Origin of the sequence: Kitasatospora setae KM-6054 (assembly GCF_000269985.1) — a bacterium.
In the GTDB taxonomy this organism is placed as follows: domain Bacteria; phylum Actinomycetota; class Actinomycetes; order Streptomycetales; family Streptomycetaceae; genus Kitasatospora; species Kitasatospora setae.
This window is the reverse complement of record NC_016109.1, coordinates 3,095,089-3,207,648: the sequence shown is the minus strand read 5'-3', so window position 1 is coordinate 3,207,648 and position 112,560 is coordinate 3,095,089. Positions and strand designations below refer to the sequence as shown.

The 112,560-nt window shown below is 74.0% G+C and carries 105 protein-coding genes and 3 tRNA genes (2 of these 108 cut by a window edge); 62 read left to right on the top strand and 46 right to left on the bottom strand.

Annotated elements, in window-relative coordinates:
- On the bottom strand, window positions 1–1,173 hold the 5' portion of the coding sequence (locus KSE_RS14110) for a polysaccharide deacetylase family protein (protein WP_014135989.1). The gene continues 123 nt to the left of window position 1, outside the view; only the first 1,173 of its 1,296 coding nucleotides appear in the window; it begins with the start codon at window positions 1,171–1,173; the stop codon falls past the left edge of the window.
- Between the two features lie 410 nt (window positions 1,174–1,583).
- Between KSE_RS14110 and KSE_RS14105 the strand changes: the two genes are divergently transcribed.
- Window positions 1,584–4,118 carry a phosphatidylglycerol lysyltransferase domain-containing protein gene (locus KSE_RS14105; RefSeq protein WP_014135988.1) on the top strand — a complete coding sequence of 845 codons (2,535 nt, stop codon included), beginning with the start codon at window positions 1,584–1,586 and terminating at the stop codon, window positions 4,116–4,118.
- A 101-nt stretch (window positions 4,119–4,219) separates the two neighbouring features.
- A complete protein-coding gene (locus tag KSE_RS14100; protein WP_014135987.1) occupies window positions 4,220–4,840 on the top strand; it encodes a class F sortase in 621 nt (206 codons plus the stop codon).
- Window positions 4,841–4,934: 94 nt separating this feature from the next.
- Here the strand turns inward: KSE_RS14100 and KSE_RS45800 are convergent, their stop codons facing one another.
- Window positions 4,935–5,432, bottom strand: coding sequence for an SsgA family sporulation/cell division regulator (locus tag KSE_RS45800; RefSeq protein WP_014135986.1), 498 nt, complete (start codon window positions 5,430–5,432; stop codon window positions 4,935–4,937).
- A gap of 280 nt (window positions 5,433–5,712) precedes the next feature.
- On the opposite strand from KSE_RS45800, the gene KSE_RS38390 reads away from it, so the two are divergent.
- The 6 genes from KSE_RS38390 (at window position 5,713) to KSE_RS14065 (ending at window position 11,759) form a co-directional block, all read left to right on the top strand.
- Window positions 5,713–6,795, top strand: a complete 1,083-nt coding sequence (locus KSE_RS38390; RefSeq protein ID WP_014135985.1) for a cellulose binding domain-containing protein — start codon at window positions 5,713–5,715, stop codon at window positions 6,793–6,795.
- A 184-nt stretch (window positions 6,796–6,979) separates the two neighbouring features.
- Window positions 6,980–8,806 carry a DEAD/DEAH box helicase gene (locus tag KSE_RS14085; RefSeq protein WP_014135984.1) on the top strand — a complete coding sequence of 609 codons (1,827 nt, stop codon included), beginning with the start codon at window positions 6,980–6,982 and terminating at the stop codon, window positions 8,804–8,806.
- A 253-nt stretch (window positions 8,807–9,059) separates the two neighbouring features.
- Window positions 9,060–9,305: a TM2 domain-containing protein gene (locus KSE_RS14080; RefSeq protein WP_014135983.1), complete on the top strand. Its 246-nt coding sequence runs from the start codon at window positions 9,060–9,062 to the stop codon at window positions 9,303–9,305.
- A gap of 1 nt (window position 9,306) precedes the next feature.
- On the top strand, window positions 9,307–9,765 hold the full coding sequence (locus KSE_RS14075) for a DUF2752 domain-containing protein (RefSeq protein ID WP_014135982.1): 459 nt from the start codon (window positions 9,307–9,309) through the stop codon (window positions 9,763–9,765).
- Window positions 9,766–10,158: 393 nt separating this feature from the next.
- Entirely contained in the window at window positions 10,159–10,809 is a 651-nt protein-coding gene (locus KSE_RS14070) for an IclR family transcriptional regulator (protein ID WP_014135981.1), read from the top strand.
- A gap of 143 nt (window positions 10,810–10,952) precedes the next feature.
- Window positions 10,953–11,759, top strand: a complete 807-nt coding sequence (locus KSE_RS14065; RefSeq protein WP_014135980.1) for a hypothetical protein — start codon at window positions 10,953–10,955, stop codon at window positions 11,757–11,759.
- 96 nt (window positions 11,760–11,855) lie between these two features.
- On the opposite strand, the gene KSE_RS14060 is transcribed toward KSE_RS14065, so the two are convergent.
- From KSE_RS14060 to KSE_RS42805, 3 genes are all read right to left on the bottom strand, one after another.
- Entirely contained in the window at window positions 11,856–12,617 is a 762-nt protein-coding gene (locus tag KSE_RS14060) for a helix-turn-helix domain-containing protein (protein ID WP_014135979.1), read from the bottom strand.
- A gap of 208 nt (window positions 12,618–12,825) precedes the next feature.
- Window positions 12,826–13,317, bottom strand: a complete 492-nt coding sequence (locus KSE_RS14055; protein ID WP_014135978.1) for an Lrp/AsnC family transcriptional regulator — start codon at window positions 13,315–13,317, stop codon at window positions 12,826–12,828.
- A gap of 132 nt (window positions 13,318–13,449) precedes the next feature.
- Complete coding sequence (locus KSE_RS42805; RefSeq protein ID WP_014135977.1) at window positions 13,450–14,034, bottom strand: hypothetical protein; 585 nt, start codon at window positions 14,032–14,034, stop codon at window positions 13,450–13,452.
- Between the two features lie 179 nt (window positions 14,035–14,213).
- On the opposite strand from KSE_RS42805, the gene KSE_RS14045 reads away from it, so the two are divergent.
- From KSE_RS14045 to KSE_RS14035, 3 genes are all read left to right on the top strand, one after another.
- Complete coding sequence (locus KSE_RS14045) at window positions 14,214–14,909, top strand: response regulator transcription factor (RefSeq protein WP_014135976.1); 696 nt, start codon at window positions 14,214–14,216, stop codon at window positions 14,907–14,909.
- A 25-nt stretch (window positions 14,910–14,934) separates the two neighbouring features.
- Window positions 14,935–16,326 carry a sensor histidine kinase gene (locus tag KSE_RS14040; RefSeq protein WP_033258772.1) on the top strand — a complete coding sequence of 464 codons (1,392 nt, stop codon included), beginning with the start codon at window positions 14,935–14,937 and terminating at the stop codon, window positions 16,324–16,326.
- A 596-nt stretch (window positions 16,327–16,922) separates the two neighbouring features.
- Window positions 16,923–18,335, top strand: coding sequence for a glycosyltransferase 87 family protein (locus KSE_RS14035; protein WP_014135974.1), 1,413 nt, complete (start codon window positions 16,923–16,925; stop codon window positions 18,333–18,335).
- Window positions 18,336–18,501: 166 nt separating this feature from the next.
- Here the strand turns inward: KSE_RS14035 and KSE_RS14030 are convergent, their stop codons facing one another.
- Complete coding sequence (locus KSE_RS14030; protein ID WP_014135973.1) at window positions 18,502–18,921, bottom strand: SsgA family sporulation/cell division regulator; 420 nt, start codon at window positions 18,919–18,921, stop codon at window positions 18,502–18,504.
- Between the two features lie 437 nt (window positions 18,922–19,358).
- On the opposite strand from KSE_RS14030, the gene KSE_RS14025 reads away from it, so the two are divergent.
- Both KSE_RS14025 and KSE_RS14020 read left to right on the top strand, forming a co-directional pair.
- A complete protein-coding gene (locus KSE_RS14025; protein ID WP_014135972.1) occupies window positions 19,359–21,134 on the top strand; it encodes an RDD family protein in 1,776 nt (591 codons plus the stop codon).
- An 82-nt stretch (window positions 21,135–21,216) separates the two neighbouring features.
- A complete protein-coding gene (locus tag KSE_RS14020; protein WP_033258747.1) occupies window positions 21,217–21,924 on the top strand; it encodes an RDD family protein in 708 nt (235 codons plus the stop codon).
- A 95-nt stretch (window positions 21,925–22,019) separates the two neighbouring features.
- On the opposite strand, the gene KSE_RS41150 is transcribed toward KSE_RS14020, so the two are convergent.
- Complete coding sequence (locus KSE_RS41150) at window positions 22,020–22,256, bottom strand: hypothetical protein (RefSeq protein ID WP_148283096.1); 237 nt, start codon at window positions 22,254–22,256, stop codon at window positions 22,020–22,022.
- A 335-nt stretch (window positions 22,257–22,591) separates the two neighbouring features.
- Here KSE_RS41150 and KSE_RS14010 point away from each other — a divergent pair, with 335 nt between their 5' ends.
- The 7 genes from KSE_RS14010 to KSE_RS13980 all read left to right on the top strand — a co-directional run bounded on the left by KSE_RS14010 (window position 22,592) and on the right by KSE_RS13980 (window position 28,429).
- Window positions 22,592–23,281, top strand: a complete 690-nt coding sequence (locus KSE_RS14010) for an endonuclease V (protein ID WP_014135969.1) — start codon at window positions 22,592–22,594, stop codon at window positions 23,279–23,281.
- Window positions 23,282–23,421: 140 nt separating this feature from the next.
- Window positions 23,422–23,835: a hypothetical protein gene (locus KSE_RS14005; RefSeq protein WP_014135968.1), complete on the top strand. Its 414-nt coding sequence runs from the start codon at window positions 23,422–23,424 to the stop codon at window positions 23,833–23,835.
- 46 nt (window positions 23,836–23,881) lie between these two features.
- Complete coding sequence (locus KSE_RS41145; RefSeq protein WP_051055215.1) at window positions 23,882–25,357, top strand: WXG100 family type VII secretion target; 1,476 nt, start codon at window positions 23,882–23,884, stop codon at window positions 25,355–25,357.
- 90 nt (window positions 25,358–25,447) lie between these two features.
- Window positions 25,448–26,929 carry a type VII secretion-associated serine protease mycosin gene (mycP, locus tag KSE_RS13995; protein WP_014135966.1) on the top strand — a complete coding sequence of 494 codons (1,482 nt, stop codon included), beginning with the start codon at window positions 25,448–25,450 and terminating at the stop codon, window positions 26,927–26,929.
- A gap of 200 nt (window positions 26,930–27,129) precedes the next feature.
- The gene (locus KSE_RS13990; protein WP_014135965.1) at window positions 27,130–27,369 is read left to right on the top strand and encodes a hypothetical protein; all 240 of its coding nucleotides are present in this window, start codon (window positions 27,130–27,132) and stop codon (window positions 27,367–27,369) included.
- Between the two features lie 18 nt (window positions 27,370–27,387).
- Window positions 27,388–27,831 carry an HIT family protein gene (locus KSE_RS13985; RefSeq protein WP_014135964.1) on the top strand — a complete coding sequence of 148 codons (444 nt, stop codon included), beginning with the start codon at window positions 27,388–27,390 and terminating at the stop codon, window positions 27,829–27,831.
- A 76-nt stretch (window positions 27,832–27,907) separates the two neighbouring features.
- Window positions 27,908–28,429, top strand: coding sequence for a DinB family protein (locus tag KSE_RS13980; RefSeq protein WP_014135963.1), 522 nt, complete (start codon window positions 27,908–27,910; stop codon window positions 28,427–28,429).
- A gap of 21 nt (window positions 28,430–28,450) precedes the next feature.
- Here KSE_RS13980 and KSE_RS13975 read toward each other — a convergent pair whose 3' ends face one another.
- Window positions 28,451–29,542: a DUF2332 domain-containing protein gene (locus tag KSE_RS13975; RefSeq protein WP_014135962.1), complete on the bottom strand. Its 1,092-nt coding sequence runs from the start codon at window positions 29,540–29,542 to the stop codon at window positions 28,451–28,453.
- A 237-nt stretch (window positions 29,543–29,779) separates the two neighbouring features.
- The gene (locus tag KSE_RS38380) at window positions 29,780–30,169 is read right to left on the bottom strand and encodes a hypothetical protein (RefSeq protein WP_014135961.1); all 390 of its coding nucleotides are present in this window, start codon (window positions 30,167–30,169) and stop codon (window positions 29,780–29,782) included.
- Window positions 30,170–30,475: 306 nt separating this feature from the next.
- Here KSE_RS38380 and KSE_RS13965 point away from each other — a divergent pair, with 306 nt between their 5' ends.
- The gene (locus KSE_RS13965) at window positions 30,476–31,729 is read left to right on the top strand and encodes a cation diffusion facilitator family transporter (protein WP_014135960.1); all 1,254 of its coding nucleotides are present in this window, start codon (window positions 30,476–30,478) and stop codon (window positions 31,727–31,729) included.
- A gap of 159 nt (window positions 31,730–31,888) precedes the next feature.
- Here KSE_RS13965 and KSE_RS42800 read toward each other — a convergent pair whose 3' ends face one another.
- Window positions 31,889–32,473, bottom strand: coding sequence for a hypothetical protein (locus tag KSE_RS42800; RefSeq protein ID WP_157850064.1), 585 nt, complete (start codon window positions 32,471–32,473; stop codon window positions 31,889–31,891).
- 316 nt (window positions 32,474–32,789) lie between these two features.
- Here KSE_RS42800 and KSE_RS13955 point away from each other — a divergent pair, with 316 nt between their 5' ends.
- The gene (locus KSE_RS13955) at window positions 32,790–33,821 is read left to right on the top strand and encodes a type IV toxin-antitoxin system AbiEi family antitoxin domain-containing protein (RefSeq protein ID WP_014135958.1); all 1,032 of its coding nucleotides are present in this window, start codon (window positions 32,790–32,792) and stop codon (window positions 33,819–33,821) included.
- A 22-nt stretch (window positions 33,822–33,843) separates the two neighbouring features.
- Here KSE_RS13955 and KSE_RS13950 read toward each other — a convergent pair whose 3' ends face one another.
- Window positions 33,844–34,434 (bottom strand): isochorismatase family protein, encoded by a 591-nt coding sequence (locus KSE_RS13950; RefSeq protein WP_014135957.1) that lies wholly within the window; start codon window positions 34,432–34,434, stop codon window positions 33,844–33,846.
- A 260-nt stretch (window positions 34,435–34,694) separates the two neighbouring features.
- The gene (locus tag KSE_RS13945; RefSeq protein ID WP_014135956.1) at window positions 34,695–36,008 is read right to left on the bottom strand and encodes a nicotinate phosphoribosyltransferase; all 1,314 of its coding nucleotides are present in this window, start codon (window positions 36,006–36,008) and stop codon (window positions 34,695–34,697) included.
- A gap of 174 nt (window positions 36,009–36,182) precedes the next feature.
- Between KSE_RS13945 and clpS the strand changes: the two genes are divergently transcribed.
- From clpS to KSE_RS13905, 9 genes are all read left to right on the top strand, one after another.
- Complete coding sequence (gene clpS, locus KSE_RS44640) at window positions 36,183–36,476, top strand: ATP-dependent Clp protease adapter ClpS (RefSeq protein ID WP_033258748.1); 294 nt, start codon at window positions 36,183–36,185, stop codon at window positions 36,474–36,476.
- 42 nt (window positions 36,477–36,518) lie between these two features.
- The gene (locus KSE_RS13935; protein WP_014135954.1) at window positions 36,519–37,091 is read left to right on the top strand and encodes a DUF2017 domain-containing protein; all 573 of its coding nucleotides are present in this window, start codon (window positions 36,519–36,521) and stop codon (window positions 37,089–37,091) included.
- A gap of 158 nt (window positions 37,092–37,249) precedes the next feature.
- Window positions 37,250–38,773, top strand: a complete 1,524-nt coding sequence (locus KSE_RS13930; RefSeq protein WP_014135953.1) for an amino acid permease — start codon at window positions 37,250–37,252, stop codon at window positions 38,771–38,773.
- A gap of 20 nt (window positions 38,774–38,793) precedes the next feature.
- Window positions 38,794–39,225 carry a Mov34/MPN/PAD-1 family protein gene (locus KSE_RS13925; protein WP_014135952.1) on the top strand — a complete coding sequence of 144 codons (432 nt, stop codon included), beginning with the start codon at window positions 38,794–38,796 and terminating at the stop codon, window positions 39,223–39,225.
- 139 nt (window positions 39,226–39,364) lie between these two features.
- Complete coding sequence (locus KSE_RS46230) at window positions 39,365–39,475, top strand: putative leader peptide (RefSeq protein WP_331457823.1); 111 nt, start codon at window positions 39,365–39,367, stop codon at window positions 39,473–39,475.
- Between the two features lie 134 nt (window positions 39,476–39,609).
- Window positions 39,610–39,888 (top strand): MoaD/ThiS family protein, encoded by a 279-nt coding sequence (locus tag KSE_RS13920; RefSeq protein ID WP_014135950.1) that lies wholly within the window; start codon window positions 39,610–39,612, stop codon window positions 39,886–39,888.
- Window positions 39,888–40,856, top strand: a complete 969-nt coding sequence (locus KSE_RS13915; RefSeq protein WP_014135949.1) for a PLP-dependent cysteine synthase family protein — start codon at window positions 39,888–39,890, stop codon at window positions 40,854–40,856. The genes KSE_RS13920 and KSE_RS13915 overlap by 1 nt, the downstream gene beginning before the upstream one ends.
- Before the next feature lie 245 nt (window positions 40,857–41,101).
- A complete protein-coding gene (locus KSE_RS13910) occupies window positions 41,102–41,290 on the top strand; it encodes a MerR family transcriptional regulator (RefSeq protein ID WP_014135948.1) in 189 nt (62 codons plus the stop codon).
- Window positions 41,291–41,481: 191 nt separating this feature from the next.
- Window positions 41,482–42,234, top strand: coding sequence for an MBL fold metallo-hydrolase (locus KSE_RS13905; RefSeq protein WP_014135947.1), 753 nt, complete (start codon window positions 41,482–41,484; stop codon window positions 42,232–42,234).
- Between the two features lie 13 nt (window positions 42,235–42,247).
- Here KSE_RS13905 and KSE_RS13900 read toward each other — a convergent pair whose 3' ends face one another.
- The gene (locus KSE_RS13900) at window positions 42,248–43,165 is read right to left on the bottom strand and encodes a branched-chain amino acid transaminase (protein WP_014135946.1); all 918 of its coding nucleotides are present in this window, start codon (window positions 43,163–43,165) and stop codon (window positions 42,248–42,250) included.
- A gap of 196 nt (window positions 43,166–43,361) precedes the next feature.
- Between KSE_RS13900 and KSE_RS13895 the strand changes: the two genes are divergently transcribed.
- The gene (locus tag KSE_RS13895; RefSeq protein WP_014135945.1) at window positions 43,362–44,318 is read left to right on the top strand and encodes a helix-turn-helix domain-containing protein; all 957 of its coding nucleotides are present in this window, start codon (window positions 43,362–43,364) and stop codon (window positions 44,316–44,318) included.
- Between the two features lie 7 nt (window positions 44,319–44,325).
- Here KSE_RS13895 and KSE_RS13890 read toward each other — a convergent pair whose 3' ends face one another.
- Both KSE_RS13890 and KSE_RS13885 read right to left on the bottom strand, forming a co-directional pair.
- On the bottom strand, window positions 44,326–45,582 hold the full coding sequence (locus KSE_RS13890) for a PTS transporter subunit EIIC (protein ID WP_014135944.1): 1,257 nt from the start codon (window positions 45,580–45,582) through the stop codon (window positions 44,326–44,328).
- A 267-nt stretch (window positions 45,583–45,849) separates the two neighbouring features.
- Window positions 45,850–47,139, bottom strand: coding sequence for a PTS transporter subunit EIIC (locus KSE_RS13885; protein ID WP_014135943.1), 1,290 nt, complete (start codon window positions 47,137–47,139; stop codon window positions 45,850–45,852).
- A 153-nt stretch (window positions 47,140–47,292) separates the two neighbouring features.
- Here KSE_RS13885 and KSE_RS46495 point away from each other — a divergent pair, with 153 nt between their 5' ends.
- The 4 genes from KSE_RS46495 to rdgB all read left to right on the top strand — a co-directional run bounded on the left by KSE_RS46495 (window position 47,293) and on the right by rdgB (window position 49,747).
- Complete coding sequence (locus tag KSE_RS46495; protein ID WP_255518950.1) at window positions 47,293–47,745, top strand: glucose PTS transporter subunit EIIB; 453 nt, start codon at window positions 47,293–47,295, stop codon at window positions 47,743–47,745.
- A gap of 123 nt (window positions 47,746–47,868) precedes the next feature.
- Window positions 47,869–48,594 (top strand): ribonuclease PH, encoded by a 726-nt coding sequence (gene rph / locus KSE_RS13875; protein ID WP_014135941.1) that lies wholly within the window; start codon window positions 47,869–47,871, stop codon window positions 48,592–48,594.
- Between the two features lie 123 nt (window positions 48,595–48,717).
- On the top strand, window positions 48,718–49,113 hold the full coding sequence (locus KSE_RS13870) for a hypothetical protein (protein WP_033258749.1): 396 nt from the start codon (window positions 48,718–48,720) through the stop codon (window positions 49,111–49,113).
- Window positions 49,114–49,141: 28 nt separating this feature from the next.
- Window positions 49,142–49,747: an RdgB/HAM1 family non-canonical purine NTP pyrophosphatase gene (gene rdgB, locus KSE_RS13865; RefSeq protein ID WP_014135939.1), complete on the top strand. Its 606-nt coding sequence runs from the start codon at window positions 49,142–49,144 to the stop codon at window positions 49,745–49,747.
- 70 nt (window positions 49,748–49,817) lie between these two features.
- Here the strand turns inward: rdgB and KSE_RS13860 are convergent.
- Window positions 49,818–49,901: transfer RNA gene (locus KSE_RS13860), tRNA-Leu, on the bottom strand.
- A 252-nt stretch (window positions 49,902–50,153) separates the two neighbouring features.
- Between KSE_RS13860 and KSE_RS13855 the strand changes: the two genes are divergently transcribed.
- Complete coding sequence (locus tag KSE_RS13855; protein WP_014135938.1) at window positions 50,154–52,490, top strand: glycosyl hydrolase family 18 protein; 2,337 nt, start codon at window positions 50,154–50,156, stop codon at window positions 52,488–52,490.
- A gap of 290 nt (window positions 52,491–52,780) precedes the next feature.
- Window positions 52,781–55,174, top strand: a complete 2,394-nt coding sequence (locus tag KSE_RS13850) for a chitinase C-terminal domain-containing protein (RefSeq protein ID WP_106437929.1) — start codon at window positions 52,781–52,783, stop codon at window positions 55,172–55,174.
- 83 nt (window positions 55,175–55,257) lie between these two features.
- Here the strand turns inward: KSE_RS13850 and bcp are convergent, their stop codons facing one another.
- Window positions 55,258–55,731, bottom strand: coding sequence for a thioredoxin-dependent thiol peroxidase (gene bcp / locus KSE_RS13845; RefSeq protein WP_014135936.1), 474 nt, complete (start codon window positions 55,729–55,731; stop codon window positions 55,258–55,260).
- Between the two features lie 153 nt (window positions 55,732–55,884).
- Here bcp and KSE_RS13840 point away from each other — a divergent pair, with 153 nt between their 5' ends.
- The 10 genes from KSE_RS13840 to KSE_RS13795 all read left to right on the top strand — a co-directional run bounded on the left by KSE_RS13840 (window position 55,885) and on the right by KSE_RS13795 (window position 65,872).
- The gene (locus KSE_RS13840) at window positions 55,885–56,226 is read left to right on the top strand and encodes a DUF3618 domain-containing protein (protein ID WP_014135935.1); all 342 of its coding nucleotides are present in this window, start codon (window positions 55,885–55,887) and stop codon (window positions 56,224–56,226) included.
- A gap of 181 nt (window positions 56,227–56,407) precedes the next feature.
- The gene (locus tag KSE_RS13835) at window positions 56,408–56,710 is read left to right on the top strand and encodes a GroES family chaperonin (protein ID WP_081539853.1); all 303 of its coding nucleotides are present in this window, start codon (window positions 56,408–56,410) and stop codon (window positions 56,708–56,710) included.
- Between the two features lie 186 nt (window positions 56,711–56,896).
- Complete coding sequence (locus KSE_RS13830; RefSeq protein WP_014135933.1) at window positions 56,897–57,703, top strand: ABC transporter permease; 807 nt, start codon at window positions 56,897–56,899, stop codon at window positions 57,701–57,703.
- Window positions 57,696–58,562, top strand: coding sequence for an ABC transporter permease (locus KSE_RS13825; RefSeq protein ID WP_014135932.1), 867 nt, complete (start codon window positions 57,696–57,698; stop codon window positions 58,560–58,562). The genes KSE_RS13830 and KSE_RS13825 overlap by 8 nt, the downstream gene beginning before the upstream one ends.
- 15 nt (window positions 58,563–58,577) lie before the next feature.
- Window positions 58,578–59,546, top strand: coding sequence for an ABC transporter ATP-binding protein (locus KSE_RS13820; RefSeq protein ID WP_014135931.1), 969 nt, complete (start codon window positions 58,578–58,580; stop codon window positions 59,544–59,546).
- Window positions 59,547–59,622: 76 nt separating this feature from the next.
- On the top strand, window positions 59,623–60,840 hold the full coding sequence (locus KSE_RS13815) for a glycosyltransferase family 2 protein (protein ID WP_014135930.1): 1,218 nt from the start codon (window positions 59,623–59,625) through the stop codon (window positions 60,838–60,840).
- Window positions 60,841–60,932: 92 nt separating this feature from the next.
- Window positions 60,933–62,207: a nucleotide sugar dehydrogenase gene (locus KSE_RS13810; RefSeq protein ID WP_014135929.1), complete on the top strand. Its 1,275-nt coding sequence runs from the start codon at window positions 60,933–60,935 to the stop codon at window positions 62,205–62,207.
- A 125-nt stretch (window positions 62,208–62,332) separates the two neighbouring features.
- Window positions 62,333–63,613 (top strand): DUF445 domain-containing protein, encoded by a 1,281-nt coding sequence (locus KSE_RS13805; RefSeq protein ID WP_014135928.1) that lies wholly within the window; start codon window positions 62,333–62,335, stop codon window positions 63,611–63,613.
- Between the two features lie 168 nt (window positions 63,614–63,781).
- Window positions 63,782–64,594: a hypothetical protein gene (locus KSE_RS13800; protein ID WP_014135927.1), complete on the top strand. Its 813-nt coding sequence runs from the start codon at window positions 63,782–63,784 to the stop codon at window positions 64,592–64,594.
- Between the two features lie 279 nt (window positions 64,595–64,873).
- The gene (locus KSE_RS13795; RefSeq protein WP_014135926.1) at window positions 64,874–65,872 is read left to right on the top strand and encodes an adenosine deaminase; all 999 of its coding nucleotides are present in this window, start codon (window positions 64,874–64,876) and stop codon (window positions 65,870–65,872) included.
- Here KSE_RS13795 and KSE_RS13790 read toward each other — a convergent pair.
- The 6 genes from KSE_RS13790 to KSE_RS13765 all read right to left on the bottom strand — a co-directional run bounded on the left by KSE_RS13790 (window position 65,845) and on the right by KSE_RS13765 (window position 71,212).
- Entirely contained in the window at window positions 65,845–66,621 is a 777-nt protein-coding gene (locus KSE_RS13790; RefSeq protein WP_014135925.1) for a YidC/Oxa1 family membrane protein insertase, read from the bottom strand. The two genes, KSE_RS13795 and KSE_RS13790, sit on opposite strands and share 28 nt — an antisense overlap.
- Before the next feature lie 237 nt (window positions 66,622–66,858).
- Complete coding sequence (locus KSE_RS13785) at window positions 66,859–67,158, bottom strand: DUF6412 domain-containing protein (RefSeq protein ID WP_014135924.1); 300 nt, start codon at window positions 67,156–67,158, stop codon at window positions 66,859–66,861.
- A 423-nt stretch (window positions 67,159–67,581) separates the two neighbouring features.
- Window positions 67,582–68,655 (bottom strand): Gfo/Idh/MocA family protein, encoded by a 1,074-nt coding sequence (locus tag KSE_RS13780; protein WP_014135923.1) that lies wholly within the window; start codon window positions 68,653–68,655, stop codon window positions 67,582–67,584.
- 113 nt (window positions 68,656–68,768) lie between these two features.
- A complete protein-coding gene (locus KSE_RS13775) occupies window positions 68,769–69,689 on the bottom strand; it encodes a lytic polysaccharide monooxygenase auxiliary activity family 9 protein (protein ID WP_014135922.1) in 921 nt (306 codons plus the stop codon).
- A gap of 149 nt (window positions 69,690–69,838) precedes the next feature.
- Complete coding sequence (locus KSE_RS13770) at window positions 69,839–70,252, bottom strand: nuclear transport factor 2 family protein (protein ID WP_014135921.1); 414 nt, start codon at window positions 70,250–70,252, stop codon at window positions 69,839–69,841.
- Window positions 70,253–70,294: 42 nt separating this feature from the next.
- Window positions 70,295–71,212: a zinc-binding dehydrogenase gene (locus tag KSE_RS13765; protein WP_014135920.1), complete on the bottom strand. Its 918-nt coding sequence runs from the start codon at window positions 71,210–71,212 to the stop codon at window positions 70,295–70,297.
- 160 nt (window positions 71,213–71,372) lie between these two features.
- On the opposite strand from KSE_RS13765, the gene KSE_RS13760 reads away from it, so the two are divergent.
- Window positions 71,373–72,314: a LysR family transcriptional regulator gene (locus tag KSE_RS13760; RefSeq protein ID WP_014135919.1), complete on the top strand. Its 942-nt coding sequence runs from the start codon at window positions 71,373–71,375 to the stop codon at window positions 72,312–72,314.
- A gap of 65 nt (window positions 72,315–72,379) precedes the next feature.
- On the opposite strand, the gene KSE_RS13755 is transcribed toward KSE_RS13760, so the two are convergent.
- From KSE_RS13755 to KSE_RS38370, 4 genes are all read right to left on the bottom strand, one after another.
- Window positions 72,380–73,159 (bottom strand): HAD-IIA family hydrolase, encoded by a 780-nt coding sequence (locus KSE_RS13755; protein WP_014135918.1) that lies wholly within the window; start codon window positions 73,157–73,159, stop codon window positions 72,380–72,382.
- Between the two features lie 270 nt (window positions 73,160–73,429).
- Complete coding sequence (locus KSE_RS13750) at window positions 73,430–74,974, bottom strand: S8 family serine peptidase (RefSeq protein ID WP_081539399.1); 1,545 nt, start codon at window positions 74,972–74,974, stop codon at window positions 73,430–73,432.
- Between the two features lie 107 nt (window positions 74,975–75,081).
- On the bottom strand, window positions 75,082–76,752 hold the full coding sequence (locus KSE_RS38375) for a WXG100 family type VII secretion target (protein ID WP_014135916.1): 1,671 nt from the start codon (window positions 76,750–76,752) through the stop codon (window positions 75,082–75,084).
- Between the two features lie 37 nt (window positions 76,753–76,789).
- Window positions 76,790–77,410, bottom strand: a complete 621-nt coding sequence (locus tag KSE_RS38370; RefSeq protein WP_014135915.1) for a hypothetical protein — start codon at window positions 77,408–77,410, stop codon at window positions 76,790–76,792.
- 650 nt (window positions 77,411–78,060) lie between these two features.
- Between KSE_RS38370 and KSE_RS13735 the strand changes: the two genes are divergently transcribed.
- Window positions 78,061–78,771, top strand: coding sequence for a uracil-DNA glycosylase (locus KSE_RS13735; RefSeq protein WP_014135914.1), 711 nt, complete (start codon window positions 78,061–78,063; stop codon window positions 78,769–78,771).
- Between the two features lie 21 nt (window positions 78,772–78,792).
- Here KSE_RS13735 and KSE_RS13730 read toward each other — a convergent pair whose 3' ends face one another.
- A complete protein-coding gene (locus KSE_RS13730; RefSeq protein WP_014135913.1) occupies window positions 78,793–80,049 on the bottom strand; it encodes a polysaccharide deacetylase family protein in 1,257 nt (418 codons plus the stop codon).
- A 305-nt stretch (window positions 80,050–80,354) separates the two neighbouring features.
- Window positions 80,355–80,969 carry a hypothetical protein gene (locus KSE_RS13725; RefSeq protein ID WP_014135912.1) on the bottom strand — a complete coding sequence of 205 codons (615 nt, stop codon included), beginning with the start codon at window positions 80,967–80,969 and terminating at the stop codon, window positions 80,355–80,357.
- Window positions 80,970–81,417: 448 nt separating this feature from the next.
- Here KSE_RS13725 and KSE_RS13720 point away from each other — a divergent pair, with 448 nt between their 5' ends.
- Window positions 81,418–82,551 (top strand): LLM class flavin-dependent oxidoreductase, encoded by a 1,134-nt coding sequence (locus KSE_RS13720; RefSeq protein WP_014135911.1) that lies wholly within the window; start codon window positions 81,418–81,420, stop codon window positions 82,549–82,551.
- A gap of 49 nt (window positions 82,552–82,600) precedes the next feature.
- On the opposite strand, the gene KSE_RS13715 is transcribed toward KSE_RS13720, so the two are convergent.
- From KSE_RS13715 to KSE_RS13705, 3 genes are all read right to left on the bottom strand, one after another.
- Window positions 82,601–83,581 carry a phosphotransferase family protein gene (locus KSE_RS13715; protein ID WP_014135910.1) on the bottom strand — a complete coding sequence of 327 codons (981 nt, stop codon included), beginning with the start codon at window positions 83,579–83,581 and terminating at the stop codon, window positions 82,601–82,603.
- A gap of 30 nt (window positions 83,582–83,611) precedes the next feature.
- Entirely contained in the window at window positions 83,612–85,462 is a 1,851-nt protein-coding gene (locus KSE_RS13710) for a putative bifunctional diguanylate cyclase/phosphodiesterase (RefSeq protein ID WP_014135909.1), read from the bottom strand.
- Window positions 85,463–85,839: 377 nt separating this feature from the next.
- The gene (locus KSE_RS13705) at window positions 85,840–86,265 is read right to left on the bottom strand and encodes an OsmC family protein (protein ID WP_014135908.1); all 426 of its coding nucleotides are present in this window, start codon (window positions 86,263–86,265) and stop codon (window positions 85,840–85,842) included.
- A 327-nt stretch (window positions 86,266–86,592) separates the two neighbouring features.
- Here KSE_RS13705 and KSE_RS13700 point away from each other — a divergent pair, with 327 nt between their 5' ends.
- Together KSE_RS13700 and lepB are read left to right on the top strand one after the other, a co-directional pair.
- Window positions 86,593–86,919 (top strand): chorismate mutase, encoded by a 327-nt coding sequence (locus tag KSE_RS13700; protein ID WP_014135907.1) that lies wholly within the window; start codon window positions 86,593–86,595, stop codon window positions 86,917–86,919.
- A 100-nt stretch (window positions 86,920–87,019) separates the two neighbouring features.
- Entirely contained in the window at window positions 87,020–87,706 is a 687-nt protein-coding gene (gene lepB / locus KSE_RS13695) for a signal peptidase I (RefSeq protein ID WP_231873166.1), read from the top strand.
- A 7-nt stretch (window positions 87,707–87,713) separates the two neighbouring features.
- On the opposite strand, the gene KSE_RS45790 is transcribed toward lepB, so the two are convergent.
- Both KSE_RS45790 and KSE_RS13685 read right to left on the bottom strand, forming a co-directional pair.
- On the bottom strand, window positions 87,714–88,775 hold the full coding sequence (locus KSE_RS45790; RefSeq protein ID WP_014135905.1) for a hypothetical protein: 1,062 nt from the start codon (window positions 88,773–88,775) through the stop codon (window positions 87,714–87,716).
- Window positions 88,772–89,509, bottom strand: a complete 738-nt coding sequence (locus tag KSE_RS13685; protein ID WP_014135904.1) for an ATP-binding cassette domain-containing protein — start codon at window positions 89,507–89,509, stop codon at window positions 88,772–88,774. The genes KSE_RS45790 and KSE_RS13685 overlap by 4 nt, the downstream gene beginning before the upstream one ends.
- Window positions 89,510–89,724: 215 nt before the next feature.
- Here KSE_RS13685 and KSE_RS38365 point away from each other — a divergent pair, with 215 nt between their 5' ends.
- The 3 genes from KSE_RS38365 to KSE_RS13670 are packed head-to-tail and all read left to right on the top strand — an operon-like array spanning window position 89,725 to window position 91,913.
- Entirely contained in the window at window positions 89,725–90,915 is a 1,191-nt protein-coding gene (locus KSE_RS38365) for a sensor histidine kinase (protein ID WP_014135903.1), read from the top strand.
- A complete protein-coding gene (locus KSE_RS13675) occupies window positions 90,912–91,580 on the top strand; it encodes a response regulator transcription factor (protein WP_014135902.1) in 669 nt (222 codons plus the stop codon). The genes KSE_RS38365 and KSE_RS13675 overlap by 4 nt, the downstream gene beginning before the upstream one ends.
- 33 nt (window positions 91,581–91,613) lie before the next feature.
- On the top strand, window positions 91,614–91,913 hold the full coding sequence (locus tag KSE_RS13670) for a YciI family protein (protein WP_014135901.1): 300 nt from the start codon (window positions 91,614–91,616) through the stop codon (window positions 91,911–91,913).
- 37 nt (window positions 91,914–91,950) lie between these two features.
- On the opposite strand, the gene KSE_RS13665 is transcribed toward KSE_RS13670, so the two are convergent.
- The 6 genes from KSE_RS13665 to nirD form a co-directional block, all read right to left on the bottom strand.
- On the bottom strand, window positions 91,951–92,961 hold the full coding sequence (locus KSE_RS13665; protein WP_014135900.1) for an EamA family transporter: 1,011 nt from the start codon (window positions 92,959–92,961) through the stop codon (window positions 91,951–91,953).
- A gap of 40 nt (window positions 92,962–93,001) precedes the next feature.
- Window positions 93,002–95,233 (bottom strand): transglycosylase domain-containing protein, encoded by a 2,232-nt coding sequence (locus tag KSE_RS13660; RefSeq protein WP_014135899.1) that lies wholly within the window; start codon window positions 95,231–95,233, stop codon window positions 93,002–93,004.
- Window positions 95,234–95,545: 312 nt separating this feature from the next.
- Window positions 95,546–95,619: transfer RNA gene (locus KSE_RS13655), tRNA-Lys, on the bottom strand.
- Between the two features lie 129 nt (window positions 95,620–95,748).
- Window positions 95,749–95,822: transfer RNA gene (locus KSE_RS13650), tRNA-Lys, on the bottom strand.
- Between the two features lie 84 nt (window positions 95,823–95,906).
- On the bottom strand, window positions 95,907–96,665 hold the full coding sequence (locus KSE_RS13645) for a bestrophin-like domain (RefSeq protein ID WP_197540712.1): 759 nt from the start codon (window positions 96,663–96,665) through the stop codon (window positions 95,907–95,909).
- A gap of 167 nt (window positions 96,666–96,832) precedes the next feature.
- On the bottom strand, window positions 96,833–97,189 hold the full coding sequence (gene nirD / locus KSE_RS13640) for a nitrite reductase small subunit NirD (protein ID WP_014135897.1): 357 nt from the start codon (window positions 97,187–97,189) through the stop codon (window positions 96,833–96,835).
- A gap of 569 nt (window positions 97,190–97,758) precedes the next feature.
- On the opposite strand from nirD, the gene KSE_RS13635 reads away from it, so the two are divergent.
- Both KSE_RS13635 and KSE_RS13630 read left to right on the top strand, forming a co-directional pair.
- Window positions 97,759–98,394: a pentapeptide repeat-containing protein gene (locus tag KSE_RS13635; protein WP_231873165.1), complete on the top strand. Its 636-nt coding sequence runs from the start codon at window positions 97,759–97,761 to the stop codon at window positions 98,392–98,394.
- 168 nt (window positions 98,395–98,562) lie between these two features.
- Window positions 98,563–100,614: a phosphocholine-specific phospholipase C gene (locus KSE_RS13630; protein ID WP_014135895.1), complete on the top strand. Its 2,052-nt coding sequence runs from the start codon at window positions 98,563–98,565 to the stop codon at window positions 100,612–100,614.
- A 70-nt stretch (window positions 100,615–100,684) separates the two neighbouring features.
- Here KSE_RS13630 and pflA read toward each other — a convergent pair whose 3' ends face one another.
- The 3 genes from pflA to adhE form a co-directional block, all read right to left on the bottom strand.
- Window positions 100,685–101,455, bottom strand: coding sequence for a pyruvate formate-lyase-activating protein (gene pflA, locus KSE_RS13625; RefSeq protein ID WP_014135894.1), 771 nt, complete (start codon window positions 101,453–101,455; stop codon window positions 100,685–100,687).
- A 51-nt stretch (window positions 101,456–101,506) separates the two neighbouring features.
- On the bottom strand, window positions 101,507–103,774 hold the full coding sequence (gene pflB / locus KSE_RS13620; RefSeq protein ID WP_014135893.1) for a formate C-acetyltransferase: 2,268 nt from the start codon (window positions 103,772–103,774) through the stop codon (window positions 101,507–101,509).
- 105 nt (window positions 103,775–103,879) lie between these two features.
- On the bottom strand, window positions 103,880–106,579 hold the full coding sequence (gene adhE, locus KSE_RS13615) for a bifunctional acetaldehyde-CoA/alcohol dehydrogenase (RefSeq protein ID WP_014135892.1): 2,700 nt from the start codon (window positions 106,577–106,579) through the stop codon (window positions 103,880–103,882).
- Between the two features lie 288 nt (window positions 106,580–106,867).
- On the opposite strand from adhE, the gene KSE_RS13610 reads away from it, so the two are divergent.
- The 3 genes from KSE_RS13610 to KSE_RS38360 all read left to right on the top strand — a co-directional run bounded on the left by KSE_RS13610 (window position 106,868) and on the right by KSE_RS38360 (window position 108,476).
- Entirely contained in the window at window positions 106,868–107,053 is a 186-nt protein-coding gene (locus KSE_RS13610; RefSeq protein ID WP_014135891.1) for a hypothetical protein, read from the top strand.
- An 80-nt stretch (window positions 107,054–107,133) separates the two neighbouring features.
- Window positions 107,134–107,355 (top strand): hypothetical protein, encoded by a 222-nt coding sequence (locus KSE_RS13605; protein WP_014135890.1) that lies wholly within the window; start codon window positions 107,134–107,136, stop codon window positions 107,353–107,355.
- Window positions 107,356–107,576: 221 nt separating this feature from the next.
- Window positions 107,577–108,476 (top strand): LPXTG cell wall anchor domain-containing protein, encoded by a 900-nt coding sequence (locus tag KSE_RS38360; protein WP_014135889.1) that lies wholly within the window; start codon window positions 107,577–107,579, stop codon window positions 108,474–108,476.
- A gap of 54 nt (window positions 108,477–108,530) precedes the next feature.
- On the opposite strand, the gene KSE_RS13595 is transcribed toward KSE_RS38360, so the two are convergent.
- Together KSE_RS13595 and KSE_RS13590 are read right to left on the bottom strand one after the other, a co-directional pair.
- On the bottom strand, window positions 108,531–108,971 hold the full coding sequence (locus KSE_RS13595) for a nucleoside deaminase (RefSeq protein WP_014135888.1): 441 nt from the start codon (window positions 108,969–108,971) through the stop codon (window positions 108,531–108,533).
- On the bottom strand, window positions 108,968–109,822 hold the full coding sequence (locus KSE_RS13590) for an LLM class flavin-dependent oxidoreductase (protein WP_014135887.1): 855 nt from the start codon (window positions 109,820–109,822) through the stop codon (window positions 108,968–108,970). Before KSE_RS13590 ends, KSE_RS13595 begins: the two co-directional genes overlap by 4 nt.
- A gap of 93 nt (window positions 109,823–109,915) precedes the next feature.
- On the opposite strand from KSE_RS13590, the gene KSE_RS13585 reads away from it, so the two are divergent.
- Window positions 109,916–110,362, top strand: a complete 447-nt coding sequence (locus tag KSE_RS13585) for an Lrp/AsnC family transcriptional regulator (RefSeq protein ID WP_014135886.1) — start codon at window positions 109,916–109,918, stop codon at window positions 110,360–110,362.
- Window positions 110,363–110,397: 35 nt separating this feature from the next.
- Here KSE_RS13585 and KSE_RS13580 read toward each other — a convergent pair whose 3' ends face one another.
- Window positions 110,398–112,560, bottom strand: the 3' portion of a protein-coding gene (locus KSE_RS13580) for a S41 family peptidase (protein WP_041293890.1). Its footprint extends 1,056 nt past the window's final position; the window shows 2,163 of its 3,219 coding nt (coding positions 1,057–3,219); its start codon lies beyond the right edge, outside the window — the gene reads right to left on this strand; its stop codon occupies window positions 110,398–110,400.

Genomic DNA, 112,560 nt, shown 5'->3' with positions numbered 1-112,560 from the left:
CAGGACGGCGGGGTCCTGCGCGTCCAGCCACTCGACCAGCTGCCGGAAGGAGACCATCCGGACCTCGGGCTTGTCGGCGATCTGCTTGAGGGTCTCCTCGACGGCGTTCATGTAGATGCCGCCGTTCCACTGCTCGAAGTGGTTGCCGATGATGAACGGCGCCCGGTTGCCGTTGTAGGCGCGGTCGAAGCCGGCCAGGTACGAGTCGCGGGCCTGGGTCTGCCAGAAGGACTGCCGGCCGGGGTCGCCCTTGGTGTTGTCGCCGGACTGGTTGTACATGATGTTGTAGTCCATCGAGAGCACCTGGAAGCTGTGCCCGGGGAACGGGATGGACTGCAGCGGCAGGTCCCAGAGCGCGCCGCCGGCGAACTTCTGCGGCCACATCTGCAGACCGCCGGGACCCGAACTGTCGTACTTCCAGCCGCGCTTGACGGCGGTCGGGAGCAGGCCGCGCTGGCCCTCCAGGCAGGGGGTGCGGCCGCCGATCAGCTCCTTGCGGTAGTCGAAGGGCAGCGCGGGCAGGTCGGTGTTGCCGGTGTTGGTGCGCCAGTTCATCACGAAGTCCATGGCCTGCTGGATCTCGCTGTCCCAGTCCTCCGGGGACCACCGGCCGCCGCCGTTGGAGCCGCAGAAGTGGCCGTTGAAGTGGGTGCCGATCTCGTGCCCCTCCAGCCAGGCGGCGCTGACCTGCTCGATGGTGGCGCGGATGTGCTGGTCGCTCAGGTAGCCGATGTCGGAGGCGCCGACCGGGTGCTGCGGCGGGTGGTACAGCGACTTCTTCGACTCGGGCAGCGTGTAGATGCCGCTGAGGAAGAACGTCATGGTGGCGTCGTGCTCCCGGGCGAGCGTCCGGAACCGGCTGAACAGCTGGTTGTCGAGCTCGCCGGCGCCGTCCCAGGAGAAGACCACGAACTGCGGGGGCCGCTGCCCGGCCTCCAGCGGGACGGCCTGCGGCTGGTTCGGCTGCGGGCCGGTGTCGGAGGTGGAGCCGTCGCCGATCAGGGTGGCGGGCGGCTTGGGGACGGCGCTGGGGCTGCCGTTCGCGGCGAGGCCGTCGGCCTGTGCGGGCGGGGCGGCGCTCCCGTTCCCGGAGGAGCTCGCGCAGCCGGCGGCGAGGGTGGCGGCGGTCGCCGCACCGGCCGCCAGCAGCGTCCTGCGGGAGAGGGCGTCCATGTCTCACATCCGTTCACCAGGGAGTAAGGGGAAGGCACCGGCCGGACGAACGGATCATCAGATGGAATGGAGAGATGCGTCATCCGGGGGAGTCGGCTCAGCATGGCACGCGCCCGCGCGCCGCGCCGGTAAGCACGGCCCGGGTACGGATGACCGGGGGACGCCACGCCGAAACGCTCACCTGTTCGGCGCACCGGGCCCGAGCTGCGACGTCAGCGGAGAGTTGACTTGGCGTCAGGCCTGGACGACCCGCCCGGCCCGCACGATCGATGACAGGGCACCGATGACGCAACACGGATGACGGGACACGGATGACGCAACACCGATGACGCAGCACGGATGACGGAACACCGATGACGGAACACCGATGATGCAACACGGAACCAGGAACACGGAGGTCGCACCCGCCGATGTGGCAGCCGCTGATCGACGCCTACCGGGGCCGGATCGTCGACACCGGACGGGAGCCGCTGTTCCTGCTGCTGCTCGGCCTGGTGCTGTCGTTCCTGTTCATCCGGCTCAGCACCCGGATGATCCGGGCCCGGGTCCGCTGGTGGCCGGGCAACGTCACGCCGGGCGGGCTGCACATCCACCACGTGGTGTTCGGCCAGGCCCTGCTGCTGGTGTGCGGGGTGGCGGCGTTCGCGCTGCGCGGGGACGGCGGGGCCTGGTGGAACCTGCTCGGCTTCGGGTTCGGCGTCGGTGCGGGCCTGGTGCTGGACGAGTTCGCGCTGGTGCTGCACCTCAAGGACGTCTACTGGTCGACCCAGGGCCGCACCTCGGTGGACGCCGTGATGCTCGCCGTCGCGATGATCGGCCTGCTGCTGGTCGGTGAGCTCCCGCTCGGCGGCTTCGTCCGGCACCCGGACGGACCCACCCTGGCCGGGGCCGCCGTGCTGCTCTCGCTGGTGGTGGTCAGCCTGCTCAAGGGCAAGACCTGGACCGGGCTGCTGGGCATCATGCTCTGGCCGCTCGCCCTGGTCGGCGCCGTCCGGCTGGCCCGCCCGGCCAGCCCGTGGGCCCGCTGGCGCTACCGGGCCCGCCCCCGCCGGCTGGCCCGCGCCGAGCGCCGCGAGGAGCGGATCCACCGCCGCCTGGTCGCGGTGAAGACCGCCGCGTACGACCTGGTGGCCGGCACCCCGGACGCCGACCCGGAGGCCGAGACCGTCCCCGTCCCCGCCCCCGCCCCCGTGGCCGCGACCGTCCCCCCGACCGAGGCGGTCGAGACCGCGGAGGCCGCGGCGGAGCGGCCGCCCGCCGCCTGGCGGCTGCGCTGCGCCGGGTTCGCCCGCTGGTACCTGCGGGCGGCGACGGTGCTGAACCTGCTCGGCGCGCTGGTCGCCCCGTTCCGGGCGCAGGTCGAACGGGCCAACCGGGGCGAGTACTTCACGCCGGTGCTGGTCACCTCCGGGTTCACCACCGCGCTGCTGGCCGGGCTGCTCGCCGTGATGCTGCGCCGCCGCAAGCGCGCCGCCTGGATCACCGCGCTGGCGCTCACCGCCGCGCACGCCGCCGTCTTCGCGCTGGCGCTGGCCTTCCCCGAGTACCGCGCCCACCCGTTCAACTGGGTCTCCGCCGGGCTGACCCTCGCCCTGCTGCTGGCGCTGCTGGCCGCCCGCCCGGTGTTCCGGGTCCGCGGCGGCCGGGGCAACCTGCCGCTGGCCGCGGCCGTGCTGCTGTTCGGCGGGGCGCTGCTGACGGCGGCGGGGGCCGCCGCCGTCCGGCTCGCGCACACCGACGGGGTGCCCGGCTGGGGCGAGGCGGCCCGGTACGCGGTGCTCCGGCTGGTCACCGTCTCCGGGGTGGTCGAGGTCACCGACGTGGACGTGCCGCGCTGGATCGACCTCGGCCTGAACCTGCTCGCCACCGCCCTGCTGCTGCTCACCCTGCGGATCCTGCTGCGCTCCCCGCACGGCACCGACTGGCAGAGCCCCGAGGACGAGCGCGCGCTGCGCCGCCTGCTGGAGCGGCCCGGCGGCGACTCGCTCGGCTACTTCGCGCTGCGCCGCGACAAGTCGGTGTGCTTCTCGCCCAGCGGCAAGGCCGCCGTCGCCTACCGGGTGGTGGGCGGCGTGGCGCTGGCCTCCGGCGACCCGGTCGGCGACCCGGAGGCGTGGCCGCAGGCGATCGAGGCGTGGCACCGGCTGGCCCGCGCGCACGCCTGGGTGCCCGCCGTGACCGGTGCCGGCGAGCGGGCCGCCGCCGCGTACGCCCGGACGGCCGGGCTGCGCGCGCTGCACCTCGGGGACGAAGCGGTGGTCGAGGCGGCCGGCTTCACGCTGGCGGGCCGGGAGATGCGCGGCCCCCGGCAGACCGGCCACCGGCTGGCCCGGGCCGGGTACACCGTGCTGCTCCGCCGCCACCGGGACATCCCGCCGGAGGAGTTCGCCGACCTGGTCCGGCTCGCCGACGCCTGGCGGCACGGCCGCACCGAGCGCGGCTTCTCGATGGCGCTGGGCCGGCTCGGCGACCCGGCGGACGGCGACTGCCTGATCGCCGAGTGCCGCGACCGGGCCGGGCGGACGGCCGCGCTGCTGTCCTTCGTCCCGTGGGGCGCGGACGGCCTCTCGCTCGACCTGATGCGCCGCGACCGGGAGTCCGACGGCGGCCTCGCCGAGTACGCCGTCGCCGAGCTGCTCGGCCGGGCCGGGGAGTGGGGGGTGGCCCGGGTGTCGCTGAACTTCGCGATGTTCCGGGAGGCGTTCGAGCCCCGGCTGGGCGCCGGGCCGGCCCTCCGGCTGTGGCGCGGGGTGCTGCGCTCGCTCTCCCGCTGGTGGCGGCTGGAGGCGCGCTACCGGGCGAACGCCCGCTACCGGCCGCGCTGGGTGCCGCGCCACGTGCTGTACGAGAAGCCCTCCGAACTGCCCGCGATCGGCCTGGCCACCGCCCGGGCCGAGGGCTTCCTGACCAGGCCCCGGCTGCGCCGCGGCGGCCGCACCCCCTGACGGCGCGTCACCCGCCGCGTCACCCGGACAGAACCCACCGCGTGCCGCGGCCCCGGCCGCCGGGTGAACTGGGCGGGTCGGGACGAGGGCCGGAGGGCGCGGTGGGCGAGCGGAGCTGGACGGGGGCGGCGGCGGCCGCGACCGCCGTCCTCGCGGGGGCGTGGCTGCTGCACGGCGGCCTGGCGGGCACGCTGCCGCCGGCGCCGCTCGCCGCCCAGGCGTACGACGGCACCCCGGTCGGCCCGGCCGTCCCCGCGCTGCCGCCCTCGCCGCCGGTGCGGGTGCGGATCCCGGTGCTCGGGGTGGACGCCCCGGTGGCCCGGCTCGGGCTGGACGGCGACGGCCGGCTGCAGCCGCCGCCCGCGGCGGACCGCAACCTGGCCGGCTGGTACCGGGACGGCGCCGCCCCCGGCTCCAGCGGGACGGCGGTGCTGGCCGGGCACGTCGACAACGCGCACGGCCCGGCCGTGTTCTACCGGCTGGGCACGCTGCGCAAGGGCGACCAGCTGGAGGTCGACCGGGCCGACCGGGCCAGCGCCTGGTTCCAGGTCGACGGGGTCGAGGTCTACCCGAAGAGCGGCTTCCCGGACGGCAAGGTGTACGCGGCCACCCCGGACGCCCAGCTGCGGCTGATCACCTGCGGCGGCGGCTTCAGCCGGGACGGCGGCTACGACGCCAACGTGGTGGTCTACGCGCACCTGGTGCGGACCGCGCGGGCCTGAGCGGCGGGACGGACGGCGGCCGGGGAGGGAAGGCGGGCGTGAGCGGCCGCCGTCCTGACGGTGCGTGAGGGCGCGCCGCCAGGACGGCGGCCGGTCAGGCCAGCAGCTCGGCGAGCGCCCGGTCGCAGTCCAGGTGGCGCAGCTCCTGGCCCTCCGGCACCACCAGGTAGCTGTGCCACAGGAAGCGGCGCAGCTCGGTGCGGTCGAACTGGAGCAGCGCGACGCCCTCGGGGGAACGCAGCTCGACCATGGTGCGCTGGCCGAGCGCGGGGCGGATGTGCACGTCGCCCTCGCCGCTGGGCAGGTCGAGGCCGGCCGCGAACAGCTGGCGGGCGAACACCCACTCGACCCCGTCGGCGACCGGCTCGACCGGCTCGGCCGGGGCGTCGAACGCCTCGTCCAGCGGCCCGTCCAGCGGGTCGGTGTCCGGGTCGACGGCTTCCAGGGCGTACTCGGCGGGGAAGACCATCCGCACCGCCAGCGGGTCCTCGGCGTTGTACCGGAGGGTGACCCGAAGCAGCGCGGAGCGGTGGGTGCTGACGATCAGGCGGGCGTGCGTGGTCTGTTCGACCGGTGCGGGGGCTGCGAACACGGCGGTGTCCTCCCGGGAGTGCGTACGGGTGAGGAGGCGACCGGCGTCGCCCCCTGGTGAAGAAGAGTCACAAGTGACGGGTGTGATTACACCGGTTTTCATGGTTTGTTAGTGATCTGCGTCACATCCGTACGGACCAATCCGGGCATTCCGGGCTGGTGGCATGGGCATTCCATGGGCAGCGGAGGGGCGCCCCGGGCAGGATCTCGAAAGCCGTACGGGCCCCCACAAATCACCCGTTCGGCGACCTCAGGGGAGGGCCGAGACCATCGACGAGAGAGTGCGGACGGCCGGGCGGAGCCCGCTCGCCGCGTACACCGAGCTGTACCGGGTGCACCACCACGGCCTGCTGCGCTACGCCAGCGGACTGACCGGCGGCGACCGCTGGCGGGCCGAGGACCTGGTCGCCGAGGCGCACCTGCGGGTCTGGCGGCGGCTCGCCGACGGGCACCGGATCGAGGACCCGCGGGCCTACCTGGCCACCACCGTCCGGCACCTGGCCGCGCTGCCGGTGCGCGAGCGGGTCGTCGGGGAGCTGCCCGACGAGGGCGGCGCGGAGGCCGCCGACCCGGCGCCCCGGGTGGCCGAGACCGACCGGATGCGCGGGCTGCTCGCCCAACTGCCCGAGCGCTGGGCGCAGGCGCTCTGGCTGTCCGAGGTCGAGGGCCTGCCGCCCGGCGAGGTCGGCGACCGGCTCGGGATGGGGCGCGGCGCCGCCGCTGTGCTGCTGCACCGGGCCCGCGAGGGTCTGCGGCTGGCCTACCTGCGGGCCTATCCGGGCGCCCCGCGCGACCCCGGCTGCTCCGGGCACTGGGCCGCGCTGGCCGGCCAGGCCCGCGGCCGGGCCGGGCGGCGGGTCCAGCGGCACCTGGCGGACTGCGCCGACTGCCGGGGCCGGCTCGCCCTGCTGCGCCGGGTCAACCTGCGGCTGGCCGGCCTGGTGGGCAGCGCGGCGGCGCTGGCGGCCGCGCTGGTCTGCGCCCCGTTCGACCCGGCGGAGCGCCGGGAGGCGGTCGCGGTCGCCGCGGCGGGCTGCGAGGTGCGCTACCGGGTCACCAGCGAGACCGACGACCGGTTCACCGCCCGGATCGCGCTGCGCAACACCTCCGACCGCCCGGTGGCCGGCTGGACCCTGCGCTGGCCGCTGCCGGTCGGCGAGCACCTGCTGGCGGCCTGGCCGGGCACCGGCGAGGGCTACGAGGAGGGGACGGCCGGCGCGGCGATCCGCGACGGCGGCTGGAACGCGGTGCTGCCGCCCGGGGCGTCCACCGTGACCGGCTACACCGGCAGCTGGGCGCACCCGCACCCGGTGCCGGAGTCGATCACGCTGAACGGCCGCCCGTGCCGCGTGAAGGTGTGGTGACGGCCCCGCGAACGGAGTGGGATACCCGCCACAGAGGCGTGCCGCGGCGGCCGTCCGGCCGTCGGGAGGGGCTAGGCTGGGCGGGTTCCACGCCTGCCCGCCGCCCGCGGGGGAAGGGCCGCACATAGGCTCTGACCTGCGACGACCCTGTTCGGAGACCGTGACTACCGCCGCCTCCTCCTCGATGGCCCCGCTGTTCTCGCACCTCGACAGCACCCACCCCCGCCCGAGCGGCACCTCCGCCGCCGCGCACCTCTCCCCGGCCTTCCCGGGCCGCGCCCCCTGGGGCACCGCCGCCAGCCTGCGGGCCTGGCAGCAGGGCGCGCTGGACCTCTACGTCGAGAAGCAGCCCCGGGACTTCCTGGCGGTCGCCACCCCGGGCGCCGGAAAGACCACCTTCGCCCTGACCCTGGCGTCCTACCTGCTGCACAACCACCTGGTGCAGCAGGTCACCGTGGTCGCGCCCACCGAGCACCTGAAGAAGCAGTGGGCCGAGGCCGCCGCCCGGATAGGGATCCGGCTCGACCCGGCGTACTCCTCGGGCCCGCTGTCCAAGGACTACCACGGCATCGTGGTCACCTACGCGGGCGTCGGGGTCAACCCGATGCTGCACCGGAACCGGACCGAGGCCCGCAAGACGCTGGTGATCATGGACGAGATCCACCACGCCGGCGACTCCAAGTCCTGGGGCGAGGCCTGCTTCGAGGCGTTCGAACCGGCCACCCGCCGACTCGCCCTGACCGGAACCCCGTTCCGCTCCGACACCAACCCGATCCCGTTCGTCCAGTACGAGGCGGGCAGCGACGGCCTGCGCAAGTCGGTCGCCGACTACACCTACGGCTACGGGCACGCGCTGGCCGACCACGTGGTCCGCCCGGTGATCTTCCTCAGCTACTCCGGCAACATGCGCTGGCGCACCAAGGCGGGCGACGAGCTGGAGGCCCGGCTCGGCGAGCCGATGACCAAGGACCTGATCGCCCAGGCGTGGCGCACCGCGCTCTCCCCGCAGGGCGAGTGGATCCCGGCCGTGCTGCAGGCCGCCGACCGGCGGCTGACCGAGGTCCGCAAGGCCATCCCGGACGCCGGCGGCCTGGTGATCGCCACCGACCAGACGGTGGCCCGGGCGTACGCCAAGATGCTGCGCGAGATCACCGGCGAGAAGGTCGCCCTGGTGCTCTCCGACGAGACCGAGGCGTCCCAGCGGATCTCCGACTACGCCGAGGGCACCTCGCGCTGGATGGTCGCGGTCCGGATGGTGTCCGAGGGCGTCGACGTGCCCCGGCTGTGCGTCGGCGTGTACGCCACCTCGATCTCCACCCCGCTGTTCTTCGCCCAGGCCGTCGGCCGCTTCGTGCGCGCCCGCAAGCGCGGCGAGACCGCCTCGGTGTTCCTGCCGACCATCCCGATGCTGCTCGGCTTCGCCAACGAGATGGAACTGCAGCGCGACCACGTCCTGGACCGGCCCAAGAAGGAGGGCGAGGGCCTGTTCGACGAGGAGGACCGGCTGCTCGCCGAGGCCGAGAAGGCCAACGACGGGGCGGACACCGGCAGCGAGGAGTTCTCCTACGAGGCGCTGGGCAGCGACGCGGTCTTCGACCGGGTGCTGTACAACGCCATGGAGTTCGGCATGCAGGCGCACCCGGGCAGCGAGGAGGAGGAGGACTACCTCGGCATCCCGGGCCTGCTCGAACCCGACCAGGTGCAGATGCTGCTGCAGAAACGTCAGCACCGGCAGATCCAGCGCTCCAAGGCCAAGCCCGCCGAGGAGGCCGACCTGCTCGAACTCCCGGCCGAGGAGCGCCCGGTGGTCACCCACCAGGAACTGCGCGAACTGCGCAAGGAGCTGAACGCGCTGGTCGCCGCCTGGCACCACCGCACCGACCAGCCGCACGGCAGCATCCACAACGAGCTGCGCCGGCAGTGCGGCGGACCGCTCACCGCGCAGGCCACCGCCAACCAGCTGAAGGCCAGGATCGGCCGGATCCGGGAGTGGGCCGTCCAGGGCGGCTGACCGGTTACGGGGGGTGATCGGGTCTTCCGTCAACTCTCCTGCGGGAAAGCCCTGGTGGGAGCCCTGCGGGGTACCGGGCCGGGCCTCGCGGAGGAAGTGTGGAGACATTCGGTCATACGATCCGCTAATCTTCCGCGTGCCGGTGCTGGGGGGCCACCACGCGTGGATGCACCTCGGCGCGCGGCCTACCTGCCTGTCGGCACGCCGCCCCGAGCGGCGTGCCGGTCCCCGTATTTTCCTGAGGAGCCCCACCGTGGCGTACCCGCCCCAGCAGCAGCCCCAGCCCCAGTGGTCCGACAAGTCGAAGGTCACCGCGGGTCTGCTGCAGATCTTCCTCGGCGGCTTCGGCGTCGGCCGCTTCTACACCGGCCACATCGGCATGGCCATCGGCCAGCTGGTCACCTGCGGCGGCTTCGGCATCTGGTCGCTGATCGACGGCATCCTCTTCCTGACCAGCGACAACCGCACCGACGCCCAGGGCCGCGTGCTGCGCCCCTGACGTGTCCAGCGCACCGGTCGGCCGGCACCCCCGTCCCGCGGAAGACCGCGACGGGGGTGCCGGCCGTCGGCGTTTCCCGCGCCTGCCCCGGCACCCGCTGGCCGGCCCGCTCGGCCTGCTCGGCGCGGGCCTGGCCGGCTCCGCGTACCTCTACACCCGCAACCCGCACCTGCCCGGCCAGTGGCTGCCGTTCTGCCCGTGGCGCAGGCTGACCGGCCTGCAGTGCCCCGGCTGCGGCGGGACCCGGATGGCGTACGACCTGCTGCACGGCGACCTGCTCGCCGCCTGGCACGACAACGCGGCGGTGCTGCTGGCGATCCCGTTCATCGCGCTCTGGTACGCGGTGCGGCTGCGGCACGGGCTGGCCGGGCGGTACTGGAAGCTGCGGATGGACCGGCGCGCGGTGACCGCGCTGCTGGGCGCCGCCGTGCTCTGGACGATCGGCCGGAACCTGCTCTGAGCGGGCCCCGCGGGCGGAGGGCCCGGACGGGGCTTCCGGCGGGAGATTCGGGCCCGGGTCGGCCGGGGGCGGCGGTCAGATAGCGGACACCCGGGCCCCCGGGGTGCGAATTATGAGCGCCTTATCCGTTTTTTCATCACGAGTTTTCATCGATGATGACCGAATTCGGGACAACCACTTCCACCCGGGCGCCCCCGTTCATTAACGTCTTCCCACATTCGTCCGAGCCCCACCCACCGGCTCGGACGGATGCCGCGGAGCCCCGCGCCCTGTCGACGTCGCCGAGGCCGGACTCCCGCGCTGGACACCCTTCCCGCGCGCGATCAATTCCGGTGCGGCCCACGGCAGTTGTGCCGTAGGGTCGGACTCGCCGCGGAAAGGACCTGGCGCCTCGTGACTGCTGAGACCTCCCAGACCCTGGACAGAGGTGTCCGGGTACTGAAACTGCTCGCCGATTCCGAACGCGGGCTGACCGTGACCGAACTGGCGGCCCGACTGGCCGTCAACCGCACGGTCGTCTACCGACTGCTCGCCACCCTGGAACAGCACGGCCTGGTCCGCCGGGACATCGGCGGCCGCGCCCGGGTCGGCCTCGGCGTGCTCCGGCTCGCCCACCGCGTCCACCCGCTGCTGCGCGAGGCCGCGCTGCCCGCGCTGCGCTCGCTCGCCGAGGACCTCGGCGCCACCGCCCACCTCACCCTGGTCGACGGCAACGAGGCGCTGGCCGTCGCCGTGGTCGAACCGACCTGGACCGACTTCCACGTCGCCTACCGCACCGGCCTGCGCCACCCGCTCTCCGAGAGCGCGGCCGGCCGGGCCATCCTGGAGGCCCGCAGCTTCCCCGGCCAGCGCCGCCCCGAGCAGGGCTGCGTGATCACCCGGGCCGAGGAGCAGTCCGGCGCCAGCGGCGCCGCCGCCGCGCTGATCGGCCTCAGCGGCATCGAGGGCAGCGTCGGCGTGGTGATGCTCAACGGCCTGGTGCCCGAGCGGGTCGGCCCGCGGGTGATCGAGGCCGCCACCGAGGTCGCCGACGCGCTGCGCTGAGCCCCGCCGCCGCCCCGGCCCCCCGGCCGCCCGCCGCGCGAGCCCGGCGTCGTACCGCGCCGGGCCGGGCGTCGTACCGCGCCGGGCCGGGCGCCGTACCGCGCCGGGCCCGCGCGGGTGCCGGGGTGTGTTTGGATGCGGGGGTGCCTTCTCGGAACCTGCCCCCGGCCCTGACCTCCCCGCGCGGCCGCGCGCTCGCGCTGTGCGCGCTGCCGGTGCTCGCGCTGTTCGCGGTGGCCGCGTTCGTGCCGCTGCCCTACACCCTGGAGTCGCCCGGCGACACCGCCGACACCCTGGGCAGCTACCAGGGCGCCCGGGTGATCACCATCAGCGGGGCCCCGCAGCGGGAGACCAGCGGGCAGCTGCGGGTGGTCACCGTCAGCGCCACCAACCCGGACAAGCGCAACAGCCTCTGGGACGCGCTGTCGGCCTGGGTCGACCCGAAGCGGGCCGTGGTGCCCACCGACGAGGTCTACCCGCAGGGCGACCCGCAGGACGCCAACGAGGCGACCCAGCAGCAGATGACGGAGTCCCAGGACAGCGCCACCCTGGCGGCGCTGGGCTACCTGCACCTGTCGCCGGACCAGGTGAAGGTCACCGTGAACCTGGGCGAGATCGGCGGCCCGAGCGGCGGCCAGATGCTCGCGCTGGGCATCATCGACAAGATCGCGGGCGACGGCCGGGGCGGCGAGCTGACCGGCGGGCGCGACGTGGCCGGTACCGGCACGATCGACGCGGACGGGCGGGTCGGCCAGGTCGGCGGCATCCCGCTGAAGACCCAGGCGGCGCGGGCGGCCGGCGCCACGGTCTTCCTGCTGCCGCGCAGCGAGTGCGCGCAGGGCAAGGTCAACACCCCCGACGGGCTGCGGCTGATCCCGGTGGACACCCTCTCCGACTCGGTCGCCGCGCTCCAGGCGCTGAACAGCGGAGCGGCCGTACCGCACTGCTGACGCGCCGTCACGACCCCGCGCGGGGCAGGTGGGACCGGGCGTGGCACCCCCGTGCGCCCGGCCCTCGTGCAGGTCGTCCCCCGGAAGGCGTGCGGCCTACAGGCCGAACGCGGCGGTCACCAGGTCATCCCCGACCCGGACCCGCAGTTGCGCGGCGACCTGCGGTAAACGGTGCGCCTGGGACATCGGCAGCGACACCGCGACCGCCGCCAGCCCGCTGCCCAGCACGATCGGGACCGCCGCCCCGGCCGCGCCCAGCGCGTACTCCTGGTACTGGGTGATCGGCACGGCCCGCTGCGGCCCGTGTCTGGGCAGCAGCGGCAGGTGGGCGGGTTCGCGCAGGGTGTACGGGGTGAACGGGACCATCGGGTAGCGGTGCAGGTGGGTCCGCCGCTCCTCGGCGGACATCAGGGCCAGCAGGGTCTTGCCGGCCGCGTGGGCGTGCGCCGCCGCGTGGAAGTTCCGGGCGTCGACGGTGGGGGCGCCGGGGGCGGCCGCCGCGGCGACCAGCTGCACCTCGCCGTCCTTGTAGCGGGCGAAGTGCACGGCCGCCGCCAGCTCGTGGGCGATCCGGCCGAGCAGCCGGTCGAGCCGGGACCGGCCGGCCGCCGGACTCTCCTCCCGGCTCAGCCCGGACACCGCGGGCCCGGTGCAGTAGAGCCCCTCGTGGCGCTCCAGGTAGCGGTCGTGCACCAGGGTCCGCAGCAGGTGGTAGGTGGTGCCGAGGGCCAGCCCGGTGTCTCGGGCGAGCTGCTTGGCGGTGGCGCCCGACGGGTACCGGGCGGCGGCCTCCAGCAGCCGCAGGGCGCGCTGCGCGGAGGCGATCAGGGTGGTCGGGGCCTCGGTGGCCCGGTTCATGGCCGGCCCCCGCTGGTTCCAACATCCGCTTGGTGGAGCGGTGTTGACGGCGGGGAAGCCGGCGGGCACTCGGTGAGTGCGATCCGTATGCTCATGGCAGCGATCTTTGCGTGCACAGGCAAAAGGCATATGCCAAAAATCGGGCGATGTCGGGAGGCGCGCCCGATCGACCCGCGCCGAACCCGCGCCGGACCCGCGCCGGACCCGCTCAGGGGCCGCTGCCGGCCGCGGCCTGCTCCACCAGCGGCAGGATCCGGAACGGCACCGGGTTCTCCAGCGCGATCGCGGTGGACGCCCGGACGATTCCGTCGAAGCCCACCACCCGGTCGATCACCCGCTGCAGGTCCGCGTTCGACCGGGCCACGATCCGCACCAGCATGTCCCCGTGGCCGGTGATGGTGTGCAGCTCCAGCACCTCCGGCACCGCCGCCAGGTGCGCCCGGACGTCCGCGCCCTGCCCCTGCGAGATCTCCAGCGTCGCGAACGCCGTCACCGGGTAGCCGAGCGCCGCCGGGTCCACCTGCGGGCCGAACCCGCCGATCACCCCGCGCGCCTGCAGCCGGTCCAGCCGGGCCTGCACCGTGCCGCGCGCCACCTGCAGGCGGCGCGAGCACTCCAGCACGCCGATCCGCGGCTCCTCGGCGAGCAGCCGGATCAGCTTTCCGTCCAGCGCGTCGATGGCGTCGGGCTGCGGGGGCACGGGGCGGCTCCGGGGGTGCGGCGGGCGGTCGGGCGTCGAGCGACATTGTGCGGCCGGGCCGGCCCGCGCGTCAGCCCGGCGCGGCCGCGGCGGGGTCCGCTGGGCGGGGGCGGGGTGGGGCGGTCGGGCCGGTCAGTTGCCGATGATCGCGGTCTGCACGTCCGGCTCGTGCCCGTTCCAGGACACGATCACCGAGGAGACCCGGTCGCCCTTGGAGAAGTCCACCCGCAGCCACTGGTCGCCGTGCCAGACCTGCATCGACCAGCCGGCCTCCGGCACCGCCGACACCAGCCGGGCCTCGGTGGGCCGCTGGTCGAGCGCGACCCGGCCGCCGAGCACCGGGTAGCTGTGCACCGTGCTGGGCGGGGTGCTGACGACGTTCTTCCGGGTCGGCGTGCCGGTGGCGGGCGTGCCCGCCCCCGAGCCGGTGCCGCCGTTCGTCCCCGAGCCGGTCCCCGAGCCGGTCACCGTGCCGGTCCCGGCCGGCGGGGTCGGGTCCGGGCTGGGGGCCGCCGCCGAGGGCGGCGGATCGGTCGTGGGCGGCGCCGGGGTGCCCGTCCCCGCCTGCTTGGTGGCAGTCACCGAGGGCAGCTGTATCGCCACCGGCTGCTCGAACACCGTGTCGACGAGCACCGCGTGCACGCCGAGCCAGGACAGCGCCACCGCCGCTCCGGTAGCCGCCGTCCAGGCGCCCAGTTGAACCAGTCCGCTCCGCATCGCGGGCCCATCCTGCCGTACGAAGGTCACAACCAGGTCAGCGGGCCGGGGAATCCGCAGAAACCTTGTGGAAAAAGAGCGCCTAGCTTCAGGGAAGCTCAAGCTTCTGCCCGTTCCGCCCGCATGCGAACCCCCCGAGGTACAGACCAGTCCGCCCCGATGCCGTACCGTGCAGCCCCATGGCAACAGTGCTTGTGGTCGAGGACGACCCCTTTGTGCGTTCCGCCCTGATCCGCCATCTGGCCGACACCGGCCACGCCGTGCGCTCCGTCGGCACCGCCCTGGAGGCCCTGCGCGAAGTCGCCCAGGTCGGCTGCGACCTGGTGGTCCTCGATCTGGGCCTGCCCGATCTGGACGGCAGCGAGGCGCTCAAGATGATCCGCGGCCTGACCAACGTCCCGGTGATCATCTCCACCGCGCGGGACGACGAGGCGGAGATCGTCCGGCTGCTGAACGACGGCGCCGACGACTACCTGGTGAAACCTTTCTCCGGTGAGCACCTCACGGCCCGGATGGCGGCCGTCCTGCGCCGACTGGGCGGCGGCGCGCTGATGGCCCCGCAGATCCTCCGGGTCGGCGGCCTCGCCATCGACCCGCAGCGCCGCGAGGCCCTGCTGGACGGGCAGCGGCTCGACCTCACCCGACGCGAGTTCGACCTGCTGGCCTTCCTCGCCGCCCGCCCCGGCGTGGTCGTCCCGCGCAAGGAGATCCTCGCCGAGGTGTGGCGGCAGACCTACGGAGGGGACCAGACCATCGACGTCCACCTGTCCTGGCTGCGCCGCAAACTCGGCGAGACCGCCTCCAACCCGCGCTACCTGCACACCGTGCGCGGCGTCGGCGTCCGCCTGGAAGCCCCCAGCGGACCGGTCGGGTGACGACGTGAAACGCATCCTCCGCTCGCTGCGCTGGGCGATGGTCAAGGCCGCCATCGCCGGCACCGTCATGGTCGCGCTGGCGTTCCTCATCCCGCTCGGCCTGATGGTCCAGCAGACCGCCCGCGACCGGGCGTTCACCGCCGCCGAACGGCAGGCCGCCGCGCTCGGCCCGGCCCTGGCCATCACCACCGACCAGCAGGCCGTCGCCAAGGCGATGGCCTCCACCGACGCCGGCACCCGGGAGCGGCTCGCCGTCCACCTCCCCGGCGGCATCACGGTCGGCCCGGCCCGGACCGACAACGACCAGCCGCCGCCCAGCACCGACCCGCAGGGCGTCACCCCCACCGTCCACTCCGGCACCGCCCGGGTGGCCGGCGGCTACGTGCTGCTCCAGCCGGTCGCCGTCGACCGCGGCGGGATCGCCATGGTCGAGGTGTTCATCCCGAACGCCGACCTGTCGCGCGGCGTCGGCACCGCCTGGCTGGTGCTCTCCGGCGTCGCGCTCGCCCTGGTCGCGGTGTCCGTCGCGGTCGCCGACCGGATGGGCACCCGGATCATCCGCTCCGCCCGCCGCCTCGCCACCGCCGCCCGCTCGCTCGGCTCCGGCAACCTCTCGGTCCGGGTCCCGGTCGAGGGGCGGGAGGCGGCGGGCGCGCCCGAGGAGCTCCGGGAAGCCGCCTACGCGTTCAACGCGATGGCCGACCGGGTCGTCCACCTGCTCGCCGCCGAACGGGAGCTCGCCGCCGACCTGTCGCACCGGCTGCGCACCCCGCTCACCGTGCTCCGGCTCAACGCCGCCGCACTCGGCCACGGCGACGCCGCCGACGCCACCCGGCACGCGGTCTCCCAGCTGGAGCGCGAGGTCGACCAGATCATCCGCACCGCCCGCCGCCAGCCCGAGGACGCCCCACCGGTCGCCCTCGGCTGCGACGCCGTCGAGGTGCTCCGCGACCGGGTCGCCTTCTGGTCCGCGCTCGCCGAGGACGAGGGACGGCCCTGGCGGCTGGCCGGCGACGAGGCGCCCGCGCCCGTCCCGGTGCAGCGCGGCGACCTGGCCGCCGCCGTCGACGCGCTGCTCGGCAACGTCTTCCGGCACACCGCCGTCGGCACCGCCTTCGCCGTCGACCTGGTCGCCACCGAGGGCGCCGTCGTGCTCCTGGTCGGCGACGCCGGACCAGGCTTCACCGACCCGGCCCAGGCCATCCGCCGCGGCGCCGGACACGGCGGCGAGGGCTCCACCGGCCTCGGCCTGGACATCGTCCGCAAGCTCGCCGAGGGCACCGGCGGCGAGGTGCTGCTCGGCCGCTCCGCCGTCCTCGGCGGCGCCGAGATCACGGTGCGGATCAACATCCGCACCGAGGTCGAGCTGCCCAAGCAGCAACGCCGCCGGACGAGCCGGCCGGCCCGCAGGGACTGAGCAGGAGCGAGGGGCGACCGATGCCGACACAGGAGCTGTTACCGCGGGGGCGACAGCTCGGTGTCGCACCTCTCCCTTAAATACGTCCTAGGCCGTGCTCAACGCCGTCTCATGCCGCCCCGGGGCCGCCGCTCGGGCCCGCCGCCCCGGATAACGTCGGCCACCACCGGGGGAACGCGGCCCCGGCGACCGCCGCGCCACACCGCGGACCGGACCCGGAACCGCGAACCGCGGCAGCACCGCCCGACCAGCGGCAGGCATCCGTCCGACCGCCGCCGCGACCGGCCCGGTTCCGACCGGCCGGCCCCGACCGCGGTCGCCCCGGGCCGGGACCGGGCGGCCGGCCGCTCTCCCCAGCGGCCGGCCGCCCGCCCCAGGAGGGGAGCCCGGGACGACCGCGAACGGGGGGACGGGACGGGGAGCGGGACGGGGAACGGGGGCCGGGGCGGGGAAGCCCGCCGGCACCGCCCGGGCCCGACCGCGGGCAGGGCCCCGGGCAGGGCCCCGGGCCCGACCGCGAGCGGTGGCGTCCGCCGACCGTTCGGGTAGTGTCGGCTGCTGGCCCAGCGCAGGTCGACGGCGGACGGAGCAACACAGTGAGCACGGTGCAAGCGGAACGCGGCACGCCCCCCGGCAGCCCCGGCCGGCCGCCCGTCCCGGCCTGGCGGCGCGCCCTGACCGCCCCCGGCCGGCAGGTCGCCGCCGCCGCCGACGCCCTGCGCGCCGCCCCCCGGCGCCCGCTGCTGCTGGCCGGCGCGCTCGCCCTGCTCTCGCTGCTCGTCTACGCGGTCGTCCGGCACTTCGTCCACACCTCGATGGTCGACATGATCGTCTACCGGGCCGAGGGCTCCGCCGTCGCGAAGGGCGAGGACCTGTACGCGCTGCGGGTCACCCAGTGGAACCTGCCCGCGACCTACCCGCCGTTCGCCGCGATGCTGTTCGTGCCGACCACCTGGTTCGGCGTGCCCTTCCTGCGGGTCGCCGTCACCGCCGGGAACCTGCTGCTGCTCGGCACCCTCGCCCACCTCTCCTTCAAGCTGGTCGGCTGGCCGCGCCGCGACCTGCGGCCGATCGGCATCGTGCTGATCACCGGCCTCGGCGTCTGGCTGGAGCCGGTCTTCACCACCCTGCGCTACGGCCAGATCAACCTCGCGCTGGCCTGCCTGATCCTCTGGGACCTCACCCGCCCCGACTCCGCCCGCAGCAAGGGCCTCGCGATCGGCATCGCCGCCGGCATCAAGCTCACCCCCGGCCTGTTCGCCGTCTACCTGCTGATCACCGGCCGGGTCCGGGCCGCGTTCGTGGCGGCCGGCACCTTCGTCGGCACCTTCCTGATCGGCGCGCTGGTGCTCCCGGACGCCACCCGCGGCTTCTGGACCAAGTACATGTTCGACTCCAGCCGGGTCGGCAGCACCGTCATCGTCGACAACCAGTCGCTGCGCGGCCTGATCGCCCGGCAGATGCACGTCGCCAACCCCGGCACCGTCGCCTCCGTGCTCGGCGTCCTGGTCGCCGGCGCCGGACTCTCCGTCGCCGTCTGGGCGCACCGCAGCGCCCGCTGGTCGCCGCGCGCCGACGCCTGGAGCGTCTGCACCGCGCTGGTCACCGCCGTCCTGGTCTCCCCGATCAGCTGGACCCACCACTGGGTGTGGTGCGTCCCCGTGCTGGTGCTGCTCGCCGCCGAGGCCGCGCACGAGCAGTCCCGCCCGGCCGCCGTCCGCCGCCTGCGCTGGCGGCCGATCTTCGGCCTGACCCTGGTCGGCTTCCTGTCCTTCTCGATGTGGGTCGTCCCGCACAAGGGCGACCTGGACCTGCACCTCTCCGTGCTCAAGCAGTTCCCGGCGGGCGTCTACCCGCTGATCGGACTCTGCTTCCTCGCCGCCGCCGCACTCCGGATCCGCTCCCGGCGGCTCGCGGCCGGCGCCCCGCTGGTGCGCGTCCCCGCCCCGCGCGCCGAGGCGGACGGCATCGCCAGCGCCGGCGCGCAGAAGGCCCCCGCGGCCCGCTGAGCGCCCGGGCCCGCCGCGGCCTCGGGACGTCCGCCCGGGCGTCCCGACGGCGGGCGTCCGGGCGGCCGGGTCGACCCCGCCGGGGCCCGTACCGCGCTCCGGGCGCCGCCCGCGCACCGCGCCCTCCGTGAGCGGGCCCGCGCCCGGGCCCGCGCCGCGCGCCCCCTCACGCCAGCAGCTCCGCCAGTGACCCGTCGAGGTCCATCGCCTCCAGCTCCGCCCCCGGCGGCACCAGCCGGTGCGCCCGCTCCAGCCAGGCCGCCACCGTCGGCAGCGGCGCCTCCAACAGCGCGTCGCCGGCCGGCGAGCTCAGCGCCATGCACAGCACGCTGCGCCGCCCCGAGCGGGTCGGCCAGATCCGCACGTCGCCCTGCCCGCACGGCCGGAACGTCCCCTCCACCAGCAGCTCGCGGGCGAACACCCAGGTCACCGGCGTCCCGCTGTCCAGGTGGAAGGTCACGTACACCGCGAACGGGTCGTGGCTCCCGTACGACAACCGGGCCGCCACCGGGACGCTGCGCTCCGGCGACAGCACCAGGTTCAGCTCCAGCTCCTGCTCCACCACTCCGGTCGACTGTCCGGCCATCGCCCTCACCCTCTCCGCCACGCCGGGGCCGCTCTTCGGCCCCGCACCAGCCAAGAGCGCGGTCGTCGCGGACTCTTACACGGGTTGCCCGAGATTCCGCGGAACTTTTTTCGGCAGAACCTTTTCCGCCCCGACCCGGTTGTTCCGGGCAGGGTTCACCGGAACGCGGATCCCCCGATCCGCCGCCTGACCGTCCGACCGCCTGACCATCTGACCATCTGACCGCTTCTCCGTGCCCGGAACCGCTCCACCACCCCGGGCGCACCTGCAGTACCACGTGTCTCCGCCCGTTTCACGAGTTCCGGTGAACCCGGGGGACGAGGTCGTTCGAGGTACTACCCTTTGTGACTGCCCGGCGACTCTCCGCCCGCGGCTCCCCCACGCACGTCCAGCAGACCCGCACGCCGCGGTGCCGGTACGAAGGAAGACGCGACGCCATGACGGACCGGCCCTCCACCGCAGGCTCGACCCTCGGCGCGACCCTGGCCGGGGAAGCCGGATCGCCCGGCTACTACCCCGACCCCTCGGTGCCCGGCTTCATCCGCTACTGGGCCGGCCACGCCTGGGTCCCCGGCACCAGCCGGCCCGCCCCCGGCCCCGGCGAACCGCTCGACCCGCCGCGCTTCGTCGCCCGCTACCTCACCGCCCCGCCCTACACCCTGCCGCCCGGCCTCGTCCCCGCGCCCGGCGCGCCCGTGGCCGCCCTGGTCGAGACCGGCCCCATCTACCTGGACGAGACCGGCGCCCAGGCCGTCTTCAGCATGGCCGCCCACCCCGCCAGTCCGGAGCCGTCGGCCGAGGTCGGTCCCGGGGCCGGGGGCGGGGGCGGCGAATCGGAGCCGGGGCCCGAGTCGGAGCCGGGGCCCGAGCCCGGGGCCGCCGGGGAGCTGGCCGTCCGCCCGCGCACCGAGATGGCGGCGCTGCGCCCCGTCGAGGCGGCGCCCTGGGCGGTCGCCGGGAACGGGCTGCAGCCGGTCGCGGTCGAGTCCTGGGCCACCGCCGCCGCGCTGCACCTCGGCGCCGGCGGCGTGCCGGCCGGAGCGGTCGTCGCGCCGCGCAAGGGGCGGGAGGGACGGGAGCGGCGGGAGGCCGGGGACGCCCGGGTGGCCCGGGAGGTGGCGGCGGCGGCCCGGCCGCTGGAACTGCCCGCGCCCGCGTCGGAGCCGGACCCCCTGACAGCCTTCGAGCCGGAGCCGGAGCCGGAGTCCGGACCGGCGGTGTCCGAGGCCGGGCGGGTCTCCGTGCCCCGGCCCGCGCAGCCGCTCGGCGGGACGCCCTGGCACGGGGCGGCCGAGGGCTCGGTGGGCCTGTCCGCCGGCGCGCCGGAGGCGCTGTTCGAACCGCTGGGCCCGGAGCCGGTGCCCGAGCCGGCGGCCGACCCCGGTTCGGGCTGGCGGGCCGACCCGCAGGCCCAGCGCGGGCTGATGGAGACCGGCGGCGCCCCGCGCTGGGTGTCCTGGGGCGTCGAGCCCGAACCGGAGCCGGTGGCCGCGTCCGAGTCCGTGTCCGAGTCCGCGTCCGTGTCCGGATCGGCGGAGCCGGCTGTCGCGGCCCCGGAGCGCAGCGCACCCGAGGCCGAGCGCCCCGGACGGGAGCCGCGGGCGGCGCACGTCACCAGCGAGCGGGTCCGCCCGCCGCGCGCCGCCGAGACGTCCGCCCCCGCCGCCGCCACCCGGAAGCGGCGCGCGGCGGCCCCGGCACCCGTACCGGCCGGGGTGGGCGCCCGGGCGCTCGCGTGGCTGGTGGACGGGGCGGTCGCGACGGTGGTCGCCGCGGCCGTCGCGGTGCCGTTGGTCGGCGCGGTGCGGGCGCACGTCCAGCAGAAGATCGACCAGGCCGCGCAGGCCGCCAGCATGACCGGCCGTCAGCACCGGGTGTGGCTGCTGGACGGGATGGTGCTGGGTCGGATCGGCGTGCTGCTCGGGGTGCTGCTGGTCTTCGGACTGCTCTACCAGGTGCTGCCGGTCAGCCGGACCGGCCAGACCTTCGGCAAGCGGCTGGCCCGGGTCCGGGTGGTCGCCGCCGGCGGCACGGGTGACGGGTCCGCCGCCGGTGCGCCCGGCTTCGGCCGTTCGCTGGTGCGCTGGCTGGCGCGCGGCCTGGGCACCGCCGTCCTGCTCGGCCCGCTCGCCGCCCTGCTGGACCGTCCGGCCCGGCGCGGCTGGCACGACCGGCTGGCGCGGACCAGGGTGGTACGGGCCGAACGAGGCTGACGCCCGCCGCTGCCGCCGCAAAACGGACAGAAACCAGGCAAATGTCCCCAAATCGTAGTACTGGCGGTGGTCTACTCGTGCCATGAGCACCAGTGACCCCTCCGGAACCGAGCCGGAGGAGGGCGGACGTCCTTCCTTCGGCAAGCAGCCACCACCGTCGGGCGCCCCGCACGACACCCCGCCCGGCTACGGCGGTCAGTACGGTTCGCCGGCCGGCTCGGGCTCCCCGTACGACAGCCGGCCCCCCGGCGACCAGCCGCCCGGCAACCAGCCGCCCGGCTACGGCCCGCCCCCCGGGGGGCCAGGAGGCCCCGGCGATCCGTACGGCTCGCCCTACGGCGCCCCCGGGCCCGGCCCCGTCCCCGGGATGCCCGCGCTCGGCGGCTGGGGCGCGCGGATCGTCGCCCGGGTGGTCGACTACCTGATGGTGCAGGTGATCGCGCTCCTGGTGCTGCTCCCGTTCCTGCACTTCGACCAGCAGAGCGGCTGGATCGGCTCGTTCTGGTTCAGCTGCGCGCTCTACCTGGTCTACGAGGGCCTGATGCTCAGCCGGGACGGACAGACCCTCGGCAAGAAGCTGATGAAGATCCGGGTCGCGATGCTCGCCGACGGCGCCCGCCCCAGCCCCGCCGCGGCCTGGAGCCGCACCGCCACCTTCATCGTCCCCGCGCTGATCTGCTGCGGCGGCCTGTGGTGGATCGTCGACGGCCTCTTCGGCGTCTTCGACAAGCCCTACCGCCAGTGCGTGCACGACAAGGCGGCCAAGACCGTGGTGGTCTCGACCGCCTGACCGGTACTCGTTCCCGTCTCCTGGGCCCGGGCCCGCGGCAGCCGTTGACCTGCCGCGGGCCCGGGAGTCGTTGTACCCCGGCCCGGCACCCCCGCTCAGCGCGACTGGTGCGCGTACGCCCGCTCCCGCACGGCCGGCGCGGGCCGGGCCGCCACCGGTGGCCCGGCGGGCCCCGCCGACCCCGCCCGTCCCACCGGCCGCGCCGGACGGCGCCGGGCGGCCAGCAGCACGGCGGACAGCGTCCCGAGCAGGACGGCGAAGCCGACCAGCACCGCGACCCGCCACACCCCCGACTCCCCGGACACGGCCAGCAGCGCGACCGCGGCGACCACCGCGGTCAGCGTGCCGACACCCCACTGCGCGGCACTGAAACGGCCACCGGACACGAGCGCGGCAGCCCGCGACGCGGTCACGGCACGGGACGGAACGGCGGGGCGCGGCATGGCGGTCGACCCTTCGGGAGGGCGGGGGAACGACGGGCACAGCGGGGAGCCGCGGGCGGGGACCCGGCTCGACAGGTACGGCGGCGAACGGTAAGTACAGCCTAACCAGCGGGAGTCGACCTACTCCGGGGCACAGGGGGCGCACGGACTCACGTCCCGGCAGCGCCCCGCCCCGGTAGCGTGCCGACCCCGACGTCCCCGCCCCCCAACCACCGGGAGCCGCCATGACCGTCCCCGCCGACTGGCCCACCACCGCCGAGGCCGCCCGCGCCGAACAGGAGCGCCTGCGCCACCTGGTCATCCCCGAGGGGCCCGAACCCCCGTACCGCCCCGGCACGTTGATCGCCGGCGTCGACGTCGCCTACGACGACGAACGCGACGTCGTCGCCGCCGCGGCCGTCCTCCTCGACTACACCACCCTCGAAGTCGTCGAACAGGCCACCGCCGTCGGCCGGGTCGCCTTCCCTTACCTCCCCGGCCTGCTCGCCTTCCGCGAACTCCCCGCCGTCCTCGACGCCCTCGCCCGCCTCACCCGCACCCCCGACCTCGTCGTCTGCGACGGCTACGGCCTCGCCCACCCCCGCCGCCTCGGCCTCGCCAGCCACCTCGGCGTCCACACCGGCCTCCCCACCCTCGGCATCGCCAAGAACCCCTTCACCTTCACCCACCAGCCCCCCGGCCCCCACCGCGGCGACTGGACCCCCCTCCTCGACGGCCCCGACCCCGTCGGCCGCGCCCTCCGCACCCGCCAACACGTCAAACCCGTCTTCCTCTCCACCGGCCACCGCATCGGCCTCCCCGAAGCCACCACCGTCACCCTCGCCCTCACCCCCACCTACCGCCTCCCCGAAACCACCCGCCGAGCCGACGCCCTCTGCCGCCAAGCCCTCGCCGCCACCGCCCCCACCCCCTGAACCCACACCCACCCACCAGGGGGCGTGTTGACTGCCCGTTGCATGTGTTAGACATAGAGATTGGAGCCAACTTTTCCAGGCCCCAGGCGGTCGAGCGGGCAGTCGAGCGGGGCAGCAGGTACGGGGGAGGTACGAGACACATGAGTACGGGTAACGGCTTCCAGATCGAGGTCGACAACCTGCGGGCGTTCGCGGCCCAAGTGCGGAGACTGCTCAGCGAGTTCGAGGGCAGTGCGGGCAGCTCGGAGGTGTACGGCCGGAGTGGGATCAGTCCGGCCGCGTTCGGGGACTTTCCCGAGGCGCAGGCGCTGCACGCGAAGTACAGCTTGATGCGTTCCGAACTGAGCAGTCGGCTGCAGATGATCCAGGACGCCATCGACTCGGTGCAGCAGAAGGCGGACTACACCGCGAACAACTACGACGAGCAAGAGCAGGACACCCGCAAGCACGTGACGCTCGCGAGCGACGGCTGGACGCCGGCCTCAAGCCCAGGCAGCACCAACCCCAACGAGAGTCGTGCGATCACCCCGGATACGACGGGGCAGCACTGGTGATGACGCAGATGACCAGGAAATCGGGCGACGAGCGAGGGGCTGAGCGGTGAGGCAATCGATTGACGGCGAGAGCGGGACCACCGACTTCTCCGTCCACAGCCATGGTGAGCTGATCTCCATGGTCAAGTCCATGAAATCGGCCGAGGTCATGGCTGCGGCAGACCCTTGGCGCCGCGCGGCCGAAACCCTGGACAAGGTCAGCGAGGCGCTGAGGACGGCTACCACGGATGCCACCAGCACCTGGCAGGGAAGCAGCAGCGAGGCGTTCAGCGCGCACGTCACGGAACTGGCCAGTCAGGTCGAGGCCGCTTCTTCCTACGCGCACGATGCCGCTGGGACGCTGGAGCTGATGTCCATCGAGATTGACACGGCCAGGAACAGCATGCCCGACAAGCCGGGCTTCTTCGACACGGTGACCGACGCGGTCGGTGACGCCGCCCAGCAGGCGGTCGGGATCGACAACTACGAGACCCAGCACACCATCGCCGAATCGCGCAAGGAAGAAGCGGTGGGGGTGATGAGGATCCTGGCAGCCAACTACAAGGCTGCCACCGGTTACCTGAGGGTCCCCAACGGCTCTCGATGGGAAGACTCCAAGGAAAATGTCTCGTCGGACAGCAGCGGGCAGGCCGGCCTCATCGCGGCGATCGCCGCTGCGGGTCTCGGCACCTACCAGCCCGGCGCACGGGTAAGCGGTTCTGCCGGGTCCCAGACCTCCTCCAAGGGCTTGTCCACCAGCCGTGCACCGCAGGCGCCGAAGGTCCAGCCTGCTGTGGTTCGTCCGACCGACGCGGGGATCTCCGGGGGAACGGCCAACGCCGTTTCCCAGCCGAAGGGCCCGGGCACGGGCATCGACGGCATCCAAGGTGGTGTGCGGGGCGGGACCGTGTCGGCCGGTGGTTCCGGTGGGGTACACGCCCCGGCCGGCGGTAACGGCTTGAGTGGTGGCGTCGGCGGCTCTGCGGGGCAGGGCGGGGGCACCCTGGGCAGCGGTACCGGCCTTGGTGTCAGCCGTGCCGGTTTCAGTGGCAGCAGTGCCGCGAAAGCCGGCACGTTCGGCTCCGGAGGCTTGAACAGCGGTAGCACCGCTACCGGCGGCGCGGGCGCTGCCGGACGTGCTGGGGGCGCGGGAAGCGGTGGCGCCGGCGCCGGGGGCCTCGGCGGTGGTGCCGGCAGTGGCAGTGGTGGCGGAGCCCCCAAGGGGCGATCCAGCAGCGGACTGGCCGGCAAGGCCGGTGGTGTCGTCGGTGAGACCTCGCAGGGCGGGGCCGGCGGGCGTGCGTTCTCCCAGGGCGGCTCCGGTATCGGTCGGAACCGCTTCGGTCAGGGCGCCACTGGTGGTGCGGGCCAGGCTGGGGCGGTCGGCCAGGGCGGTGCCGCCGGAAACGGTGCCGGAATGGCCGGTCAGGGCCAGGGCAGCAAGCGCGCCAAGAAGGGCACCACGGACCGCCCGGATTACCTGGTGGAGGACGAGGAGACCTGGGCCTCCGGCGGGAACGCCAACCCGAACGTAGTGGAATGACGCTCGGCCAGTAGGACAGTCGCACATTACCTGGCCGCCCTGTGGATCCAAGGGTCTGCGGGGCGGCCGCTCAACGAGGGGTGACGAGGCTTGACGACCAGCCGATCCGTACGCGGCCTGGCCGCGCTTGCTGCGGGAACTCTGCTGTGGGGCATCAGTACCGGGCCTGCTGCGGCGGACAACATCCGCCAGAACCAGTGGGTACTGGAAAAGTACGACATGGCGGCGAAGGTGTGGCCTCTCACCCAGGGTGAGGGAGTGACCGTGGCCGTCATCGACTCCGGTGTCGACGCGAGTCACCCCGACCTTGCGGGACAGGTGCTTCCTGGCCTTGATCTCACTCCCTCCGGTGGAGACGGGCGATCTGACACCGAAGGCCATGGCACTGCAATGGCTTCCGACATCGCCGGGCATGGGCACGGTGACAACGCCGGTGTCATGGGGCTCGCGCCCAAGGCCAAAATCCTCCCCATCAAGGTCACCCTGGGAGGGGCGGATTTCAAGGGACTTGACCATGAGACGGATCTCGGTGATGCCATCCGCTTCGCGGTTGATCACGGGGCCAAGGTCATCAACATGTCCCTCGGATCGAACTCGATAAGCGACAAGGGGTATCGGGAGGGGATCGAGTACGCCATCCAAAAGGACGTCGTACTCGTGGCCGCTACCGGCAACATCGCCGGAGTGGCACCCAGTTACCCTGCGAGCTTCCCGGGAGTGGTGGCCGTAACGGGCATCAAGCGGAACGGCGACCCGTGGGAGAAGTCGAGCACCGGACCCCAGGTGACCTTGGCGGCTCCGGCCGAGGAAATCTACAACGCCTCACCCGGTAACCAGTACAGCAAGGCCAACGGTACGTCGGATTCTGCGGCTTTCGTGTCTGCTATCGCCGCCCTGGTGCGCTCCAAGTATCCGAACCTGTCGGCCGGGCAGGTCATCAATCGGATGATCAAGAGTGCCTATCAGCCGGATGGAAAGGGGCCGTTTCCGAACGACAAGTACGGTTACGGCATCGCCTCTCCGTCCGGTGCGCTGGCTGCCAATCCGGCAGTGGACAACGGGTCGAAGCAGAACCCGCTGCTGAACCGGGCGGAGCCGGACCCGAATGTCATGGGTGGTACTTCGGCCGCGCCGTCCGCGCCCGCTTCGAAGCCGGCCTCCGGTGCTGTGAAGTCGCCTGCGGCCGGGGGGAATTCGGCTGCGCCGCAGGCGAGTGGGGAGGCGGAGGGCAAGAGTGGCAGTGGGGTGCTGATCGCGGTCGGTGGTGGGGTTGTCGGTCTGATCGTGGTCGTGTTGGTTGTCGTTCTGGTGCGTCGTTCCAAGAAGGGCAATGGGGGCGGGGGGCCTGGTGGTCCCGGTGGCCCGGGGGGGCCTGGTGGTGCTGGGGGGCCGGGTGGGGCTGGGTACGGGTACCAGCAGCCGCCGGTCGGGTATGGGTATCCGCAGCAGGGGCAGCAGTCGTCGGGGTATCCGCAGCAGCAGGGTGGGCAGCCTTCGTATCCGGTGCAGCCGCCGGCTGGGGGAATCCCTATCAGGGGTGAGGGGGCCGGTGGTCGGTCGGTGGAGGGGTGAATCCTCGGGGCCGGCCGGGGAGAGTTGCGTGGGGGTGTGCTGGGTGTCAGGGGTGGCCGTTCCGCGGGTCTTTCGAGTCGCGGAACGGCCGTTTTTTCGGGTGGGTGCAGGTCCTGCGGCGGATGGTGGCCGTGGTGGGGTGGGACACGCCCTCGGATGGGGGAGGGTGTTCGGGCGGGGTGGGGGTGGTGGGGTAGGAGATGGCGGAAGTGTGGTTGTCGGATGCCTGGAAGGTGGTTGCCGTGGTGCGGTGGAAGTTCGTGGTGGCGGGGGTGGCCGTGGTGGTGGCGGGGACGGTGGGGGCTTCGGGGGTCGCGGGGGCCGAGGGGGTGCGGGACGAGCAGCAGCGGGAGGTGTGTTCGCGGTTGTTGGACGGGTTGTTGCCGGGGTTGGTGCCGACGTCCTCGGTGTGTGCGGTGAATGTGGAGGGGCAGGGCTGATCCGTTAGGGTCGGTGGTGTGGAGGATTGTTACGCGTGTGCCCGGGAGGGCGAGTTCGAGCGGTTGCCGGCGTACCAGCGGATCGCGGTGGACGAGCACTGGCGGGTGGTGCACGCGGTGGATTGCGCGTTGCCGGGGTGGCTGGTGCTGCTGCCCCGGCGGCACCTGGAGTCGATGGCGGAGCTGACGGACGCGGAGGCGGCCTCGCTGGGCGTGTGGCAGGTCCGGCTGGCGCGGGCGCTGGAGGCGGTGACGGGGTGCCGGAAGGCGTACGTGGCGCAGTTCGGGGAGGCGGCGGGGTTCGCGCACCTGCATTTCCACGTGGTGCCGCGCGCGGCGGAGCTGCCGGAGGGGTCGCGGGGGCCGCGGGTGTTCGGGATGCTGCGGGCGGGGGAGCGGGCGGTGCCGGTGGAGCGGATGGACGCGTTGGCGGGGGAGTTGGCGGCGGCGCTGCGGGGGTGAGCGGTGGCGGGATCTCGACGGGTGCTGGCGGTTGTGGCGCTGGTCGGGGCAGGGGGGTGGAGGCCATGCTGAGGGCATGATCACTCCTGACACCAAGGACTGGACCTGGGTCCTCGAACGTCCCTGCGCGGACTGCGGGTTGGACACTCCGGCGGTCGGCTTCGCGGAGGTGCCCGGCATGATCCGGACCAACGCGGAGTTCTGGGTCGGGCTGCTGGGCGGGGCGCGGGAGGCGCTGGGCGAGCGTCCGGCGGACGGGGTGTGGTCGCCGCTCGAGTACGCCTGCCACGTCCGGGACGTGTTCCGGCTGTTCGACGTGCGGCTGCGGCTGATGCTGGCCGAGGACGGCCCGTTGTTCGCCAACTGGGACCAGGACGCCACCGCCGTCGAGGAGCGCTACCGGGAGCAGGACCCGGCCGTCGTCGCGGTCGAACTGGCGGCGGCAGCCGAGAAGTTGGCGCGTTCCTTCGAGTCGGTCGGGGATGCCGACCGGCAGCGCACCGGTGACCGCAGCGACGGTGCCCGGTTCACCGTGGAGTCCTTCGCCCGGTACCTGATCCACGACCCGGTGCACCACCGCCACGATGTGGCGGGCTGACGGGGGAGCGCGGGAGGGGGCTCAGCGGGCGGGGTCGTCGGGGGCGAGGGTCCAGGCGGGCAGGCCGTGCGGCATGGCCTCGGCGAGCGTCGTGCGGGGGCCGGCGCCGAGTCGGGCGGTGAGCAGGAAGCGGTGTCCGGTGCCGACCCGGCGGGGCTCGAAGGCGACGTGCAGGAACGGCGCGGACGGGCTGGAGGCGGTCGCGAGGCGCGTCAACTCGGCTTCCACCGAACGCCATTCGTCGGCGGGGACGTACTGCCGCATGATCGAGTGCCAGACCACCGTCAGGGTGCCCCCGGCGGTCTCGACGCCGCGCAGGAACGCGGCGGCGCCGGTGGCCTCGACCGGGGCGGGCGTCTCGGCGGCGAGCGCCAGGGCGCCGTTCAGCCGCTGGACGCGCGGGAGTTGGTCCGCCCACAGGTAGGCGCGCAGGGCCAGCGAGCCGTCGGCGGAGCGCGGGTCGATCGGGGTCGGGTCGCAGCCGCGCCGGTCGGTCACCCGCTGGAGCGGGGCGCCGCGCAGCCAGGCGGGCGGCTCGCCGCGCCAGGCGTCGGCGAGGACGACGGGGGAGTCCGCCGGGCCGTAGGAGAAGCCGTCCGAGGTGCAGCGGAACCGGTCGGCGAGCAGGTTGAGGCCCGCGCTGGAGCCGAGTTCGCGCAGCCGGACCGGCAGCGGGGTCCCGGCGGAGAGCTCCCGTTGGGCCCAGGCGAGGGCGGTGAACAGCAGGTTGGCGCGGCCGACCTCGTTGGTCTGCGGCGGGCGGGTCAGCCAGCCGCGGACGAACGGCAGGTGGGCGGCGACGGCGGCGCGGAAGGCCGGCCAGGGGGCGTCCGGCTCCGCCGGGTCGAAGCGGCCGCCGACGCTGGGGTAGTGCGCGGCCAGTTCGGGGGCCAAGCCGGACAGCACCAGGGCGTGGACGGCGCCGAGCAGCCGCAGGGCGATGGCGTCCGGGCCCGGGGCGTCCTCGTGGCCGGCCACCGCCTCCGCGCACGGGCCGCCCGCGAGCAGGTCCTCGGCGGCCCGGCGCAGCAGCGCGGCGGACAGCGGCGAGCCCAACGCGGCGCAGCCGTCCGCCTGGTGGTGGAACATGGCCGCTGCGTGGTCGAACGGCATGGCGGGGGTCTCCGTCCTCGAACTCGAAGGCCGTGGTCGGCCGCATCCATCCTTCGCCGCCGGCCCGGGCCCGGATAGTGCGTCTCGCGTGATGTCGATCACCGGGCCGGGCGGCGGGGGCCGCGGGGCGGCAGGGACGGCGGGGAGCGCCGCGGAGAACGGAGTGACGGACGACGGCGAGCGGTCGAGGCACGGAGGGGGCGTGCGGGTGGGGCCGCGCGCCCGTCCGGGCGGGGTTCACCAGTCGGTGGCGCGCCTGCGGTGGGTCTGGCGGAGCTGGCTGGTGATGTTGGCGGTGTCGCCGCCCATCACGTCCGCGATCTCGGGCGTGGCCAGGCCCACCACGTAGTGCAGGATCGCCAGGTCCTCGTCGCGGTCCACGTCGGGGCGCAGGCCGGTCTCCCCGGCCTCGGCGGCGTGCTCGGCGGTGACGGTGTCGCGGAGGATCTGCCAGGCTTCGGCGGCCGGGTTGGAGCTCTCCAGGACGGTGGGCCAGACCTCGGCGATCGCGTGCAGGGCGAGCCGGACCACCCGGTGGGCGGCGCCGTGCTCCGGGAACCAGACCCGGGCGTAGCTCTGGTACCGGGGTTCGTGCAGCTCGCAGAAGGCGGCGAACTCGACGGACACGTACGGAAGTTCGGTGGACCGATCAGCGGATGCCGAGTCTGCGGCCGGGACATGACGGTCAGTCACATCAGCTGCCTCTCGATCTGGGTCCGGACGGGGAGCGTCAGCGCTCACTCTAGGCCCTCGGGTGGGTGCTGTGGGTGACAAGTCTGCTGAGATGCCCGGCCGGGGAGCCGAAACGGCCCGTTGTGTGACGACCCGTCAGCAATGGCCGCCCGCCCGGCGCAGTTGCGAGGGCATCGCACCTGGTCAGAGGTGGTACAACGGCAGTGGCTGCAAGGGAGTTGGTGTGCCACTGTAAGCCCTATGGGTGAACGCGAAATCGGCGACGGGCCTCACCTCCACGGGCGAATCCCGGGCCACCGGCATGACCACCATCACACACCGGACCGGCCGGACCACCCCGGCCACGAGCCCCACGACCACCACCACCCGCACGGCGGCACCGCCCCCGGAGCGGAAACTCCCACCGCCCACGGGCCCGTTCGCCGGAGCGCGGACCACCCCCGCGCGCCCCACCCCGCGCACGATCACGGCGACGGAAGCGGCCGGAGTGACGACAGCGGCCACGGCCACGCGGACGGCCACGGCCACGCGGGCGGCCATCCGCACGGGAGCCCGCGCCACCGCCTGGCGCACCTGCTGCGCCCGCACTCGCACGACGCCGCCGACCGGGTCGACGCGGCGATGGAGTCCTCCGCCGAGGGCCTGCGCACGCTCTGGGTCTCGCTGCTGGTGCTGGGCGCGACGGCCGCCGCGCAGGCGGTGATCGCGGCGCTGTCGGGTTCGGTGGCGCTGCTCGGCGACACCGTGCACAACGTCGCGGACGCGCTGACCGCCGTCCCGCTCGGGGTGGCGTTCCTGCTGGGGCGGCGGGCGGCGACCCGCGGCTACACGTACGGGTACGGGCGGGCCGAGGACCTGGCGGGCGTCGCGGTGGTGCTGGCGGTGGCGGCGTCCTCGCTGGTGGCGGGGTGGACGGCGGTGGAGCGGCTGCTGCGCCCGGAGCCGGTCGGGCACCTGTGGGCGGTGGCGGGGGCGGCGCTCGCGGGGTGCGTCGGCAACGAGTGGGTGGCCCGCCACCGGATCGCCACCGGCCGCCGGATCGGCTCGGCGGCGCTGGTCGCGGACGGCCTGCACGCCCGTACCGACGGGCTGACCTCGCTGGCGGTGCTGCTCGGCGCCGGGGGCAGCGCGCTGGGCTGGCGGTACGCGGACCCGGTGGTCGGGCTGCTGATCACGGTGGCGATCCTGGGCGTGCTGCGCGGCACGGTGCGCGAGGTGGGCCGGCGGCTGATGGACGCCGTCGACCCGGCGCTGCTGGACGCCGCCGAGCGCGAACTCGCCGCCGTGGACGGGGTGCGCGGGGTCGGCACGGTGCGGATGCGCTGGATCGGGCACGCGCTGCGCGCCGAGGCGGACGTGACGGTCGACGGCGCGCTGACGGTGGTGGCCGGCCACCAGGTGGCGGAGGCCGCCGAACGGGCCCTGATCCGGGCCGTCCCCCGGCTGCTCGCGGTGACCGTGCACATCGACCACGCCCCGGCCGGGGCGGCCTGACCGCGGCCCGGAGCCGGAGGCGGCACCTGACGCATCGTCAGAAAGCCCGCCAGGGCGGCCTGTTGGGCCCTCTGGCGGGCTCCGGTGGCTCCTGTGGCCCGTGGGGCCGCCGGGGTGTCCGGGAGGCGGCTCGGGGCCCGTGGGGGCCGGGGCGGTTCCTCAGCGCTCGCGCGCGCTCCGGCCGGTCCGCCCGGCCCGGGCGCCCGGCCCGTCGAAGCGGACGGAGCCGTCGGTCCCGCCGCCCGCGCCCGCTGCCCGGGCCGCCGCCTCGGCGCCCGCCGTCCGCGCCACCGCCTCCGCCGCCCGGGCCGCGGCCTCGGCGGCCGCCAGCGCGGCCGCGTTCTCCGCGGCCCGGACCGCGGCCGCGACGCTGTCGGGCTCGCGGCGGGTCTGCTCGGGGATGCCGGCGGTGCGGCGGTCGGTCCGGGCGGTGGCCTCGGTGGCCTCGGCGGTCTCCCGGGCGGCCAGGTAGGCCTGTACGGCGGCGATCCCGTAGACCGGCTGGATCAGCTGGTGGCCCTTGAAGAAGGGCCGGGCGGGGGCGAACCCGGCGGCGGTCACGAGGTCGCGGATCTCGGTTATCTCTTCTTCGCTGCGCGCCGTGAAACGGACTTCCCAGCCCTTCTTGTACGTGCGTCCGTCCTCCCCGCCACGTCGGGCGGGATCCGGTTGGCGGACGTAGCCGGGCAGGCGGCCGAGCCGTAGTCGGGCGGCGCGCTGGGCTGAGGTCTCGTCGCGGGGCATGAGCCCGATGGTAGGCAATTCGGGGCGGGCGCCGACGCCGGGGGGCGTCACGGTGGGTGTGGGGTCGCTCACGTCTGGTCAGATCGCGCAGGTCGGCGGCCCGGACTCGGTCGGGTCGCAATGCTGTGTCGATCCGATGAAAATCGGATACTAGAAAACAAGTCCGATCTATTACGGCAAGAGAGTGAACATCCCATACGCCGATTGGGTGAGGGTATGGGGACTTTAGTGCTGAGCGGTCCCGGTTTGACGACGGTTGCGTAACAGGTCGCCAGGTCGGGCGTCGGCTGTCGGAGGCGAGGGGGAACGTGGAGGCATGAGCCACCGGATCCCGCAGCAGCCCGTGTCCCTCGAAGAACTCGCCCGCCGCCAGCAGAACGTGGTGACGGCCAGTCAGCTCCGCGCCCGCGGCGTCCCCGCCCGGATGGTGAGCGAGCACTGCCGCAGCGGCGGACCGTGGCAGCGCCTGCTGCCGCGGGTCTACCTGCTGCAGGACGGCGCGCCGACGCCCGAGCAGCGGATGTGGGCGGCGCTACTGTACGCGGCGCAGGACGGCCGCGCCGAGGACGGGGCCCGCGAGGGCGCGGTGATCACCGGCGCGGCGGCGCTCGCGCTGTACGGGTTCGTGTCGGTGCCGCGGCTGCCGGCCGTGCTCGGGGTGGAGGTGCTGGTGCCCCGGCAGCGCCGGCTGCGGGACGCCGGGCAGGTCCGGATCCGGCGCACCGGGCGGGAGTTGGAGGCCAGCTCGGTGCACGGCCTGGCGGTCGCCCCGGTGGCCCGGGCGGTGGCGGACGCGATCCGCGAGTGGGCCGAGCAGGGCGCGTTCGAGTCCGGCCGGATCGGCCCCGGCCTGCTGCGGGCGCTGCTGCGCGAGGCGCTGGCGGAGCGCGGCGGCCGCTGCACGGCGGAGCGGCTGCTGGCCGAGCTGGCCGAGGCCGAGCTGCTGGAGTCGCCCCGGGTGCGGGCCGCGGTGGACGAGCTGCTGGCCCTGCGCCGGGAGGAAGCGTTCGCCGAACTGTCGGCGCTGGCGATCGAGTTGGGCCTGCCGATGCCGCTGCCCGGCCCGGAGCTGCGGATGCGCGGCGGCACCTACGTCGCGGTGCCGGACCTGTACTGGCCGGAGGCGGCGGTCGCGGTCGAGGTCGACTCCGAACTGCGCTGCGTCAGCGAGGGCGAGGCCGCCTGGGTGCGCGGCGGCCAGCACCGGATGGAGTACCTGGGCGTCCGGGTGGTGTACGTCGGCTCGTCCCGGCTCGCCGCCGAACGGGGCGCGGTCGGCGGCGAGTTGGCCGAGGCGTACGGGCTCGGCGGGGAGGACGTGGTGGAGCTGGTGGTCACCGAGCGCTGAGGCGGGCCAAATTGACGGCGCGTCAGCTTCGGACGACCGGAGTTCCGGTCAACTCGACGCCCGCCGAGCGCAGTTCGTCCAGCGCGGTGGCGGTGGTGGCGGCGGCGACGCCGGCCGTGAGGTCGAGCAGGACCCGGGTGGCGAAGCCCTCGCGGGCGGCGTCCAGGGCGGTGGCGCGGACGCAGTGGTCGGTGGCGATGCCGACCACGTCGACGTCGGTGACGCCGCGCTCGTTCAGCCAGTCGGCGAGGGTGCCGCCGTGCTCGTCGAAGCCCTCGAAGCCACTGTACGCGGCGGCGTGCGCGCCCTTGGAGAACACCGCCTCGACCGCGCCGGAGGTCACCGAGGGGGCGAAGTTGGGGTGGAAGCCCACGCCCTCGGTGCCGGCCACGCAGTGCGCGGGCCAGGAGCGCGCGTAGTCCGGCTCGGCGGCGAAGTGCGGTCCGGGGTCGATGTGGTGGTCGCGGGTGGCGACGATGTGGGCGTAGCCGGGGGCGGACTCGGCGATCAGGTCGGTGATCGCGGCCGCGACCTCGGCCCCGCCGGCGACGGGGAGGCTGCCGCCCTCGCAGAAGTCGTTCTGCACGTCGACGACGATCAGGGCCCGGTGCATGGCTGGCTTCTCTCCTCGGAGTCGGGTGCGGTCCAAAGCCCGGGGGGTCTCGGCCGCGGTGGTGCGGGTGGTGCCGGTGGTGTGGCGTCGGAAGGCGTCCGGGCCGGGCCCGGACGGTACAGCGGTTGGCACTCTAGGCAGTGCCGGGGCGGTGCGGAAGTGCCGCAGGGGGAGTGCCGGGAGCCGGACTTCCGCACCGGCGGGCCCGCGCGGCTCCCGCGCCGCCCCGGCGCCGCCCCCGGGCCGGCGGGGGTCCGGGCTCAGCCGGCCAGCCGCTCGGTGGTGATCACCGGCTCGCCGCGGGAGAGCTGGGTGGCCGACAGCGGCAGCCCGGCGCGGGCCCGGCGGTGGCGCTCGCGGGCGGCCGCCAGCGGCTCGCGGCCGACCACCTCGCCGCCGGTGATCAGCGGGACCTGCAGCAGGTGCGGCGCCAGCTCGGCGGGCACCGGGCCGGTGCCGACCACCTCGGCCTCGGCGACGCCGTCCCGGTCGGGGCGGCGGGCGGCCCACTTGCGGCCGCCGACGCTGGTCTTGCCGCCGGCCGAGCGCTTGGCGACCGGGACGAGCTCGCCGCCGGGCACCGACTCGCGGGCGACCAGCTTGTAGACCATCGCGCAGGTCGGGTGGCCGCTGCCGGTGACCAGGCTGGTGCCGACGCCGTAGCCGTCGACCGGGGCGGCGGCCAGCGCGGCGATGGCGTACTCGTCGAGGTCCGAGGTGACGATGATCTTCGTGCCGGTGGCGCCGAGGTCGTCGAGCTGGCGGCGGACCCGGTGGGCCAGCAGGGTCAGGTCGCCGGAGTCGATCCGGACGGCGCCGAGGTCGGGCCCGGCCACCTCGACGGCGGTGCGGACCGCCTCGTTGAGGTCGTAGGTGTCCACCAGCAGGGTGGTGTCGCGCCCCATCGAGTCGATCTGCGCGGTGAAGGCGTCCCGCTCGCTGTCGTGCAGCAGGGTGAAGGCGTGCGCGGCGGTGCCGGTGGTCGGGATGCCGTAGGTGAAGCCGGCCTCCAGGTCGGAGGTGGCGGCGAAGCCCGCCAGGTAGGCGGCCCGGGCGGCGGCGACGGCGGCCTGCTCGTGGGCCCGCCGGGCGCCCATCTCGATCACCGGGCGGTCGCCCGCGGCGGCGGTCATCCGGGAGGCGGCGGCGGCGATCGCCGAGTCGTGGTTGAGGATCGACAGGATCACCGTCTCCAGGATCACCGCCTCGGCGAAGGTGCCCTCGACGGTCAGCAGCGGCGAGCCGGGGAAGTACGCCTCGCCCTCGGGGTAGCCGTGGACGCTGCCGGTGAAGCGGTAGTCGGCGAGGAAGCGCAGGGTCTCCTCGTCCACCACGTCCTGGTCGGCCAGCCAGTCGAGCTGCGGCGCGGTGAACCGGAAGCCCTCGATGGCGTCCAGCACCCGGCCGGTGCCGGCCAGCACGCCGTAGCGGCGGCCGCTCGGCAGGCGGCGGGTGAACACCTCGAAGACCGAGCGGCGGTGGGCGGCGCCACTGCGCAGCGCGGCCTGCAGCATGGTCAGTTCGTAGCGGTCGGTGAGCAGCGCGGAGCTGCGGTGCGCGGTGATGGCGTCCATGGGAATGATGCTACTACCACTTAGCGTCAGATTGACGATTTCTCTTCGGGGCTTCGTGTCGGACCCCGCGCCGGCCCGCCCGCGGCCGGGTCCGGGCACCCTGATTCGCTCCCGGCTCCCCCGGATGGAAGCATGGGACCGGGGGAAGCCGAGGTCGACGAGGAGAGACGGACTGTGAGTGTCGCGCCGGTGGAGATCGAGCGCCCGGAGGTCGAGGGGGTTCCGGTCACGGAGCCGGACACGCCCTGGGTGACCATCGTCCACAACGACCCGGTCAACCTGATGAGCTACGTCCAGCACGTCTTCCAGAGCTACTTCGGCTACCCGAAGGAGAAGGCCCGCCGGCTGATGATGGACGTGCACCAGAAGGGGCGGGCGGTGGTCTCCAGCGGCACCCGCGAGGAGATGGAGCGCGACGTGCAGGCGATGCACGGCTACGGCCTGTGGGCCACCCTGCAGCACGACTGACGGCCCGCCACCCACCATCGACGAGGGACTGATTCCACACCCATGGCCGGATTGTTCGAGAACGCGGGCGAGGGCGCGGCGATCGCGCTGGACGAGTTCGAGGCCTCCATCCTGCGCTCGCTCGAAGTGCAGATGCTGGAGCTGATCGGCCCGCCGCCCGGCGTCGAGAGCGACGACCCGCTGGCCGCGCTGTTCGCCGAGGGCCCCAGCACGGCCCCCGAGGACCCGGCGCTGCTGCGGCTGTTCCCCGACGCGTACGGCGGCCCGGAGGCGCCCGAGGACCCGCGGACCGCCGAGCGGGCCGCCGAGTTCCGCCGCTACACCGAGCTGGACCTGCGGGCCCGCAAGCGGGAGGACGCGCTGGCGGTCGTCCGGGCGCTGGACGGGCTGGGCGGCGAGGGCGGCGTGCTCCGGGTCCCGCCGGACGACTACCAGCGCTGGCTGGGCGCGCTGAACGACCTGCGGCTGACCCTGGGCACCCGGCTGGAGGTCAGCGACGAGGAGGACGACGGCCTGTACCGGCTGCCCGACTCCGACCCGCGCAAGCCGCTGGTGATCGCCTACCTGTGGCTGGGCGCGATGCAGGAGAGCCTGCTGGGCGTGATGGCGGACTGACCGCCCGCACCCCCGCTGTCACCCCTATGGTCCGATTGCTCCGGTAGCGCCCGGATTCGGGGCCTTCCGGGGCCCTCGCGTGGTTCACTGCTGCCTCCCCGGGAAGACGGGGCCCGTCGGCCGGCCGGCCGGCGCGGACCGGGAGGCGAGGCGGGCGGATGACGCAGCAGGCGACGGACGAGGCGACCGGGCCGGTCCCCGACGAGGAGGGCTACCAGCGCGGCCTGGGCAACCGGCAGATCCAGATGATCGCGATCGGCGGCGCGATCGGCACCGGCCTGTTCCTCGGCGCCGGCACCGCCATCTCCAAGGCCGGACCCAGCCTGATCCTCAGCTACGCGGTGGCCGGCGTGGTGATCTACGTGATCATGCGGGCGCTCGGCGAACTGCTCACCTACCGCCCGGTGTCCGGCAGCTTCGCCGAGTACGCCCGGGAGTTCCTCGGCCCGTTCGCCGGCTTCGTCACCGGCTGGACGTACTGGCTGTTCTGGGTGGTCACCGGCATGGCCGAGACCACCGCCGCCGCCGTCTACGTCCGCTTCTGGGCGCCCGGCATCCCGCAGTGGACCACCGCGCTGGCCTTCCTGCTGCTGCTGTACGCCGCCAACCTGATCTCGGTGAAGCTGTTCGGCGAGATCGAGTTCTGGTTCTCCATGGTCAAGGTCACCGCGATCCTCGGGATGATCCTGATCGGCGTCGGCGTGCTCACCCTCGGCTTCTCGGACGCCGGCGACACCGCCTCGGTCACCAACCTCTGGCAGGACGGCGGCTTCTTCCCGAAGGGGATCGGCGCCACCGTGATGACCCTGCAGATCGTCATGTTCGCCTACCTCGGCGTCGAGCTGGTCGGCGTCACCGCGGGCGAGAGCGAGGACCCGGAGAAGACCCTGCCGCGGGCCATCAACACGCTGCCGCTGCGGATCGCGCTGTTCTACGTCGGCGCGCTGGTGGTCATCCTGTCGCTGGTGCCGTGGAGCGAGTTCCAGCCCGGCGTCAGCCCGTTCGTCGCCGCGTTCGGCAAGATCGGCATCCCGGCGGCGGCCGGCATCATCAACTTCGTGGTGCTCACCGCCGCGCTCTCCTCCTGCAACTCCGGCATGTACTCCACCGGCCGGATGCTGCGCGACCTGGCCCTGCGCCGGCAGGCCCCCGGCCGGCTCACCCGGCTCAACGCCCGCCGCACCCCCGCCGCCGCGATCACCGTCTCCTGCCTGCTGATGGGCGCCGGCGTGGTGCTCAACTACTGCGTCCCCGAGCGGGCGTTCCAGTACATCACCTCGATCGCCACCGTCTGCGGCCTGTGGACCTGGGGCGTCATCCTGGCCAGCCAGATCCGCTACCGCGCCGCCTGGCGGGCCGGCCGGCTGCCCGCCCCGACCTTCCGCGCCCCCGGCGGCAACTGGAGCCGATGGCTCGCGCTGGCCTTCCTCGGCCTGGTCGCCGTCCTGATCGCGATCGACCCCGACGCCCGGATCTCGCTGTACGTCTTCCCCGGCTGGGCGCTCTGCCTGGCGGCCGGCTACACGGTGCTGCGCCGCCGCGACCCGGCCGCCCTGCACGCCGACGGCGGGGCCGGCGCGGACGCCGCCGGACAGGCCACCCGACAGGCCACCAGACAGTCCGGCGGACAGGCCGGCGGGCCCGCCGGGGACGGCGACGGGCGGGCGGGAACGGGCGGCTGACGCCTCGCTATCCTGGCCGCATGCTGACCATCACCCGAGAACTGCGCGACCGGATCGTCGCCCACTCCCGCGCCGACCACCCGGACGAGGCGTGCGGCGTGATCGCCGGACCGGCCGGCACCGGGCGCCCCGAGCGGTTCATCCCGATGCTCAACGCGGCCCGCTCGCCCACCTTCTACGAGTTCGACTCCGGCGACCTGCTGAAGCTCTACCGCGAGATGGACGACCTCGACGAGGAGCCGGTGGTGATCTACCACTCGCACACCGCGACCGAGGCGTACCCCTCCCGCACCGACGTGAGCTACGCCTCCGAGCCGTTCGCCCACTACGTCCTGGTCTCCACCGCCGAGGGCACCGGCGAGGAGGACCCCTACCAGTTCCGCTCGTTCCGCATCGTGGACGGTGTGATCACAGAGGAAGACGTCGAGGTGGTCGAGGGCTACCGGGTCTGACCCCCGTTGCCCGGCGACGGGCCGGTCCGCAGCGCGTCCACGCGGCGGAACGGCCCGTTTTCTCATGCCTCGGAACGCTTCCGACCGGATGCCGAGACGCGCATGTCAAAGGGGGGTCGGGAATCTATACGATGAGTCCATGCGTTCCGTCGATGTGAGCAATCAGGCCCCAGGCACCCGCCTCGTGGCGCGCCTGCACGTCGACCTGTGCCGGCTCGCCAGCGCGATCTGTCCCGGCAGCGCCGCGTAACCGACCGGCGGCACCGACCGGCGGTCCGGACAGCACCGCCAGACCGCCAGCACGGCCCCGACGCCCCGGGGTCCTCCCCCCTGCCGCGCCCCGCCCGGCCCGGCACCCGAAACCACTCCCACAGGAGCGCAGCCATGGCCATCGAGGTCCGCATCCCGACCATCCTCCGTACCTACACCGACGGCGCCAAGGCCGTCGACGGCAACGGCGCCGACCTCGGGGAGCTCTTCACCGACCTCGACTCCCGGCACCCCGGCATCGCCGCCCGGCTGCTGGACGGCGGCGAGCTGCGCCGCTTCGTCAACGTCTACCTGAACGACGAGGACGTCCGCTTCCTGGACGGCATCTCCACCGCGCTCTCCGACGGCGACAGCGTCACCATCCTCCCGGCCGTGGCCGGCGGTATGAAGTAATGCGCTACGACAGCCCGATCGAGGCCATCGGCAACACGCCCCTGGTGCGGTTGCCGAGGCTCTCGGCCGGCGTCCCCGGGAACGAGGACGGCCGGGTCACGCTCTGGGCGAAGCTGGAGGACCGCAACCCGACCGGCTCGATCAAGGACCGCCCGGCGCTGCGCATGATCGAGCGCGCCGAGGCGGAGGGCCGGCTCACCCCGGGCTGCACCGTCCTGGAGCCCACCAGCGGCAACACCGGCATCTCGCTCGCCATGGCGGCCAAGCTCAAGGGCTACCGGATGGTCTGCGTGATGCCGGAGAACACCAGCGAGGAGCGCCGCGAGCTGCTCCGGATGTGGGGCGCGGAGATCATCCCCTCGCCCGCCGCCGGCGGCTCCAACACCGCGGTGCGGATCGCCAAGGAGATCGCCGCCGAGAACCCCGACTGGGTGATGCTCTACCAGTACGGCAACCCGGACAACGCGGGCGCGCACTACGCCACCACCGGCCCGGAGATCCTCGCCGACCTGCCCACCGTCACCCACTTCGTGGCCGGCCTGGGCACCACCGGCACCCTGATGGGCATCGGCCGCTACCTGCGCGAGAAGGTCCCCGGCGTGCAGATCGTCGCCGCCGAGCCCCGCTACGACGACCTGGTCTACGGCCTGCGCAACCTGGACGAGGGCTTCGTCCCCGAGCTGTACGACGCCGAGGTGCTCACCACCCGCTTCTCGGTCGGCTCCGCCGACGCCGTCACCCGCACCCGCGAGCTGCTCCAGCAGGAGGGCATCTTCGCGGGCGTCTCCACCGGCGCGGTCGCGCACGCCGCGATCGGGGTGGCCCGAAAGGCCGCCAAGGCCGGCGAGCGGGCGGACGTGGTGTTCGTGGTCGCCGACGGCGGCTGGAAGTACCTGTCCACCGGCATCTACACCGCCGAGACCACCGAGGCGGCGGTCGAGGCACTGCAGGGCCAGCTCTGGGCCTGACCCCGAGCGAGCGGCACCCACGGCGCGGCACCCCGGACGGGGGCCGCGCCGTCCGTGTGTCCGCGCCGCCCGTAGGTCCGATCAGCAGCTCGTCGGACCGCTGTGACCTCGCGGTATTTGTCCGTTCCACGTGACCGGTTCGTCACGGAACGGCCACCGCGCGGGGCGCGCCCCGGCCGCCGGCCGGGCGGGCCGCCAGGCTGGCGGCGCACCACTGGTACGCCGTCATCCCGGAGGAGGGCGCGATGCCCGGCCGAGAGCTCTGGTCCTACGTCGAGATCGCCCGGCACATCAACGTGCGGGCCGAGACCGTCCGCAACTACAAACGGCACGGACTGCTGCCCGAACCCGACGAGACCGACCGGGCCGGGCACCCCCGCTGGTACCCGGAGACCATCCACGACTGGGCCCGGGCCCGCCCCGGACGGCGGTAGCGGGCCGTTCGAACGCCCCCGCCCCGTCCTGGTGATTCCGCCCACAGCCCGGCACGGGAGAGGGGGCAAAGTGCCGCCCGGCCCTTACCCTCGACAGTCAAAGCACCGACGGAGTCGCAAGAACCCCGCCCCGCCCGCAGGCGGTGCGGACTGCCGCGGACGATGGCCCGACGGGGCGGGAAGGGCTCGGCATGAAACTGACCGTGGTGGGGTGCTCGGGGAGCTTCCCGTCCGTGGACTCCCCGTGCTCCAGCTACCTGGTGGAGCACGACGGCTACCGGCTCGTCGTCGACCTCGGCAACGGCGCGCTCGGCGCGCTGCAGAAGTACACCGGCCTGTACGAGGTGGACGCGATCCTGCTCAGCCACCTGCACGCCGACCACTGCGTCGACCTGTGCGCCTACTGGGTGGCCCGCAACTACCGGGTCGAGGGCTGTCCCGCGCCGCTGCCGGTGCACGGCCCGGCCGGCACCGCCGAGCGGCTCGCCCGGGCCTACGACATGCCGGAGAAGCCCGGCATGACCGAGGTCTTCGACTTCCGCGACCTGAGCGACGGCGCCCGCCTGGCGCTCGGCCCGTTCACCGTCACCGCCGCCCGGGTCAACCACCTGGACTGCGAGGCGTACGGCTTCCGGATCGAGGCCGGCGGCCGCAGCCTGGTCTACTCCGGCGACACCGGGGTCTGCCCCGACCTGGTCGAACTCGCGCGCGGCACCGACCTGTTCCTGTGCGAGGCGGCCTACACGGACGGCAAGGAGACCTTCGACTCGATCCACCTCAACGGCACCCAGGCCGGCCGGCACGCCGCCGCCGCCGGGGCCGGCCGCCTGGTGCTCACCCACATCCCGCCGTGGACCGACCCGGAGCGCAACCGCCGCGACGCCGCCGCCGCCTACCCGGGACCGGTCGAACTGGCCCGCCCCGGGGCCGTCTACGAGCTCTGACCGCGAGCGCCGGCTACGCGCTCCGGACCGGCGTCAGCCAGTGCCGGTACCGGGCGTCGGCCCCGCTGGTCGCGGCCCGGTACGCCTGCGCCAGCCGCTTGGTCAACTCGCCCTCGGCGGACGGTAGTTCGCGGTTGTCCAGGGAGGCCACCGGGACGACGCCGGCCGCCGTTCCGGAGACGAACACCTCGTCCGCCGCGTACAGGTCCGAACGCAGCAGGTTCTCCACCCGCACCTCGACGCCCAGGTCCCGGGCCAGGGTCAGCAGGGTGTCCTGGGTGATCCCCTCCAGGGCGCCCGCGCTGCCCGGGGGCGTGCGCAGCACCCCGTCGCGGACCGCGAACACGTTCTCCGAACTGCACTCGCTGACCGAGCCGTCCGGCGCCAGCAGCAGCGCCTCGTCGAAGCCCGCGTCGCTCGCCTCCCGCCGGGCCAGCGCCGAGTTGAGGTACGGGCCGGTGGCCTTCGCCGCCGGGGGAACGGAGTTGGGGTCGGTCCGCCGCCAACTGCTGGTCATCAGCCGCAGCCCGCGCTCCGCCGCCAGGTAGGCCGGCCAGTCCCAGGAGGCGATCGACACGCTGGTGGGGGAGTGCCGCATGTCCAGCCCCATCGAGCCGTAGCCCAGGAACGCCAAGTGCCGCAGGTAGCACGAGCGGTGGCCGTTCGCCGCCACCAGCTCGACCGTGGCGGCCGCCAAATCCTGCTGCTTGTAGGGGAGTTCGATGCGCAGCATGCGGGCGCTGCGCTCCAGCCGGGCCAGGTGCTCGTCCAGCCGGAACACCGCCGGGCCGTCGGCCGTCTCGAACACCCGGGTGCCCTCCAGCACGCCGGTGCCGTAGTGCAGCGCGTGCGTCAGCACGTGGACCCGGGCCTCCCGCCAGGGCACCAGCGCGCCGTCGAACCAGATCACGGAAGACTCGTCGATCGCCATGCCGCCCATCCTTCGCGGCGCGGCCCGCCCCGCGAAGGCCCCGGGCCGCGCCGGATCAGGCCATGGCCGCCACCGGAGCCGCCGTCTCACATGCCGGGCCGGCGCCGGACGCCCCCTCGCGGCCCGGGGCCGGACGCCGTCTCGGATGCTGAAAAGCCGCCGTCCGGCCCGCGCCGCGGGCCTAGGCTCCGGAAGGATGGAGACCAGCACCGCCCTGTACGCCCGACTGCTCGCCGAACCCGGCCGGTCGCTTGGCTCCCTGCGGGACGAACTCGACTGCGGGGAGCAGGAGTTCGAGCAGGCACTGGACGAGCTGCGCGGCCTCGGGCTGCTGCGGTCCGCCACGGCGGCGGGCGGGCCGGCCGGCGGGGTCGCCGCCGTCTCGATCGACACCGCCGTCCGCCGGCTGCTCGCCGACTCCGACCGGCGCTTCGCCGAGCTGCTCGGCGAGGCCCGCCGCACCCACGAGCGGGTCGAGCGGCTGCACGCCCGCTACCTGCCGCTGCGGACCGGCAGCGCGCACGAGCTGGTCCGCGGCGCCGACCGGGTCACCGCGCTGCTGGAGGACGCCGCCCGGGGCGCCCGGACCGAGGCGCTGTCGCTGCGGCCCGGCCAGGACCAGTCCGAGAGCGGCCTGGCCGAGAAGCTCGCCCGGGAGCGGATCGCGCTGGCCCACCGGGTCGCGCTGCGCACCATCTACCCGGCCGCGGCCCTGCACCAGGGCCCGGTGCTGGCCCACGTCCAGGCGCTGACCGCGGCCGGCGCGCTGATCCGGGTCGCGCACACCCTGCCGCTGTGGCTGATCGTCGTCGACGCGGGCCTGGCGGTGCTGCCCGCGCCCGGGGAGCCGCCGGGCAGCGCGGCGGTGGTGGTCCGCGACCCGGCGGTGGTCGGCGTGGTCCGCGAGCTGTTCGAGCACTTCTGGGCGTCCAGCTGGGTCCCGCCGGAGCTGCTCGGCCGCACCACCCCCGACGACCGGCACCGCGAGGTGCTGCGGCTGCTCGCGGCCGGCCTCACCGACCAGGCGATCGGCCGCAAGCTGGAGATCTCCGACCGCACGGTGCGCCGCCTGGTCGCCGACCTGACCGCGGCGCTGGGCGCGCAGTCGCGCTTCCAGGCGGGCGTCCACGCGACCCGGCTGGGCTGGATCTGAGCGGCGGCTACCCGTCCTCGAAGCCGTCGTCGTCGCCGCGCCCCGGCGTCCTCAGGTCGAACCGGACGATGACGAAGCGGAACAGCAGGTAGTAGACCGCGGCGAAGCACAGCCCGACCGGGACGATCAGCCAGGGTTTGGTGGCCAGGTTCCAGTTCAGCGCGTAGTCGATGGCGCCGGCGGAGAAGGTGAAGCCGTCGTGGACGCCGAGCGCCCAGGTGAGGGCCATCGAGATGCCGGTGAGCACGGCGTGGATGCCGTACAGCACGGGCGCGATGAACAGGAAGGAGAACTCGATCGGCTCGGTGATGCCGGTGACGAAGGAGGTCAGGGCGAGCGAGAACATCATGCCGAGCACGGCCCGGCGGCGTTCGGGGCGGGCGCAGTGCGCGATGGCGAGGGCGGCGGCGGGCAGGCCGAACATCATGATCGGGAAGAAGCCGGTCATGAACTGGCCGGCGTCCGGGTCGTGCTGGAAGAAGCGGGTCTGGTCGCCGAGGACGGTGTGGCCGTCGGGGGTGGTGAAGCGGCCGGCCTGCTGCCAGAAGAAGGTGTTGGCGAACTGGTGCAGGCCGAACGGCAGCAGGCCCCGGTTGATCAGGCCGAACAGTCCGGCGCCGAGCGGGCCGAGGCCGATCGCCCAGCTGCTGAAGGCGTCGACCACGCTGCCGATCGGGCCCCAGCACAGGCCGAAGAACACGCCCAGCGCGGTGCCGACGAACGCCATCACGATCGGGACCAGCCGCCGCCCGTTGAAGAAGCCCAGCCAGTCGACCAGCCGGGTGCGGTGCAGCCGCTGCCAGAGGATCGCGGAGAGCAGGCCGACCACCACGCCGCCGAGCACCCCGGGGTCCTGGTAGGTGGCGGGGACGTCCCGGCCGGGCAGCGGCAGGTAGTCGGTCTTCGGGAAGGCGGTGAGCACCTGGTGGTAGGTGAGGAAGCCGACCATGGCGGCGAGCGCGGTGGAGCCGTCGGACTTCTTGGCGTAGCCGATCGCGATGCCGACGCAGAACAGCAGCGGCATCCAGTCGAAGACGGCGTGGCCGGAGGCGGAGAAGACCTGGGCGAGCCTGGTCCAGCCCAGGCCCTCGTCGCCGAAGACGTCCTCCTTGCCGAGCCGCAGCAGGATGCCGGCGGCCGGCAGCACGGCGATCGGGAGCTGGAGGCTGCGGCCGATCTTCTGGAGGGACGCGAAGATCCGGGAGCGCAGCTCCCGTCCGCCCGGTGCCGCCGCGGGTCGAGGGTCCTGCGCGGTCGTACTCATAGCGGTGGTTCCTCACGGCAGCGCGATCCTGGTCTAGACCACTCAGGGTCTCGTCCAGCTTTCTAGCACGCGCCGAACGGGCACCGGAACCCTTCCAGGGCGGCGGGGGGCAAGCGCCGCTGAATCGAAACCTTCGGAGGATTGACGCCCGGTCAACCTGCCTGGTGAAGACCCCTTTTGATCCGCCGGACAACAAAAACGCGCCCCCGGCCGGGAGGGTCCTCCCGCCGGGGGCGCGGTGCGCGGCGCCGGGCCGCCCGCCTGGGGTCAGGCCTTGGTCACGTCCTCGATCTCGTCGTCGTCCTCGCGACCCGGGGTCTTCAGGTCGAACTTGACGATGATGAAGCGGAACAGGACGTAGTAGACCACCGCGAAGCACAGGCCGATCGGGATGATCAGCCACGGTTTCGTGGCCAGGCTCCAGTTGATGGCGTAGTCGAGCAGGCCGGCCGAGAAGCTGAAGCCGTCGTGGACGCCCAGCCCCCACGTCACCGCCATCGACACACCGGTCAGCACGGCGTGCACGGCGTACAGCAGCGGGGCCACGTAGGCGAAGGAGTACTCGATCGGCTCGGTGACGCCGGTGACGAAGGAGGTCAGCGCGACCGAGGTCATCAGGCCGTAGATCTCCTTGCGCCGGTGCGGCTTGGCGGCGGCCGCGATGGCCATCGCCGCGGCGGGCAGCGCGAACATCATGATCGGGAAGAAGCCCGAGGTGAACTGGCCGGCCGTCGGGTCGCCCGCCAGGAAGCGGTTGATGTCACCGTTGACCACCGTGCCGTCCGGCTTGGTGTAGTCGCCGAACTGGAACCAGACGAAGGTGTTCAGCAGCTGGTGCATGCCGATCAGCAGCAGGGCGCGGTTGGCGAGGCCGAAGATGCCGGAGCCGATCGCGTCCAGGTCGGAGAGCCACTTGGAGAAGTCGGTCAGGCCGTTGCCGATCGGCGCCCAGATCCACACCATCAGCGAGCCGAAGGCGAGGCCGACCAGCGCGGTGATCATCGGGACCAGGCGGCGGCCGTTGAAGAAGCCCAGCCAGTCGACCAGCCTGACCCGGTGGAAGCGCACCCACAGCCAGGCCGAGAAGAGGCCCATCGAGATGCCGCCGAGCACGCCCGGGTTCTGGAAGTCGGCGGCCACCGCCTTGTCGGCGGTGAAGTCGATGCAGACGTTGCCCTTGAGCGAGGAACCGGTCGGGCAGTCCTCCGGGAACGCCTGCAGGACGGAGTAGTAGACCAGGAAGCCGGCCACCGCGGCGAGCGCGGTGGAGCCGTCCGCCTTCTTCGCCATGCCGATCGCCACGCCGATGCAGAACAGCAGCGGCAGGCCGAGCGCCGAGTTGAGCAGCGCGCCACCGGCGGCGCCGATCGCGGCGGCGACCTTGTCCCAGCCGAGGCCGTCGGCGCCGAAGATGTCCGGCTGGCCGAGGCGGTTCAGGATGCCCGCGGCGGGCAGGACGGCCACCGGCAGCTGGAGGCTGCGGCCCATCTTCTGCAAGCCGCCGTAGAAGGTGTGCCACCACGTGGACTGGTGCGCCGTGGCGCCTGGTGAACTCATCGTCGGCCCTCCGCTGCCGTTCCCTTGCCCGTTCGGGGTTCATCCGTGCGCGAGGCCAGGAACACCGGCGGACCGTCCTGCGTTGTCCCGAGTACACCTAGAATTGGTGTAGACCATTTTTGGGACAGTGGCGGTGCCGGGTTCGAGAACCCGATGATCGTCATCCTCCGGCGGCCCTCGCGACGGCCGCGCGCGGAGATAGCCCGAAAGTGGACTAACGTGGCATATCGGTCGGAACCGGGTGATGCTGGTCGCGTCGTCGGAAGGCGCGGCAGACTGATCCCGGGTCACCTCCGGCCGGCACCACCGCACACCGCAGGACGGCACCCGGCGACCGACCGCCGAAGCGCCGAGACAGAGGGAGTAAAGACCATGGCCAGCAAGGCTGAGAAGATCGTCGCCGGTCTCGGCGGAATCGAGAACATCGACGAGGTCGAGGGCTGCATCACCCGGCTGCGCACCGAGGTCCACGACGCCTCCAAGGTCGACGAGGCGGCGCTCAAGGCGGCCGGCGCGCACGGCGTGGTGAAGATGGGCACGGCCATCCAGGTCGTCATCGGCACCGACGCCGACCCGATCGCCGCCGAGATCGAGGACATGATGTGAGCTGAGCCTCCCCGCAGGCGCGCTCCACCCCGCACGGCCCGCCCGCCGGAGACCACCGGCCCGGCGGGCCGCCGCACGTGCGCCCCCGCCGGGCCCCGGCCGCCGACCCGATACGCTCGGACCATGTCTCGCATCGACGGCCGCACCCCCGACCAGCTCCGCCCCGTCACCATCGAACGGAACTGGAGCAAGCACGCCGAAGGCTCCGTCCTGGTCTCCTACGGCGACACCAAGGTGCTGTGCACCGCCAGCGTCACCGAAGGCGTCCCGCGCTGGCGCAAGGGCAGCGGCGAGGGCTGGGTCACCGCCGAGTACGCCATGCTGCCCCGGGCCACCAACACCCGCGGCGACCGCGAGTCCGTCCGCGGCAAGATCGGCGGACGTACCCACGAGATCAGCCGCCTGATCGGCCGCTCGCTGCGCGCCGTCATCGACCACCGGGCGCTCGCCGAGAACACCATCGTGCTCGACTGCGACGTCCTCCAGGCCGACGGCGGCACCCGCACCGCCGCCATCACCGGCGCGTACGTCGCCCTGGTCGACGCGGTCTCCTGGGCGCGCGAGAAGAAGCTGCTGCGCGCCAAGGGCCAGCCGATCACCGGCGGTGTCAGCGCCGTCAGCGTCGGCATCATCGACGGCGTCCCGATGCTCGACCTCCGCTACGAGGAGGACGTCCGGGCCGAGACCGACATGAACATCGTCTGCACCTCCGACGGCCGCTTCGTCGAGGTCCAGGGCACCGCCGAGGGCGCGCCCTTCGACCGCGACCTGCTCAACCAGCTGCTCGACCTCGGCAGCCTGGGCTGCGCCGAGCTGGACGAGATCCAGCGCAAGGCGCTGGAGGTCTAGGAACCGGCAGGGGCTGAACGGCCGTCAGAGGGGGAGGAAGCGGGTCCGCGCGTGCTGTACAGGCGCGCGGGCCGGGCCTTAACGTTCGGGGTGAGCCCGCACACCCTCCCGGAGGACTCGCCGATGCAGCAGGTTTCGAGCTTCAACCGCACCACCGTGCTCGCCGTCGCGGCGCTCGCGCTGGTGCTCCCGCTGAGCGCGGTCAGCTGCTCGGCCGCGGAGAAGGCGCTCAGCTGCGCGAACACCGCCGTGCAGGTCGGTACGCACGTGACCCAGCTCGGCCAGGCGTACAACAACGCGGACCAGGACCCGGCCGCCGCCGGGCAGGCGCTGCAGAACCTCAAGGGCGACCTGGACAAGATCGGGCGCAACTCCAGCGACGCCGACCTCGCCAAGGCCGTCACCGACATGCAGACCCAGATCGACAACGTGCAGAAGGCCGTCGACGGCAACCAGGTGCCCGACCTCGGGCCGCTGGGCAGCGCGGCCGGGCGGCTCAGCAAGGTGTGCACCGGCTGACCGGGGGCGCGGCACTAGGCTGGGGGCCATGACCAAGCGACTCGTTCTCGCCACCCGCAACCAGCACAAGGTCGCCGAGCTGCGCGACATCCTCGGCGCGGCCGGACTGGACGTCGAACTGGTCGGCGCGGACGCCTTCCCCGAGGTGCCCGACGTGCCGGAGACCGGGGTCACCTTCGCCGAGAACGCGCTGCTCAAGGCGCACGCGCTGGCGAAGGCGACCGGGCTGCCGGCCGTCGCCGACGACTCCGGGCTGTGCGTGGACGTGCTGGGCGGGGCGCCCGGGATCTTCTCCGCGCGGTGGGCCGGGCGGCACGGCGACGACCGGGCCAACCTGGACCTGCTGCTCGCCCAGCTCGGCGACATCGCCGCCGAGCACCGGGCCGCGTCCTTCGCCTGCGCCGCCGCGCTCGCGCTGCCGGACGGCACCGAGCGGGTGGTCGAGGGCCGGTTGCACGGCACCCTGCGCACCGAGCCGGCCGGCGCCAACGGCTTCGGCTACGACCCGGTCCTGCAGCCGCTCGGCGAGAGCCGGACCTGCGCCGAGCTGACCGCCGACGAGAAGAACGCGATCAGCCACCGCGGCCAGGCGTTCCGCTCGCTCGCGCCGGTGGTCGCCGAACTGCTCGGCTGAGCGGGGGACGTACGCGCGAAGGCCCGCCCCGGGTGAACCGGGGCGGGCCTTCGCACGCGTGCAACGCCGGTGCGGCCTGAGGGACTCGAACCCTCACGAGATCTCTCTCACGGGCACCTAAAACCCGGGCGTCTGCCAATTCCGCCAAGACCGCCGATACGTGACGTCCGCCATGCTACTGGCCCGTCGCGCGGGCGTGCACCACCCTTTCGGGCGGCGGTTCGGGGTGTCCTGGCTTGTTCAAGAGTTGGTACAGACCTATTGACCGGTGTGGTCCAGACCACGTACGTTCGCGCCGATCCGCGGAAAACCGGGCCCCGGCGGTGCGCACCGGCCGGGCCCGGGCACGTCATTCCTCCCCCACGGCGTCCGGTCCCCCTGCCGGGCGCGAGCATTGGAGCGACCCATGCCCGAACGCGCCACAGCCGCGCGCTCCGCCGACCGATCCGCCGCCCGACCGGGCCGGCGCCCGCTGAAGGCCGGCACCGCGCTGGCGACCGCGACCGCCCTGGTGGCCGGAGCCGCCGGACTGGTCACCATGATCAGCGGCGCCTCCTCGGCCGCCACCGTCAACCTGCTCGCCAACGGCGACTTCGAGAGCGGCACGCTGACCGGCTGGAACTGCTCGGCCGGCCTCGGCTCGATCACCTCCACCGCCCCGCACGGCGGCACCAAGGCGCTGCAGGCCGCCGCCTCCGCGTCCGACACCGCGCAGTGCTCGCAGGCCGTCGCCGTCAGCCCGAACACCACGTACAGCCTGAGCGGCTGGCTGAAGGGCAACTACACCTACCTCGGCGTCACCGGCACCGGCACCACCGACACCAACTCCTGGGGCTCCAGCGCCGACTGGGCCAACCGCAGCACCACCTTCACCACCGGCGCCGCCACCACCTCGGTGACGGTCTACACCCACGGCTGGTACGGCCAGGGCACCTACTACGCGGACGACCTGGTCCTCACCGGGCCGGGTGGGTCCGGCTCCGGCAGCCCGTCGGCGAGCGCGAGCGCGAGCACCAGCGCGAGCCCGAGCACCAGCGCCAGCACCTCCCCCTCGGCCTCGGCCTCCGCTTCGCAGAGCGCCTCGCCGTCGGCGAGCGCCTCGCAGAGCGGGACGCCGGGCGGCGACGGGGTGGTGACCACGCCGACCGGGCTGACCGCGAGCGTGTCGGGCACCTCGGTGACGCTGAAGTGGAACGCCTCGACCGACAACGCGCAGAACGGCAACAGCGCGGTCTACCGGATCTTCACCGGCGGCACCACCAACCAGACGGCGACCTCGATGGGCACCGCGGTGACCGTCTCCTCGCTGCTGCCGAACACCTCGTACAGCTTCACCGTGCAGGGCTACGACAAGGACGGCCACAGCAGCGGGTTCACCGCGCCGGTGACCGTGACCACCGGGGCGGCGCCGACCGGCGCGGTGAAGTCGGCGTACTTCGCGCAGTGGGGCATCTACGGGAACAAGTACTACCCGTCGACGATGGCCGCGACCGGCGCGGCGAGCGGGCTGAACACGATGACCTACGCGTTCGCCAACATCAACCCGTCGACGCTGAGCTGCTTCGAGACCATCAAGGCCGCGGACACCAACGACAACAACCCGAACGCCGGCGACGGCGCGGGCGACGCGTTCGCGGACTACCAGAAGGGCTACACCGCGGACATCGCGGTGGACGGCACCACCGACGCCTGGACCCAGCCGCTGAAGGGCAACTTCAACCAGCTGCGCGAGCTCAAGGCGAAGTACCCGAACCTCAAGGTCACGATGTCGCTGGGCGGCTGGACGTACTCCAAGTACTTCTCGGACGCGGCGGCCACCGACGCCTCGCGCAAGAAGCTGGTCTCCTCCTGCATCGACATGTTCATCAAGGGCAACCTGCCCTCGATCCAGGGCGACGCCACCGGCGGCACCGCCGCCGCGATGGGCATCTTCGACGGCATCGACATCGACTGGGAGTACCCGGCCTCCGCGGGCGGCCACACCGGCAACCACTACGCGGCCGCCGACACCGCCAACTTCACCGCGCTGCTGGCCGAGTTCCGCAACCAGCTGGACGCGTACGGCCAGACCGTCGGCAAGAAGTACCTGCTGACCGCCGCGCTGCCGTCCGGCCAGGACAAGATCGCGCTGCTGCAGACCGACCAGATCGGCAAGTACCTGGACTACGGCAACGTGATGTCGTACGACATGCACGGCGCCTGGGACGCGACCGGTCCGACCAACCTGCAGGACCCGCTGTACGACAGCCCGAACGACCCGAGCAACCCCGTCGCCCCGGGCACCCAGAAGTACACCGTGGACAACGCGGTGAACGCCTACCTGAACGGCGCCCCGGCGTACGGCATCAAGGGCGGCTTCCCGGCGAAGAAGCTGGTGCTGGGCGTGCCGTTCTACTTCCGCGGCTGGACCGGCGTGCCGGCCGGGTCGAACTACGGCCTGTACCAGACCGCGACCGGCCCGGCGGCGGCGCAGGGCACCAGCCAGACGGCCGGCGTGGCGTTCTGGAAGGAGCTGGCGGCGGCCGGCAAGACCACCGGCTCCTCGGTGCACTGGGACCCGACCACGCAGAGCTCGTGGATCTACGACGGCACCAACCTGTGGACCGGTGACACCCCGCAGGCCATCGCGGCGCGCGGCTCGTACGCCACCGCCAAGGGCCTCGGCGGCGTCTTCGCCTACTCGCTGGAGGCCGACGACCCGTCCGGGACCCTCGTCAACGCGATGACCGGAAGCGTGAAGTAGCGTCAACTCGACCTACGGAGGGCCGGATCGTCCGAGTGCGGACGGTCCGGCCCTTCATATCAAGTTGGTACAGACCTGTTGACGTGGATGGTCCAGACCTTTTAGGTTCGGCGGAACTTCCCCCACAGGCGCGCGGCTTCCCACGGCCGGGCGCACGACACTCCCTCCAGGAGGACCGAGTGTTGATCCGAAACAAGGCGGAGCAGCGTCCCACCGCTGCCGGCCGCCACTACAAGGGCCGCAAGGTGGCGTTCGCCGCCACCGCGGCCGCGGGTCTGGCGGGCCTGCTGATGGGCACGCTCGGCGTGGCCCCGTCCGCCGCCGCCGTCGACAACCAGGCGTGTCGCCCCGACGGCATGTACACCACGCCCGGCGTCGACGTCCCGTACTGCAACGTCTACGACACCAGCGGCCGCGAGCAGATGGGCGCCGACCACCAGCGCCGCGTCATCGGCTACTTCACCAGCTGGCGCACCGGCAAGGACGGCACGCCCGCCTACCTGGTGAACAACATCCCCTGGGACAAGGTCACCCACCTCAACTACGCGTTCGCGCACGTCGCCTCGGACAACACGCTGTCCGTGGGCACCGACGGCCCGAACAACGCCTCCACCGGGATGACCTTCCCGGGCGTGGCGGGCGCGGAGATGGACCCGGCGTACTCGTACAAGGGCCACTTCAACCTGCTCAGCAAGTTCAAGAAGCAGTACCCGAACGTCAAGACGATGGTCTCGGTCGGCGGCTGGGCCGAGACCGGCGGCTACTTCGACGACTCGGGCAGCCGGGTCAACTCGGGCGGCTTCTACTCGATGACCGTCAACGCGGACGGGTCGGTCAACCAGGCCGGCATCAACACCTTCGCGGACTCGGCCGTCACCTTCATCAAGAAGTACGGCTTCAACGGCGTCGACCTCGACTACGAGTACCCGACCTCGATGAAGGACGCGGGCAACCCGCTCGACTACACCCTCAGCAACGCCAAGCGCGCCTCCCTGATGAAGGGCTACGCCGCGCTGATGAAGACCATGCGGGAGAAGCTCGACCGGGCCTCCGCCGCCGACGGCAAGTACTACCTGCTGTCGGTCGCCGCCCCGTCCTCGGGCTACCTGCTGCGCGGCATGGAGACGTTCCAGGTCACCCAGTACCTGGACTACGTCAACATCATGTCGTACGACCTGCACGGCGCCTGGAACAAGTACGTCGGCCCGAACGCCTCGCTGTACGACGACGGCAAGGACGCCGAGCTGGCGGCCGCCAACGTGTACGGCACCTCGCAGTACGGCGGCATCGGCTACCTGAACACCGACTGGGCCGTGCACTACTTCCGCGGCGCGATGCCGGCCGGCCGGATCAACCTCGGCGTGCCGTACTACACCCGCGGCTTCCAGAACGTCCAGGGCGGCACCAACGGCCTGTGGGGCACCTCCTCCACCACCAACTGCCCGGCCGGCTCCGGCCTGACCACCTGTGGTGACGGCGCCGTCGGCATCGACAACATCTGGCACGACCTGGACACCAACGGCAAGGAGTCGCCCGCCGGCTCCAACCCGATGTGGCACGCCAAGAACCTGGAAGCGGGCGTCGTCCCGGACTACCTGTCCAAGTACGGCGTGACCGACACCGCGCTCAAGGGCACCTACACCCGCAACTACAGCTCGGCCCTGGTCGCGCCGTGGCTGTGGAACGCCGACAAGAAGGTCTTCCTCTCCACCGAGGACGACCAGTCGATCGGCGCCAAGGCCGACTACGTGGTCAACCAGGGCGTCGGCGGCGCGATGATCTGGGAGCTGGCCGGCGACTACAAGTGGGACGCCACCGCCAACGGCGGCAAGGGCGAGTACGTCCAGGGCAACACCATGACCTCGCTGCTCTACGACAAGTTCAAGTCGGCCTCGGCGTACGGCGCGACCCGCTCCACCATCGCGCTGCCGCAGCAGACCCTGCCGATCGACGTGTCCTTCACCGACTTCGCGCTGGGCGACAACAACTACCCGATCAACCCGAAGATCCACATCGTCAACAACTCGACCACCACCCTGCCGGGCGGCACCGAGTTCCAGTTCGACTACTCGGTCTCCGCGCCCAGCAACGCCGCCGACCAGTCCGGCTTCGGCTCCAAGGTGATCCGCGCCGACCACACCGGCAGCAACGTGGGCGGCCTGAAGGGCACCTACAACCGGGTCTCGCTGAAGCTCCCGACCTGGCAGACCCTGGCGCCCGGCGCCTCGGTGGACGTCGCCTTCGTCTACTACCTGCCGGTCTCCACCCCGTCCAACTGGACCGTGAACGTCGCCGGCACCCTGTACGGCATCACCGGGGACTACACCCGCGGCACCACCGCGAGCACCTCCTCGCCGTCGCCGTCCGCCTCGGTCTCGGCCTCCGCCTCGGCCTCGCAGTCCGCGTCGCCGTCGGCCTCGGCCAGCGCCTCGGCCTCCGCCTCGCAGTCGGCCTCCCCCTCGGCCTCGGCCTCCGCCTCGCAGTCGGCCTCGCCGTCCGCGTCCGCGTCGGTCACCGCCGGGACCTGCTCGGGTGCCCCGAGCTGGAGCGCCGGGACCACCTACGCCGCCGTCACCAAGGTGTCGTGGAAGGGCCACTACTACCAGAACAAGTGGTGGACCGCGGGCGAGGACCCCTCGCTGAGCGGCGCCTGGGGCGTCTGGACGGACCTCGGGGCCTGCTGAGCCTGATCCCGAGTCCATGAACGGCGGTGGCGGTCGACCCGGTCGGGGGGTCGGCCGCCACCGCTCCTTCGTGCCCGCCGCCGCTACTGGCCGACCTTGAGGTCCTTCAGCAGCTTGGCGACGTGGCCGGTCGCGCGGACGTTGTACAGCGCCCGCTCGACCTTCCCCTCCTCGTCCACCACGACCGTCGAGCGGATCACGCCCTGGTAGGTGCGGCCGTAGTTCACCTTCTCGCCGTACGCGCCGTACGCCTCCAGCACCCGGTGGTCCGGGTCGGACAGCAGGGTGACCTTCAGGTCCTCGGCCTCGCGGAACTTCCCGAGCTTCTCCGGCTTGTCCGGCGAGATGCCGATCACGTCGTAGCCGGCGCCCGCGAACACCTCCAGGTTGTCGGTGAAGTCGCAGGCCTGCTTGGTGCAGCCCGGGGTCAGCGCCGCCGGGTAGAAGTAGACGATCACCTTGCGGCCCAGGTGGTCGGCCAGCGACACCTCCTTGCCGTCGGCGTCGGGCAGGGTGAAGGCGGGGGCGGTGTCGCCCGCCTGCAGGCGCTCGCTCACAGTGCTGGATCTCCTCGGGAACGGGACGGACGGTCGTGCTCCCGGCCAACCTACTCCCGTTGGTGGGTGGCGCTGCGCGCGTCCGGCGCCGAGCTGACAGACTGTCCGGGAAGAGCGAAGTACCTAGCGGTAACAGAGAGTGGGGTGGCCCCAGTGGCAGCGAGCGGCAAGGACACGTCGGCACCGCGTACGACGGCCCAGATCGAAGCGGACATCGCCGGGACCAGGGACCGGCTCGCCGCGACCCTCGACGAGCTCGCCATGCGCGTCCACCCGGCCACCGTCGCCGCCCAGACCAAGGCCAAGGTCCGCGCCACGGTCGAGCAGAAGGCCGGCCGGGCGTACGTCGCCGCCAGCGGCGCCGTCGAGCAGGCCAAGGCGAAGTTCGTGGACGAGGACGGCCGGCCCCGGCTCGACCGGGTGGTCCCGGCCGCGCTGGTCGGCGTCGGCGTGGTGCTGCTGATCGCCTCCGCGCGGCGGCGGCGCAAGGGCTGACCGGACGGTCGCCGCCGGGCCCCGGAACCCCCTCGCCCGGGAGGTCCGGGGCCCTCGCGCGACCCCCGTCCGGTACGGTCGGGGCGTGAGCGAGAACGACACCCAGAACACGGCCGGCACCTCCGCGGACGACGACCGGCACGGGCGGCACGACCGGCTCGGGGAGAAGCTGCCGATCCGGATGCTGCACGACCGGGTCCTGGTGAAGACCGAGACCGGCGAGGGCGAGCGGCGCTCCACCGGCGGCATCCTGATCCCCGCCACCGCCGAGCTCTCCCGGCGCTGCGCCTGGGCCGAGGCGGTCGCCGTCGGCCAGAGCGTCCGCTCGGTGGAACCCGGCGACCGGGTGCTCTACGACCCCGAGGACAAGCTGGAGGTCGAGGTCCGCGGCGCCACCTACGTGCTGCTGCGCGAACGCGACCTGCACGCGGTCGCGGCCGGGCGGTTCGGCGACCTGGAGGGCTCGACCGGGCTGTACCTGTAGGGCACAGGGCGCAGGACCGGCACCGGGGCCCGGACGGGGTTCCGGGGGGAGGGGCGCCCGCGGGCGCCCCTCCTTCGTGCCCGCGCGCCCCGGTAAACCAGGTGCGCGGCGGCCCGGCGCGGGCATAGGGTGGTCGGCCGGTCGGGACGCGGCCGGTCCGAGGCGGCTGCCGGCGAGGGGGACGGGGTGCGGGGCGGGGTCTACTTGGCGGTCGCCGGCGGGGCCTTCCGCCGCTACTCCACCTACCGGGCGGCGACCTTCGCCGGACTGGTCACCAACACCGTGTTCGGGGCGATCCTCGCCTCCACCATGCTGGCGCTCTGGCACGCCAGGCCCGGCCTGGGCGGCTACGACGCCGCGCAGGCGGTCACCTACATCTGGATCAGCCAGGCGCTGCTGGTGACCGTCGCGGTCTGGGGCGGCGGCTTCCAGGACGACCTGCAGGCCCGGTTCCGCAGCGGCGACATCGCGATCGACCTCTACCGGCCGGTCGACTTCCAGGGCTGGTGGCTGGCCACCGACCTCGGCCGGGCCGCGTACCAGCTGCTGAGCCGCGGCGCGCTGCCGATGCTCGCCGGGGCGCTGATGTTCGACCTGGCGCTGCCCGCCGACCCGCTGGTCTGGGCCGAGTTCCTGCTCGCCGCCGCGTTCGCCGTGCTGGTCAGCTTCGCCCTGCGCTTCCTGGTCACCCTGACCGGCTTCTGGCTGCACGAGTCCGAGGGGGTGCGGGCCGCCATGACCGTGGTCTCGATGTTCTTCTCCGGCATGCTGCTGCCGCTCGCGCTCTTCCCCGGCGCGCTCGGCGAACTCGCCCGGGTGCTGCCCTTCTCGGCGATGGTCCAACTGCCCACCGACGTCCTGCTGCGCCGCCGCACCGGCACCGGCCTGCTCGGCCTGTACGCCTTCCAACTCGCCTGGGCCGCCGCCCTGCTGGCCCTCGGCCGGGTCGGCCAGGCGCTCGCCGTCCGCCGGGTGGTGGTCCAGGGTGGCTGAACACCCGGGCCCGCCGGGCCCGTTCGCCCCGGAGCGCACCGGCCTGCTCGCCCGGGCCGGCTGGGCGGCGCGCTGCTGGTGGCTGATCTCCGGCATGTGGGTCCGCTCGATGCTGACCTACCGGGCCTCGTTCGCGCTCAGCCTGGCCGCCAACGTCCTGGTCACCTTCCTCGACTTCGCGGTGCTGCTGCTGATGTTCTCGCACACCCACCGGCTGGCCGGCTGGACGCTGCCCGAGACCGCCTTCCTGTACGGCACCTCCTCGGTCGCGCTGGGCGCCGCCAACGTCCTGGTCGGATCGGTCGGCGGCCTCGGCGAGCGGGTCCGGGCCGGCAGCCTGGACACCATGCTGATCCGGCCCGCCCCCGCGCTGGCCCAACTCGCCGCCGAACGCTTCTCGCTGCGCCGGATCGGCCGGGTGCTGCAGGCCGGCGCCGTGCTCGCCTGGTCGCTCACCGCGCTGGACGTGCACTGGACCTGGGACCGGGTGCTGATGGTGCCCGCCCTGCTGCTCTGCGGCACGCTGATCTTCTGCGCGCTGTTCGTCGGCTGCTCCTGCGTGCAGTTCTGGTGGGGCGAGGCCGCCGAGATGCAGAACGCCGTCACCTACGGCGGCGGGACCATCCTGCAGTACCCGCCCACCGTCTTCGCCAGGGAACTCGTGGCCGGCACCGTGTTCGGCATCCCGCTGGCGTTCGTCAACTGGCTGCCCGCGCTGCACGTCCTGGACCGCCCCGACCCGCTCGGGCTGCCCGCCGGGTTCCGGTTCGCCGCGCCGCTGGCCGCCGCGCTCTGCCTGCTGGCCGCCGGACTCGCCTGGCGGGCCGGGCTGCGCGCCTACCGCTCCACCGGAAGCTGAGGAAGGACCAGCAGGATGGCGATGATCGAGGTCGAGGACGTCCGGCGGACCTTCACCGTCCGCGCCAGGACCGGCCGCTGGCGCCGCGAGAAGCGCGAGGTGCGGGCCGTCGACGGGCTCACCTTCCGCGTCGACGAGGGCGAGTGCGTCGGCTACATCGGACCCAACGGCGCCGGCAAGTCCACCACCGTCAAGATGCTCACCGGCATCCTCGTCCCCACCGGCGGCCGGCTCCGGGTGGCCGGCGTCGACCCGGCCGCCCGGCGCGCCGAACTCGCCCGCCGGATCGGCGTGGTCTTCGGCCAGCGCACCACCCTGTGGTGGGACCTGCCGCTGCGCGACAGCTACGAACTCGCCCGCCGGATCTACCGCGTCCCCGACGCCCGCTACCGCGCCAACCTCGACCGGTACGTCGAACTGCTCGACCTCGGCGACCTGCTGGACACCCCCGTCCGGCAGCTCTCGCTCGGCCAGCGGATGCGCGGCGACCTGGCCGCCGCACTGCTGCACGACCCCGCCGTGCTCTACCTCGACGAACCCACCATCGGCCTCGACACCGTCAGCAAGGCCAAGGTCCGCGAGTTCCTCCGCGAGACCAACCGGGAACGGCGCACCACCGTGCTGCTCACCACCCACGACCTCACCGACATCGAGCAGCTCTGCGACCGGGTGATGGTGATCGACCACGGCCGCCTCGTCCTGGACGGGCCGCTGGAGCGGCTGCACTCGGTCGGCGAGAGCGAGCGCACCCTGGTCGTCGACCTCGCCGAGGCGCACCCCCCGATCGACCTGCCCGGCGTCCGGGTCGCCCGCACCGAGGGCCCGCGCCAGTGGCTGGCCTTCCCCGCCCGGCAGAGCGCCGCCCCGATCGTCGCCGCCGTCGCCGAGCGCTACCCGCTGGTCGACCTCTCCGTCCGGGAGCCCGCCATCGAGGACGTGATCGCCCGGATCTACGCCGGGAGCACCCCGGTGGCGGCCGGCTGAGCGCCCCCGGCCGCCGCCGCGTCACTCGTTCGAGGGAGGAGAGTGACCAGTCGGCCGGTACGGGAGTTGACAACGCGTGACCGAGCAAGGACCGGACGTCAGCGTGGTGATCGCCGTCCACGACACCATGCCCTACCTCACCGACTGCCTGGAGTCGCTGGTCGGCCAGAGCATCGAGCGGCGGCGGATGGAAGTGGTCGCCGTCGACGACGGCTCCACCGACGGCTCCACCGAGGAGCTCGCCCGCTACGCCGCCGCCTACCCCGGGCTGTTCCGCACCGTGCGGCAGCCCGCGTCCGGCGGACCCGCCAAGCCCACCAACCGGGGCACCGAACTCGCCCGCGGCCGCTACCTGCTGTACCTCGGCGCCGACGACTGGCTCGGCCCCGAGGCGCTGGAGCGGATGGTCGACGCCGCCGACCGCTGGAACTCCGACGTGCTCATCCCCAAGCAGGTCGGCGAACACGGCCGGATCGTCCCGCAGGGCATCTTCGACCGCACCGCCGAACAGGTCGGCTTCACCGACTCCGCGCTCGCCTGGGCCCTCGGCGACACCAAGCTGTTCCGCCGCGACCTGGTCACCAACCACGGACTGCGCCGCCGCGAGGACCTGGTCATCCACTCCGACCAGCCGTTCACCCTCGGCGCGCTGCTGCACGCCCGCAAGGTCTCCGTCCTCGCCGACTACGACTACTACCACCTGGTGCTCCGGCAGGACCGCTCCAACGTCACCCACCGGGCCGGGCCGATCGACCGGCTGCGCGGCTTCACCGCCGCCCACGAGGTCCTCGACCGCGGCACCCTCCCCGGACCCGCCCGGGACGCCGTCCGCGCCCGCTACTTCAGCTGGGACGTCCCCCAACTGCTCCAGCCCCCGTTCCTCGCCGAACCGCCCGCCATGCAGCGCCGGATCGTCCAGGAGATCGGCCGGTTCACCGAACGGCACTGCTCGCCCGCCGTGTTCCGCACCCTGCCCGTCCCCGCCCGGCTGCGCCTCGCCCTGGCCCGGCGCGGCGAACTGCACGCCCTGTGCGACCTGATCGCCTGGGAACGCGACCACGGCGAACCCCCCGCCGTCCGCCGCCGCTCCCGGCTCTACGCCGACTACCCGATGTTCCGCGACCGGCACCTCGGCCTGCCCGACGCCCTCTTCGAGACCGGCCGCGCCCCCCGCCCCGACGGCTGGCGCCGCCTCGTCCCCGCACCGCTGCGCCGCGCCCGCCGAGCCCTCAAGCGCCGACTGCGCGCCGCCCGGCGGGACGGGCTGGCGGCGGCGCTGCGGGGCGCCAGGTGAGCGGCGCGGAGGGCACGGGGAGCGGTGCGGAGGGCCGGGCGGGCGGCGCGGAGGGCACGGTTTCCGCCGAACGGGCCTGGGACGTCTGCGTGGTGGGCCTCGGCAAGATCGGCCTGCCGCTGGCCGTCCAGTTCGCCGGCAAGGGCCACCTGGTCACCGGCGCCGACATCGCCCCCGAGACGGTCGCCGCCGTCAACACCGGACGCCCGCCCTTCCCGCGCGAGGCGCACCTCGCCGAACGGCTCGCCGAGACCGTCGCCGCCGGCCGGCTGCGCGCCACCACCGACACCACCGCCGCAGCCGCCGGCGCCGACGCTGTGGTGATCGTCGTCCCACTGGTCACCGACGCCGCCGGCCACCCCGACTTCGCCCTGCTGGACGCCGCCACCGACGCCGTCGCCGCCGGACTGCGCCCCGGCACCCTGGTCAGCTACGAGACCACGCTGCCGGTCGGCACCGTCCGCGGCCGCTTCGCCCGGCGGCTGGAGGCCGGCTCCGGGCTGGCCGCCGGACGGGACTTCGCGCTGGTGTTCAGCCCCGAACGGGTCCGCACCGGGCGGGTCTTCGCCGACCTGCGGCGCTATCCCAAGCTGGTCGGCGGCATCGACGGGGCGTCCACCCGGCGCGGCGCCGAGTTCTACCGGGCCGTGCTCGACTTCGACCCGCGCCCCGACCTGCCGCGCGGCAACGGCGTGTGGGAACTCTCCGGCGCGGAGGCCGCCGAGTTCGCCAAACTCGCCGAGACCACCTACCGGGACGTCAACATCGCGCTGGTCAACCAGTTCGCCCGGTACGCGGACCGGGTCGGCGTCGACCTCGCCGAGGTCGTCGACGCCTGCAACTCACAGCCCTACAGCCACCTGCACCGCCCCGGCATCGCGGTCGGCGGCCACTGCATCCCGGTCTACCCCCGGCTCTACCTGTGGAACGACCCCGGCGCCACCGTGGTGCGCGCCGCCCGCGAGGCCAACGAACTCGTCCCCGCCTACGCGGTCGGCCTGCTGGAGGGCGCGTACGGCCCGCTCACCGGCGTGCCCGTCACCGTGCTCGGCGCGTCCTACCGCGGCGGGGTCAGGGAGACCGCGTACTCCGGGGTGTTCCCGCTGGTCGAGGCGCTGCGGGCGGCCGGCGCGGAGGTCGGCGTCAGCGACCCGCTGTACGCCCCCGAGGAGCTGGCCGCGCTCGGCCTGCCGCCCGACCAGGGCAAGCCCGCCGCCGCGCTGGTCGTCCAGGCCGACCACCCCGAGTACCGGGACCTCGGCGCCGTCGACTTCCCCGGCGTCCGGGTGCTGCTCGACGGCCGGCGGGTCACCGACCCGGCGCGCTGGGAGGGCGTGCGGCGGATCGTCCTCGGCGGCGGCGGGTAGGCGGGCGGGCCGCGGGTAGGCGGGTGGCGGGCGGTGGGTAGGCGGGCGCGGCCCGTGCTCTCCGGGCGGATTCGCGGGGCGGGGGTCGTTTCGCGGGGTTCCTGTGCGAGTCTGGCGGGGTGAGCGTGGACGAGACTGCCCCCGGAGTCAGCTTCACCGCCGCCGACGAGGAGAAGCGGCGCGGTGTGCGGAAGATGAAGACCGTCGCGACCGGCCTGCTCGGCCTGGCCACGCTGGTGTTCGCGCTCGCCACCTGGGCGAAGGCCGAGGGCGCGGGCGCCTGGGCCGGGTACGTGGCCGCCGCCGCCGAGGCCGGCATGGTCGGCGCGCTCGCCGACTGGTTCGCCGTCACCGCGCTGTTCCGCCGCCCGTTCGGCCTGCCGATCCCGCACACCGCGATCATCCCGACCAAGAAGGACGCCTTCGGGCGCTCGCTCGGCGACTTCGTCGGCGACAACTTCCTCTCCGCGCCGGTGGTCCGGGCCCGGCTCGGCAAGGTCGGCGTGGCCCGGCTGCTCGGCGAGTGGCTGTCCGCGCCCGGCAACGCCGAACACGTCACCCGGGAGGCCGCGACCGCGCTGCGCGGCCTGCTGGAGGTGCTCCGCGACGAGGACGTGCAGACCGTCGTCGCCGAGGCGATCACCCGGCGGGCCAACGCCACCTCGGTCGCCGAGCCCGCCGGACGGCTGCTCGGGAAGATCGTCGACGACGGCGGCCACCGCGGCGTCGTCGACCTGGTCGTCACCCGCGCCCACGACTGGCTGGTCGAGCACCACGGCGAGGTGGTCGCCCGGGTCACCGCCAAGACCCCCGGCTGGACCCCGAAGTTCCTCGACCAGCAGGTCGGCGAACGCGTCTACAAGGAACTGCTGCGCTTCGTCGGCGACGTCCGCGACGACCCGGTGCACCCCGCGCGCGGCGCCCTCGACAACTTCCTCGCCGACTTCGCCCGCGAACTCCAGCACGACCCCGCCACCATCGCCCGGGTCGAGCGCGCCAAGTCCGAACTGCTGGCCCGCCCCGAGGTGCAGGACCTGATCGCCTCGTCCTGGGCCGCCGTCCGCGGCCTGCTGCTGAATGCCGCCGAGGACGAGGACAGCGAACTGCGCCGCCGCCTCACCGAGGGCCTGCGCACGCTGGGCCGCAAGCTCGCCACCGACAGCAAAATCCAGGCAAAAACTGACGGCTGGCTGCTGAAGGTCGTCGACCACGTGGTCACCAACTACCGGCACCAGATCACCTCGCTCATCTCGGACACCGTGGCGGGCTGGGACGCCGACGACGCCTCCCGCAAGATCGAGGCCAATGTGGGCCGTGACCTGCAGTTCATCCGGATCAACGGCACCGTGGTCGGCGCGTTGGCCGGCCTGCTGATCCACACCGTCAGCACCGCGCTCGGCGGTTGACGGCCCGTCCGGTCGGTGGTGGTTCGTCCCCGACGGGTGGCGGCCCGTCCGCGCCGGGCGGTGGTTCGCCGCCGTCCGGCGGGTGTCCGGCGGCTTGGGTAGGGTGAGCGACCGTCCGGCGCGGCCAGGGGGGCCAGGCGCCGTTTTCCACGGGGGAGTTGACCGATCATGGCGGTGCGTGCACGGAACATCGGGCTGCGGGTGGCGGCGCTCGGCGCGGCCGCGCTGGTGCTCACGGCCTGCAACGACGACGAGACCACCGACGCCGGGGCGGCCACCTCCTCGCACCCGGCGGCCTCGGCCCCGGCCTCGGCGGGCGCCAGCCCGACCGGCAAGGCCAAGTCCAAGCCGAAGGAGTCGCCCAAGCCCAGCACCCACGCCAGCACCAGCGCGGCGGGCGCCAACGCGGCCGCCCAGGCGAAGGTCAACAAGCTGGTGCTCAGCGCCGCGGACTGGGGCAAGGGCTTCGAAGCCGACGGCGAGGACAGCACCGACATCTCGCACTGGGCGATGAACGCCTCCTGCGTGAACGTCACCAACGGCGACGACCCCGACCAGGTCGCCGCCGACAACCGCTTCGTGATCGCCAACCACAGCAACGGCGACGCCACGCTGGCCAACACCTGGGTGGTCCAGTTCACCACCAAGGACGCCGCCCACAAGTACCTCACGAACATCGCCGCCGACGCCAAGCGCTGCGAGAAGTCCACCACCGCGGACGGCGAGACCAAGTACAACACCTCGCACGAGGTCGTCGCCCCGCAGGTCGCCGGCGCCGACGAGGTGTACGCCGAGGAGGGCTTCGGCGACTACGCGACCACCGACGGCGGCCGCACCGGCGACCGCCCCTACGGCGTGATCTACGCCCGCAAGGGCTCGATCGTGGTGATGGCCAACGTGGACAGCGACCCGTCGACCGACGACTTCGAGTTCCGCCGCCTGGCGCAGCAGGCGATCAAGCAGATCGCCGCCAAGTGGTGACGGACTGCTGAGTGGTGACGGGCCTGGGCGGTGAGCGGTGACGGGCGGTGCCGGCCGGGGCTGCTGAGCGGTACCGGGTGGTGCCCGGCCCGGGCGGCCGAGCGGTGACGGCCCGGCGGACGGTCGCGGGTTAGCATGCGAGGTCTGTCCGGAGGCGGGAGCAGCCGTCCGGAGCCGGGTGAGAGTAGACGGGAGCGTGCCGTGGCCGATGGAGTCCAGGGAGCCGATGGAGTCCGGGGAACCGGGGGAGTCCGGGGGATCGAGGCGTTCATCGCCGGGATGCCCAAGGCGGAGCTGCACGTCCACCACGTGGGCTCGGCCTCGCCGCGGGTGGTCGCCGAACTGGCCGCCCGGCACGCCGGCCGCACCAAGGTCCCGGCCGACCCGCAGGCGCTCGCCGAGTACTTCACCTTCACCGACTTCGCGCACTTCATCGAGGTGTACCTGAGCGTCGTCGACCTGATCCGGGACGCCGAGGACGTCCGCGCCCTCACGTACGGCGTCGCGCAGGACATGGCCCGGCAGAACATCCGGTACGCCGAGCTCACCGTCACCCCGTACTCGTCGGTCAGCCGGGGCATCCCCGACGTCGCCTTCATGGAGGCGATCGAGGACGCCCGGCTGTCCGCCGAGAAGGACCTCGGCATCGTGCTGCGCTGGTGCTTCGACATCCCCGGCGAGGCCGGACTCGCCTCCGCCGAGGAGACCGCCCGCCTCGCCCTCGACCTGGCGCCGGACGGCCTGGTCTCGTTCGGCCTCGGCGGCCCCGAGATCGGCGTGCCGCGCCCCCAGTTCAAGCCGTACTTCGACCGGGCCCGGGCCGCCGGTCTGCACAGCGTGCCGCACGCCGGCGAGTCGACCGGCCCCGAGACGGTCTGGGACGCGATCCGCGAACTCGGTGCCGAACGGATCGGACACGGCACCCAGTCCGTCAAGGACCCGGCGCTGGTCGACTACCTCGGCGAGCACCGGATCCCGCTGGAGGTCTGCCCGACCTCCAACCTGGCGACCCGGGTCGTCGAACGGATCGAGGAGCACCCGATCCGGCAGATGGTCGACGCCGGACTGCTGGTCACCGTCAACAGCGACGACCCGCCGATGTTCGGCACCGACCTGAACACCGAGTACGCGGTCGCCGCGAAGCTGCTCGGCCTGGACGAGTCCGGCATCGCCGCGCTCGCCCGCAACGCCGTCGAAGCCTCCTTCCTGGACGCGGCGGGCAAGCGCCGGCTGACCGGCGAGATCGACGCCTACCTGGCGGGCCGCCCGGTCGCCTGAGCAGCGGCGGGCTTCCTGGGCTTCCTGGGCTTGCGTGGCTTGCGGGGGCTCTCAGGGCCGTCGGGGCCTGCGGGGGCCTCGCCGCTGGTCGGGCGGTGCAGGTACCAGCGCTCGGCCGCCGTCCAGGCGGTCGAGGCCAGCAGGTAGAGGCCGCCCGCGAGGGGCAGCAGCAGGGCGAACAGCGGCGTGCCGAACGACAGCCAGCGCAGCGGACCGGCGGGTGACCCGCCGTCCACCGCCCCCGCCGCAGCCCCCGCCGCGCGGCGGGCACCCCACCAGGCCAGGACCAGCAACGCCGCCTCCAGCACGGCGAACACCGCGAACTGGGCCGGAGCGTGCGCGGCGGCGGGACGGACACCGAGCGGGACGCCCGCCAGCGTCGCGTCGAGCAGGCCGCCCGGGTCGGTGGTGAACAGGCGGTACATCACCGAGAAGAACGGCGCCTGCAACAGCGCCGGAAGCAGCCCCGCGAACGGGCCGACACCCGCTGCCCGGTGCAGCGCCAACACCTCCCGGTTCAGCCGCCCCGGATCCTTCCCGTGCCGCTCGCGCAACCGCGCGACCTCCGGCACCAGCCGGGCCCGGGCCCGCGCGGACCGCGCCGCCGACCGCGCCAACGGATGCAGGGCGGCCCGGACCGCCAGGGTGAACAGGACGATCGCCACCGCAGTGGGAACGACGCCCGCCAGCGCCGCGACGGCGGCGTGCGCGAGACGGACGGCAGGGTCGAGAACGCTCAGGACGGACATGCGTTGGCTCTCCGGAAGTCGACGGACGGACAGACGACGGTGCACGGAGGGCGGACACGGGAGGGGCGGCGCCGAACTGCCGCTGCTCGCGCGGACGTCGACGTGGACGTGCGCGGGCATGGCGGGGGTCGGACGACGGCGACGCTGCGGCTCAACGGCCAACGGCCAACGGCCAACGGCTCAACGGCCGACGGCCGGCGGCCCAGCGACGCGGGACGAGCGAAGGAGTGGGGCCCCTCAGGCGGCCGCCGGGCAGCGGCCCGGCGCCCGAGGACGGGCCCGGCCCGGGGCGTCCGGATCCCGTGGCGAGAGGTACGCGGTCCGGTAGGCACGCCGGCGAAGCGCGGCCGCGTGGACGGCCGCCGGGGTACGGGCCCCCGGGAGGCGGGCCGAGGTGAGGCTGACGGCGACGGTGGCGGCGAGCAGCAGCAGCGCGGCCGCGGTCAGCGCGCCCGGGCCGGTGCCGGGGGCGACACCGGTGAGCAGGTCGCCGGTGAGGACCCGCAGCAGCGCGAGGAGCAGCGGCGTGGCGAGCACGGGGCGTCCTCCTCGGGCGGGGCGGGGTTGGGCGGGGGGTGAGCGGGGTTCGGTGTCGTGTCATCGATGTCGCGTGATGGATGTCGCGTCATCGATGCCGTGTCAACGTTCGGGTGGGGCTTCGGAGTTCCGGCCGAGTTGGGTGGGGCTGGGCTGGAAGGGGTTCGGGAGGCGTTGGTGGTTCGTCATTGATGTCGCGACATGCGTGTCATGTCATCGATGTCGCGTCATCCGTGTCGCGACATGCGTGCTGCGACATGCGTGCCGTGACATGCGTGCTGCGACACGTATGTCGCGACATGCGTGACGCGACATCGATGCCGTGGCATGAATGTCGCGTCACGCATGCTGAGTCATTGATGCCGCGTCATCGGCGGGGCCGGGAAGCCGTGAGCCGCCCGGCCTCCCTGGTGGGCCGACAGCTCAGGGCAGGCGGACCACGGAGGCCGTCGCGGCGGAGGCTCGGGCGGCCTCCAGGACGGCGAGGGTGGCGACGGCGTCGCGCGGGTCGACGGGCGGCGGGGTGTGGTCGGCGAGGGAGGTGGCGATGCCCGCGTAGAACGCGGGGTAAGCACCGGGGTCGGTGGGGACGGGGTCGGCGTCGCCGTCCGTGCCGAGCAGGCCGTACGCGGCGGGGTCGTCGTCGCCCCAGTGTTTGTCCGAGCCGCCGGGGCGGTGGCCGGCGCGCAGGGCGGCCTCCTGCGGGTCCATGCCGAACTTGACGTACCCGGCACTGGCGCCGAGCACCCGCAGACGGGGGCCGGCGAGCGGGGCGAGGGCGCTGGTCCACAGGTGGGAGCGGACGCCGCCGGTGTGGGTGAGGGCGAGGAAGGCGTCGTCGTCGACCACCGCGCCGTCCCGGCGCACGTCGACCTCCGCGTACACCGTCTCGACCGGGCCGAACAGGGTGAGCGCCTGGTCGACCAGGTGGCTGCCAAGGTCGTACAGGGTGCCGCCGACCTCGGCGGGGTCGGCGAGTTCGCGCCAGCCCGGCTTGGGCTTCGGGCGGAAGCGCTCGAAGCGGGACTCGAAGCGGTGGACCCGGCCGAGCCGGCCCTCCTCGATCAGGCGCCGGGCGGTCAGGAAGTCGCCGTCCCAGCGGCGGTTCTGGAACACCGACAGCAGCAGGCCGGACTTCTCGGCGAACTCGCACAGGTCGCGGGCCTCGGCGCTGGTCGCGGCGAGCGGCTTGTCGACCACGGTGGCCAGGCCGGCGAGCAGGGCGGTGCGGGCGAGCGGGACGTGGGTGCGGTTGGGGGAGGCGATCACCACCAGGTCGAACCGGTCGGCGTCCTCGAATAGTTGCTCGGGAGTGTCGAGGGCGCGGGCGCCCGGGTGGTCGCGGTGCAGTTGGGCGCGGCGGTCGGGGTTGGCGGTGACCACCGCGTCCAACTGCAGGCCGGGGGTGGTGGCGATCAGCGGGGCGTGGAAGGCGGAACCTGCCAGGCCGTAGCCGATCAGGCCGACGCGGAACGGGGCGGAGGGCGTGCTGCTCATGCCCTCAACTCAACCATCCCGGCCCCCCGGAGCGGCGGAGGCCACCCGGACGGCGGGGCCGACGCCAGGGCCGACGGCGGGAACGGGGAGTGGCAAGGGCGCCGGGGACGGGGTCAGCGCCCGTGCCGGGGGCGGCGGCGGAACAGGACGGCGACCCCCGCACCGGTCAGCAGCAGCACCGAACCCAGCGACAGCAGAACGCCGTTGACGGCCGCGCCGCCGCCACCGGTCTGGGCCAGCTCCCGGTGGGAGGGGGACGGGACGGGGGCGGTGGACGAGGGGGAGGGGGGAGTGGCGGGCGAGGAGGGGGCGGTGGCGGCGGCGCTGGCGGGGCCGAGCAGGACGTCCGAACAGGAGTAGAACGCCTCCGGGCTGTCCGAGCGCTGCCAGATCGCGTACAGCAGTCGCCGTCCGCTCGGGCCGGCCGGGACGGTGCCGGGCAGGGCGTACTGGCCGTCGGCGGGCTGCGGGTCGGTGGCGGTGAGGAACGGGGTGTCCGACAGGTCGGACCAGCGCAGCGGGCGGGTCGGGTCGTAGCCGGGCTTGGTGAGGTACAGCCGGAAGGTGCCGCGGTGGGTGGCGGTGGCCTGGAAACGGAAGGTGTACGGGGTGCCGGGGGTGAGCGGGGTGGCGGGCCAGTCGGCGCGCGGCAGGTCGAAGCCGGCGAACTCGGGGTCGTTGGCGCTGCACAGCTTCCCGTCCGGGATCAGCTCGCGGTGCCGCCCGTTCGCGTCGCCGATCCGCACCCCCTCCCAGTCGTACGCGCCCTGGGTGCCGCCCGCCGCGATCGCCGCCGCGCACGCCGCCGACTTCGGGTGCTCGGGCCCCTCCAGGTAGCAGCGCTGGACGCGGCTGAGCGGGTCCTGCAGCGAACCGTGCGCCGCCGCGGGCCCGGCGGCCGGGGCGCCGAGCAGGACGGCGGCCGCCAGCAGCGGGACGGCGGTGCGGGCGGCGGCGGTGGCGCGGCGGACGGTGACGGCCCGGCGGACGGTGGTGGCGGTGCGGCGGACGGCGGTGCGGCGGGCGGAGGCCATCGGGCTCCCTTGCGTCGTGCGGAGAGGGTGTTTCTCGGGACGCTAGCCAGCACGAGCAGGAAAGTTGACGGTACGTCAGGGTAGTTACGAGCGGCTTAAGGCGACGTTGAGGTGCCCCGGACCGCGGCTGACGGTCCGGGGCCGGGCGGTCACCCGCCGTTCGCGAACAGGGTGGTGGCCGCGCGCTGGGTGTCGGTGTACTCCTGGACGGCGACGATCAGGCCGTCCCGGACGGTGAAGATCCCCAGGTTGCGGTTCTCGTAGAGCCGGCCGTGCACCGTGGTGCAGCGCGAGCTCCACTCGGCGACCACCCGGTCGCCCTGGACGATCGGCTCGCCGATCACGGCGACCTCGACGGCCGTGCCCGGGGCGATCAGGCCGCCGATCGAACCGAGGAACTCCTCCAGGATGGCCTTCCGGCCGCGCCACTCGCCGCTCAGCGGAAGGTCGCCCGGGTAGGTCCAGACGGCGTCCTCGGCGAAGGCGTCCCGGATGGCGTCCGCGTCGCCGCGGGCCACCGCGTTCACGTAGTCGACGACGACGGTGCGCGGGTCGGTGCTCATGATGGATCTCCTTTGGCAGCGGGGCGGGGTAGGGGTGTGGGATCAGTCGAGGGTCAGGACGGTGTTGCCGCGCACGCGCCGGCCGCGCAGGGCGGCGATCGCCCCGGCGGTGTTCCGCCAGTCGTCGAGCAGGCCGAGTTCGGGGTGCAGCCGGCCCTCGGCGGTCAGCCGGACCAGGGTGCGCAGGTCCGGGCCGTCCGGGTGGTCGACGTCCGCGTAGCTGAAGTGCTGGACGGTCGCCGAGACCGGGCCGTTCAGCAGGGCGAAGAAGTCCAGCCGGACCGGCTCGCGGGATGCTTGTCCGAACCAGAGCAGCCGGCCGCGCGGGGCGAGCAGCGCCAGCGCCCGGGGCAGCTCGGTGCCGCCGGTCGACTCCAGCACCAGGTCGTACGGGCCGTTCGCCGCGGCCACCGAGTGCACCACCTCGGCGGCGCCCAACTCCCTTAGCCGCAGACCGCGTTCGGCGTTCGCGGTGACGGCGGTCAGCTGCGCCCCGGCGGCCGCGGCCAGCTCCGCCAGGTAGTGGCCGACCCCGCCGGAGGCGCCGGTCAGCAGCAGCCGCCGCCCGGCGACCGGGCCCGCCGCGCGCAGCAGTCGCAGCGCGGTGAGGCCGGCCAGCGGCAGCGCGGCGGCCGTCGGTGCGTCCAGCCGCTCCGGCAGCACCGCCAGCGCGTCCGTCCGCACCGCCGCGTACTCCGCCCAGCCGGCGCCCGGCGGGTGGGCCACCACCCGCTGTCCGACGGCCGGGCCGCTGCCGTCCGCGGCGGCCTGCACGACCAGCCCGGCGATGTCCTTGCCCGGCCGCCAGCCCGGCGGCGGATCCTCCAGCAGGAAGGTCTCGCCCCGGTTCACCGAGAACGCGTCCACCTTCACCAGCACCTCGGCCGGGCCGGGCTCGGGCTCCGGGACCTCGGCGAACTCGACCGTGCCGTCCGCCTCCGCCGGAACAAGGGCCTTCATCGCGGGACTTCCTCTCATCGGGGCTCAACTCGCCTTCGGTGCGGGCCTCTTGTCCTTCGGTCCGTTCGGCGATGACCCCAGTCAACGTCCCGGGGCCACGGCCGGTCCAACAACCGGAACGGCCCTACGACAACCGGCGGTTGTCGGCGATGATGGGCCGATGGACGACCCGGACCTCCGGCAGCTGCGCGCCTTTGTCGCGGTCGCCGAACAGCGCCACTTCGGGCGCGCCGCCGAGCAGTTGGCGATCAGCCAGCAGGCCGCCTCCAAGCGGATCGCCGCCCTGGAAGGGGAGTTGGGCGTCCGACTGCTCGACCGCGGCCCCGCCTACGTGCGGCTCACCGATGCCGGACAGCGGCTGCTCGCCCCCGCCCGGGCCGCGCTGGCCGCCGGACGGGCCGCCGTCGCCGCCGTCCGGCAGCAGGCCGCGCCCGCCCGGCTGGACGTCTGGGGGCACCTGTTCGAGCCGCTCCGCACCGTGCGCGAAGTCCTCTCCGGGATAAGCGGGTTGACCGTCGAGGTCGGCGCCGCCCGAGACCTGGACGCGGTCGCCGCCGCCCTCTCCCGGGGCGAGAGCGCGGCCGGCTTCGGCCGCCACCAGCCCGGCTCGGGACGGGAGTTGGCCCACCGCCTGGTCCGGCTGGAACCCGTCGACGCGGTGCTGCCCGCCGCCCACCCGCTGGCCCGCGCCGACCGGCTGCGCCCCGCCGACCTGGCCGCGCTCCGGCTGGTACTGCCCGCCGCCCCGGCCCGGCTGGACTTCCTGGCCCGGTTCGGCGAGCGCTTCGGCGTCCCGCTGCTGCCCGGCGACGCCAACCTGGGCCTGGCCCACCTGCTCGACCGGGTCCGGGCGCTGCCCGACGGCTGCACCCTGCTGCCCGCCGAACTCCCGCTCGCCGTCCCGCCCGGCCTGGTCGTCCGCCCGCTGGCCGACCCCGTCCCGCTGTACGCCTGGTCGCTGGTCTGGCACCGCGAACGCCCGCACCCCGCCGTCCCCGCCCTGCTGCGTGCCTTCGCCGAACGCGGCCGCGACCGCCGCTGGCTGGAGTACCGCCCCGGCCGCGACTGGCTGCCCGGCGCGGACGCCGACGAGCTGGCCTGATCCGTTCCGGGAACGCCGCGGGGCCCCGGCGCGGCGTGCGCCGGGGCCCCGCGGGGGGAGCGGTGTCAGATCAGCTCGACCAGGTCGGCGATCGAGTCGACCACCTGGGTCGGCCGGTACGGGAAGCGCTCGACCTCGGAAGCCTGGGTCAGCCCGGTGAGGACCAGGAAGGTCGACATGCCGGCCTCCATGCCGGAGACGATGTCGGTGTCCATCCGGTCGCCGATCATCGCGCTGTGCTCGGAGTGCGCGCCGATCGCGTTCAGGCCGGCCCGCATCATCAGCGGGTTCGGCTTGCCGACGAAGTACGGCTCCACGCCGGTCGCCTTGGTGATCAGCGCGGCCACCGCACCGGTCGCGGGCAGCGCGCCCTCGGCGGACGGGCCGGTCTCGTCCGGGTTGGTCGCGATGAACCGGGCACCGTCGTTGATCAGGCGGACGGCCTTGGTCATCGCCTCGAACGAGTACGTCCGGGTCTCGCCCAGCACGACGAAGTCCGGGGCGGTGTCGGTCAGCACGTAGCCGACGTCGTGCATCGCGGTGGTCAGACCGGCCTCGCCGATCACGTACGCGGTGCCGCCCGGACGCTGGTCGTCCAGGAACTTGGCGGTGGCCAGCGCGGACGTCCAGATGTGCTCGGCGGGCACGTCCAGGCCCATCCGGGCGAGGCGGGCGTGCAGGTCGCGCTGGGTGTAGATCGAGTTGTTGGTGAGCACCAGGAAGGGCTTCCCGGACTCACGCAGCCGCTGGATGAAGGCATCGGCCCCGGGGATCGGCACGCCCTCGTGGATGAGGACTCCGTCCATGTCGGTCAGCCAGGTCTCGATGGGCTTGCGGTCTGCCACGTGGGTGTCTCCTTGGTCTTGCACAGGTCGAACGATCTTCGTGATCGCTCCGACCGGACACCACTGGCCGGTCGGGCGCCACAGGCTGCCCCAACGCCGATCAGCCTAGTCGCCTCGCCTGCACCACCACAGGGCAGTCCGCGCCCGCACCCCGCGCCCGCGCACCCCAGCCGCGCACCGCCCCCCGCGCCCGCGCACCGCCGCCGCCGAACGCCGGCGGCGGGCGGCCCCGGGACACCCCGCGCCGCCCGCCGCCGGGCCGAACCGCTCTCAGCGCGCGTACGGGTTCCCACCCGCCGGCGGCTGCTGCCCGTACCCGCCCGGCGCCGCGGGCGGCTGCGGCGGCTGCCCGTACGGCCCGGCGGCCGGCTGCTGCTGCCCGTAGCCGGGGGCCGGGGCCGGGGCTGGAGGCGGGGGCACCTGGCCCTGGCCGGGCGCCGGGTACGGCTGCTGCTGCGGGGCGCCGTACGGGGCCGCGCCCGGCGGCGGGACCGCACCCGGCGGGACCGGGCCCGGACCGGACGGACGGTTCCGGCGGACGATCAGCACCACCACGAGCACCAGCACCAGCACGCCCACCACGGCACCGCCGATGATCAGCGGCGTGCTGCCCGAACCCGAGGAGTCCTTCGACTCCGCCACCGGCGCCGCCGACTTCGCGGGCGAGCCCCCGCTCGGCGCGGCGCTCACCGGCGCGTCGGCGGGCGCACTGGCCTGACCGGTCGGGTCCTGGTTGGGCGGCTGGCTCTCCGAACGCCCCGCCGTGGACGGCGCCGAACTGCCGCCCGCCGCCGGCAGCGGACTGACGTCCGCCGGGCCCGGGTCGCCCGGGTTGGTCAGCGCGATCCGGGGACGGATCACGCCGTAGCCGAGGAAGTCGCTGCGCTGCGACGGGTTGGACGCGGTGTTGATCATCACCCGCAGGACCTGGTTGGCCGTCCACTCGGGGTGCACCGACCAGATCAGCGCGGCCGAGGCGGACGCCAGCGCGGCGGAGTCGGAGGTGCCGTCGCCCTTGCAGTAGCCGGAGCCGCTGGTGCACGCGCCGTAGATCTCCACGGCGGGGGCGGCGAGGTCCACCTCGGAGTTGTGCTCGGAGTCGGACCAGGCCTTGCCGTCGCGGTCGACGCCCGCCACGGAGACGAAGCCGGGGAGGGCGGCGGGGTAGTTGATCGGGTTGCCCTTGGCGCCGTCGTTGCCGGCCGAGGCGAACACCAGCGCGCCCTTGGAGGCCGCGTGGGCCGCGGCGGCCTTGAGCTTGTCCAGGTCCGCGGGCGTCAGCGTGCCTCCGTAGTAGCCCTGGGAGACATTGATGATCTTGATGCCGTGGTCGGCGGCGTAGATGATTCCTTGGGCGAGCTGACCGGCATGCTGGGAAGCGGTGGTCGGGGCGTCCGTACCACCGGTGTCGACCTTGATCGGCAGTACCTTCGCGCCAGGTGCGAGGCCGTACCCTCCCTGCCCGTTCAAGTTCTTTCCGGTGCCGACCATGTCGGCCGCCATGTGCGTCCCGTGGCCGACCGGGTCGGAGCCGACCCCGCCGGGCAGGCCGCTGAGATCGACGCCCGGCAGGATCTGTCCGGACAGGTCCTGGACGCCCTCCTGGACGCCGCTGTCGACCAGCCCGATGACGACGCCCTTGCCCGTGCTGGTCTTCCACATCTCGTCGGCGTGCATGGCGTCCAGGTGCCACTGCTGCGCGCGGATCGAGTCCACGGCCGACGCGGGACCCGCCGACCACCCCCACAGGACGGCACCGACCGCCGCCGCCGCGGCGAACCGCCGCCCCCGTCCTGCCCCGCCCGTTCGTCGCATCACACTCTCCTTCGTCCTGAGCCACAGCCACCGAGGCCTTCCCGGTGCGCGGTTCGGCCCGGTCGCGGGAGCGCGTGGCCCCCGCGACCGGGCCGTCCGACCGGTCGCTACTCGATCACGTTCGGGTTGGCCGGGCCCATCCCGGACGTCCAGGTGTCCTCGTCCTCGGTCAGGTAGTCCGGGCGGTTGCTCTGGCCCTTGCCCTTGCGGTTGGCGCTGCCGCCGCCGGCGCCGCCGCCGAACCCGCCCTGGCCGGCCCGGCCGTCCGCGCCCCGCTCGGCCCGGCCGCGCAGGCCGGTACCGCCCGGGGTGAACTCGCCGCGCCCGCCGCCGGGCGTCCGGCTGCCGCCGACGGTGCCGCCCGCACGGCTCACCATCCCGCTGCCGCGCGCACCGCCGGCGCCGCCGGCGCCGCCACGGGCACCGCCGCCCGCGCCGCCGCCCATGGCGCCGCCCATGCCGCCCATGCCCGGGGTGCCCGCGCGGCCGGCCTGGCCCGCACCGCCCGCGCCGGCCGCCGAGGTCCCGGCCCCGCCGCGGGCGCCCGCACCGGGCGTCCCGGCGGAACCGGCGCCGCCGGTCTTGGCGCCGCCGGCGGTGCTGCCGCCGCCCGCGCTGCTCAGGCCGCCCGGGATGGTGCCGCCACCCACGTAGCCGCCGCCACCGCCGGTGTAACCACCACCGCCGCCACCGGTGTAGCCACCGCCACCGCCGCCGGTGTAACCGCCCCCACTGCCGCCGGTGCCGCCGCCACCGGAGCCGATCGGGCTGGTGGGCGCCGGGGGGTCGACGTGGGCGATCTGCAGCGGCGGCGGGTTGGGCGTCGGGGTCGGAGTCGGGTGCGGGGTCGGCAGCGGCCCCGGGCCGGTGACCGGCGGGTTGTTCCAGGGCGGCGGCGTCGGGCCCGGGTGCGGGGTCGGCCCCGGATACGGGGTCGGCGGGGGCAGCGGGCCGATGCCCGGCGGCGACCACGTCGGCGGTCGGCTGGTGGGCGGTGCCACCGGGTGGGGCGTCGGCCGGGGGAACGACGGGGGGGTCGGCCGGGTCGTGCCGCCGGTGCCGTGGCCGCCGTCGATCGGAACCTCGGTCAGACCGTTCTGGTCGCCCTCCGCCTTCCCGCCAGGCACCGGCGGGAACACCGGCACCTGCGCCGAGTTGAGCTGCGTGCTGGAGTACTCGTACGACTGGCTCAGGCGCTCCATCTGCGTGATGGCCTCCTGGTGCGCCTCGAAGATCCGGTCGGACGCCGCGCGGGCCTGTGAGTCGCTGACCCGGTTGGGGTCGAACGCGTTGGCGGCCTTGTCGCCGAGGAAGCCGCCGATGGCACTGCCGACGCCGGGGATCAGGGCCCCGCCGATGGCGCTGCCGACGGTCTCCGCGGTGTCGTCCTGGGCCTGGTAGCGGCGCAGCGTCTCGATGTCGTGGTGCGGGACCGGCGGCAGGCCGGCCTTGACGCTGCTCAGCGTGTCGGCGGCGGAGTTCATGTACGTCCCGGCGGTCCGCGAGTACGACGCCAGGTCCATGGTCGCGCGGGAGACCTGGCTGCCCCAGGTCTTGAAGCCGTCGGCCGCGGTGCCTTCCCAGTCGAGCTTGCTGATGTGGCTGTGCAGTTCCTCGCTGACCTGGTCCAACTGCTGTGCGGCGTGCAGCAGTTGCTGGCCGACCTCGGAGACCGCGGCCGGGTCGGCACTGTGGACCATGGCCATCAGCTGTTCGTGGCTGGCCCGGCCGATCTCGCCGGGCTGGAGCCTGACCAGGCGCTTCTCTTCGAATGCCATTGTGTTTCTCCCCCTGTCGTGTGGTCGGGTCGACCGGTCAGAACGAGCCCTGCTGGGTGCCCTGCGGCGCCGGTGCGGCGACGGGGGGCTGTCCGACCTGGGCCTGTGCGGTCTGGGCCTGTCCGGTGGCCAGGTGCTGTCGCTGGCTCTCGGCCTGGTTCAGGGTCGACTGGAAGTGGTCGCGCTGCTGCTGGTCCGAGTTGTCGTACCCGCGCGCCGCCATGTCGATGGTGGCGCTCATCGCCTCGATCTGGAGCGACAGCGTCTTGGAGAGCTGCTCCAGGTTCGAGTGCACCTTGGTGTACGCCGACAGCAGGTCGCCGGCCTGGCCGAAGTCCTGGCCGAGCTGGCCCGGCGTCAACTGCTGCCGGGAGATGGACCCGTGGCCGGCGACCGAGCCGTCCAGGTCGCTGAGGATCGCGTCGACGCGCTGTTTGAAGATCTGCAGGCTCTCCAGTTCGACCTTGAAGGCGCCCGCCCCGACCTCCTGGATCAGGTGGACCATGGAGCCCAGCCAGCCGCCGACCGACCCGCCGATCGCGCTGCCGACCGCGGCACCGGTCGCCCCGGCGACCGCGCCGCCGACGGCGCCGCCGACCTCGCTGCCGATCTGGCTCCCGGTCGAGCTGCCGCCTCCGTCGTTCGAGGCTTCGTTCATCCCCGTTCCCTTCCCCCGTGGCGCGGCCCGCCGCGCTCGTCACTGCATTCCAGCGCCGGGCGCCCACTCCCCAAGGGGCCCCGTCCCGTCCGATCCGGCCCACGGCGGGGCGGCGGATCGCCATGCCTAAAGATAGCGGCCCGGGAAGACGCTGGGGCAGGGGTTCTCCGCCCACGTTCGACCGAAGTGACGGGCGGGCGGCGGCCGGTGGCGTTGTCCGGCGGTGCGCGGGGCCGCTCCGGGACGGGAGCCGGCCGGGAGCGAACCGGGAGCAAAGCGACGCCGTGCGGTACGCCGTCCGGGGGAGGCCGGGCGGTGCGGGAGCGCTCCACCTGGGCCGAGCCGGGCCGGCCCGTCGTCCGCGGGCGTCCCGTCCGCCGCGGCCGGTCGGGTATCGGTAGGTGCCGCCGGGCGGCCGGACGTCCGGGCCGCGGAGGTTCCTGTGACCGGATCGGGATGTTCGCGGCACCCCCCGCCCCGCACCCCCCGCCCCGCACGGCGCCCGCCCCCGTCCGGGGGCCGTGACGGCCCGAGCGGGCTGTCGGCGCGACTGTGTAGCGTTCACCGCGGTGGGTCCGCAGCGGGCCCGTGGAACGGTACGTACGAGTGAGAGCGGCCGCCGTGCGGCGCGGCCGGTGGGAGGTACTGACGTGACGGAGCTGGCCGAGGCGACCGCGGGCGGCGCGCCGGAACTGCCCGAGTCCTGGCGGGCGGTGCTCGCCGAGGAGACCGGCAAGCCCTACTACGCGCAGCTGACCGAGTTCCTGGCCGCCGAGCGCGCCGAGCACGAGGTGTTCCCGCCCGCCGGGCAGGAGTTCTCGGCGCTGGAGGCGACGGCGTACGAGGACGTCAAGGTGCTGATCCTCGGCCAGGACCCGTACCACGACAACGGCCAGGCGCACGGCATGAGCTTCTCGGTGCTGCCCGGCGTGAAGACCCCGCCGTCGCTGCGCAACATCTACAAGGAGCTCGGCACCGACCTCGGTCTGACCGTGCCGGACAACGGCTACCTGATGCCGTGGGCCGAGCAGGGCGTGCTGCTGCTCAACGCGGTGCTGACGGTGCGGGCGCACGAGGCCAACTCGCACAAGAACAAGGGCTGGGAGAAGTTCACCGACGCGGTGATCAAGGCGGTCAGCGCCCGCGAGGAGCCCTGCGTGTTCGTGCTGTGGGGCGGCTACGCGAAGAAGAAGCTGCCGCTGATCGACGCCGAGCGGCACGTGGTGGTCCAGGGCGCGCACCCCTCGCCGCTGTCGGCCAAGCTGTTCCTCGGCAGCAAGCCGTTCTCGCAGATCAACGAGGCGCTGGAGGGCTTCGGCCAGAAGGCGATCGACTGGCAGATCCCGAACCTCAAGGGCTGACCGTCCGACGCGGCCGGGTGCTCAGGCCCCGAGGAAGGTCTGCCAGCCGCCCGCCGGGGCCTGGCCGACGTTGAGGGTGCGGAGCTTGCGGAGGGTGGACTGGTCCTGGGCCTCCAGCCAGTCCACCAGCTGCCTGAAGGAGACCAGGCGGACGTCCGGCTTGCCGGCGATCTGCTTGATGGTCTCCTCGACGGCGTCCATGTAGATGCCGCCGTTCCACTGCTCGAAGTGGTTGCCGACGAAGAACGGCGCCCGGTTGGTGGTGTAGGCGCGGTTGAAGCCCGCCAGGTACGCGTCGCGGGCCTGGTCGCGCCACTGGCCGTACTTGGCCGGGTCGCCCTTGGTGGAGCCGCCGGACTGGTTGGCGAGGATGTTGTAGTCCATCGACAGGACCTGGAAGTTGTGGCCGGGGAACGGGATCCCCTGCAGCGGGAAGTCCCAGATCTTGCCGTCCTGGACCTTCTGCGGCCAGATCTGCAGGCCGCCGGGGGAGCTGGCGTCGTACTTCCAGCCGAGCTTCGCCGCGGTCGGCAGCAGCGCCTTCTGGCCCTCCAGGCAGGGGGTGCGGCCGCCGATCAGCTCCTTCTTGTAGTCGAAGGGCAGCGGGTCGACGTCGGTGAAGCCGGTGTTGCCGCGCCACCCGGTGACGAAGGACACCGCCTGCTGGATCTCGCTCTCCCAGTCCTCGGGGCTCCACTTGTTGACCCCGTTGTGGTCGGAGCGGGTGGAGCAGAAGTGCCCGTTGAAGTGGGTGCCGATCTCGTGGCCGTCCCGCCAGGCCTGGCTGATCAGCTTGATGGTGTTGCGGACGGCGTTGTCGGACAGGAAGGGGATGTCCGAGGCGCCGGCCGGGTGCTGCGGCGGGTGGTAGAGCGCGGACTTCTCCTTCGGCAGCGTGTAGATGCCGGAGAGGAAGAAGGTCATCGCCGCCTTGTGCTCCTGGGCGACCTTCAGGAAGCGGGTGAACTGGCCGTCGTCGGTGGCGCCGGCGCCGTCCCAGGAGAAGACCACGAACTGCGGCGGGGCCTCGCCGGGCTTGAGCTTCTCGGCGGCGGGCTGGTTCGGCTGGGCGCCGGTGTCGGCGGTGGAGCCGTCGCCGAGCGGGGTGCCCTTCACCGGGGGCTGGCCGCTGCCGGTGCCGCCGGCCGAGGGGTTGGCGTCGGAGCCGGGACGCTTGGCGGAACCGGCACCGGAACCGCTGGAACAGGCGGTGACGGCGCCGAGGGCCGCCGTGGCCGCACCGGCGGTCAGCACGGCCCTGCGCGAGATGGTGCTCATGGTCTCCCCTGCCACGAAAGGGCCCGAACCGGGCCAAAAGAAGGTCCGGACGCCGACGGGCGGCTCCGGAGGTCAACTTCTGGCAAAATCGGACAATTTGACGGTAACGCCACCCAAGGATGGCATGGCCGGGGTGGCCGGTCCAACGCCGCCCACCCTCAACCGGTCATCACGCGGCAAAGGTTCCCCCGGCTCCCGCCCCGGCCGTCCTGTTGCCGTTCTGGGACAGAGAACACCGAGGTCGCGGCCCCGCCCGCCGACCGGACCGGCCGAACCGGCCGAGCCGGCCGGACCGCCCGAACCGGCTACTCGCCCTCGACCAGCACGGCCAGCCGCCGCCGGCGGCGGACCAGCTGCACCACGGCGGAGCTGATCGCGGTGGCCGCCACGCAGGAGATCACGAAGCTCAGCCAGGCGGTGTCGAACCAGTGCAGGTTCAGCCAGCCCAGGCTGACGATGTACGCCGCCCACACCACGGCCGCCACCGCCGACCAGCGCAGGAAGGTCCACGGCCGGTGGTGCCCGGAGTGGCCCACCGCGACGTCCAGCACGGTCCGCCCGGCCGGGACGAAGCGCGCCACGATCACGATCACCGCCGCCGCCCGGCTGGTGGTCCGGCCGGTGAGCGCCCGCTGCACCCGCTCGACGCTCGCCGCCAGCCGCGGCCGGCGGGCCAGCCGCCGGTGCACGCCGGGCGCCCCGCGCCGGGCCAGGTTGAGCAGCAGCAGGTCGCCCAGGAAGGAGGCGACCGCGACCCCGGCGGCCAGCAGCAGCGGCGAACCGTCCACGTGCGCGGTCTTCAGCACGGCCAGGATCACCAGCGAGCCGCTGGGCAGGAACGGCAGGAAGGCGTCGCCGAGCACGGCGGCCAGGGCCAGCCCGCAGTACCAGGCGGGGCCGATGACGGCGTTCGGATCCACGGTGTCTCTCCCTCCAGCGCGCCCGGGGGAGAGCAGCTGCAACGGGGGACAACGCTAGCGCGGGCAAATTTCATGGCATGAAGCACCCCCTGTGGCCCATCGCACACGGGCCCGGGCAGCGCGAGAGCCCCCGGGGCGGGGTGCCGCTCCGGGGGCTCGTGGGGATCGAACGACGCTGGTCGAGCCCGCCGATCTGTCGCTGGTGCGCGGTGCCGGTGCGGGTTCCGCGCTGATCACCAGAGTGCCCGATCGGCCGACCCGGATCGACCGTTCCACCTGGCGACTTCTCGCTGTGGCGTGAAGTCGCCACGCAGCGTTGCCTGCTGGCGGACCGTCAGGAGAACGGGTCGGCGTGTCGCGGACGGGCCGGGAACAGCCCGGACGGCCGGCGGGTTGTGCTCCGACGAACGCCCGGGCGCCCGGCCGGGGCACCAGGAGGACGCACCGCATGAGCACCGCACCGGAGCCGACCGCCCCCGAGGCCGCCCCCGAGACCGCCGCCTCGGCCAAGGAGGCCCTCGCGGCCGAGACCGCCGCCGGGGCCGACCCGATCCGCGGCCGGGCCGCCGGCCGCGCCCCCGCCCCGCTCTCGATCCTGGACCTCGCCACCGTCGGCTCCGGCCACACCCCCGGCGAGGCGCTGGCCGCCACCACCGGCCTGGCCCGGGCCGCCGAGGGCTGGGGCTACCACCGCTTCTGGGTGGCCGAGCACCACGGCATGCCCGGCGTCGCCTCCTCGGTCCCCGCCGTCCTGCTCGCCCACCTCGGCGCCCACACCAGCACGCTGCGGCTCGGCTCCGGCGGCGTGATGCTGCCCAACCACGCCCCGCTGGCGATCGCCGAGCAGTTCGGCCTGCTGGAGGCGCTGCACCCGGGCCGGATCGACCTCGGCCTCGGCCGCGCCCCCGGCACCGACCAGGCGACCGCCGCCGCGCTGCGCCGCGGCCTGGCCGACGGCGCCGAGGACTTCCCCCGCCAGCTCGCCGAGCTGCGGCACTTCCTGGACGGCGACTTCCCGCCCGGCCACCCGTACGCCCGGCTGACGGCGGTGCCGCGCTCGGCCGCCCGCCCGCCGCTCTGGCTGCTCGGCTCGTCCGGCTTCAGCGCCCAGCTGTCCGCCCGGCTCGGCTACCCGTTCGCGTTCGCGCACCACTTCAGCGCCGCCAACACCGTCCCCGCGCTCGACCTGTACCGGGACGGCTTCACCCCGTCCGAGGTGCTGGAGAAGCCGTACGCGCTGATCGGGGTCAGCGCGGTGGCCGCCGAGAGCCGGGAGCGGGCGCTGTGGCTGGCCCGTTCGGCGGGCCTCGGCATGCTCCGGCTGCGGCAGGGCCGCCCCGGGCCGATCCCGACGCCGGAGGAGGCCGCCGCCCACCCCTACACGCTCGCCGAGGAGGACTTCCTGGACTCCTGGCTGGCGAACGTGGTGCTCGGCACCCCGGCGGAGGTCGCCGAAGGGCTGGAGGCCCTCCGGCGGCGCACCGGGGCCGACGAGCTGATGGTCACCTCGCACATCCACGGGCACGAGAACCGGCTGGCGTCCTACGGCCTGATCGCCGAGGCGTACGGGCTCACCGGCTGAGCGGCGGGTCGGGCCCGTCCGGCCCGCCGCCCGGCCGGGGCGTCCGGGCTCACCGGCCGGGCGGGTCCAGCCCGTCCAGCACGGCCAGCTGCTCGGCGACCCGCTTGGCCGACCAGCTGTCCACCCAGGCGGCGAAGTCGCCGGTGTAGGCCCGGGGCGCGGCCTCGGTCCGCATGATCAGAGCCAGGTAGATCCGGTACAGCGCGAGCCGGGCCCGGCCGGCGTCGTCGAGGGCGAAGGCCGGGTCGACCGAGCGGTAGCCGGCCGGGAAGTCGTCGTCGAGCTCGGCGGCGCCGAGGGGGTCGAGGCCGACGAGTTCGGCGAGCGGGTCGCCGAAGAAGGCCCGTTCGCCGTCGATCACGCCGGTCAGCTCCCAGCCGCCGTCCGGGTCCGGGGTGAGCAGCAGGTTGCCCTCCCAGGCGTCGAAGTGCACCAGCGCGGGGCGGTCGACCGCGGCCAGCGCGGCCGCGAACCGCCGCGGGAGGGTGCGCAGCCGCTCGGCGGGGACGGGCGGGGCGACGCCGTAGCGCTCGGCGTCGGCCAGCAGCGCGTCGAGCATCGCGGTGAACGCGGCGGGCCAGCTGTCGGCGGCCAGCCCGGCCGCGGGCTGCGGGTAGCCGTAGCGCTCGCCGGTGGCCCGGGCCACGCCGGCGGCCCAGGCGCCGAGCGAGCGGCGCAGCCGGGCCCGGCCGGCGGCGGGGATCCGTTCGCGCAGGCTGTCCCAGGTGGCGCCCTCGACGTAGGAGAGCAGCAGCCACTCGCGGGTCCCGGCGTCGCCGTCCGGGTCGTGGTGCAGCACCTCGGGGACGGCGAGTCCGGCGTCCGCGGCCAGCGCGTGGAACAGCCGCTCGGTGCCGAGCAGTCCGCGCTCGTGGGCCAGCCCCGGGGTGCCGGGCGGTGGCGCGCACTTGAGCACCAGCCGCCGCCCGTCGGCGAGTTCGAGCAGCCGGGCGGCGTTGTACAGCCCGCCGGTCAGCGGGGTCGCCGAGACGACCTCGACCCCGTCCAGCACCGCGCGCACGCGTTCCATCCCCTGTCCCTCCGTACCGGAAGACCGTCGCTAGCGCGGCGGCTGGTCGCGCAGTATCGCGGCGATCGTCTCGGGCCCGCCGGGGCGGGCGTAGTACCAGCCCTGGGCGGTGTCGCAGCCGGTCTGGCGGAGCCGTTCGGCCTGGGCGGCGTTCTCGATGCCCTCGGCGGTGACGGTCAGGCCCAGGGCGTGGGCGAGCTGCACCATCGCGCCGACGATCTGCTCGTCGGCGGCCCGGCGGCGGCCGTCCGCGTCGGGGGCGGACTCGCGGAACGCCTCGATGAAGGTGGCGTCCAGCTTGAGCGAGTGGACCGGCAGCCGGGACAGGTAGGCGAGGTTGGAGTAGCCGGTGCCGAAGTCGTCGATGGCGATCCGCACGCCCATGTCGGCGAGCGCCTGCAGGGCCTCCAGCGGCCGGCCGGCCGGGCCGAGCAGCGCGCTCTCGGTGATCTCCAGCTGGAGCAGCGGCGCGGGCAGCCCGGTGCGCTCCAGCACGTCCGCGACGTCGGCGACCACGTCGGAGTCCCAGATCTGGCGCGGTGCCAGGTTGACGCTGACGAACACCGGCCGGTCGGGGAACTCGGCGAGCCACTCCCGGGTCCGCCGGCAGGACTCCTCCAGCACCCACTTGCCGAGCGGCACGATCGCCCCGGACTCCTCGGCGAGCGGGATGAACCGGTCCGGCGAGAGCAGCCCGTACCGGGGGTGGTTCCAGCGGACCAAGGCCTCCGCGCCGCGCACCGCGCCGTCGGCCAGGCCGACCAGCGGCTGGTACTCGACGGTGAACTCGCCGCGTTCCACGGCCGGGCGCAGCCCGGTGGCCAGCCGGTGCCGGGTCAGCTGGTCGGCGCCCCGGTCGCGGTCGTACAGCGTCCAGCGGGCGCGGCCGTCGGACTTCGACCAGTACAGGGTGGAGTCGGCGTCGCGGATCAGGTCGGTGGGGGTGGAGCCGAGCACCGGGCGCTCCACCACGCCGATCGAGGCGGTGACGGTCAGCCGGTGCCCGGCCACCTCGAAGGGCCGTTCCAGGGCGTCCATCAGGCGGCCGGCCAGCCGGGTCAGCTCCTGGTGGCCGCCGCTGCCGGTGACCAGCAGGGCGAACTCGTCGCCGCCCAGCCGGGCCACCAGCTGCCGTCCCTCGCGGGCGAAGCCGTGCTCCAGCCGGGCGGCGACGGCCACCAGCAGCTGGTCGCCGACGTGGTGGCCGAGGGACTCGTTGATCGCGGCGAAGCCGTCCAGGTCGACGTAGCAGAGCCCGATCCGGCCGCCGCCGCCCGGTTCGTCCAGCCGGAACGCGGCCTCCAGCCGCTGGTAGAACAGCGTCCGGTTGGGCAGCCGGGTCAGCGGGTCGTGCAGCGCCTGGTAGGCGAGCCGGTCGCCGAGCTGGCGGCGCTCGGTGATGTCCTCGACCAGGACCATCGTGTAGTACGGCTCGCCGGCGTGGTCACGGACCAGTGAGACGGTGACCCGACCCCAGACCTCCCGGCCGCCGCGGTGCTTGAGCCGCTTCTCGGCCCGCATCCGGTCGCGCTCGCCGCGCACCAGTTCGCGGTAGCGGCGGCGGGACGGCTCCTCCGGGTCGATGATCTGGTGGATGTGCATGCCGGGGAGTTCGGCGACCGCGCGGCCCAGCATCGCGGCGAACACCGGGTTGCCCTCGATCACCAGGTCGTCCCGGTCGATCAGCGCCATGCCGATCCCGGCGTCGGAGAACGCGGCCCGGAAGCGCGACTCGCTGGCCCGCAGGGCGGCGGCCAGCCGCTCGGCCTCGCGGTCGGCCCGGGCGCCGCAGCGGTCGCACGGGTCCCCGGGCCCGGGGCGCGGCGCGGCGGGCCGCCCGTCCTCCTGGTGTGCGTCGGCCCCGACGTTCCGGCCCGGCACGGCACGCTCCCGTCCGCTGCTGCCACTGGTCGCGCCGGAGCCTCCTCACGGACGGCGACCGGCCAGGCGTCCCGGGCCCGCTCGCGGAACCCGGCCGGTGACCGGGGCGCGGTCGGCGGCCTCGGGCCACGTCCGCCGATCATAGGCCGCCGGTGTAACTGTCCGCGACCGCCGCCAGGGTGATTGGTGAGGAATGTCCGGAGGTGCCCGTTACATTCGGTGCGAAGCCGCGCGAACCGGCCGGGGGTACGCGAAACCCCCGGTGGGCGCCGGTGCGGCGCGCGCCGGGGGCGTGCGTCCCGCTCACGTCCCGTCACGGAACGTGAACGCGAACGTGAGCGGGGACGTGAGCGGGGACGTGAACGGAGGGCGGCGGGTCAGGCCAGGCTGGCGGAGAGCGTGATGGTGGTGCCGGCCAGCGCCTGGCTCACCGGGCAGTTCGCCTTCGCGTCCTCGGCGGCCTTCACGAAGCCCGCCTCGTCCAGGCCCGGCACGGTGCCGACCACGGTCAGGTGGATGCCGGTGATGCCGGTGCCCGGCTGGAAGGTCACGTCCGCCTTGGTCTCCAGCTTGGTGGGCGGGGTGCCGGCGCCGGTCAGGCCGTGCGAGAGCGCCATCGAGAAGCAGGACGAGTGGGCGGCCGCGATCAGCTCCTCCGGGCTGGTCTTGCCGTTCGCCGCCTCGGCCCGGGACGGCCAGGACACCGGGAACTCGCCGACGCCCGAGGAGTCGAGGGTCACCAGGCCCTTGCCGTCGAGCAGGTTGCCCTCCCACTCGGTGTGCGCGGTGCGGGTCGTCGCCACGATCAGGTACCTCCCATGAGAACGGACAGCGGACGAACTGCTGTGCCGCCGACCGGATTTCCGACCCGCGGCCCGCCCAGCCTACGGCCCCCGCCGGGGCACCGGGGCCGAACGGCGCGCGGAGCCCGGCACCCGCCCGCGCCCCCGCCCCTGGCCCCGGACCGCCCCGGCCGCCGCCCCGAACGCCCTTCCGGCCGCCGTCCCAACTGCCGTCCCACATGCCGGAACGCGCCGCCGATCAGGGCGAACGCGGCCCGCCCGCCCTGTTAGATTGGCCGTTCGCCGCGCCCCGCGCCCACCCGGACCCCCGCATCGGAGCCACCCGACATGACGGACCAGCCCACCCCCTCCCCGGCGGGGATCGACGACGCCGTGCGGGCCGAGCTGACCCGCCTGCGCGAGTCCATCGACAACATCGACGCCGCCGTCGTCCACATGCTCGCCGAGCGCTTCAAGGCCACCCAGCAGGTCGGCCGGCTCAAGGCCGAGCACCAGCTGCCGCCCGCCGACCCGGACCGCGAGCGCCGCCAGATCACCCGGCTGCGCGAACTCGCCCTCAGCGCCAACCTCGACCCGGTCTTCGCCGAGAAGTTCCTCACCTTCATCATCGCCGAGGTGATCCGCCACCACGAGGCGATCGCCAACGAGTCCTGACCGGGCCCTGACCGGCCCCTGTTCGCTCCGGGTAAGGGCCGGATTTCGCGCTGCCCCCGGCTCGGGTTAGCGTGCAGTCCTTGCCAAGGAGGCGGTGTCGGTGGCGGTTGCGGTGACCGAGGGGCCCACCCAGGAGCGGCGTCCGCGCAGGCGGCGGCCCTGGTACGTGGAACTGCCCGTGATGATCGCGATCGGCCTGGTCGTCGCCGTGCTGATCAAGAGCTGCCTGTTCCAGATGTTCTCGATCCCGTCCGGCTCGATGGAGAACACCCTCCGGGTCGGCGACCGGGTCGCGGTCAACAAGTTCGCCACCCTGACCGGCTGGAAGCCGGCGCCCGGCGAACCCGTCGTCTTCAAGGACCCGGGCGGCTGGCTGCCGCCCGCCCCGCAGGGCGGCAACGCCTTCACCCGCACCGTCCACTCCGGCCTCGGCGCCGTCGGACTGCTCCCGCCCGGCGACGACTACCTGGTCAAGCGGGTCATCGCGACCGGCGGCCAGACCGTCGACTGCCACGGCAGCACCCTCACCGTCGACGGCCGGACCGTCACCGAGCCCTACCTGCACCCCGGTGACGACTCCTGCTCCGGCATCGACTTCGGCCCGCTCAGCGTCCCGGCCGGCCACGTCTGGGTCGAGGGCGACCACCGCAGCGACTCCGCCGGCTCCCGCTACCACCGGGACGGGCCGGACGGCGGCGCGGTCCCCGTCGCCGACCTGGTCGGACCCGCCAGCGCCGTGGTCTGGCCGCTGAACCACTTCGACTGGTTCGGCTGGACCGGCCGCTGAGAGGGTCCTACGGCGCGACGCCGCGCCGCAGCCGGGCCGCCGTGCCCGCCGCCACCGCGCCCGACAGCAGCACCAGCGCCCCCGCCTCCGCCCACTGGAACGCCCAGTAGCGGCGGGCCGGCTGGTACGCCACCCGCTGGGTCAGCCCCAGCGCGTCGATCGCCTGCCGGCAGGCCCCGATCGGCCCCGCCTCCGGGTGGCACGCCGCCGGCACCGGCCCGGTGAACGCCCGCCCCGCCGGGTCCAGCGCCGCCACCGACAGCACCCACGCCCCCGGCAGCGACACCGGCGTCGACACGTACAGCCGGTCGCCCTCGATCCGGATCGTCCCCTGCTCCGCCCCCGCCCCCGTCCCCAGCACCAGCGGGGCCTCCGTGCGGACGGGCGCCGCCAGGTGCGGGCGCACCAGCAGCGGCACCAGCACCTGCGCCGCCGCCAGCACCCCCAGCACCACCGCCATCGCCGCCACCTGACGGCGCAGCAGCAGCCCCGCCGCGACCCCCGCCGCGAACCCGAACAGCGCCCAGCCCACCGGGACGGCGCCGTGCGCCGCGAACACCAGCGGCCCGAACCGGCCCGGCAGCCCCGCGTCACCCGCGCCCGGCAGCGCCCCGGCCCGGTCCAGCGGCGCCGCCCACCAGGACACCGCCAGCGACAGCAGCCCCGCCAGCGCCGCCACCGCCGAGCCGACCAGCGCCAGCCGCACCAGCAGCCAGCGGGTCCGCGGCACCCCCTGCGTCCAGGTCAGCCGGAACGCCCCCGACTCCAGGTCGCGGGCCGCCAGCGGCACCCCCGCGAACATCCCCGCCCCCGCGGGCAGCACCAGCAGCAGCACCAGCCCCAGGTAGAACAGCCCGGTCAGCAGGCCGTCCGCGCCCACCGCCGCCGCGAACGCCGACTGCGCCCGCTCGCAGCCCTCCCCGGTCCGCGCGCAGCCCGGCAGGCCGCTGGTGTCGTACAGGCCCGCCAACCGGGGCCCGGTCACGCCGTACAGCACCGCGACGACGGCCAGCGCGGCCAGCGCGCACCACGCCTGCGCCCGGTACTGGCGCCAGGTCAACCAGCTCACGACCGCTCCTCCGCCCGCTCGTCGCGGTCCAGCTGCAACTGCTCCAGCACCACGTCCTCCAACTCCCGCACCCGCCCGTCCGGGCCGGCCAGCAGCTCCGGCAGCGGGCCCGCCGCCCGGACCCGGCCCCGGCCCAGCACGATCAGGTGGTCGCAGTCCCGGGCCAGGTCGCCGATCAGGTGCGAGGACAGCAGCACGCTCGGGCCGTGCTCGGCCCGGGCCGCCGCCAACCGGTCCAGGAACTCCCGGCGGGCCAGCGGGTCCAGCGCCGCCACCGGCTCGTCCAGCACCAGCAGGTCCGGGCGCTTCGCCAGCGCCAGGGTCAGCGCGAGCTGCGCGCGCTGGCCGCCCGACAGCCGGCCCGCCCGCTGCCCCGGGTCAAGACCCAGCTCCGCCACCCGCCGCTCCGCCCAGCCGGCGTCCCACCGGCGGTTCGCCCGCCGCCCGAACACCAGGTGCTCCCGGACCGTCAGCGCCCGGTGCACCGGCGCGTCCTGCCCGACGAACCCGACCCGGGCCAGCCAGCCCGCGCTCGACCCCGGCCGCTCGCCCCACACCCGCAGCTCGCCCGCGCTCGGCGGCAGCAGCCCCGTCAGCAGGTGCAGCAGCGTGCTCTTGCCGGCCCCGTTCGGCCCGACCAGCCCCACCGTCCGCCCCGCCGGCACCTCCAACGCGCAGTCCCGCAACGCCCACCGCCTCCGGTAGCGCCGCCCCACACCCCGAGCCTCGATCACGACCCCTCCTCCGTCTGCCGTCCGAACGCCCCCCACTTTCCGCCCCGCCCCCGCCCGGCCGCGTCAGCCCTGGGACCACGGCCCAGGTGGTACCGGGGCCCGGGGAACGGCGGGTTCGCGCCGCGCCCGGCCGCCGGGTCGGCCCCCGGTACGACGCCCGCTCTCGTCCCCAGGTCCGATCCGCCCGACCCCGCGCCGCCGCTACCGTGGCCGCCATGGACGTGCTCCGGCCGCTCGGCCCCCGCTGGCAGGCCGTCGCGGACGCGGCGGTCGCCGCCGCCCTCGCCGCGCTGCCGCTGTTCTCGGTCTGGGACGTGATGCCGCAGGTGCCGCGGCAGGCCGACCTCGCGCAGGTGCCCCCGCCCGGGTTCGGGCCGGGCCCGCGCCCGGCGGACGTGCTGCTGGTCCTGCTGGCCGCGCTCGCCGCGCCGCTGGCCCGCCGCCGACCGGTCGCGGCGCTGCTCGCGGTGCTGAGCGCGGCCGCGCTGGGCGTCGGGGTGTCGAACTCGCCCGCGCCGTGGGTCGCCGTCGCCGTGGTGCTGTACCGGGTGCCGCGCGCGCTGCCGCCCCGGCCGGCCGGGCGGCTGCTCGCGCTCTCGCTGGCGGTGGCGGGGCTCTGCCTGTCCGGGATGCTGGGCTGGACCTGGCCGCACCCCGGGTTCGGCGGGCCGGGCGCGGTGGTGATGGCCTGCCTCTTCCTGGCGACCGGCTGGACGGCCGGCTGGGCGGTCGACGAGCGCCGCCGCCGCCGGATCGAGCACGAGGCGTCCCGGCAGCGCGAGGAGCGGCTGCTGATCGCCCGCGAGCTGCACGACGTGGTCGCGCACAGCCTGGGCGTGATCGCGGTGCAGGCGGGCGTCGCCAACCACGTCGCGGCCGAGCAGCCCGAGCAGGCCCGGCTGGCGCTGGCGTCGATCGAGGAGACCAGCCGGACCGCGCTGAACGAGATGCGGGCCCTGCTGGGCGTGCTGCGCACCGGCGGGGACGGCGCGGGCGACGGCGAGCGGCTGCCCGCGCCGCGGCTCTCCGACCTGGACGGGGTGGTGCGCCGGGCGGCCGCGGCCGGCGTCCGGGTGGACGTCCAACTGCTCGGCGAGCGGGCCGAGTTGCCGCCTGGGCTGGAGCTGGCCGGCTACCGGGTGGTGCAGGAGGCGGTGACCAACGTGGTGCGGCACGCGGGCACCGACCGCTGCCTGGTCCGGGTCGGCTACCGGCCGGACGCGCTGGAGCTGACCGTCACCGACGAGGGCCGGGGCGGCAGCCCGTCCGGGGCGGGCGGCGGGCACGGGCTGGCCGGGATGCGCGAGCGGGTCGCCGTGCACGGCGGCGAGTTCCGGGCCGGACGGCGGGCGGCCGGGCGGGGCTTCGAGGTGTCCGCGGTGTTCCCGCTGGCGGTGACCGGATGATCCGGGTGCTGGTGGCGGACGACCAGGCGCTGGTCCGCGGCAGCTTCCGGCTGCTGGTCGACTCCGCGCCCGACCTGACCGCGGTCGGCGAGGCCGCGGACGGCGCCGAGGCGCTCGAACTCGCCCGCGCGCAGCGGCCGGACGTGGTGCTGATGGACATCCGGATGCCCCGGCTGGACGGCATCGAGGCCACCCGGGCGATCACCGCCGACCCGGCCCTGGCGGGCGTCCGGGTGCTGGTGCTGACCACCTTCGACCTGGACGACTACGCCTTCGCGGCGCTCCGCGCGGGCGCCGCCGGGTTCCTGCTCAAGGACACCCGGCCGGCCGAACTCCTGGACGCGGTACGGGTGGTGGCCGCGGGCGAGGCGCTGCTCGCGCCCCGGGTGACCCGCCGGCTGATCGAGGAGTACACCCGCCGCCCGGAGCCGTCCGCGCTGCCCGCCCCGGCGGCCCTGGCGGGGGCGACCGAGCGGGAGCGGGAGGTGCTGGCCCTGGTCGGCCTCGGCTTCTCCAACGAGGAGATCGCCGCCGAACTGCACGTCAGCCTCTCCACCGCGAAGACCCACATCGGCCGGCTGCTGCAGAAGCTCGCCGCCCGGGACCGGGCCCAACTGGTCATCGCCGCCTACGAGTCGGGCCTGGTCCGGCCCGGCGTCCGCTGACCCGCCGGGGCCGCCCCGGCGTACCATGGCCGGGTGTTCATCCTCGAACTGACCTACACCGCCCCGCTGGAGCGCGTCGACGCCCTGCTGCCCGCCCACCTCGCCTGGCTGGAGCGGCACTACGCGGACGGCACCTTCCTCGCCTCCGGCCGCAAGGTCCCGCGCGACGGCGGCGTGATCCTCGCGGTCGCCCCCGACCGGGCCGCCGTCGAGGCGGTCGCCGCCACCGACCCGTTCGTCCCGGCGGGCGTCGTCGCCTACCGGATCACCGAGTTCGTCGCCACCACCGTCGCCCCCGCCCTCGCCGCCCACCGCGAGACCCTGCCGGGCTGACCGCTCGGGGCCGGCCTGGCTCCCGCTCGGGGCCGGCTCAGCTCCGGCTCGCCGACTGCGCCGCGAACGCGCCCGCCAGGACGAGCGCGCCGCCGGCGAGCTGCGGGGCGCCGAGGTGTTCGCCGAGCAGGATCCAGGCCAGCACGGTGGCGACCACCGCCTCCAGGTTGGCGACCACGCCGGCCACCGGCGGGGAGAGGTGCTGGACGGAGACCACGCCGGTCAGGTAGGCCAGCACGGTGGCGACCAGGACCATCCACAGCGCCGGGACCAGCGCGGGCAGCTGGTGGCCGTTCATGCTGACCGAGCGGCCCAGCAGCGACCAGTCGGCGTTCCACGGGCGGGTGGCCGCGGTCAGCAGGACCGCGCCGATCAGCAGGCCGTACGCGGAGACCGCCAGCGGGGCGACCGGGCGCTCGCCCCGGCGGCCGGCGTCGGCGAGGACGAAGTAGCCGACCTGGCAGCAGGCCGCGCCGAGCGCGAACAGCACGCCCAGCGCGTCGAAGGACAGGCCGTTCCAGACCTCGACCACGCAGGCCAGGCCCGCCACCGCGACGCCCGCCCCGGCCATCGCCCGGCGGGAGACCGGCCGGCGCTGCACCAGCCGGACGTAGGCGATCAGCAGCGGCGGGCCCAGGTACTCGATCAGCAGGGCGACGCCCACCGGGATCCGGGAGATCGCCGCGAAGTAGCACGCCTGCACGCCCGCCACCGCCAGCAGCCCGAAGCCGAGCAGCACGCCGGGCCGCCGCAGCACCGCGTCCCGGTGCCGCCAGGCCACCGGGAGCAGCACCAGCGCCGCCCCGGCCACCCGCAGCCAGACGGTGTGCGCGGGGGAGAGCCCGGCCTCGATCAGCGGCTTGGCGGCCGTCCCCGACCCGCCGAAGGCGACCGCCGAGACCAGCGCCAGCGCCAGCCCGAGCGGCACCGCCCGCCGCTTCGCGGCAGCCGGGCGGGAGGCGGCCGGGCGGGAGGCCGGGAGCGGGGCCGTGACCTGGGCGGCCGTGGCGTCGACGGGGACGACGGAGGGGTCCGAGCTGCTGCGCATCGCCGCATTCTGCCAGCCCGGACCCCTCCGCCGTAAGGCGTTACCCCGCCTTTTGCTGCTGATCCCCGAGCAGGCCGCCGGCCCCGCCCAGCCCCGGCGTGCTGCTCGCCGACGGGCTGCGGGTGGCCCCGCCGCTCGGCCGGGCGGACGGCGTCCGGGTCGGCTGCTTGCCGTCCTCGCCGGAACCGGTGCCGGTGCCGGTGCCCGTGCTGGAGCCCGCCCCCGGGCTGGTGCTCGGCCGGCCGGACGGCGTCCGGGTCGGCCGGTCGCCCTCCTCGGCCGGGGCCGTCGCGGCGCCGGTCGACCCGTCCGCCGCCGAGGGGCTCTGGCTCGGCGTCGCGGACGGGCTCGGCACCGCCGAGGGCGCGCTCGCCGCCGGGGCCCGGGTCGGCCCGGCGAAGTCGCCGACCGGCTGCCCGGCCAGCGCCGCCTTCATGTACGCCGTCCAGATCTGCGCCGGGTACTTGCCGCCCGCCGCGCTGCCGGTGCCGCCCACGCCGTCCAGGGTGACCTGCTTGCCGGTGCCCGGCTCCTGACCGAACAGGCCGACCACGGTCACCAGCTCCGGCGTGTACCCGGCGAACCAGACCGACCGCGAGTCGTCCGTGGTGCCGGTCTTGCCGGCCGCCGGGCGGTTCAGCGCGGCCGCCCGGTAGCCGGTGCCGCCCTGGTCCTCGACGACGCCGCGGAGGATCGCGGTGGTCGCCCGGGCCGCGTCCCTGGAGATCGCCTGGACGGCCTTGTGCTCGGGCAGCGCGACGTGCTCGCCGCCCAGCTCCAGGCCCTGCACCAGCCACGGGGTGATCTGCTGCCCGTCGTTGTCCAGCGTCGCGTACACCCCGGCCATGTTCAGCACGCTCGGCGTCGCGGTGCCCAGCGGGACGGACGGCAGCGCGCTCAGGTCCGGCGTGTCGGCGGGCAGGCCGAGCGCCACCGCGGTGGCGCGGACCTTCTCCAGCCCGGTGTCCTGGGCGAGCTGCGCGAACACCGAGTTCACCGACCAGTCGGTGGCCTGCTGCAGGCTGATCTGCCCGTACGAGCGCTCGCCCTCGTTCGGCGGCGCGTACGGGACGCCCTTCGCGCCGCGCACCGCCCGCCGGTTGGTGCCGTCGTACACGGTGTCCGCGGTGATCCGCTCGCCGGACTGGGTGCGCGCCCCGGCGTCCAGCGCGGCCGCCAACGCGATCGCCTTGAAGGTCGACCCCGCCTGGTAGTCGGTCCGGGTCGCGTTGTCGATCCAGTGCTTGGTGGCGTCCGCGCCGCCGTACAGCGCCAGCACCTGCCCGCTCTTCGGGTCCACCGAGACCGCGCCGGCCTGCGCCGCCGCGTCCGCCTTCCGGCTGTCCGGCTTCAGGTTGTCGGTCAGCTGCGCCTGCACCGCGTCCTGCAGCTGCTGCTGCTTCTTCGCGTCGACGGTCAGCGTGATCGTGTACCCGCCCTGGGCGAGCTGCGCGTCCGAGACGATGCCCTGCTCGGTCAGGTACGAGGTCGCCGCGGCCACCAGGTAGCCGGCCTGCCCCGACAGGCCGGGCGCGGACTTCGGCGCCAGCACCTCGGGGAACGCCGTCTGCTGCCGCTCCTCCGCGCCCAGCCACTTCTTCGCGACCATGCCGTCCAGCACGTAGTTCCAGCGCGCCGTGGCCTTCTGCCGGCCCGCCTCGGACGCCGAGGACACGTCGTAGGCGCTCGGCGCGTTCAGCAGCGTCGCCAGGTAGGCGCCCTGCGCGGCGGTCAGCCGGCTCGCGTCCACCCCGAAGTACGCCTGGGCGGCGGCCTGGATGCCGTACGCGCCGCGCCCGTAGTACGAGGTGTTCAGGTAGGAGGAGAGGATCTCGTCCTTGCTCTGCGTCGCGTCCACCTTGATCGCGATGAAGACCTCCTTCACCTTCCGGCTGACGGTCTGCTTCTGGTTCAGGTAGGCGTTCTTCACGTACTGCTGGGTGATCGTCGAGCCGCCCTGGGTCGAGCCGCCGGACGCGGTGGTGAGCGCGGCCCGGGCCATGCCCTTCAGGTTGACCGCGCCCTCCGAGTAGAAGTTGCGGTCCTCCGCGGCCAGCGCGGCGTGCTGCGCCTCGGCGGAGACCTTGTCCAGCGCGACGTTCTGCCGGTTGGTCTGCCCGGTGCGGGCCAGCAGCGAGCCGTCCGAGTAGAGCCAGGTGTTGGACTGGGCGGTGGCGGCCGCGTGCGCGTCCGGCACCTTGACCAGGGCGATGCCGAGGGCGAACAGGCCGACCCCCAGCAGCACCGAGGCGGCCAGCCCGGCCAGTGTCATCCGCCAGGTGGGTATCAGCCGGCGCCAGCCGGTCCGCTTCTTCCGCGTACGAGGCTTTCGAGGCAACGGAGACCTTCCCGCAGGCCCCGGACGGGCTGCTCGCTCGGGCGACGGCGTGAACCTCGCCAGCCTGACTGATCGACTTGTGAGATGTTAGGGACCTATGTCCCATTTCTCCTAAGACGATCTTTAAGTACCGCTTAGCTTCACATCCTCCCCCTTCTCAACGAGCGGGTCGCGCAAGGGACATGGCGACCGGCCCGGAAAACGCCGAAGGCCCCTCGCTCTCGCGAGGGGCCTTCGACCTGTCTGTGCGCCGCCAGGGACTCGAACCCCGGACCCGCTGATTAAGAGTCAGCTGCTCTAACCAACTGAGCTAGCGGCGCTTGCTGACGGAGAGAACATTACACGCTCCCCGACCTGCGGTGAAATCGGATTTCCCGACCCCCGCCGGAGGGCGCCGGAAGGGCCGGAAACGCGGAAAGCCTCCCCGGAGGGAGGCTTTCCGCCGTCTGTGCGCCGCCAGGGACTCGAACCCCGGACCCGCTGATTAAGAGTCAGCTGCTCTAACCAACTGAGCTAGCGGCGCTTGCTGACCTGGAGAACACTACACGTCCCGGCCCGTCCGCCGAAATCGTGACGCCGCCGCTACGCGGCGTCGCCCCCGCGCCGCTCAGCGCGGCGGCGGCAGCCGGTTCAGGAACACCTGGAAGGCGGTCGGCTTCACCGCGTTCGCCCCGTCGAACGGGTAGTTCATCTCCTTGATCGCGATCAGCGACAGCGCGATCAGCCCGGCCAGGCTGAGCACCATCAGCAGGTGCGCCCAGGTGTTGGAGAGGCCGAACAGGAAGGTGAACGCGATGGTGACCACCGCGCCGGCGATCAGCGAGGCCCACAGCAGCGGCGGCACGCAGTCGGCGATCAGGTTCAGCCGGGCCCGGCGCTTGCTGGCCAGGCCGTCCACGTGCTGGATCACGTTCTGGTAGAGCGCCGACTGCTGGTCGCCCTGCGGGTCGAAGGAGAGCGCGCTCTCGCGGATCTTGTACATCAGCGCGGTCGCCGCCGGGTCGCTGTGGTGGTCGGCCATCTCGCGCCACTCGGTGTCCACCACGGCGTGCGCGTAGCTCAGCGTGAGTCCCTCCAGGTCCGCGCCCTGCGGCAGCGGCATCTGCCGGGCCATCCAGTAGACCCCGGCCAGCTCGTCCGCCTCCTCGAAGGTGCTGGCCCGCGCCGTCGTGGTGTTCTCCCAGACCACGATCACCACGAAGGCCACCAGCACCGCGTAGAACGCCCCGACCGCGGCGAAGATGAACCCCGCCACGTCGTTGCAGTTCTCCCGGGCCGGGACCGAGGCGTACCGCTGCACCAGGAGCATCGCCGCGGCCGTGCCCACCAGCGTGCCGACCATGATCACCACGTCGACCCAGTTCACGACCACCCCCGCTTCGCTCGGTGCACGGCTGTGCGCATACGGTCATCAGACCGCGCGGGGGAGGGGCGCGGCGAGCGGGGCTAGCCCGACCGGCCTCCCGAACGGGTGAACGGCGGAGCGGCCGGGCGAGCGGGCGCGGGTGCGGGCGTGGGTGCGGGCCGGGCCGGTCAGTCGGCCGGGCGGAGCCGGACCGGCCAGACCGGCAGGGCGCGGGACGGGTCGTCCAGGCAGACGCCGGTGCGCAGGTCGAACAGGCGCTTGTGCAGCGGGGAGGAGACGGTCGGGGCGCCGTCCACGCTGCCGGTGATGCCGTCGGCGATCGCCCAGGCGTCGGCGAACGGGTCCCGGTTGCCGACCGCCAGCACCTCGCCGTCGGCGGTCCGGAAGACCGCGGCCTGGCCGCCGCCGGGCAGCAGCACGGCGGTGCCGGAGTCGGGTTCGAGCTCCCGGGTGTCGCAGACGGCGATCCAGCGGCCGTCCGGCGTGCCCAGTTCGACGGCGCGGGCGGGTTCGGTGCGGTGCATGGCGACGGGCTCCCCTCGGCGTGAGCGGTTGGGTCTCCTCCTCGAACGGTACGTCCGGCGGCGGGGGCCGGGCAGGGCGGGAAGGGCCCGAACCGGTGGGACGTTGGTCCCGCCGGCCGGACCGTCCGCGGTACGGGGCGCCGGTCGGACGGCGGGCGGCGCTGTCGGGCAGCGCGGTGATCACGAGGATTCCGGGTCCTGCGGTCCACGGGAGCCGTCCCGTGCCCACCCTCGTCCTTGACCTTCCGCGTTGCCCGCGAAGCGCCCTCGTCGTCCGTCCATCCGCAGAGGAATCTATCGGTCCAATTCGGACAGACAGGACAATCAACGCAACACGCGCCGAAACAGGCCAAGTTGTCACTCGGATCGCGCACTGCGGCGTCAACTCTGCCTGACGATTCATCAAAACGGGTGGAACCGCTCCAACCGGCGTGCCGCGTACGGTGCGTGCGCCGCCGACCCCGGGGGTCGGCGCCGTCCACCGCCTGTCGGTGCCGGCTGGGACGCTGGATCGGCCGGCCGGCCCGCCCAGCGCCGGCCCGTCCCCGTCCGCGAACCCGGAGCTGACCGTGCGCCTCGAAGACCTCCCCTACGCCCACCTGCTGCAGCGCCACACCGGGCCGCTGCGGCCGGACGCGCGGTACGACACCGTCCACTTCGACGAGCTGGCGCTGACCGGGCAGTTCGGCGGCGCGCACTTCCTGGAGTGCGCGTTCACCGGGGTGCGGATCGAGGAGGCGAGGCTGCGCCGGGCCGGGTTCAACGAGGTCTGGGTGCAGGGGGCCCGGCTGGTCGGGGTCGACCTGGCGGAGAGCGAGTGGCAGGACGCCGAGGTCGAGGGCAGCGTGCTGGCGGGCGTCTCGGCGTACGGCTCGGCGGTCCGGCGGACGGTGTTCCGGCAGTGCAAGCTGGAGGCGGTCAACCTGCGCGGCGCCGTGCTGCGCGACGTGGTCTTCGAGGACTGCCTGCTGCGCGACGTCGACCTGTCCGACGCGAAGCTCACCGGCGTCTCCTTCCCCGGCAGCACCCTCGACGAGACCCGGCTGCGCGGCGCGACCCTGAAGGACGCGGACCTCCGCGGCGCCGTGTCGCTCGGCCTGCCGGACGGCCACCTCGGGCTGCGCGGGGCGATCCTCTCCACGCACCAACTGCTGGACCTCGCACCGCAGTTCGCGCAGGCCCTGGGAATCTCCGTGAAGGACTGAGCGGCTGCCGTTCACCTCCCGGCCGACCTTGCCGAGCCCGGTGAACAGTCCGCCAACCCTTGCTCCCGGGCCATGACCCGGAGGCCCGTCCTGCGTGAGGATGCTCGGCGTTCGACACGAAGGTGTCTGGACAACATCACCAGCAGCCGAGGGGACGGTCGGGTCGAGATGGCAGAGCTGAGCCGCAGGAAGTTCATGGCGTTGTCGGCGAGCGCGGCGGCCGGGGCGGCCGTCGCGGGCACGGCGGTCGGGGCGGGCGCCGGGCCCGCCGCCGCGGCCGCCGCCGGCACGACCGGGACGATCACGGACGCCAGGCACATCGTGATCCTGATGCAGGAGAACCGCAGCTTCGACCACTACTTCGGCACGCTGAAGGGCGTGCGCGGCTTCGCCGACCGGGCGACCATCCAACTCTCCGGCGGCTACAGCGTGTTCAACCAGCCGAACGTGCTCAGCCGGCAGTACCCGTGGCAGTTCTCGGCGACCAAGCCGGCCGGCGGCGCCGACCCCGAGCGCCTGGCGCAATGCAACGGGGACCTCTCGCACGGGTGGACAGACCAGCACAAAGCGTGGAACAACGGAAAAATGGACTCCTGGGTGTCGGCGAAGGGCAACGTCCGCACCCTGGGCTACCTGACCCGCGCCGACATCCCGTTCCACTACGCGCTGGCCGACAACTGGACGATCAACGACGCCTACCACTGCTCGGTGCTCTCCGCGACCGGCCCGAACCGCACCTACCACTGGTCCGGCCAGATCGACCCGGCGGGCGCGGCGGGCGGCCCGGCGTACGACGGGGGCGACGAGTCCGGCCTGAAGTGGCAGACCTACGCGGAGGCGCTGGAGGCCGCCGGGGTCAGCTGGAAGGTCTACCAGAACGCGTCCGACAACTACGGCGACAACGCTTTGGCCTATTTCGTCCAGTTCTCCGGCGCCCCGGCGGGCAGCGCGCTGGCGGTCAAGGGCATGGGCTCGGTGCCGAAGGCCACCGGCAGGACACCGGACGACATCGTCGCCGCGATCAAGGCGGACGTGCTGGCCGGCACCCTGCCCCAGGTGTCCTGGATCGTGCCGGACCAGGCGTCCTCGGAGCACCCGTACGCGACGCCGGCCGACGGCGCGCACTTCGTGCACAACGTGCTGGACGCGCTGAACGCCGACCCGGCCGTGTTCGACTCCACGATCCTGTTCCTGAACTACGACGAGAACGACGGCTTCTTCGACCACGTCCCGCCGCCGGCCGCCCCGGCCGGCACCCCGGGCGAGTTCTACAGCGGCGTCAACATCGGCCTGGGCTTCCGGGTCCCGATGATCGCCGTCTCGCCGTGGAGCCGGGGCGGCTGGGTCTCCTCGGAGACCTCCGACCACACCTCGGTGCTGCGCTTCCTGGAGAAGTGGACGGCCGCCATCGGCAAGCCCGCGACCTGCCCCAACATCTCGGCCTGGCGGCGGAAGGTCACCGGCGACCTGACCGGCATGTTCGACTTCGCCAACCCGGTGTACGGGATGCCCGCGCTGCCGGACACCTCGCAGACCATCGGGCTGGCCGCCTGCGGGCCGCTGCCCAACCCGGCGCCGGTCGACAACCGGCTGCCGGCGCAGGAGCCCGGCACCCGCCCGGCCCGCGCGCTGCCGTACCAGCCGGTGGCCAACCTGGACCGCCTGGAGTTCGGCTCCGGCGGGGTGACGAAGGTGTGGATCGCGATGGCCAACCAGGGCGCCGCGAGCACCCACTTCGCGGCCTACGCCAACGCCTACCGCTCCGGCGGGCCCTGGCAGTACACCGTCGACCCGGCGGGCGCGACCAGCGACTTCTTCAACTGCGGCACCGGCTACGGCGCGGGCAAGTACGACCTGACGGTGGTCGGCCCGAACCGCTTCCTGCGCCGCTTCACCGGCGACGCCACCGCCGCCGGCAAGACCGCGGCCGTCACCGCCACGTACGCGGCCGCGCCGGACACCGGCAAGCTCGCGCTCTGGTTCAAGCTGGCCAACAACGGCGGCTCGGCGGTGACCTTCACCGTCACCTCGAACGCGTACCGCTCGGACGGCCCGTGGACGTACACCGTCGCGGCCGGGGCCAGCACCAGCGACTACTTCAACGCGGCGGCGTACACCAACGGCTGGTACGACTTCACGGTGACGGTCAGCGGCGACCCGAGCTGGTCGCAGCGGTTCACCGGCCACCTGGAGACCGGCGCGGCGTCGATCTCCGGCTGATCCGGCTGATCCGGCTGATCCGGCTGATCCGGCCGGTCCGCCCGGTCCGGCTGACGGCGGGCCGGGGGGATCAGACGGCGTGCAGGCCGTGCGCGGCGAAGGCGTCGCGCGCGGCCCGCAGCTGTTCGGGGGAGGGGGTCGGGGTGTCGGCGAGGGTGAAGTCCCGGCCGAGCGCCTCCCACTTGGCCTGGCCGAGCTTGTGGAAGGGCAGCACGTCGACCCGGGAGACGTTGCCCAGCGAGGCGGCGAAGGCGGCCACCCCGTCGACGTTCTCGGCCGGGTCGGTCAGGCCGGGCACCAGGACGAAGCGCACCCAGACCTCCTTGCCGAGGTCGGCCAGCCGGCGGGCGAAGGCCAGGGTCGGGTCGAGCCGCTGCCCGGTGACCTTGCGGTAGAGGCCCTGGTCCCAGGACTTGACGTCCAGCAGGACCAGGTCGACGTCGGCGAGCAGCTCGTCGCTCGCCCGGGCGCCGAGGAAGCCGGAGGTGTCCAGCGCGGTGTGCAGGCCGAGTTCGTGCTTGAAGCGGTGGAACAGCTCGCCGGCGAAGTCGGGCTGGAGCAGCGGCTCGCCGCCGCTGACGGTGGCGCCGCCGCCCGCCGCGTGGATGAACGCGGTGTACTTCGACGCCTCGGCGACCACCTCGTCCGCGCCGGTGCGCGTGCCGTTGCGCATCCGCATGGTGTCGGGGTTGTGGCAGTACAGGCAGTTCAGCGGGCACCCGGCGAGGAAGACCACGAACCGGGTGCCGGGGCCGTCGACGCCGGTCGACAGGTCCCAGGAGTGCACCGACCCGCCGGTCTGCGGGCCCACCGGGAGTTCGGCGGGGAGCATGACGGTCATGGCGGTGCCTCCTGGGAGCCGTCGGGACGGGAGCGGGGTCGGGCGGGGGTGTCAGAGCGAGCCGTGGAAGGTGCGGCCGAGCACGTCCAACTGCTGTTCCCTGGTCAGCCGGACGAAGTTGACCGCGTAGCCGCTGACCCGGATGGTCAGCTGCGGGTAGTCCTCCGGGTGCTCCATCGCGTCGAGCAGGGTCTCCCGGTTCAGCACGTTGACGTTCATGTGGAACCCGCCGACGGCCGTGTACCCGTCCAGCACGCCCGCCAGGTTGCGCACCCGCTCCTCCGGGGTGCGGCCCAGCGCGTCGGGCGTGACGGTGTTGGTCAGCGAGATGCCGTCCTCGGCCGCCTCGTACGGGAGCTTGGCGACCGACATCGAGCTGGCCACGTACCCGTGGGTGTCGCGCCCGTTCATCGGGTTGGCGCCGGGCGAGAACGGCTCGCCGGCCCGGCGGCCGTCCGGGGTGGAGCCGGTCTTCTTGCCGTACACCACGTTCGAGGTGATGGTCAGCACCGACTGGGTGTGCTCGGCGTTCCGGTAGGTCGGGTGCTTGCGCACCTTCTTCATGAACTCCTCGACCAGCCACACCGCGAGCTCGTCGGCCCGGTCGTCGTTGTTGCCGTACGCCGGGTACTCGCCCTCGACCTCGTAGTCGACCGCGAGGCCGGTCTCGTCCCGCACCGGGCGGACCTCCGCGTACCGGATCGCCGAGAGCGAGTCCGCGGCGACCGACAGGCCGGCGATGCCGCAGGCCATGGTGCGGCGCACCGCGCGGTCGTGCAGGGCCATCTCCAGGCGCTCGTACGCGTACTTGTCGTGCATGTAGTGGATGACGTTCAGCGCGTGGACGTACGTCTCGGCCAGCCACTCCATCTGCCGGTCGAAGCGGGCCAGCACCTCGTCGTAGTCCAGCACCTCGGAGGTCAGCGCGCCGGTGGCCGGGCCGACCTGGGCGCCGGACTTCTCGTCCCGGCCGCCGTTGATCGCGTAGAGCAGCGTCTTGGCGAGGTTGACCCGGGCGCCGAAGAACTGCATCTGCTTGCCGACCTCCATCGCGGAGACGCAGCAGGCGATCGCGGTGTCGTCGCCGAAGCGCGGGCGCATCAGCTCGTCCGACTCGTACTGCACGCTGGAGGTGTCGATCGACACCCGGGCGCAGAACTCCTTGAAGCCCTGCGGCAGCTTCGGCGACCAGAACACCGTCATGTTCGGCTCCGGCGCCGGGCCCAGGTTGTACAGGGTCTGCAGGTAGCGGAACGAGGTGCGGGTGACCAGCGGGCGGCCGTCGGTGCCGATGCCGCCGATCGACTCGGTGACCCAGGTCGGGTCGCCGGAGAACAGCTCGTCGTACTCCGGGGTGCGCAGGAAGCGGACGATCCGCAGCTTGATGATGAAGTCGTCGACCAGCTCCTGGGCCTCGCTCTCGGTGAGCCGGCCCTCGGCGAGGTCCCGGTCGAGGAAGACGTCCAGGAAGGTCGAGGTGCGGCCGAGCGACATCGCCGCGCCGTTCTGCTCCTTCACCGCCGCCAGGTAGGCCAGGTACAGCCACTGGATCGCCTGCCGGGCGTCCCGGGCCGGGCCGGAGACGTCGTGGCCGTAGCCCAGCGCCATCGTCTTCAGCTCGCCCAGCGCGCGGATCTGCTCGGCCAGCTCCTCGCGCTCGCGGATGGTCTCCTCCAGCGCGCGCGGGTCGGTCGGCGCCGCGTCCAGCGACGCCTTCTCCTCCCGCTTGGCCTCGATCAGCCGGTCCACGCCGTACAGCGCGACCCGCCGGTAGTCGCCGATGATCCGGCCGCGCCCGTAGGCGTCCGGCAGGCCGGTGACGATGCCGGCCTTGCGGGCGGCCCGGATCTCCGGCGTGTAGGCGTCGAAGACGCCCGCGTTGTGGGTCTTGCGGTAGACCGTGAAGACCTTCTCCAGCTCCGGGTCGACCGGGTAGCCGTAGGTCTCCAGCGCCCCCGCGACCATCCGCCAGCCGCCGTTGGGCATGATCGCCCGCTTCAGCGGGGCGTCGGTCTGCAGGCCGGTGATCAGCTCGCTGTCCCGGTCGATGTAGCCGGGGGCGTGCGAGGTGATGGTCGAGGGCGTGTCGTACGAGACGTCCAGGACGCCCTTGGCGCGCTCGGCCGGGAACAGCGCGGTGATCTTCGCCCAGATCCCGGTGGTCCGCTCGGTCGGGCCGGCCAGGAAGGAGCCGTCGCCCTCGTACGGGGTGTAGTTCTGCTGGATGAAGTCGCGGACGTCGATCGCGTCCCGCCACAGTCCGCCCTTGAAGCCGTCCCAGGCACCGCTCCGGGTGCGCTCCGCGTGCTGAGTGCTCATTGCCACTGCTCCCGCCTCGTCGTCCACGAGCACCATTGTGAAACTCTTCACAAAGTCACACGGGCTCGAAAGGTCCTGAATCCGGGGGACCTTGGTCCCCTTCCGTCACACCGCCCGGTCGCCGTAGTACGCCTGGGTCATCAACTGCCGCATGTCCGCCAGCATCGGCATCCGCGGGTTGGCCGGCGCGCACTGGTCCTCGTACGCGGACATCGCCTGCTGCGGCAGCGCCGCCAGGAAGGCCGCCTCGTCCACCCCGGCGTCCTTGAACGAGCGCGGGATGCCCACCCGGTCGCGCAGCTCCTCGACCGCCGCGGCCAGCGACTCCACGCCCTGCTCCGGGGTCGCGGCCGGCAGGCCCAGCATCCGGGCGATCTGCTGGTAGCGCTCCGGCGCCACGTAGCTCTGGTACTTCGGCCAGCTGGTCACCTTGGCCGGCGCCGACCCGTTGTAGCGGATCACGTGCGGCAGCAGCAGCGCGTTGGTCCGCCCGTGCGCCACGTGGAAGGTCGCGCCCAGGGTGTGCGCCATCGCGTGCACCACGCCCAGGAAGGCCGAGCCGAACGCCATGCCCGCGATCGTGCCCGCGTTGTGCATCTTCTCCCGGGCCACCGGCGCGTCCGGCCCGTCGACGACCGCCGCCTCCAGGTTCTCGAAGATCAGCCGGATGCCCTGCAGCGCCAGCCCGTCGGTGAAGTCGTTGGCGTACACCGACACGTACGTCTCGACGCAGTGCGTCAGCGCGTCGAAGCCGGAGTCCGCCGTCACCTCCCTCGGCAGGTGCGTGGTCAGCGCCGGGTCGACGATCGCCACCGTCGGGGTCAGCGCGTAGTCCGCCAGCGGGTACTTCTGGCCGCTCTCCGGGTCGGTGATCACCGCGAACGGCGTCACCTCGCTGCCGGTGCCCGACGTGGTCGGGATGCACACCAGCTTGGCCTTCTCGCCCAGGTCGGGGAAGGTGAAGGCGCGCTTGCGGATGTCGAAGAACTTCTCCTTCAGGTCCGCGAACTCGACCTCCGGGTGCTCGTACATCAGCCACATCACCTTCGCCGCGTCCATCGGCGAACCGCCGCCCAGCGCCACGATGGTGTCCGGCTGGAAGCCGCGCATCAGCTCGGCGCCCTTCTCCACGGTCGCGATGCTCGGGTTCGGCTCCACGAAGTCCACCACCCGCACCTCCACCGGCTCGGTGCGCCGGGACAGCACCTCCCGGATCCGGTCCAGGTGCCCGATCTCCACCATCGTCTTGTCGGTGACCACGACGACCTTGCGGGCGCCCCGCATGTCGGCCAGGTACCTGATCGAGTTGCGCTCGAAGAAGACCTTCGGCGGCACCTTGAACCACTGCATGTTGGTGTTGCGCCGCCCGATCCGCTTGATGTTGACCAGGTTCAGCGCCGAGACGTTCCCCGACACCGAGTTGTGCCCGTAACTGCCGCAGCCCAGCGTCAGCGACGGCAGGAACGCGTTGTAGACGTCGCCGATGCCGCCCTGCGAACTCGGCGCGTTCCAGATGATCCGGCACGCCTTCACCGCGGTGCCGAACTCCTCGACGAACGCCGCGTCCTCGCTGTGCACCGCCGCCGAGTGCCCCAGGCCGTTGAACTCCACCATCCCGGTCGCCAGCTCCAGGCCGTGCGCCCGGCTGTCCGCCCGCAGCACCGCCAGCACCGGGCAGAGCTTCTCCCGGGTCAGCGGCTCGGCCTCGCCCACCCCGCCGACCTCCGCCAGGATGACCGAGGTGTCGGCCGGCACCTCGAAGCCCGCCGCCGCCGCGATCTCCGGCGCCGACCGCCCCACCACCGCCGCGTTCAGCTTCGCGCCCGCGCAGTTCCGGTCCTCGCCGACCCCGAAGACGTACGCCTCCAGCTTCGCCTTCTCCTCCGCCGACGCCAGGTGCGCCTTCAGCTTCCGGAACTCGGCCAGCGCCGGACCGTACACCTCGGCGTCCAGGATCACCGCCTGCTCGGACGCGCAGATCATCCCGTTGTCGAAGGACTTCGACAGCACGATGTCGTTCACCGCGCGCTTCAGGTCCGCGCTCTTCTCCACGTACGCCGGCACGTTGCCCGCGCCGACGCCCAGCGCCGGCTTCCCGCACGAGTACGCCGCCCGCACCATGCCGTTGCCGCCGGTCGCCAGGATCGTCGCCACGTCCTCGTGCCGCATCAGCGCACCGGTCGCCGCCATCGACGGCCGCTCGATCCACTGCACGCAGTGCGCCGGGGCGCCCGCCGCGACCGCCGCGTCCCGGACGATCCGGGCCGCCTCCGCGGAGCAGCGCTGCGCCGCCGGGTGGAAGCCGAAGACGATCGGGTTGCGGGTCTTCAGCGCGATCAGCGCCTTGAAGATCGTCGTCGAGGTCGGGTTGGTCACCGGCGTCACGCCCGCGACCACGCCCACCGGCTCGGCGATCTCGGTGATCCCGTCGATCTCGTCGCGGGAGACCACGCCGACGGTCTTCATCCCCGCCATCGAGTGCGTCACGTTCTCGCAGGCGAAGACGTTCTTCACCGCCTTGTCCTCGAACACGCCGCGCCCGGTCTCCTCGACCGCCAGCGCCGCCAGCCGGGTGTGCGCCGCCAGCGCCGCCAGCGACGCCTTCTTCACGATCCGGTCCACCTTCTCCTGGGTGAAACCGGCGTACTCGCGCAGCGCCTTGCGGCCGTTGCGGACCAGCACGTCGACGGCGGCCGCCGCCTCGGCCGCCTCGACGGCGGCGGGATCGGCAGCGGGGGCGGCGGGGGCGGCGGGGGCGGCGGGGGCGGCGGGGGTCTCGGCGGGGGTCTTCTCGCGGGAGGACATGGGCGCTTCACCTCTTGGGTGCGGCTGCGGGGCGCCCCGGCGGCGCTGCCGGGACCGGCTTGACCCCTCCACCCTCCGTCGGCGGCCGGTAAGGCGGCTACGGCCGTTGGGCGCGAACCCCCCGGGACCAACGGCCTTCTCCCGCCGCCGCGACGGCAGTTCGCGACGGACCCCGGCGGCGGCCGGCGCTGCGCCGGACGGGTGAGTCCGGATCGTCCGGGTGCGACCTCCGCGGGCCGGTGCGAGGGTGGACGGAGCCCGTTGTCCGCGACACCCCGAGGAGGAGACATGGGTCTGAGCGACCAGTTCAAGGACAAGGCGAAGGACCTCGCCGACCAGGCCAAGTCGGCGCTCGGCGACCACGGTTCCAAGGCCGAGGAAGCCGAGCAGAAGGCCCGCGAACAGGCCGAGGGCGCGATCCCCGGCGGCCAGGAGTCCGCGGACGACCAGCAGCAGGAGGGCGAGTCCTCCTGACCCCGCCACCCGGTACGCCCCGACCCCCCGCGGGTCCGCGCGTACCGTGGTGAGGGGGGACGCCCACCCGAGGAGGAGACATGGGCATCTTCGACAGGTTCCGCCACAAGGCGGCCCCGCCGGCCGCCGCACCCCCCGAGGACTCGCCCGAACGCGCCGCCCTCGCCCACGACGAGGCCGCCGACGCCTTCGGGGACCAGGTCGAACGCGCCCGCGACGACGCCGAACGCCGCACCCGCCAGGAGCGCGAGGACCGCGAGGCCGCCGCGAACATGACCGCCGAGGGCGACCCCTGGGGCTGACCCCGCGGCACCGGCCCGCACGCGTACGGAGCACCGGCCCCCGGAGCGGGGCGCCGGCGCTCCGTACGCTGTGACACGGCGGTGACAGTAGGCATACGACACACGGACGTCGGGGCGGAAGTATTTCTTCTGCGCGGGGGAGACGGACCGAGGGAGAAACCGGCCGGCCGAGCGCGCGACCCACACCAGCCGCCACACCCGTATCCCTTGGGGGGAACACCATGAACACCCGCCGGACCGCCTCGTCCGCCGCCATCGCGGCGCTGCTCCTCGCCGCCACCACCGCGGCCGGCGGCACCGCCTGGGCGGAGGCCAAGGCGTCCGTCCCGCCGTGCGCGGACGGGAAGACCGTCCTGCCGGGCGCCGCCCCGGTCGAGGGCGGTCCCGCGCACGAGGGGGAGATCCAGGTCGAGGTCACCGGCGACGCGGAGCCGACCGTCCAGGGCGACACGACGACCTACCGGGTGCGGATCACCGAGACCAACCGGACCGGCGCCGACTACCGGCACGTCACGCTGCTGCCGGTCTACTTCACCCAGCTCGGCGTGATGAACCAGGACAACAGCAAGATCTACTGGGAGCACGGCGGCACCAGCGTCAAGCTGCCCACCCGCCCGGGCTGCGACCCGTCCGTCTGGGCCGACACCGCCGCGCTGGACGTGCCGCTGGCCGACGGCAAGTCGGTCTCCTTCGACCTGCGGATCACCACCCCCACCGCGGTCGCCGAGAAGATCAAGGAGCTCTCGGTGAGCAGCTACGTCCTCGCGGACGGCAAGCAGGTCCAGGCCCACTCCCAGGTCACCATGCCGCGCGTCACCCGGACCGCCCCGCCCACCACGCAGCCCACCGCCCAGCCCACCGCCGAACCGAGCAAGGCCCCCGCGCCCGCCCAGCCCACCGCCGAGCCCAGCAAGGCCCCCGCGGTGACCCCGGTCGGCGCGGCCGGCACCCCGGCCCCGGCCCCGAGCGCCTCGGCCCCCGCGGCGGCCGACGAGGAGCTGGCCTCCACCGGCGGCGGCCGCGGCACCGGCACGCTGGCGGGGATCGGCGCCCTGCTGCTCGCCGCCGGCGGCGCCGTCCTCTACACCGTCCGCCGCCGCCGCACCCGCAACGCCGGCTGACCCCGCGCCACCACCGTCACGGCCGGCCCCGCCCCGGGGCCGGCCGTCCGGCGTTCAGTCCCCGGGCCGGTAGTAGGACTCGATCGGGCGGCGGGCCTCGGCGAGCAGCGCCGGGCCCTCCTGGACGAGGACCGGCCAGTCGCCGGAAGCCGGGTTGAGGTCCACCAACTGCTCGGTGGACAGGGCGAACACCACCCGCCCCAGGCCCGAGCGGACCAGGGCGCCCGCGCACATCCCGCACGGCTGGCAGCTGGTGTAGAGGGTGGTCCGGGCAGCCTCCGCCGGCTCCAGCTCGCGGGCCGCCCAGCGGGCCAGCTTCAGCTCCGGGTGGGCGGTGATGTCGCGCTCGCGCCGCACGGTGTTGTGCGCCTCGGCGAGGACCGCGCCGTCGGCGCCGGCCAGCAGCGAGCCGTACGGGGCGTCGCCCGACTCGACGGCGCGGGCGGCCAGTTCGACGGCGCGGCGCAGCAGGGCCTCGTCGGCGGGGGTGATCACGCGGTGTCCTTCCGGTGGGTGGTGGCGGTCGCGCTCGTTGTCGTTGCTGCGGTGGCTGCCGTCGCTGCGGCCACGGCGGCCAGGTCCCGCCAGGCCGCCTCCGGCCGCCGGGTCTCCTCCGGGTCGCCGTGGTACGGGTCGAGGACCACGGCGTCGGCGCCCAGCGCGCGCAACTCCCGCAGGTCGTCCAGGACCTGCTCCAGGGTGCCGGTCCCGGCCGGGCGGTCCGGGCCGCCGGCCGGCCGGTCGGTCAGCCGGAACGCGAGCCGCGGCGCGAACCCCGGCAGCGGCTGCGCGGCCAGGATCTCCCGCATCGCGGCCAGCGGCAGCCGCAGCGGGTGCCACGCGTCGCCGAACCGGACGGCGCGGCGCAGCGCCGCCGCGCTGTGCCCGCCCACCCAGACCGGGATCCGGGCCGCCCCCGCCGGCCCCGCCTCCCGCAGCACCCGCAGGCACGCGTCCGCCCGCCGCCCGCGCTCGGCGAACGGCACCCCGAGCGCGGCGAACTCCTGCCGGGCCCAGCCGGTGCCCACCCCCAGCACCAGGCGGCCGCCGCTCAGCCGGTCGAGGTTCGCGGCCATCCGGGCGGTCAGCAGCGGGTCCCGGTACGGCAGGACCAGCACCGTGGTGCCGAGCCGCACCCGGTCGGTCAGCCCGGCCAGCCAGGACAGCAGGGTGAACGGCTCGTGGAAGGGCTCCGGGTAGCGCGCCGCCACGTCCGGGGTGACGGCCACGTGGTCGGACACCATCAGCAGGTCGAAGCCCAGCTCCTCCACGGTCCGGGCCCACGCCCGGAGCACGCCCGGATCGGTGCCGGGCCCGAAGTTCGGTACGTTGACGCCCAGTTGCATGCGGCGAGGCTAACCGGGCGACCGGCGGCCGGTGAAGGCCGAATCCCCGGCGAACAGGGCCTTCCGCCGGGAAACCGCCGGTAGCATCGCCGGATGGCCGAGAACCTCGACGACATCGACTGGGCGATCATCGAACAGCTCCAGGCCGACGCCCGCCTCACCCTCAGCGAACTCGGCCGCCGCGTCAACCTCGGCTCCTCGGCCACCGCGGAACGCGTCCGCGCCCTGGAGGCCAGGGGCGTGATCACCGGCTACCACGCCACGGTCGACCTCGGCCGGCTCGGCTACCCCGTGCTCGCCGTCGTCCGCCTCAAGTACCCGGGCAGCCGCCACCAGCCCCTGCACCGGCTGCTCGCCGACCGCCGCGAGATCCTGGAGTGCCTGCGCACCACCGGGGACGACTGCTACACCCTCAAACTCGCCGCCACCTCCATGGAACACCTGGAGTCCCTGGTCGACGAACTCTGCCTCCTCGGCACCACCACCACGAGCGTCGTCTACCGCCAGACCCTCCCCCACCGCGGCCCGCCCCGCCCCTGACCCCCGCCGACGGCTCGTGTCGGCGGTTCGTGTTCTCAGGCCCGGGGCGGGAGTGGGGGGCGGCGGAGGTCGGGGCGGGGGGTGTCGGGGGGTGGGGGTGTGGCGGTGGGGGTGGTGGTGAGGAGGGTGAGGGCGAGGTCGACGGCGGCGGTGAGGTCGGTGTGGTCGCCGCGGGCCCAGTCGTGGGGGGTGCGGATGATCTCGACGTCGGGAGTGACGCCGTGGTTCTCGATGGCGAAGCCGATGCCGGCGGTGAACCAGCTGGCGTTCTTGGGGACGGAGATCTGGGTGCCGTCGCCGAGGGCGTGCCGGCCGGTCATGCCGACGACGCCGCCCCAGGTCCGGGTGCCGACGACGGGGCCGAGGGCGAGGGTCTTGATGGCGGCGATGATGACGTCGCCGTCGGAGCTGGTGGCGTGGTCGGCGAGGGCGACGACGGGGCCGCGGGGGGCGTCGCGGGGCCAGCGGACGGGTTGCCGGCCGCGGGTGAAGTCCCAGGCGAGGACGCGGCGGTGGAGTTTCTCCAGGACGAGTTCGGAGACGTTGCCGCCCGCGTTGCCGCGGACGTCCAGGACGAGGGCGGGGCGGGCGAGTTCGGAGCGCAGGTCGCGGTTGAACTGGGCCCAGCCGGAGCCGCCGAGGTCGGGGATGTGCAGGTAGCCGCACGCGCCGTCGCTGAACTCCCGTACCAGGTGGCGGCGTTTGGCGACCCAGTCCTGGTAGCGGATGGGCCGTTCGTCGGTCAGCGGGGTGACCGCGATCCGCCGGATCCGGTTCTCGTGCCGGACGGTGAGTTCGACGGTGCTGCCGCCCGTTCCGGCGAGCAGCGGGGCGGGGCCGCGGACCGGGTCGGGCGGGCGGCCGTCGACGGCGAGGAGTTCGTCGCCGTCGCGCAGGCCGTGTCCGGCGAGCGGGGCGCGGGCCTTGGGGTCGGAGGATTCGCCGGGCAGGATCCGGTCGACCAGCCAGCGGCCGTCCGGGGCGCGGTGGGCGTTGGCGCCGAGCAGGCCGAGCGGCTGTTGGGCGAGGGCCGGGCCCTCGCCGCGCCGGGCGGGGGTGACGTAGGCGTGCGAGGTGCCGAGTTCGCCGAGGAGTTCGCGCAGCAGGTCGGCGAAGTCGTCGGGGGAGGCGATCCGGTCGAGCAGGGGTGCGTACTGGGCGGTGAGGGCGGGCCAGTCGAGGCCGCACATGTCCGCGTCCCAGAACTGGTCGGCGACCACCCGGGCGGCCTCGGCGTACGACTGGCGCCACTCGGCGGCGGGGTGGACGGTGTGGGTGATCCGGCGGAGGTCGACGGCGAGCGGGGCGGTGGGGGCGGCCAGCGGGTAGAGCTTGAGCGCGCCGGCCGAGAACACCGAGAGGGCCGAGCCGTCGGCGGAGACCGCGAAGCCGTCGAGCTGGTCGACCAGGGTGGTGCGGCGGCCGCGGGCCAGGTCGAAGTGTTCCAGGGCGGGGCGGCCGGAGGTGTCCTCCGGGTTGGCGAAGGTCTGGCCGAGCGCCCCGGAGATCGGCCAGCGCAGCCAGACCACGCCGCCGCGGACCGCCGCCGTCGCCGAGTACTTGGAGGCGATCACCGGGAACGGCACCAGCCGGCCGCCCAGGCCCTCCTCGTCGACGTGCACGGTGCCGTCGCCGGTGGCCTCCTCCGGGTCCAGGCCGACCGGCGGCCGGCCCTCGGCGGGCGAGGCGAACGGGGACGGGGTGCCGGCGGCCAGCGGCACGAGGTACGGGCGGCAGCCGAGCGGGAACGACAGGTCGCCGGTGTGCACGTCGTGCACCGGGTCGAAGCCGCGCCAGGACAGGAACACCAGGAAGCGGCCGTCCCGGGTGAACACCGGGTGCTCGTCCTCGAACCGGCCGTCGGTGACCTCGACCTTCTCCTCCGGCCGGTCGGCGCGGGCCAGCCGGACCGCCCGCAGCGAGCGGCCGGCGACCGGCTCGGACCAGGTCAGCCAGCGCGAGTCGGGGGAGAAGGACGGGCTGGAGACCGGCCCGTACCGGGAGGCGGTGACCTCGGTGACCGCGCCGTCGGCGGTGTCCACCAGCAGCAGCCGCCCGTCCGAGCAGGCCACCGCGAGGCGCCCGCCGTCGGGGGCGGCGGCCAGCTCCTGGACCCGGCCGATCCGGCCGCCCGCGATCCGCCGGTGCGGCGGGCGCTCCTCGGCGGCGTCCTTGCCGGGCAGCGCGGCCAGCTCGAT

Coding starts and splice junctions, on each gene's coding strand:
- pflA (WP_014135894.1), bottom strand. CDS start 101,455: ATGACCGTCATGCTCCCCGCCGAACTCCCGGTGGGCCCGCAGACCGGC.
- KSE_RS13930 (WP_014135953.1), top strand. CDS start 37,250: ATGACGCAGCAGGCGACGGACGAGGCGACCGGGCCGGTCCCCGACGAG.
- KSE_RS13730 (WP_014135913.1), bottom strand. CDS start 80,049: ATGAGCACCATCTCGCGCAGGGCCGTGCTGACCGCCGGTGCGGCCACG.
- KSE_RS13675 (WP_014135902.1), top strand. CDS start 90,912: ATGATCCGGGTGCTGGTGGCGGACGACCAGGCGCTGGTCCGCGGCAGC.
- KSE_RS14105 (WP_014135988.1), top strand. CDS start 1,584: ATGTGGCAGCCGCTGATCGACGCCTACCGGGGCCGGATCGTCGACACC.
- KSE_RS13895 (WP_014135945.1), top strand. CDS start 43,362: ATGGAGACCAGCACCGCCCTGTACGCCCGACTGCTCGCCGAACCCGGC.
- KSE_RS13770 (WP_014135921.1), bottom strand. CDS start 70,252: ATGAGCACCGACCCGCGCACCGTCGTCGTCGACTACGTGAACGCGGTG.
- KSE_RS13910 (WP_014135948.1), top strand. CDS start 41,102: ATGCCCGGCCGAGAGCTCTGGTCCTACGTCGAGATCGCCCGGCACATC.
- KSE_RS38370 (WP_014135915.1), bottom strand. CDS start 77,410: ATGAACGAAGCCTCGAACGACGGAGGCGGCAGCTCGACCGGGAGCCAG.
- KSE_RS13905 (WP_014135947.1), top strand. CDS start 41,482: ATGAAACTGACCGTGGTGGGGTGCTCGGGGAGCTTCCCGTCCGTGGAC.
- KSE_RS13955 (WP_014135958.1), top strand. CDS start 32,790: ATGAGCCACCGGATCCCGCAGCAGCCCGTGTCCCTCGAAGAACTCGCC.
- KSE_RS14005 (WP_014135968.1), top strand. CDS start 23,422: ATGAGTACGGGTAACGGCTTCCAGATCGAGGTCGACAACCTGCGGGCG.
- KSE_RS14045 (WP_014135976.1), top strand. CDS start 14,214: ATGGCAACAGTGCTTGTGGTCGAGGACGACCCCTTTGTGCGTTCCGCC.
- KSE_RS13855 (WP_014135938.1), top strand. CDS start 50,154: ATGCCCGAACGCGCCACAGCCGCGCGCTCCGCCGACCGATCCGCCGCC.
- KSE_RS13820 (WP_014135931.1), top strand. CDS start 58,578: ATGGCGATGATCGAGGTCGAGGACGTCCGGCGGACCTTCACCGTCCGC.
- KSE_RS13965 (WP_014135960.1), top strand. CDS start 30,476: ATGGGTGAACGCGAAATCGGCGACGGGCCTCACCTCCACGGGCGAATC.
- KSE_RS46230 (WP_331457823.1), top strand. CDS start 39,365: ATGCGTTCCGTCGATGTGAGCAATCAGGCCCCAGGCACCCGCCTCGTG.
- KSE_RS13715 (WP_014135910.1), bottom strand. CDS start 83,581: ATGGAACGCGTGCGCGCGGTGCTGGACGGGGTCGAGGTCGTCTCGGCG.
- KSE_RS13775 (WP_014135922.1), bottom strand. CDS start 69,689: ATGGCCTCCGCCCGCCGCACCGCCGTCCGCCGCACCGCCACCACCGTC.
- KSE_RS14020 (WP_033258747.1), top strand. CDS start 21,217: ATGAGCACCAGTGACCCCTCCGGAACCGAGCCGGAGGAGGGCGGACGT.
- KSE_RS13945 (WP_014135956.1), bottom strand. CDS start 36,008: ATGGACGCCATCACCGCGCACCGCAGCTCCGCGCTGCTCACCGACCGC.
- KSE_RS13780 (WP_014135923.1), bottom strand. CDS start 68,655: ATGAGCAGCACGCCCTCCGCCCCGTTCCGCGTCGGCCTGATCGGCTAC.
- KSE_RS13990 (WP_014135965.1), top strand. CDS start 27,130: ATGGCGGAAGTGTGGTTGTCGGATGCCTGGAAGGTGGTTGCCGTGGTG.
- KSE_RS13605 (WP_014135890.1), top strand. CDS start 107,134: ATGGGCATCTTCGACAGGTTCCGCCACAAGGCGGCCCCGCCGGCCGCC.
- KSE_RS13850 (WP_106437929.1), top strand. CDS start 52,781: ATGGGCACGCTCGGCGTGGCCCCGTCCGCCGCCGCCGTCGACAACCAG.
- KSE_RS13980 (WP_014135963.1), top strand. CDS start 27,908: ATGATCACTCCTGACACCAAGGACTGGACCTGGGTCCTCGAACGTCCC.
- KSE_RS13920 (WP_014135950.1), top strand. CDS start 39,610: ATGGCCATCGAGGTCCGCATCCCGACCATCCTCCGTACCTACACCGAC.
- KSE_RS14030 (WP_014135973.1), bottom strand. CDS start 18,921: ATGGCCGGACAGTCGACCGGAGTGGTGGAGCAGGAGCTGGAGCTGAAC.
- KSE_RS13900 (WP_014135946.1), bottom strand. CDS start 43,165: ATGGCGATCGACGAGTCTTCCGTGATCTGGTTCGACGGCGCGCTGGTG.
- KSE_RS13795 (WP_014135926.1), top strand. CDS start 64,874: ATGCCCAAGGCGGAGCTGCACGTCCACCACGTGGGCTCGGCCTCGCCG.
- pflB (WP_014135893.1), bottom strand. CDS start 103,774: ATGAGCACTCAGCACGCGGAGCGCACCCGGAGCGGTGCCTGGGACGGC.
- KSE_RS13765 (WP_014135920.1), bottom strand. CDS start 71,212: ATGAAGGCCCTTGTTCCGGCGGAGGCGGACGGCACGGTCGAGTTCGCC.
- nirD (WP_014135897.1), bottom strand. CDS start 97,189: ATGCACCGCACCGAACCCGCCCGCGCCGTCGAACTGGGCACGCCGGAC.
- KSE_RS42800 (WP_157850064.1), bottom strand. CDS start 32,473: ATGCCCCGCGACGAGACCTCAGCCCAGCGCGCCGCCCGACTACGGCTC.
- KSE_RS13700 (WP_014135907.1), top strand. CDS start 86,593: ATGACGGACCAGCCCACCCCCTCCCCGGCGGGGATCGACGACGCCGTG.
- KSE_RS13660 (WP_014135899.1), bottom strand. CDS start 95,233: ATGACACTGGCCGGGCTGGCCGCCTCGGTGCTGCTGGGGGTCGGCCTG.
- KSE_RS13790 (WP_014135925.1), bottom strand. CDS start 66,621: ATGTCCGTCCTGAGCGTTCTCGACCCTGCCGTCCGTCTCGCGCACGCC.
- KSE_RS13590 (WP_014135887.1), bottom strand. CDS start 109,822: ATGCAACTGGGCGTCAACGTACCGAACTTCGGGCCCGGCACCGATCCG.
- KSE_RS13890 (WP_014135944.1), bottom strand. CDS start 45,582: ATGAGTACGACCGCGCAGGACCCTCGACCCGCGGCGGCACCGGGCGGA.
- KSE_RS13975 (WP_014135962.1), bottom strand. CDS start 29,542: ATGCCGTTCGACCACGCAGCGGCCATGTTCCACCACCAGGCGGACGGC.
- KSE_RS13950 (WP_014135957.1), bottom strand. CDS start 34,434: ATGCACCGGGCCCTGATCGTCGTCGACGTGCAGAACGACTTCTGCGAG.
- KSE_RS13800 (WP_014135927.1), top strand. CDS start 63,782: ATGGCGGTGCGTGCACGGAACATCGGGCTGCGGGTGGCGGCGCTCGGC.
- KSE_RS14060 (WP_014135979.1), bottom strand. CDS start 12,617: ATGAACCGGGCCACCGAGGCCCCGACCACCCTGATCGCCTCCGCGCAG.
- KSE_RS13915 (WP_014135949.1), top strand. CDS start 39,888: ATGCGCTACGACAGCCCGATCGAGGCCATCGGCAACACGCCCCTGGTG.
- KSE_RS14025 (WP_014135972.1), top strand. CDS start 19,359: ATGACGGACCGGCCCTCCACCGCAGGCTCGACCCTCGGCGCGACCCTG.
- KSE_RS13630 (WP_014135895.1), top strand. CDS start 98,563: ATGGCAGAGCTGAGCCGCAGGAAGTTCATGGCGTTGTCGGCGAGCGCG.
- KSE_RS13720 (WP_014135911.1), top strand. CDS start 81,418: ATGAGCACCGCACCGGAGCCGACCGCCCCCGAGGCCGCCCCCGAGACC.
- KSE_RS13935 (WP_014135954.1), top strand. CDS start 36,519: ATGGCCGGATTGTTCGAGAACGCGGGCGAGGGCGCGGCGATCGCGCTG.
- KSE_RS46495 (WP_255518950.1), top strand. CDS start 47,293: ATGATCGTCATCCTCCGGCGGCCCTCGCGACGGCCGCGCGCGGAGATA.
- adhE (WP_014135892.1), bottom strand. CDS start 106,579: ATGTCCTCCCGCGAGAAGACCCCCGCCGAGACCCCCGCCGCCCCCGCC.
- KSE_RS13585 (WP_014135886.1), top strand. CDS start 109,916: ATGGCCGAGAACCTCGACGACATCGACTGGGCGATCATCGAACAGCTC.
- KSE_RS13925 (WP_014135952.1), top strand. CDS start 38,794: ATGCTGACCATCACCCGAGAACTGCGCGACCGGATCGTCGCCCACTCC.
- KSE_RS13665 (WP_014135900.1), bottom strand. CDS start 92,961: ATGCGCAGCAGCTCGGACCCCTCCGTCGTCCCCGTCGACGCCACGGCC.
- KSE_RS13870 (WP_033258749.1), top strand. CDS start 48,718: ATGCAGCAGGTTTCGAGCTTCAACCGCACCACCGTGCTCGCCGTCGCG.
- KSE_RS13835 (WP_081539853.1), top strand. CDS start 56,408: ATGCTGCACGACCGGGTCCTGGTGAAGACCGAGACCGGCGAGGGCGAG.
- rph (WP_014135941.1), top strand. CDS start 47,869: ATGTCTCGCATCGACGGCCGCACCCCCGACCAGCTCCGCCCCGTCACC.
- KSE_RS13610 (WP_014135891.1), top strand. CDS start 106,868: ATGGGTCTGAGCGACCAGTTCAAGGACAAGGCGAAGGACCTCGCCGAC.
- KSE_RS38360 (WP_014135889.1), top strand. CDS start 107,577: ATGAACACCCGCCGGACCGCCTCGTCCGCCGCCATCGCGGCGCTGCTC.
- KSE_RS13750 (WP_081539399.1), bottom strand. CDS start 74,974: ATGCGACGAACGGGCGGGGCAGGACGGGGGCGGCGGTTCGCCGCGGCG.
- rdgB (WP_014135939.1), top strand. CDS start 49,142: ATGACCAAGCGACTCGTTCTCGCCACCCGCAACCAGCACAAGGTCGCC.
- KSE_RS14085 (WP_014135984.1), top strand. CDS start 6,980: ATGGCCCCGCTGTTCTCGCACCTCGACAGCACCCACCCCCGCCCGAGC.
- KSE_RS42805 (WP_014135977.1), bottom strand. CDS start 14,034: ATGCGGAGCGGACTGGTTCAACTGGGCGCCTGGACGGCGGCTACCGGA.
- KSE_RS14010 (WP_014135969.1), top strand. CDS start 22,592: ATGACCGTCCCCGCCGACTGGCCCACCACCGCCGAGGCCGCCCGCGCC.
- KSE_RS38365 (WP_014135903.1), top strand. CDS start 89,725: ATGGACGTGCTCCGGCCGCTCGGCCCCCGCTGGCAGGCCGTCGCGGAC.
- KSE_RS13885 (WP_014135943.1), bottom strand. CDS start 47,139: ATGAGTTCACCAGGCGCCACGGCGCACCAGTCCACGTGGTGGCACACC.
- KSE_RS13760 (WP_014135919.1), top strand. CDS start 71,373: ATGGACGACCCGGACCTCCGGCAGCTGCGCGCCTTTGTCGCGGTCGCC.
- KSE_RS38375 (WP_014135916.1), bottom strand. CDS start 76,752: ATGGCATTCGAAGAGAAGCGCCTGGTCAGGCTCCAGCCCGGCGAGATC.